This window comes from Ruegeria sp. AL3, from assembly GCF_056536065.1.
The window spans coordinates 803171-918513 of sequence record NZ_JBQFJG010000002.1 but is presented as its reverse complement, the minus strand read 5'-3'; the positions used below and the strand labels follow the sequence as shown (position 1 = coordinate 918513).

Sequence of the window (115343 nt, the reverse complement as noted above, 5' to 3'; positions counted from 1 at the left end):
GTACGATTTGGAATCTGCCAGAACTTCGATCGAGCTGAAGCGGTCGCCGTTCTTGAGGCACGCAACACGGCGCCCGGTCGGGAAACCTTCGGATTTTGCGGCGGGCAACGGCATGCGTGCGTTCGCAAGCAGGTAATGTTCACCGGAATGCGTTCGAAGCGAAATGCCAAAGCCTGTATTCGGATGGTCGCGATTCAGAGTTTTGAGCTCACCAAGGAAACTCTCACGAGCGAAGAAGACGGCTTCTTGCTCGGCGGCAGCGGAGGGATTCAAATCGGTCACAGCAGAAAGCCTTGTATTGGAGTTGAGCAAAAAAACTCGTACCGGCGCCAAAGTGGCAAAAAGACTCATTAACTCCTGATAAACAACAAGTACCTTCAAGGCGGTGTTATTTTGGCGCGAATAAGATTTTTTAGCGGTTGAATTGTGGCGGCAATGTGGTCGATCTCTCATAAGAATGCCTCAACCGACGCGAGTATCTCGATGAGGCAGATCAGACCGAGAAACGTCCGGCAAGCTTGTATGTATGCATAGTCGGCGCAGCCAAATGACGCGAAGGTGACGTCTTTTCAGGTGCATTCGAAAGATTTGAAGGTCGAAAACCTTTTGATTTTATACTTTCGAATAAAAACAGATATTTATGTTTCGTTGCTTTACCGAAAACACCGGATCTGGAGGATGTAACCATGTTCCTTGTCAGATCCAGTAACACAGTCTGCGACAGTTTTCCGGATTAGACTGCATCAACTCTGGTCCGTTGTGCCTTGATTCTCCATCAAGTCTGGCGGCACAAGTTCCGACTTGTAGTTCTGGCGTCTATTCAACGTTAGCGCGTTTTTAATGGCTTGATTGTGCCAGGCGTCAACCTGAGAACCAAAGGTCGAAAAGCAGCGTCATATAGCTGCTTGCAAACCGGTTGCAGGTAGGGTTTCAGACGCCTCTGGTTTCGCGACCGTTGCGTTGCTTGCGGTATCAACCAGGCCGAAAACAGGTTGCGGTTTTCAACCAGGCAGCCCGGCAAGTCACAAACTTTCTATTCCTCGAATTTTCCCTCTCGCACTCCGATGCAAGCTTTGTTATTGACCGCTTCATTCCAGCGCAAACGCGCTTGGTTGCGGGTGTGGCGAAATTGGTAGACGCACCAGATTTAGGTTCTGGCGCCGCAAGGCGTGGGGGTTCAAGTCCCTCCACCCGCACCATATGAATTTACCATAATCATCATTATACGAATTATAATTGCGCCCGGGTGCGCGCTACTTCCAAGTGCGACGCCTATTAGAAACCAATGGGTTATCGAATGAGGAGGTCATGGCGTGAGGACAGTGTATTTGCAACTCAGCATCGAAGAGCGCCGTAGAATTGAGCGCTGGAGGCAGGCGGAAGTTCCTGTTCGAGAGATGGCACGTGTGTTGAACTGCTCGAAAGCCACCATCCATCGAGAGATCAAGCGAAACTTCTTCTCGGATCCTTGTCTGCCGAAATGCGATAGCTACTACGGCGCGTCTGCGCATCGGAAAGCTGCGGATCGGCGCGTCCGGCAACGTAAACTGATCCGCCATCCCGAGTTGCGCAAGCGTGTCGTCGAGCGGCTAAAGAATGGCTGGACGCCTGAGCAGATCGGCAACCGAATGATCTATGAAGGCGCAAAGCTACGCGTCTGTCAGGAAACGATCTACCGCTACATCAATTCCGGAGAAGGCATGGCCGAGGAGCTCTGGTGGTATCTGCACGAGCATCGAATGTTTCGTCGGCCACGCCGCGCCAGAAGGCGCCAGCCCCCCAAGTTTGACTGTGATGTCAGCATCCTGTTTCGCCCGGATGACGTGGCGCATCGACGTCAGTACGGTCACTGGGAGGGAGATTTGATGCTGTTCAAACAGGCTCTTGGCTAGTCAAATGTCACGTCACTGGTCGAACGCGTCAGCCGGTTTACGGTGCTGCTGAAGAACCCGAACAAGCGCACGAGGCCCGTGATGGGCAAGATCATGAAGGCGGTGGGCAACCTGCCCCATCTGGTACGGAAATCCATCACCTTCGATCGCGGCACCGAGTTTGTCTCGTGGCCCAATTTGCAGGCCGAGATCGGAACGCAGACTTGGTTTTGCAAGCCGTCCTCACCCTTGCAGAAAAGCACGGACGAAAACACCAACCGCCGCGTTCAAAGATGGCCGCCAAGGAAGCGGGACATTATGGCCCTCACTGATCATACTTGAAGGTGATCAGTGACCGCCTCAATGCGACGCCCAGAAAATGCCTGGGCTGGAAGACGCCCGCCGAGGTGTTCCGGGAAAAGATGATGGAAGAAATGGGCCGAGCCCCCTACCCTTAAAGGCAATAGGAGTCGCAGTTCAGGTATCGCTCACAGTCTTCGGATGTCGGAGTACGTAAGAGTGAGATCGAGCGACTGAGTCTCGTCTCACCTTGATTTCAACACCTCAAGATTCTTGCGCTTTTTGAATGTTTCGACGGTTCAAGCGCTTCAAGTCCACGTCAAACGGAAAGCCAGCAAACCTCTTCGCAACCTGGAAACCGGCGCAGAGTGTCTTACTTGAGCATAGTTGATCGGTAGAATCCCCTGCTCCGGCACTCTGGGCGCGAGGGAGATGGAATACACCAGCAACTGAAAGTTTGCGGAGTCAACAATGCCCCTGAAATAAACAAAAAGACTATCTGTCTTGCCTGGCCTTGGCTCGCCTGCAATGTTGCTGGGCAACTCTCCAACCGAAAAAGGAGCTCCTATGTCTCGACTTTCAGACCGCAGAGACTTTGCCACCGAAATCTGCGAGCAGGCTGGGGTAATGGCCAAAAAGTTCTTTGCAGATCGGGTCAATCTTGTCGTTGATCAAAAAGGCGCTCAGGACTGGGTCAGCGAGGCGGACAGGAGCGTCGAAACCTTCATTCGTCAAAAGATCTCGGAGGCTTGGCCCAAAGATGGCATTTACGGTGAAGAACATGGCGCGGTAGCGGGAGAGAGTGGCTTTGACTGGGTTATTGACCCAATTGATGGAACCACGAATTTCGTGAACGGTATTCCAGCGTGGACCATTGTTCTGGCTGGTGTCACCAACGGCCAAACGGAGATTGGCGTGATCCATGATCCAAGCGTGGATGAGACTTTTGTCGCAACGCGCGGAGAAACAGCGACACTTAACGGATCACCGATACGGGTCGCTTCAGGAGTGCCTTTGCGCGACGGAACTGTGGCCGTAGGATACTCGAACCGGATTGAAAGCCGTCATGTTTTACCCGTGATCGAGAATCTGATCGAGCACGGGGCGATGTTTCACAGAAATGCCAGCGGAGCGCTTTCGTTGGCCTACGTCGCTGCCGGACGCCTTTTGGGTTACGTCGAGGAACACATGAATGCTTGGGATTGTCTGGCTGGGCAATTGCTGGTCGCGGAAGCGGGCGGCGTTGTCGAGGATCAGAACGCCGATGCGATGATCCGAGACGGTGGGCGCGTGATCGCAGGCACGCCAGATGTGTTCGAGACGTTACGTGAGATCGCAGAGAACGCATGGAGCGCTTAACGTCTAAGTCAAAGAGACCCAACCTGAATCAGGTTTGAGTGTCGCTAGATCAGCCTGCCAGAAATGGCCTTGTGAGGGCTGGTCATACTTGCGGTCTATCGAACAATCCGAAAGTGCGCACCAAAGCAATGTGCCTACTGCCCCGTGTGTCGTGATTGCAAGATCCCCGGCATCATGCGTCTGGATTATCTCTGTTACTGCGCGATGAATGCGTCTCTGCGCCTCGACAGCTGTTTCCCAACCGCGATAGCTCGTATCCGGCTGCGCAAAGAAAGCATCGGCGGCGGCCTCGAAATCGTCCCGAGGCAAGTAACCGGTTGCGCTGCGGTCGTTCTCACCAAGACCCCAGTTGCAATTCACGGGTAACGCTTGTGGTGCAGCAAGAATCTCACCTGTTTCGCGGGCCTTCCGCTCGCCACTGGTCCATATCTGCATCACGTTGGAAAAGACTTCACTGGATGCAAATTCGGTAGCGCGTTTGCGGCCCACAGCGTTCAATCCCCACTCAGTTATCGGGACGGCCGGATCGACAGAGACCTCGGGGTGCGAGATGATAATGAGTTTCGGCATTTAATCCGGCAAAAGAACGGGGCCTTTGTCAGCAAAGCCCATTTTGGTTTTTGTGCCGGGATCAAGCGGCGTATCGACGTCATCGTGTACAGCAAAAACCTGACCGAATGCACCGGTCAGCGTATATTCCATCCGAACGCCAACATAGGTCGCCTTGGCCACCGTGGCTGGGATGCCTTGGTCTGAACCGATGACCAGACGCGAGGGGCGCACAGCGATGGTTGCAGGTCCTTCGGACAATCCGCGACGTGGTAGCGTGTGGCGGTAACCTTCTATTTCTATCGTTGCCGCGTCGCCGTTGATTTCGACGATTTGGCACTCCAAAAGATTTGCCTCGCCTATGAAATCGGCAACAAATCGGTCGTTCGGGGCGTCGTAAAGCTGGCGGGGTGTGCCCATTTGGGCGATTGCTGCGTTGCGCATGACGACAATCTCATCCGAGACCGCCAGTGCCTCTTCCTGATCGTGGGTCACGTAGACAACTGTCAAACCAAGTTCTTGCTGGATTGCCCGAATATCCTCTCGCACCTGACGGCGAAGCTTGGCATCGAGGTTGGACAACGGCTCGTCGAACAGCAGAACCTGCGGCTCAAGAACCAGCGCGCGGGCGACTGCAACACGCTGTTGTTGACCCCCCGACAGTTCAGAGGGAAGACGGTTGTCGAACCCCTGAAGACCAACAAGTTCCAATCCATTCAGAGCGCGGCTGCGGGCTTCATCCTTTGCAAAACCCGAGAAGGTGAGGCCATACATCACGTTTTCCAGCACGCTCATGTGAGGGAAAAGCGCGTATGACTGGAACACCATGGATACGTCACGGTCGGTGGCAGGCAATTTGGTCACGTCCCGATCTCCGATCAGGATCTTGCCCGAGCTTGCCATTTCCAACCCGGCAATCATGCGCAGAGTCGTTGTTTTCCCACAGCCTGACGGGCCAAGCAGTGTGACGAGCTTTCCCGCCTCGACGTTCAGGTTGATGTTGTCGACAGCGACGACATCCTTGCCGAACACTTTCGACACGTTCTCAAAGCGTACTGGGGCAGCCTTGGAACCGATTTTGGTGTCGGTCATGGCGATGTCTCCGTTCCGTGCTGCGTGCGTCGGCCAATTTGGACCCGACCGACGAGAAGTTGCAATAAGCCGACCGCCGCGAGCATCACGAAGATCAGCGTCGTCGAATAGGCGATCGCAAGGCCATAGTCGTTGTTCTCGACCCGACCGATGATGTAGCTGGTCGCCATGTCATATTCTGCACTGACCAGAAAGATGACAGCCGAGATCGCCGTCATGGCGCGCACAAAGCTGTATACAAGCGCGGCAAGTATCGCAGGGCGCAACAGCGGCAGAATGATGTTTCGGAACGTCTGCCACGAGTTCGCACCAAGGGTCAGCGAGGATTCATCAAGGCTGCGGTCAAGCTGCGACATGCTCGCGATCCCCGCACGAACGCCGACCGGCATATTGCGGAAGATGAAGCTGACCACGAGAATGACACCCGTACCCGTGATTTCAATCGGCGGAACGTTGAAGGCCAGGATGTAGCTGACGCCGATCACTGTCCCGGGGATGGCGAAGGACAGCATTGTTCCAAATTCGAAAGCGTTTTTGCCTGCAAAACTTTGTCTTGTCAGCAGATAGGCGGTCACTAGGCCAACGGCGGCAGTCAACGGGGCAGCAATGGCCGCGATGGTTATGGTGGTCCAGAAACTGTCCCAAGCTGCCCCGGTCCAGCGAATACCCTCTTCTTCGAAGCGGACCGAGAATGCAGTGATATAGTGTTTGATCGTCAGCGAGTTATCGACGCCCCACAGCTCGACAACACTGCCGTAAATGATCATCGCGTAGACAACAATTGTGAACAGCGCCCAACCCAGAGCGACGAGCAGTACCGGAACAGAAAGGCCAGTGGGCATCAGTGGATGGACGCCGGCATCCCCTTTGCCGGTGACGGTTGTGTAGCTTTTCTTCCCCAGCCAGACACGCTGCGCGTAAAAGGCGGAAAGAGTAAAGAACAGCAGCACCATGGCCAGAACCGCAGCCCTGCCTTGATCGTACTGAGCGCCGACGATGGCAAAGAATATCTCGGTCGAAAGCACGTCGAAATTCCCGCCCAATACAAGCGGATTTCCGAAATCGGCCATGCTTTCGATGAAGCCCAGAAGAAATGCGTTCGCAAGACCAGGCCGCATCAGGGGCAAGGAAACCGTCTTGAATGTCTGCCATCTGCTGGCGCGGAGCGTTTGCGCCGCTTCTTCCATCGACGGAGAGACGCCTTCAACCACACCAATCAGAACAAGAAACGCAATTGGTGTAAACGCGAGTGTCTGCGCAATCAGGATGCCCGGCATTCCATACAGCCAGCGTGTTGGTTGCGTGCCGAACAGTTCGGCAAAGAACCGGGTGACAGAGCCGGACAGGCCAAAAAGCAGGATCAGCGCCAGGCCGATCACGAATGGCGGGGTGATTATTGGCAGAACGGTCAGAGCCCGCAGCGCGCGCTTGTAGCGAAAGCCTGAGCGCGTCACGACAAGTGCAAAGCAAAGACCCAGGACCGTGGTGATGACGCCAACGAGGATGGCAAGGAACAGTGAATTCCAGGCGGCGCCACAACGCGCGCCCTGAAAACACCCCAGACCCCACAGTCGATCATCGAAAAACTTCGAGAAGAAGACCGCGATGGAATACGCGCCGTCTTCGGTGATGAATGCAGCGAAAAGCATCTTCGCGATGGGAAAAAAGACAAACACGGTGACAATTGTAATAACGCCTCCGATGGCGCTTACGACAAAGACGTCACCGTTAATGGCACCCCTTGCCGCAATCCCCTGAGTAAGCAGGAACAGAAAGCTCGAGGCGCAAATCATCGCGCCATAGCCCATGCCGAACTGACGGTCGCCAAGCTCGCCAAACATCGCCTCCAACCAATGAAAGTTGAAACCTCTGATGCCAATGCTGAACCCCTGAGCGATCAGCCAGCCAAAGCCAAGCGCCCCTGACAGGATCAGTATGCGGGCGTAAACTGGATCAGATTTGGTGCGCTTCAACACCAGAAGCGGCAGGGCCAGTGCGATCAAAAGCGGCGCGAGCCAAAGTTTTTCACCCTGCCCAATCAGAAACGCAGCGGGGGCGTAATCCTCATCGAATGGATAGCCGTCCAAAAGCCACTCGAACGACCAAAGGCCACCGTCGACCATATACCAAGGCAACAGGCAGAATCCGACCCACCCGGCCGTGATCCAAAAGATCAGAACCGGATGGGTCGTTTTTGAAGTCCGGTCAGTCATTTACTGCGGCAGAGTCGAAACTTCTTCGTCCCATTTCTGCAACAGACGCTTCCGTTCGTCCGAGGACCCATACTTTTTGAAGTCATAGTCAATCAGCTTGATCTGACTCATGTCTGGCGCGCTCTCCGAAGTTTTTGCGTTCTTGTTCGATGGCACCTGGAACGCGTTGACCTGCAAAGCAAGGTTCTGAGCTTCGGGCGAAAGAGCCCAATCATAGAACTTCTTCGCTTCTTCTTCGTTGCGGGCTCCGTCAATAATCGACATCGAGCCAATCTCGTATCCCGTACCTTCGCATGGCGCGACGACCTTGATCGGGAACCCGGAAACGGCCTGTTTCACGGCGTCATGCATGAAGACGATACCAATTGTGTTCTCGCCACGACCGGCGGCCTTGATCGGCGCCGATCCGGATTTGGTGTACTGATTGATGTTGGAATGCAGGCCCTTCATGAACTCAAAGCCTTCATCCTCGCCGAAGATCTGCACCATCGACGCCAGCGTGGTGTAGGCCGTACCTGATGAGTTCGGATTCGCCATCTGAACGTGGCCCTTGTATTCGGGCTTCAGCAGGTCTTTCCAACAGGCCGGTTCGGGCAGGTTGTTTGCAGCGATAAGATCGGCATTGTAGCCGTAGCCAAGTGCGCCCGAATAGATGCCGATCGTTCTGTTACCCGCGCTTTCTGCCTGGGATATCGCCCAATCATGAAGCTGATCGCGCATTGGCGAAATGTATTCCATCGTCAGGCCCTCTTCGGCGGCCTGCAAATGCGGATCACCCGTACCGCCCCACCAAACGTCCCCTTTCGGATTCGAGCTTTCGGCGCGTATTTGTGCAAAGGTTTCCCCTGACGACTTCCGGGTCATGTTGACGTCGATGCCCGTCGCATCTTCAAAGCTGCGCGCCATCAGTTGGCACCAGTCTTCTTGCGCCGAACAATAAAATGTCAGTTTGTCGGCCTGTGCCGCCGACAGTGACGCAGCCAGGGCGATCACCGATCCAACCGTGGTGGATATCAATTTCCTCATTTTCTTCCTCCCTTTGAGCTTGATGCGTCCGGGTTTCCCGGTTCTTTCATGCCCTTCCTCATGCAGCCTGTCGAAGTTTCTTTATGACAATTTTGACTTCTGGATTGTCTGTCAGATTGTTCAGCAAATCTGACAGGTCGCTTTCTTGAACCAACTTTGCGGCCTTTGCCGGTGAAAACCAGTGACGCGTACGTTCACCTTTTTCCTTCCAGCGTCGCTTCAGCTTTTCGACGACCATCGGATAAAGGGTGACGCGGCAGCGAACGCTGCTTTGCCCCTCGTATCGTTTATCATAGAAAAAATGACCGATTGGCCGTTTCGATATGGTGCCGACGGCGCCTGCTTCTTCTTGCGCTTCGATTTCAGCGGCTTGCCATGGTTTTTTGCCGTCCATCAGCCATCCTTTCGGGATAACCCACCGGCCGGTATCCCGCGAAGTGACCATAAGAACGCGCAACTTGCCAGCCTTGTCCCAGCGCATCGGAAGCGCCGCAATCTGATCTGCCGTTTCGCTGTCGCTCATGCCGCCTCTCAATGCCACACGATCAAGAACCAAAAGGAAGCAGTCTCATTGGCAAGTTGGCCGGTCAACGCTTTGCCTTGGCTCGTATTCTGAATTTGATCAGCCTGTGCATCTTTGCTTTGCGCTTCGAAATACTTGTGTTCGCTCGAATTCTCACAACCTTCCGAGGGTTATGCAACAAAAAATATTGCATTATGACCGAAAGCCCACAAAAGTGGATTTCGAAACCTAGTCGGGTCGTCGGATGTCCAAAACTAAAACGCGCGGCAAAATGTCTGAAAAGAACCACAGCCGGGTAAAGAAATCCGACCGGCGCCAGCAGATATTGCTGGAACTGAAGCTGCGCCCGCACGTTCGCATCAACGAACTGGCGCAGCGGTTCAACGTCTCCACCGAGACGGTACGCAGAGACTTCGATGCTCTGTCGAATGATGGCTTGATAGCGCGGGCACACGGGGGGGCATCGGCCGCCGCGCAAGGGCACTATCCGGGTCTGGATGAGCGAACAAACGCTCAGGTTGAGGAGCGTGAACGAATTGGCGCCACAGCGGCAGAAGTGATCCAGAGCGGTGAAACGGTCATGATCGATTCCGGCTCGACCACAATCGAAATGGCACGCGCACTGGCTTATATTGGCACACCTTGCACCGTAATCACCAATTCCATTCCCGTAGCCATGACCCTTGGCCATGGGGCTGCACAAGTGCTGTTATGCCCGGGGGAATACTTGGCAACCGAGTCTGCAACGATCGGAACCGAGACGCTGGAGTTTCTGTCCCGTTTCAACGTCGACAGGTGCATGATCGGTTCCTCGGGGTTTTCGACCGATGGACCTTCAGAAACAGTGCGCGGCTTTGCGGCAATAAAGAGGGCAATGCTGTCGCGAGCCGAGAAACGGCACCTTCTTGTCGATTCCGGGAAATTCGGCCGGAAAGGCCTGTCTCAAGTAGGGGACCTTGACGACCTGGATTCGATAATCACCGACAAAAAACCAACAGGAGAATTGCATAACGCCATTGAAAGCGCCCGGGTCGACGTTCTCGTCGCCGGGTAGATATGAAATGACTGATTAACAGCGGATAAAAAGCACCGCACTTGACTGGGAGGAAAACATGAAGATCGATATCAAACTATTGCTTGGGGCATCTGCAATCGCGCTCATGTCGATAAGTGGAACGGCGTCGGCGCAGGATTGTCCACGCGGTGACTTGGACGAGCGTTTTTGTGATGCCGACGGGGATTTGATCGCGGATATCCCCACAGATCCTTCCGAGCAGATAGATCCAGACACTTTGATTTTTGCCTATACGCCGGTTGAAGACCCCGCCGTATACAAAACCGCGTGGTCAGATTTTCTTGACCATTTGAAAGCAGAAACTGGCAAGGACGTCGTCTTTTTCCCTGTTCAAAACAACGCGGCCCAGATCGAGGCGATGCGTTCGGGGCGTTTGCACATTGCAGGCTTCAACACCGGTTCCAACCCACTGGCGGTAAACTGCGCCGGGTTCCGCCCCTTCACGATCATGGCTTCGAAGGACGGAAATTTTGGTTACGAGATGGAGATCATCACCTATCCAGGTTCGGGCATCGAAAAGGTCGAAGACATCAAGGGGAAACAACTGGCTTTCACATCGCCTACATCCAACTCGGGATTCAAAGCGCCCTCGGCGATCCTGAAAAGCGATTTTGATCTTCTGCCCGAACGCGATTTCGAACCTGTCTACTCGGGCAAGCACGACAACTCGATCCTGGGTGTCGCCAACAAGGATTACCTGGCGGCATCCATCGCGAATTCGGTAAAATCCCGGATGATCTCGCGCGATGTGATCAAGGAAGATGATGTCGTTACGATCTACAAGTCGCAGACCTTCCCGACCACAGGGTTTGGCACCGTTTACAACCTGACGCCCGAGTTGCAGGAAAAAATCCGCAATGCGTTTTTTAGTTTCGAATGGGAAGGCACGACACTGGAGGCGGAGTTCTCAAAATCGAACGAAGGCCAATTCCTCGAGATGACCTATCAGGAATTCTGGGACGTCATTCGTAAAATTGACGCGGCAAATGGCGTCTCTTACGCCTGCCAGTAATTTTTGGCTCATCCGGCGGGCCTGAAAGGGCCCGCTGTTCACCCTAATCTGGGGCATTTCATGCTGCGTCTTCAAAAGCTGACGAAAACATACAAGACCGGAGATCAGGCGCTGAAGGCCATCGATCTTGAGGTTCCAAAAGGACAGGTTCTGGCGTTGATCGGGCCCTCGGGCGCGGGCAAATCGACCATGATCCGTTGCATCAACCGCTTGGTTGAACCTTCAAGCGGCGGTGTCCTTCTGGATGAGGTTGACCTGACCAAGCTCGGATCGGGCGCGCTTCGGAAAGCACGCCGCGAAATGGGTATGATCTTTCAGGAATATGCGTTGGTCGAACGCCTCACGGTGATGGAAAACGTATTGTCCGGCAGGCTGGGATACGTGGGATTCTGGCGCAGTTTCCTGCGGCGGTATCCGCAGTCGGATGTGGACGAAGCCTTCCGCTTGCTCGATCGGGTCGGGTTGTTACACATGGCTGACAAGCGGGCAGATGAGCTATCTGGTGGTCAACGCCAAAGGGTGGGCATTTGTCGAGCATTGATTCAAAACCCGAAACTGTTGCTGGTTGATGAGCCAACCGCGTCGCTGGACCCAAAGACCAGCCGTCAAATCATGCGGCTGATCACCGAGTTATGTCAGGAACGCGGATTGGCGGCCATCATCAATATCCATGATGTGGCGCTCGCTCAGATGTTTGTTCCCCGTGTTGTGGGACTCCGATTTGGCGAAATTGTGTATGATGGGCTTCCCACCGGCCTTACCCCTGAGAAGCTGACCGAGATCTATGGGGAAGAGGACTGGGAGGCAACCATCGAAAAAGTGGACGAAGATGAAGATGTCGAGGCCGCAGAATGAGCCATCGAGAACTGGACGACATGCTGGGAAAAGGCTGGCGTAAGCCTGCCTTTGTCAAGAACCCAGTGCTCCGCTGGGCATTGCTCCTTGGATTTCTCGCCTACCTGATCGCAGCCTTTATGACCATCGAAGTCGATTGGGGTCGTGTCTATGAAGGGCTGGATCGCGGTTGGGCGTTTGTGCTTGCATTCACCAGCCCAGACTTCATTTCACGGTGGTCAGATATTTGGAGCGGCCTTCTGGAAAGTATCGTGATGACAGTGGCCGCGTCGGTCGTGGGTATCCTGATATCGATCCCGATCGGGCTGGGGGCTGCCCGCAACATCGCGCCATTGCCAATCTATATGATTTGCCGAGGTATTGTTGCGATAAGCCGGGCATTGCAAGAGATCATCGTTGCCATATTGCTTGTGGCGATCTTCGGCTTTGGCCCGTTGGCCGGATTTCTGACGCTTTCCTTCGCCACCATAGGGTTTCTTTCGAAACTTCTGGCCGAAGATATCGAAGCCATGGACAAGGTTCAGGCCGAGGCGATCAAGGCCTCTGGAGCGCGTTGGCCACAATGGATCAACTATGGAGTTCAGCCGCAAGTGATGCCGCGACTTGTGGGCCTTTCCATGTATCGGATCGACATCAACTTCCGGGAAAGCGCGATCCTCGGGCTTGTGGGGGCTGGTGGAATTGGTGCGACTTTGAACACCGCATTCGACCGCTATGAATACGACACCGCGGCGGCCATTCTCATTCTGATCATCGGCATCGTGATGGCTCTGGAATACCTTTCGGGAATTATTCGAGCGAGGGTTCAATAATGCCGATACTTGAACGCGACGATGCGCAAATCTGGCGTCGCCGGACAACCGGTCAGAGCTTGGTTCGTTGGTTCGGCTGGCTGTTGGGCGTGGCGATCTTTGTTTACTGCTGGCAGCTGATCTCGGAATCGACCACTTGGTTTTTCGTCTGGGACGCGCCCCGCATCGCCAATGATATCTGGACACGGGCAACGCCCCCTAACTGGGAGTACATCACCCAACTGGGCCGCCCGATTTGGGACACGCTAAATATCGCCACATTGGGAACAATCATTGCCCTGTGCATGGCAGTGCCCGTCGCCTTTTTGGCGGCCCGTAACACAACGCCATCGGCCTTGTTCATCCGGCCGATTGCCCTGTTGGTCATTGTCTCGACTCGCTCTATCAACTCGTTGATCTGGGCGCTTCTTCTGATCGCAATTATTGGTCCCGGAGTTTTCGCCGGTGTCATAGCAATCGCCATTCGTTCAATCGGGTTTTGCGCAAAGCTTCTTTACGAAGCGATTGAGGAGATTGATCACACGCAGGTCGAAGCAATCACGGCAACCGGTGCTTCACGCTGGCAGGTCATGGCCTATGGGATCGTACCGCAAATCCTGCCCGCGTTTGCAGGCATTGCTGTTTTCCGTTGGGATATCAACATCCGCGAATCCACGGTGCTCGGGCTGGTTGGAGCCGGAGGTATCGGGTTGCAATTGTCGGCTTCGCTCAACGTTCTGGCTTGGCCACAAGTCAGCCTGATCCTGATTGTCATTCTCGTCGCGGTTATGATCAGCGAATGGGTTTCGGCGAAAGTACGAGGGGCCATCATTTGACCGGTTTCTCTGTGCAAGAAGCTTTTGACGCCTACGAGGCTGTGCGACATCGCCTGCCGCAAACCAGATCTACCGAATTAAGCTATCGCCAGGCGGACACGCTGGAGGACATAGCTCATGAGTTTGACGTGTTCCTCCTCGATGCTTTCGGGGTTCTCAATATTGGTGATACGGCGATCCCGGATACGCCAGATCGGGTCAGGTCGCTGACAGCCGCCGGCAAACGTGTTCTGGTCGTGTCGAATGCCGCCGGGTTTCCCCACGCAACTCTTATTAAGAAGTACAACAGGCTTGGTTACAATTTTGCACCACAAGACGTGATCACCAGCCGGGCCACGTTGTTGACTGAACTGAACGGCCAAAGTGATTTGCATTGGGGATTGATGGCGGCCCCCAGTGCCGGCCTTCGTGATCTGGAGGGGCTGAAACTGTCCTATCTGGAGGATGACCCGAAGCCCTACGAAACCGTCGACGGGTTCTTGTTGATCGGGTCAGCGGTTTGGACTGAAGTGCGACAAGCCATGTTGGAGGCCACTTTGCAAGAGCGTCCCCGCCCGGTATTGGTCGGCAACCCTGACATTGTCGCTCCGCGCGAGTACGGTTTTTCCAAGGAACCCGGTCTTTACGCACACCGGCTGGCAGACCGGACAGGCGTCGCCCCTCAGTTCTTTGGAAAGCCTTTCGCCAATATCTATGATATTGCTTTCCAACGTCTCGGACACATCGACAAGTCCCGGGTTCTGATGGTTGGCGACAGCCTTCACACCGACATACTGGGCGCACGAGAAGCAGGCATAGCTTCCGCACTCATCTCGGGATACGGTTTCTTCGCAGGGCATGATGTTGAAGCAGCGATCATGAAGGCAGGGATAGCACCGAACTTTGTTTTAAACCGGCCTTGATGTCAGGGCGTTCCGCTTAGATACGTTTTCCTGTTAACTCGAACATCCGGTGAATCTGCGTTGCGAACATGCCGCCGAAGTGCATGAAGCGCCGCGTGTGAACGGCGGCTTTGGAAAACCATCCTCAACAACTGAGCTCTGAGCTCATGTCCGGCTTGGGCCGCATTCCGACCTGTGCAAAGCCCGCTTTATGCGCATGGCCGTCGTCGGCTTAACGGAGCATGTCTCCCCTTGAAAGGCTTCCGGTTCGTCAGATTGCAATGTTCCGTAATCGCGGTTGGCATGTTTCGGGCTGGATGGAGAGGTCGGGATTATTGATGCGCCCGACTCCCCTGCCCCCACCTTTCACCGTCCCACATGTCAGTGTCGTCAGAAAGCAAAGCTTCATACGCTTTGCGCGACCTTGTTCATGGCGAGTTAGCACCACGGTCAACCATTCAGGCAACCGGCCGCAATAATGCGGTACCTTTTGATCTTGCTGATGTCTGCGCAGAATCTCAGATTTGCGCCCATCGAACCGGTGCGGGACATTCAGTCGGTCTCGCCAAAACCTTTCGGTACCGGCAGATCAGGCAGAGTTGCCGCGCGTTTTTGCAAGGCCCGCCCGATGACCACACGGCTGATTTCTGTCGTCCCGTCCACGATCCGCAGCATTTGCGCGAGGCGGGACAAGCGATCCAGGCCGTAGGGTTGCAACAGCCCTGCACCACCCAGGACCTGCGTACAGGTGTTCGCAGCCTTTACTGCGGCATCTGGCACAAACCGTTTGGCATGAGCGGCCATCAAGGGGCCTTCGGGCGTGCCAAGGGAGTCTGCCGCCTTTCGGTAGAGAAGCTTTGAGGCTTCAAGGTCGGTTGCAACCTCGCCCAGCATCCACTGGATCCCGTCCAGATCAAGGTTCCTGCCGCCAAACATCTTGCGGTTCTTGGAATAGGACAACGCCGTATCCAACGCAGATTGCATCAATCCACAGCATCCTGAGGCAATCGAAACACGGGCAATGTCGATGGCCATGAGCGCGCCTTGAAGACCCTGACCAATGGGTAGGATGATGTTGGTTTCATCGACCACGACCTTGTCCATGTACATTTCGGCCAGGGGCAGGAAGCTGTAGGACGGGGTATCGTAAAGCGGCCCAAAGCTGAGGCCCGGTGCGTCGGCGGGAATGGCGATCATCGCCATGTCCTTGTGGCCGGGTGTGTCGCTGGTCTTGACCACAGTGAAATAGATGTCCGCCTCGGTCGCGAGGCTGACCCATGCCTTCGCGCCGCTGATCGTCCATGTGCCGTCGTCATTGACCACGGCGCGTGAATACATGTTTGTTGCGTCCGATCCGGATTGTGGTTCGGTCAGTGCAAAGTTTGCCAGCTTGCGACCAGATGTCAGGTCCCGCGCCCACTTTTCCTTGAAGGCATCTGTGCCATAACCGCAGCCCGCGAAGGTGCAGATGTTATGCATCGACAGGGCAAAGGCATAGGCACCATCGCCCCGTCCCAGTTGTTCATAGACCTGAATGCCTTGCGCCAGCGGCAAGCCCTGACCGCCAAACTCTTCGGGGGCGTAGAGGCCCGCCAGGCCAGCGGCTCCGGCCTTGTCCGAAGCATCGCGCGGCCACTTCTTCGCGGCGTTCCAGGCATCCACATTGGGCAGGATCACCTGCACGGCGTGGTCGCGTGCGGCTTGGAGTATGGTGTCGAGTTTGTCTGACATTGGCGGATCCTTTCACGACGGTCATTCTCAGATGGCGCCACAACCGGGAAGCCATGGATGAGCGGAATGAAGAGTTTTTGAGGGCAAAACTTCCGAAAAGAAGTTTTTCTACAGCAAGATCTAGCGATCCTGCCCGCTGGGGACCATCTCGTGCAATGACAGATCATTGTCCAAAAGTGACAAATCGGGCGCCCTACATTTGCACCCTGCGGTATGAGCTTGGCGTGCTTCCGGTCCAGCGCTGAAAGGCCCGGTGGAAATTGGCCGCCGACGAAAATCCGACATCATGTGCGATGGCTTCAACGCTTTTGCGCCCCGCCTGAAGATCACGGATAGCGATATCACGCCGCAGGGCATCCTTGATGGCCTGAAACGATGTACCATCCGCATGCAGCCTGCGGATCAGGGTGCGGGGGGTCATGTGCATCGCGGATGCCGTCTGGGTCAGGGTTGCCGCGTCCCATCCCGATTGGACCAGATAGGTGCGCACCCGCAGCGATTGGGTGTGCTCTCGCGAACTGGTGAAGATCCAGTCTCGGGGCGCGTTTTGTAAAAATCTGTCAAGGTCATTTGTGCTGCGCGCCTGCACTGGACCCAACGCATTCGGATCGAACGAAATCGCGGTGGCACCTTGGCCGAACCGTAGCGGTGCCGGAAAGATGACCGCGTAATCCTGATCAAAGTCGGGGCGCTCAAACACGAAATCGACAGCCTTGACCGGAACTTCGTGCCCCGCCAGCCAAGACATGAGCCCGTGGGCAAGTTTAAGTATCAGCATGTGCCCGAACCGCTGAACTTGAGGCGCGCCCCGTGGCTTCAGCGTAAGCACCAACATGTTATCGGCGTCATCCAGATCAAACTGGTAGTCATCCAGCAACAAGTTCCAGAAGGTCGAAAAGCGATAAAGTGCCGATGAAAGAGACGTGGCTTCCCGGACTGTCGTCAAAAGATGTTGCAGGGCTCTCGGCCGGATTGGGCGGCTCCAAAGCCCCATCATCTCATCACCGGTCTCAACTGCGGCAAGTTGATAGAGACACACGATCTGATCCAACGTGACGCGACCATGAGGGTGACGCGTATCCGCGACCAAACCCGACCGGGCGAGAAGCGATGCCATCTGAACCTCGGGACATAGCGTACGCAATGCCGTCAGCCAGTCATCGATAAACTGGCTGGAAACCGTGGAAAGGATCGTTGGCGCGACATTGGTCATGACGTGCAAGGAGGTATCACCAATTCCGGTCGAGATGAAACACGGCGAATGTAGGTTGCGGATTGGCAATGTCTTCACCAATCAACGCTCCGGTTGAGCTTTTTTTCAGTGGGCTGTCGCCCCTGTTCGCCGCACCGGTCATCGAATATTGCTGTGCGGTGGCGGGCAGAGCTTTTGTTTGCATCGGCAAGCAATCTTGCGGTTGTATTGGGCGCTCTTTTGGCTCGGGGCGTTCATTGCCCCAAATCCCGGGCTGTAGACGGCCAAAGTTTAATCAGTCGGGCTTTGATAATGAGCAGCTGAGAAGCCGTCACAGGCACCAATTCCAAAACATCGCAAAAATAAATAGCAATTTTTTTGAATACTTTTACCATGTGGTCAAATTAGGGGGCAGATGAATGTTTGACATCATCATCAGAAAGGCCAGCTTGCCGGATGGCCGCGAACCGGTGGATATTGCGATCAACGGCGACCGTGTTGCAGAAATTGCCGCTGACATCATGGGTGAGGCGCGCGAAGAAATTGATGCAACGGGCCGCCTGGTTTCACCTCCGTTCGTCGACCCGCACTTCCATATGGATGCCACCCTTAGCCTCGGGTCGCCACGTATGAATGTTTCGGGCACGCTTTTGGAGGGCATCGCGCTTTGGGGAGAACTGAAGCCCCTTCTGACGCCCGAAGCGGTGATCGAGCGGGCCATGCGATATTGCGATCTGGCCGTGTCGCAGGGATTGCTGGCCATCCGTTCGCATGTGGATGTTTCGTCAACTCCGTTGGTGGGTGTCGAAGCTTTGCTGGAAGTGCGCAAGCTTGTTGCCCCCTATATTGACCTGCAATTGGTGGCATTCCCGCAAGATGGCCTCTATCGATCAGAACATGCCGAAAAGAACCTGATCCGGGCGCTCGATATGGGGGTCGATGTGGTGGGCGGTATCCCGCATTTTGAACGCACGATGTCGGAAGGCGCTCGATCGGTCACGAGGCTGGCCGAGATTGCCGCGGATCGCGACCTGATGCTGGACCTGCACTGTGATGAAAGTGACGATCCGATGTCGCGCCATGTGGAAACCCTCGCCTATGAGACCACACGCCTTGGGCTCGGGGGTCGTGTGACTGCAAGCCACGTCACGGCGATGCATTCATACGACAATTACTATGCCTCGAAGCTTGTTCCGCTGATCGCGGAAAGCGGCATGAACGTCGTACCGAACCCGCTTATCAATATCACGCTGCAAGGCCGCTCGGACACTTATCCGCGCCGCCGTGGCCTGACCCGCGTACCAGAATTGCGTGCAGCAGGTGTGAACGTTTCCTTCGGGCAGGATTGCACCATGGATCCATGGTATTCTCTTGGGTCCGCCGACATGCTGGAAGTGGCCCATATGGGCGTGCATGCGGTGCCGATGACATCCCGCGAAGCGATGGAATGGGCTTTCACATCCGTTACCCAGAACGGTGCCAAGACCATGGGTCTGCCTGACCCGACAATTCGCAAAGGCGGCCCAGCCAACATGGTTGTGCTGCAAGCGCGTGACCCGATTGAAGCTGTTCGTATGAAAGCCACACGTCTTGCCGTCATCAAAAACGGCAAGGTGCTGGCGCGTACCGAACCAAGACTGGCCGCGCTTTCCTTGCCCAGCCGCCCCTCGACCCTGGATCCCGCGGATTACGCGCCCAGGCCCAATATTTAGGAAGCCCAAGAACAAGAATAGTTGCCACCAACAGAAGAGGATACTCCGATGAAACTCACCACTACACGTCGTCAACTGATGGTCGGCGCCGCGGCCATGCTGGCCCTGCCGGCTTATATCGGCCGCGCCAATGCACAATCTGCAACCCGCGTCGCTGGCGTGCATATGTCTCCGGTCGAAAATGCATGGAACAGCCGGATCCACGTGGCGATGCAGGAAGCCGCCGAGGCTGGCCTGATCGAATATGAGTTTTCAGAGGGTGTGGCTCCGACCGACTATCCCCGTGCGATGCGCGAATACGCCGAAGGCGGCGCGCAAATCATTTGGGGCGAGTCTTACGCGGTGGAACGCGAAGCACGCGAAGTGGCGGGTGATTACCCCGATACCGCGTTTTTGATGGGGTCCTCCGGCGGACCGGAGGGCGACAATTTTGGCGTCTTCGGCACCCGCAACCACGAGGCGGCCTATCTGGCCGGAATGCTTGCCGGCCAAATGTCGGAAAGCAATGTTTTTGGTTCCGTCGGCGGTTATCCGATCCCCGAGGTGAACCTCCTGATCAATGCTTTCCGGATGGGCGTCAGTGAAGTGAACCCTGACGCCACTTTCCTTAACGGTTTCATCGGAGCATGGTTTGATCCGGCTCGCGCGCAGGAAGCCGCGATTGCCCAGATCGACGCGGGCGCGGACATCCTGTTTGGTGAACGCATTGGCACCGCTGACGCCGCTCAGGCGCGCGGCGTGAAGGCCATCGGTTCACTGATAGATTATACACCGCGCTATCCCGGCACGGTCTTTGCCAACGCGATATGGAACTATGGGCCAACCATCGAAGCCATCGTGGCGGATGTTCAGGCCGGCAATCCCACCGGGCGCAATTATACCGAATTTTCCTTCATGGCTCATGGCGGCAATGAGCTGATCTATGTCGCCGACGAAGTGCCTGCCGACGCCGTCCCTGCGATGGAGGCCAAACAGGCCGCGATCCGATCCGGCGAATGGGACGTTCCGATCGACGAAAGCGAGCCCTCCTGATCCCGGCGGCTTTGACGTGACCGATGCCACGGCTCTTGCTGCTGCCGTTTCTGCGGGGCAGATCACTGCCACCGATGCGATGGAAGCAAGCCTTTCCGCCTGCCACGCGCAGGCGGATCTGGGCGCCGTGGTGTTCCTGGACGAAGATATGGCCCGCGCCGGCGCGAGGGCGGCAGATGCAGCGCCATCTGATCGACGGGGGCCCTTTCACGGGGTTCCGTTCCTGGTCAAAGACCTCGGCGGTTCCGCCAAGGGACTGCCCGCTGCTGCCGGGTCTGCGGCAATCCGCGCGCAAGGGCGAAAATCCGAAAGTGACAGCTGCCTGTTGCAGGATTTGCGCCAGACCGGCCTGATCCCTTTTGGCGTCTCGGCAACACCGCCATTCGGCCTTTCCCTGACATGCGAACCAGATGGCATGGCTGCGGCCCGCAACCCGTGGAATCCCGCGTTGACGCCCGGTGGCTCATCTGGCGGCGCCGCGGCTGCGGTTGCAGGCGGCATCGTCGCCATTGCTCATGCCACGGATGCGGCCGGATCTATCAGAGTCCCAGCCGCGTGCTGCGGCTTGACCGGGCTCAAGCCGTCTCGTGGTGCGGTGCCCGGGGGCCCTGATTTCGCCAATCACCTGATGGGGATAGCGTCAGAACTGGTTCTGGCGCGGTCCCTACGCGATGTGGAAACCGCCTTTCAAGCCGTAGCCCAGCCCATGGCCCCGGTACATCCGGCGGACCACCCCCGCATTGCATTGGCACTGCCCGAGCGTTGCGGAACTGACCAGTGCAAAGCCGCCAAGGATGCGGCTGACGCTCTGCGCGATGCAGGCTGCGAGGTGCATGACATTTGTACCCCGGACGAGATGGGGGCCGAGGCTCATGCAATTGCCCGAACGATACTGGCTGTTTCGCTGGCCGAGTGGCTCATTGCGCTCAGGATATCTGATGACCAGGTTCCACCGCTTGCCGCCGCCATGGCTGCCGAGGGCCGTGCCACATCCGCCACCGCGCTTTTTGCGACCTCAAGACAGCTTGCGCGCCTGACATATCGTGCTCGCAAGATTTTCAGTTCTGTGGATGCTGTCCTGATGCCGGTCCTATCGCTTGCGCCGCCTGTTATCGGCACTTTGGACCTTTCTGGCGCCTCCGCGGATGAACACATGGCGCGGTTGGAGGCCTTTGCCCCAAACGCAGCACTTGCCAATGTCGCGGGCTTGCCGGCTTTGGCATTGCCCTTTGGCATGGCAAATGGCCTGCCAATCGGTGTGCAACTGATGGGACCACCCGGCTCGGATCTTGCGCTGCTGAAACTTGGCGCTCTGATCGAGGCGCGTGCGCCCGAACTTACCTTTCCGTCTCCAATCGCAGGCCTGCCCACATGAACAAGGTTCTGGAACTTCACGGCATTACAAAGCGTTTTGGAACGCTTACCGCCAATGATGATGTGACCCTGTCATTGGCCCAGGGTGAAATCCTTGCATTGTTGGGTGAAAATGGCGCGGGTAAGACGACGCTGATGAACATCCTGTTCGGCCATTACGCAGCCGACGAAGGCTCTGTCAGGGTGTTTGGCAAAGCGTTGCCTCCGGGTCTGCCCCGCGCAGCGATCGAGGTGGGTGTGGGCATGGTACACCAGCACTTTACGCTTGCGGGCAACCTCACGGTTCTTGAAAACGTCATGCTTGGTTCAGAACCCCTGACACGCGCACGGTCCGCACGTGGCGAGGCGCGCGCAAAGTTGTTGCAGATCGCGGATCGGTTTGGTCTGCCCGTGAACCCCGACGACAGGATCAAGTCCCTTTCCGTGGGTGAACGTCAACGCGTCGAAATTCTGAAAGCGCTGTACCGAGACGCGCGCATACTGATCCTGGATGAACCCACGGCCGTTCTGGCCCGGCCCGAAGCAATGCGCCTGTTCGAGACGCTGCGCGACATGACGAAAGAGGGTCTGTCGCTTATCTTCATCAGTCACAAACTGCATGAGGTCATGGCGGCCTCTGACCGTGTGGCCGTTCTTCGTGGCGGTAGGTTGGTCGCGGAACGCAGGACCTCTGAAACCACCCCCGGAGAGTTGGCGGAATTGATGGTTGGCCGCAAAGTGGAACGGCCCGTTCGTCAAGACCACGAGATTGGCGCGCCGGTTCTGGTCGCAAACGATGTGCGCGTGGAAAAAGACGGTGAATTGCGGCTGGATGACGTGTCATTCACCGTCCACGCTGGCGAGATCCTTGGTATCGTCGGCGTATCAGGCAATGGTCAGGCCTCGCTTGGCGGGCTGTTGTCTGGACTGATCCACCCTGGCGCCGGGAAGTTGACACTGCTGAACAAGGATATCGGCCATCTGGGCCCGCGCGGCATGATCCAGGCTGGCGCAGGCAGGGTACCGGAAGACCGCCATACAGAAGGTGTCGTGGGTGAATTGAGCCTGTGGGAAAATGCAGTTCTTGAACGTCTGCGCACACCAGAGTTTTCGCGCCGAGGCTTTGTCCGACAACGCGCTGCCCGAGAATACACCGCAGGGCTTATCGAACGATTTGATATCCGAGGGGCCAGTCCTGACACGCGCACACGGCTGCTGTCTGGCGGCAACATGCAAAAGCTGATCCTGGGGCGAGTCCTGACCAACGGACCGCGTTTCGTGCTCGCCAACCAGCCGACGCGGGGCCTTGATGAAGGGGCAATTGCCGCAGTTCATGCCGAGCTTCTGGCCGCACGGGCCGAGGGTGCTGCGATCCTGCTAATTTCGGAGGAACTGGAAGAAGCCGTAGCTCTTTCAGACCGGATACAGGCCATCGTAAAGGGTCGATTGTCGAAACCGATATCCGCTGATGAGGCTGACCCGCAACGCCTTGGCCTGATGATGGCAGGTGTCTGGAAGGAAGATGATGATGCGGCTTGAACGACGCACATATGTACCGCTGTACCTTGTGGTCATTGCGCCGCTGGCCGCGATCTTTACCGCGTTGTTATTGGCTGCGGGTCTAATCGCAGCGGCAGGTGTGAACCCGCTGACTGCCTATGGTGAAATGCTGACCGGCGCGCTTGGTTCGCGCCTTTCGATCACCGAGATGCTGACCCGCGCCACGCCGCTGATATTTACCGGGCTTGCCGCGGCCGTCGCCTTTCGGGCGCGTCTTTGGAACATCGGCGGCGAGGGGCAGTTCTTCGTCGGCGCGCTGATTACCGCGTGGATCGGGCATTCTCTCGGGGTTTCCGGATGGATCGGGATTCCGATTTTGATGCTGGCGGGCATGGCGGCGGGTGCGGCCCTGTTGGCGGGCCCCGCTTATTTGCGCCTGCGTTTCGGGGTGGATGAGGTGGTGACGACCCTACTGCTCAACTTCATTGTGATCCTTTTCGTCGGCCTCATGATCGAGGGTCCGATGCGCGATCCGATGGCCTTTGGCTGGCCTTCCTCAGTGCCCGTGAGCGGAGAGTACCGCCTGCCGGATCTTATTCCCCGCACGCGCCTTCATATCGGGTTGCTTTTTGCCATCGCGGCAGCAGGTGTTGTTTGGCTGATCCTGGCCCGCACGGTTTTTGGTGCTGAAACACGCGCCGCAGGCTTGAACGCCAGTGCCGCCGCCTTTGCCGGAATTTCCCTTCCAAAAACGATCATGGGTGTGGCCCTGCTGTCAGGCGCTTTGGCAGGGCTGGCAGGTTCCGTCGAAGTCATGGGTGTTACAGCCGGGGTCACGACAACCATGAGCCCCGGATTCGGCTATGCCGGCATCGTCGTCGCAATGCTGGCCGCTTTGCATCCGGCGGGTGTGGTCGCCGCCGCGGTTTTCGTCGCCACCGTTTTCGTCGGGGCCGATGCCATGAGCCGCGCAACCGGCGTTCCCAGCTTCATTGCCGACGTGATCGTGGCGCTCTGCCTGCTCACCATGATCGTGGCTCTTCTTTTCACAACTTACCGGGTGCGCCGATGAGTGATGCAATTGACCTGCTGCTGAATACCAGCCTCTGGGCGTCCGTGCTGCGCATTGCAACGCCGCTTATTTTCGGAGTCCTCGGCGCGTTGCTCTGTGAACGTTCGGGTGTTCTCAATCTGGGGATCGAGGGGATCATGACCATGGGCGCGATGAGCGGTTGGCTTGCCGTCTACATGGGCGCGCCTTTGCTGGTTGGCCTGATGATAGCGGCACTTTGCGGCGCAATGTTGGGATTGCTGCATGCCATGCTAACGGTCCCGCTTGGATTGTCGCAACATGTCTCGGGGCTTGGCATCACGCTGTTTGCATCCGCGCTGGCCTACTACCTTTACCGGTTGCTTGTCGAAGTGGGCGATCTGCCCCCGACGATAGAACCTTTCCAGCCACTCGATGTTCCGGGTGTTTCCGATATCTCCATTTTGGGTCCGATCCTGTTTTCCCAGGCTCTGCCGACCTACCTCGCTCTGTTTGCGGTGGCTGTGATGGCCTACGCCCTTGCCCGGACACCGCTGGGGCTGGCCATTCGCATGACCGGTGAAAACCCGCACGCGGTTGAGGCGCAGGGGCTGAACCCCATTCGCATTCGCATTGGTGCAGTGGTTGTCGGATCAGCGTTGATGGCAGTGGGTGGCGCGTTCCTTACGACAACGGCGTTCAACAGTTTTTTCCCGGGCATGGTTCAAGGACGCGGGTGGATCTGCATCGCACTGGTTGTGTTCGCAAGTTGGCGGCCTGGCAAGGCGTTGATCGGTGCCGTGCTGTTTGCTTTTTTCGATGCATACCAGTTGCGGCTGCAAACGGCGATTGAAGGCGTGCCATATCAACTCTTCCTGATGGCGCCCTATGTGCTTTCCATCGTCGCGCTCGTTCTCGTCGCCCGCAGGGCCGAAGTGCCTGCCGCACTGATGGCACCCTATCGGCGCGGTGAACGTTAGGATCAGGGTTCACAACCAGTGGATGACTGGTCGTTGCAAACGCGAAAGGGCAGGACATACATGACACATCGCTCATGGCGGGTTGCGACATTGGTGCCCGTGCCTTTCGTGTTGGGCGGAATATTGCGTCAACACCTTGGGCAAGAAGCCATTGATAGCAATGCAGTACGCCAATAGGCGCTGGCAAAGACGATAAGAAAAGGCGGCTTCTGACAATGAGAAGCCGCCTTTTGTCTTTCGTTCTGACGTAGTTGCCTAGTTGCCTGCCGACTGCAATCTCCGACGGTCAGCGGCGGTTGCATTTCTCTCAACGACAGTCCGGTTGTATGGGTCTTTCAACTCATAACGGCCAAACTCGATCTCTTCTTTCCAGCCATTGGCATAGTTCACTTCGATATTGTTGCCCTGACGTTCAACTTTCGTCGGGCGGCTTCCCGTAGTACCTCCTTGGCCGGACGAGCGCACGTTGTCGATGGAGATACCATCTGCCAATGACCGGAGCCTTGAGACATCGGCGCCTGTCGCCAGCCGTTCTTCCACCGTGCGGTTCTGAGCATTCTTCCTTTCATACCGACCGTTTTCGATTTCTTCCTTGGTTCCATCGGCATAGCGCACTTCGATGCCGTTGGCGTTCGTCTCAACCTTCGTTATGCCGGCAGAGCGCGATGACCCGCCGCCTGACCGGGATTGATCCTTTTTGCCACTGCCTCGATTTGAACGCTTCGAGTCATCATCGTCGTCATCGTCATCGTCGTCGCGACCACCTTTGCCGGATCCGGAATTGTCGTCCCGATCATCGTCGCGGTCATCGTCCCTGTCGTCGTCGCGATCACCACCGCGACCACTGTTGCCCGACCCCGAGTTGTCGTCCCGTTCGCCGCCACGATCATCCCCTCGGTCGTCATCGCCTCCATCCCCGTCTTTTCCGCTGCCACTTTTGGCAAAGGCATAGGCTGGTTCAAGGTGCAGGCGACCTTCCGCGTCAAACTTCGGCACGTAAGGCGTCGCGGCAATCAACGAAGCCAGTGCTGCTGTGCTGAGAAGCTGGCCCAGTTTTCCTTGAAGTTTCATTTTTTCGCCTCCGGTTCTGTTCGACCCAACTCATGGTGTCGGTGACAGGTTATCCGGGGCTTTGCGTCCCGACATCGGGCTTAGGTCTGATGAATTGCGGGCCGAACGTCCCCGCCAAAACCACGACTTCGGTCGTAGTCGATTGCACCAAGTGGTTTAAGAAACCTGGTTCGGTTGTGCTCCGTTACCCTTCAGCTCGTCATCGGGTTCGAGATGAATGACAAAAACAGAACCCGGATAAAGACGTTCCAATGCGTGTTCGATGTCATTGCAGATGTCATGGGCTGCGCTGACCGGCATTGCGCCGTCCACAACAAGGTGAAACTCGACGAAGATGACATTCGCGGATCTGCGCCCCTTGAGGTCGTGATATTCCAGCGCAGCGCCCAGATTGTTTTCAATGGTGCTGGAAACAACCTGCAAGTCACGTTCAGAAAGGCTCACATCCATCAGGCCGTCAACGGACGCACGAATGACTTTCCAACCTTCCCACAGGATGTTCAGCGCGACCAGAATTGCAAGGATCGGGTCAAGGACAAGCCAGCCGGTGACAAGTGCAAGTGTGAGCCCCGCGATGACACCAACTGACGTCATGACATCTGTAAAAATGTGCCGCGAGCTTGCCTCCAATGCAGGTGAACCTTCGCGCCTGCCGACTTTAAGCAACAGGTAGGCCCATGCGCCATTCACGCCCGTTGCAATGACATTGACGGCGATTCCAAGAAAAGGCGCATCTTCAAGATGCGGACTTGGAAGTGCCAGCACGGCCTCTCTGATGATCAAGAACGCCGCCAACACAATCAATGCGCCCTCGACGACAGCGGAAAGATACTCGGCTTTCTTGTGGCCAAAGGGGTGGTTTTCATCAGGGGGCTTGTTTGCGACCCGAACCGCAAAATAAGCCAGCAGGGCCGCTGCGACATTGACGGTGGATTCCATCGCGTCCGACAACAACGCCACCGAACCTGTCAGCCACCAGGCCAGCAGCTTCAGGGCCAGTACCGCCAGGGATATCGGAATGGACCAAAGCGCGATTTTTTGTGTCATTTGGCCACGACCCTCAATCAATCCTGAACAGAAACGCGGGCGTGTGCTGCGTTCCGGTGCCCAGAACGTAAAACAGGAGTTTGGCGAAAAGGGAATAGGCCTTGCGGCTTCGTGCTGACGGCTGGCAAGGACATCTGGCATCGGCCGCATGGCGCCAAAGAGGGTTACTCTGACGGCGAGTCTGTCGGTGACGCGGGCACGGCCTTGAGATAGGCCGCAATCGCCAGACGGTCGTCATCCGTAAGGCGGGATGTGTTTTCGATGACTTCGACCATCTCACCACCCGCGCTATCATAATCCGGCGTGAAACCGGATTTCAGATACTCGGCAATATCAGCCTCGGACCAATCCAGTTGGGCAGAAGTCAGCCCGGGGATGCGTCCCTTTCCGCTGGGGTTTGGTGCACCTGTCAGCCAGAGATCGCGTTTCAGGCCCCCTAGCCCGTTACGCGGCGTGTGACATTCTGCGCAATGTCCCAACGCCTCTACCAGGTATCGGCCTTGAATTTGCTGGTCAGTCAGATCGCCTTCCACAACCCAGCCCGGTTTCAGATACAACAGCTTCCACCCGCCCAGCCCGCGTCGAATATTGAAAGGAAAGCCAACCTCGTGCGCTGCGCTTTGGCTTGGAACCGCCGGCAGAGTGCCGAGGAAGGCATGCAGTGAAACAACGTCCTCGGCTGACATGTTGGCGTAGGACGTATAGGGAAATGCGGGGAAATAGTGCTGTCCTTCGGGCCCGGTCCCGTGAAGCAGAGCATTGGCCAGATCTAATGAGGACCACGATCCGATGCCGGCAACCGGGTCACTGGATATGTTCGGGGCTACGAAGGTGCCGAAATCCGACGCAAACCGACGACCGCCAGCGAGTACCAGCTTTTCCTCACCCGTTGCGTTCGGAGCAGAATGACAGGACGCGCATCCAGCCGCGTAAAACACTGCCTCACCTCGACTGAGATCAGGGACAATCCCGTTCAGTTGTGTCTTGTCAACTGTTTTCGGACGGGTCAGTACCAAACCGACCAGCCCGACCAGTACAGCGATACCTGCGGCGAAAATGAACAAACGCCGCATGGCCAGCGCTCCTTTAGTCTTTCGGTGCCCTGTAAGCTTTATGACAGGCCGAGCATGATCCACCCAGATCACCCATCGCCGCCTTAAGGGCATCGACATCCTGGCCTGCCGCCGCCTGCATCGCAACGGCGGCTTCCGCCATGGCCTGACCTTTTGCGCTTACATCCGGAAAGTTCTCCCAGATGGCTGGCAAGGCCCGGGTGGACGGGTCGGACGCATTGTCGGATCCGGCAGGCCACATCGCAGATTGATCGATCTGCGTCAGAACAACCAGGTTATTTGCAGCCCGTGTTGCTGCCTCGGCATCATATTCAATCTCTCCCTTGGCCATGCCGCCCAACGTGCCAAGATTGAAGGCATAAAGCTGCATGATTGAGGTCCGAGCCTTCACCGCAGGATTTTCGGTTTCATGGGCGATGGCTGATCCAATAACGGCTACCGACAACAAACCTGCCGCAACGGCCGGGATTTTCTTGATCATTGTGCGTCTCCCTGTTCAATGCGTCGAATACTAGCCTGAACATTTTTTCTTGTAATTGTTTGTTATTTGTTGTTCCTTGTTAATTTATGCACAACCAAAACTGGGATGACCTTCGATACGCGCTGGCCGTAAGGAAACACGGATCACTGAATGCGGCTGCCGGGGCGCTTGGTGTCACTCATGCAACGGTGCTGCGCAGAGTCGCCGCGCTTGAAGACCGTTTTGGATGCGTGATCTTTCAAAAACACCCGTCAGGGTACACTGCCCTACCCGAGGCCAGAGCTATTTTTTCGGCGATGGAAAGCGTTGAAGAGGCCGTACTTTCCTTAGAGCGGGCAATTGTGGGGGCAAACCGGTCCCCTGCGGGTCAGGTCCGCATTGCGTCTACGGACAGCCTTTGTCAGTTTGTATTGCCCCAAATTCTGACTGAGATATCGCGGCTTTATCCCGATTTGGAGTTGACTTTGTTAAGCGGCAACAGCCATCATGATCTGTCAAGGTTGACCGCGGACATCGCAGTGCGACCCTCGATCAAACTTGAAGAAGGGCTTGTCAGCGAACGTGCGGGAACATTGTCATTCGGCGTTTTTGACGACGGTTCCCCAAACCGAAAATGGATGAGGCTTGATGGAGCGTTGAGCCGCTCGCTTCCCGCCAAATGGCTGGCCGAACATGTCAGCGCCGATGAAATGACCAACGGGGCAGACAGCTTTTTGGTGCTCCAACAGATGGCAGCATCCGGGGTGGGCAAAACGATCCTGCCCTCGTTTATTGGGAACGCGGATCCTAGGCTTCATCGGTCGTCAGAAATTGATCCCGGAATAGATGTCCCGCTGTGGGTGGCGGCTCTGGACGAGATAGCGCGCACTCCGAGATTTGCCATCGTGCAAAGAGCTTTGGTTGAACGCCTTTCCATTGTTCTGCCGGGGTGACAAATCAAAAATCTCGCCCGTAGGTATGGCTCCTCCAAGGACGGCTTTGGGCCGATGCGCTGATCGTCTGGACGGAGTTTTGAGCGAGCTCCGTGTACTTCCTGCAAGGCCACGCGTGCTTTCTGTCTGCCGCCTGCGCGATTGCGCGACCGAGGGTTCTGACATGATCCGAGTTCCGAATCCGAACGCTGGTGAGTTCAGACCAAGGTCGGTGGTGCGGTCAGGGATTGTCGTTCATAGTTGATCACGAAATGAGACCCGAGATTTCTGATCTGTCAGTTCGCAATTGGTCATTGTCGCGCGTTTTTCTTGCGGCTTGCATTGTCGTGATGGGAACGGCCACCGCGATAGTTGGCGCATGGGTGTCAAATCGGATCGAGAATGCAGTTGTCCAAAATTCTGCCAATTCCGCAGCGCTGTATATGGAGAGCATCGTATCCCCTCTCAGCCAGGAACTTGCATACGGGGATCGTCTTTCCGATCAAGCAAGGCGGGCGCTGGACGAAATATTCATGACCCAGCCGATGCGGGACCGCATTGTGTCTTTCAAGTTTTGGAAACAAGGAGGCGTGATCGCGCACGCGTCGGATCCAACCATCATTGGCAGCCGTTTCGATCCGACTGATGATCTGAGCCGAGCCTGGCGCGGAGAGATTTCGGGTTCTTTCGAAGATCTCGACCATGCCGAAAGCGCCGCAGAAGCAGCACTTGGAATACCGCTACTTGAAGTGTACAGCCCGATCCGCGAACTCTGGTCGGGCGATATCATTGCAGTTGCAGAGTTTTACGAGAAAGCCGAACAGCTGGAAGTTGATATGGCCAAAGCCCGCCGGACAAGCTGGCTGGTCGTCGGGTCAGCATTTGCAGCAAGCACAATCGTGCTGTTTTCCATCGTGGCAATCGGTGACAACACCATTCGACGTCAGGGGCGTCTGTTGGAGCGGCGTCTGAAAGAGAGTGAGCAGATGGCAGAGCAGAACGCCAGGCTGCGGTCGCGCGTGGTCGAAGCGTCGGAACGATATGCCACGCAAACAGACCGGTTTCTGAAGAAGCTTGGTTCCGAGCTTCACGACGGTCCCGCTCAATATCTGTCCCTCGCGGCCCTCAGGTTGGAGGCGGCGTTCTCGGACAGGCATGAAAAGCCTGCTGAGGCCGAGGAGATTCAACAGTCTTTGCAGAAGTCCCTGGCCGAAATTCGCGCGTTGTCGCGGGGGTTGTCCGCTCCGGACATCGACAATCTGGCGCTGATTGATGTGGTGAAAAGAGCGATAGAAGATCACTCGGAACACAGCCCGTTACGGCCGGATGTTTCACTTCAGGGAAGCCAGACGATCGAGTTGTCCGTGTCCGACAAGCTGTGTGTTTTCCGGTTCCTTCAGGAAACGCTTTCCAACGCCGCCAGGTATGCTCCGAATTCTCGATGCACGGTCATTTGCGAGGCGCATAACGATCGGGTCGTCATTCATGTCAACGATGACGGGCCCGGATTTGACCCCTCGGACGGAAAAGTACTGCGTGACGATGGAGGCCAGGGGCTCTTGGGTTTGCGAGATCGGGTTGAGAGTATCGGCGGCAGGTTCGAAGTCAGGTCAAGCCCTGGCAAAGGTACCTCTGTCACAATGATACTATTTCCCAGAAAGATGAGTACGTCATGACAACATCTGTCGTAATAGCGGATGATCACCCGATTTTCAGGGACGGTTTGCACCGGACATTGGACGAAGCCGATGGGTTCGAAGTTCTCGCTGCCGGCTCGAGCGCGGATGAGGCAATTTCACTTGTCGGCATTCATCAACCTGACATCGTCATCCTCGATCTTTCGATGCCCGGGGGCGGCATAAATGCGACGCGAAAAATCGCGGCCATGGCAAACCCGCCATTTATCGCGATATTGACGGTCTCGGAAAACAACAGTGACGTTGCGGATGCTTTGGAAGCAGGGGCAATCGGCTACATCGTCAAAGGTGTGACAGCCAGCGAATTGACGGCCTCACTGCGCAGCATCGCCGCAGGTGAAGGATTCGTGTCTCCCGGGTTGGCCTCGCGCGTCCTGCTTCAGATCAACAGAGAGGCAGAAGCTTCCAAAGACAGTGATGTTCTGGATGATCTCACGCATCGCGAGGAAGAAATACTTCGACGTGTGGCGAAGGGGATGAGCAATCGGGAGATCGCAGATCAACTGGATCTTCAGGAAAAAACCGTAAAGCACTACATGACGGCAATCCTCTCCAAGCTCCACGCCCGAAACCGGGTCGAGGCCGCGCTGATCGCGCACGATGCCTGGGGCAAGACCGACTAAACCATGGGTCAAACGTGATTGCATGCTCAATGCTGGCCCTATCGCTTCGAAAAGCGTGTGCACCCGGGATCTGAGATTTCAGTTTCGTGCCGGCAAATCTAGTTGGTGGCAAGCTTTGTTGCACATGTTCGCATATGGGCAGGCCTCGCGCTGTATCACTTCAAAGGGCATGCCCAGAGTGATCTGTCGGTCAGGACCGTGACGCGACCCTAGCCGCGACCGGATGGCGTGGTTCGGCGAATCTTTTGGCCTAACTCTCAGGCCTGGGTCGGAATCCATCCAAATAGGGGTCGGATTTGAAACGTTTGGCCGCAAAATCGACAAAAGCGCGCACTTTTGCAGACACGGTGCGGCCCTCTTGATGCACAAGATGGATGGGGACCTCGGGTGGTTCATACGAATTCAGAACGGTCCTGAGCCGCCCGTCCGCAACGTAGGGTGCAACCTGATAGGATAAAAGCCGCCCGATGCCATGCCCTTGCAGCGCCAGCTCGATCACCGCGTCATTGGTGTTCATGCTGATGCGCGGGTTCACGCGCTTTGTCACGACCGTTTCGCTTTTTTGAAAATGCCATTGGGCCGAGGCGTGCAGGGCGGTTGAGTTTATGATCGCGTGATTGGCCAGGTCGTCGGGTGTGTCTGGTTCGCCGCGCGAATCAAGATATGCCGGAGCGGCAAACACGACCTGCCTCACCGCGCCACATCTCACCGCCATCAGGCTTGAATCTGCAAGGTTTCCAATCCTGATCCCGACGTCGAGGCCTTCATCCACCAGATTGACCACGCGGTCCACATAGAGAGTGCGCGCAGAGAGCTTTGGATGCAGTTCCAGAAATTCACCCAGAATCGGAGTGACGAACATGCGGCCGAACAACACCGATGCGGTCACGCTGAGTTCCCCGGTCGGTTCGGCATAGGATCCGACGGCGGCACGCTCTGCCTCCTCGAGATCCACCAGAATGCGTCTGGCATCTTTAAAGAACCTTCGCCCGCTGTCCGTCAGCTTGACTGATCGCGTGGTGCGCACAAAAAGACGAAGCCCCAGGCTGTCCTCCAGCATGGAGACCAGTCGGGTTACCGTTGGTGGCGACATATTGAGGTGGCGCGCTGCGGCCGCGAAGCCTTTCAACTCGGCCACCTTCACAAAAACGCTCAGAGCGTGAAATCTATCCAAACTACTATTCCATATTTTGGAATAATATATTGCCAATTAGGGATATTCTGCAACACCAAGGCTTGGACTAGCTTCACCTCAACCCCAGGGCTCTGCCCGGCTGAGATGGAGAATTCAATGTCACGTCCTTTTGCAGAAATCACTTTTACGCCTTCCGTACGTGCAACACAGGCCAAGAACAAATCGGCTGAAGGTTATGCAAAGTTTCTGGCCGGCGCTGTTCAGGAAGACCTCATCAGCCCGGTCGAGGCCAGCTTCATCGCACAAAGGGACGGCTTCTATCAGGCGACCGTCTCTGAAACCGGCTGGCCTTATGTTCAATTCCGCGGCGGACCGGCAGGCTTTCTGAAAGTGCTGGATGAACGGACGCTGGCCTACGCAGATTTTCGCGGCAACCGGCAATATCTGAGCGCAGGTAACCTGCTGAACAACGACCGCATTTCTCTGATCCTGATGGACTATCCCAACCGGAGACGCCTCAAGATCTGGGGCCGGGCGAAACTTGTTGATGGCGCGGATGATCCGGCCCTGACGCAACGTTTGAGTGACCCGAATTACAGGGGCCACCCGGAGCGGGCCATTGTGATCAAGCTTGAAGCGATGGACTGGAACTGCCCGCAGCACATCCCCCAACGCCTGACCCTGGATGAGTTTGAAGAGCATATGGCGCCGCTTCGCGATGAACTGGCGGAACTGAAAGCTCAAAACGCAGAGCACAAAGAAAAGCCCGGCCAGAAACGCTGACCGATGCTGAACCCCGCGCGTTCAGACGCGCCCCCAAAACCCCAAGAAAGGAAATACCCATGTCGCGCAATCTGAAATCCATCCTGAGCGCAAGTCTTCTCGCGCTTACCATCGCGGTGCCATTAACTCCGACCCCTGCAATCGCAAGTGAGACCGGCATTGAAGCCACCCAAGCGGTCAATTTCCACGCAGAAAAAATCGGCGAGGTCAATATCGCCTATCGTGAGGCCGGAGACCCGAGCAGGCCAACCGTTCTGTTGCTTCATGGGTTTCCGACCTCATCACATATGTTCCGCAACCTTATCCCCGAACTGGCCAAGAACTATCACGTGATCGCGCCCGATTTTCCCGGATTTGGGGCGTCGGATATGCCGCAAGCCGAAGACTTCGAGTATTCCTTTGCGAATATCGCCGAAATCATGACGTCTCTGCTGGATCGGAAGGGTGTCGATCAATACGCGGTCTATCTGATGGACTATGGTGCCCCGGTTGGATTCCGGATGTTTGCCAAACAACCCGAACGGGTCACTGGCTTCGTCATTCAGAACGGCAATGCGTATGAGGAAGGGCTGCGCGAATTCTGGGACCCGATCAAAGCCTATTGGGCCGACCCCTCGAAAGAGAATGGCGACCAGCTTCGAGGGTTTCTTACTCTGGATGCGACCAAGTGGCAGTTCACCCACGGTGTACAGAGGCTGGAACTGATCAGCCCGGATAACTATTGGCACGTCCAATACCTGCTTGATCGCGAAGGTAATCAGGAGGTGCAACTTGAACTTTTCCTGGACTACGGCACCAACGTTGCCGAGTACCCGAAATGGCAGGCGTTGTTTCGTGAGCATCAACCACCTGCGCTGCTGATGTGGGGTAAGAATGATCACATCTTTCCGGCCGAAGGCGCCCTGCCCTATCAACGCGACCTGAAGGATCTTGAGTTTCATCTGCTTGATACCGGACACTTCGCGCTGGAAGAATATGGGTCTGAAATTGCGGAACAGATGACTGCATTCCTGAACCGCATCACCGCCGCCGGCAACTGATGCGCAACTGGCCGCGCCTCGATCAAGGGCGCGGCCTCATGTTTGGAGACGATCAATGAATACGCAAACAAACACTGCCAGGGATGTCACGGTTGAAATCGTGCACGGGTTTGTCGACGGTGGCACCGGAGGAAATCCCGCAGGCGTCGTTCTGGACGCTGATGATCTGAGCGCGCAAGATATGCAAACCGTGGCGGCAAGAGTTGGATTGTCCGAGACGGCGTTTGTCTCGCGGTCCAAGACGGAAGGTTTCAAGCTGGATTTCTTCACACCGAACCGGCGCATCGCTCATTGCGGTCATGCAACAATCGCCGCCTTCTCTCACCTTGATGCGTTGGGTCGGATCCCCAAACCCGATACTTCAAAGGAAACAGTTGATGGCCCCAGGCGCATACTCATGAAAGACGGTGCCGCCTATATGGAACAATTGGCCCCACGCTATTCGGGTGCACAGGAATGGATCGAAAAGGGCGTGAAACTCGACGATGTGCTGAGCTGTCTCGGGGTCGACAAAACTGACCTGGATCAGAGGTTTGCTCCGGTTTTGGTCAATACCGGCAACAGCTTTATCGTCGTCGGTCTATCGGATGCAGCAACCCTTGCCAAAATCAGACCAGAATTGGCCAAAATCAAGCAAATCAGCGAGAAACTGGATCTGATTGGCTATTACGTATTCACGAAAGACCCTTCAATCACCAGCCGGGACGCCACAACCCGTATGTTCGCACCCAGATACGCGATAGATGAAGAAGCCGCCACTGGGATGGCGGCCGGGCCACTTGCATGCGTGTTGCACGATTTCGGCGGCACGTCTCAGCGATCATTTGAAATCGAACAGGGGGTGTTTATGAACCCGGCAAGCCCGAGCCTGATAAAGGTCGATCTGGATATCGAGAATGGCGCAATCACGGGCCTCATGGCGGGTGGTTACGGAAAAGCCATGACCTCGGCCCGGATTGCTTTGTGACGCGAAAAGGCCAGGTGTGTCCGCAGCATCAGCTTCGGATGCGCCCAGGTCCTTGAGCGCGAATACATTTCGTCCAAGGGTCCTGCGACGGCACCTTAATCAGCGCAGTGCGCGGCCTCGTCGCCCGCAGCCCAAATCGAATTCGGCATTGCGGACAATGTAGAAGCTTGCGATTCTCAATCCATGTTGTCCGGATCCATGTGGCGATCCGGCATGGGGCTGGCTTGAGGCTCCTTTTCGACGAGAGAGTACAACTCGATGGATTCGGCAAGCCCTCGAACTTCGTGAAACCCACAAGCTGAGAACAGTTCAGGCGAAGCAGCGGCAACGGCTGACGTCGCCAGAACTCTGTGGCCCAGGGATTTCGTCAACCCCTCAATACGGCTTGCGAGGTTGACCGCTCTGCCCAGAACAGTGAAATCCAGCCTGCCGGGACTGCCGATGTTGCCATAGCTGACCTGCCCGACATTGATCCCGATGCCTATGTCCAACGGCGGCTTCTGAGCCTCATCGCGGCGATGGTTGAGTGCGGCCAAACCGGTCAAAACACTTTGAGCGGCCTGTGCTGCCCTTTTGCATTGGGCGTTCAAACCTTCCTGTGTCTCGACAGTGAATATCGACAGAATGCCGTCGCCCATGAACTTGAGAATGTCGCCGCCACTCTCTTCGACAGACTGCACGACCAGATCAAAATATCCACTCAACATGTCGAAAACGTCTTCTTCGGATGCCCTGTCTGAAAGAGCGGTGAAACCGCGCAGGTCAGAGAACATGACAACTGCGTCAAGGGTTGTGCGTTCCCCTCGCTTGATCCGCCCGTTCCACACAGCATCAGAGGGCCCATCGCCAAGATAGGTTCTCAGAAGACCTTTGGACGACTTGCGCATGGTGACAGGTTCAAGAGCAGAGGACAGAGCGGGCAATGCACCCTCAATCATTTTCAGATGCCGGGGCGAGAAGCCTTCTGGCGACCGGGTGACAAAAGTGCAGCCGTGCAGCGATCCGTCTCCGTAATAAAGCAGCGTAGCATAGTAATCGGTGCCACCCAGCTCAGCGAATTCAAGATATGATAAGTGCTCGGTCTTGGGATCCAATTGCCGCAGACTTTTGTGAAGTGGCTTACGGTGTTCAAGAATGTATTCGAATGAACTGCCGACATACCCATCCGTCAGCATGGTCTCATGTGTCACGTCATAGCTTTCGGTGCCATCCGGTGTCCAGACGATCCCCCATGCGATGAGCAGCGGATTGGCGAAACGCTGACCGATATTGACCCGCCAGAGCGGCACACCCGCCTCGATCAGAGACGAACAGAAATATGACACAACTTTTTCCGGGTCATCCGAACGACGCCCCTCGGCAATCATCCAATTGGTCAGTTGGGCAATAGCATCCATAGTTTAAAACCAATCGCTTAGATAAGATCGTCAAGAATTTGGGTTTAGTGTTCGATCATAATATTCTAGCCTTTTTCTTACCCCGTCCAAGCCTGCTGTTCAGTCCACAGTTCTCGGCCGTAAGCGCCGGCCAAGCTACACACAGACCTTCCTGGATACGTTTCGCCAGCCTTGTCATCAATTTGAATGAATCTTGCCAAAAGGGCGGCGTCGCTCTCGAAACCCTTTGAACGCCTTGTCGCACGCTGGTAGCACGAGGCCGCTCTGGCTATTGATTTATTAGCGCGCGCAAAGAATATGTAAATCTATGATAAGTTCACGACGAACAATACCAGCAGGCAGACTGGCATGACCAAGATAAAGAACATGGAAGAGTTTGCAGCGCTCAGCGGCATCTCGCGCCCTACGGTTTCCAAATACTTTCACGATCCCGACAGCGTTCGCCCCACGACGCGGGCCCGAATCGAAGAGGCGCTGGAACGGTTCGACTATCGCCCCAACATTTACGCGGTGAACCAGAACCGGAAGCTTACCAAGAATATCGGAATCGTCGTGCCCTATCTGGCGGACCCGTTCTTTGTCGAGATTGCACGCTATCTGGAACAAAGTTGCATTGCGGCAGGTTATCGGCCGTCCCTGTTCAGCTCTCATGGCGAGCAGAAGCTGGAGAACGAAATTCTGGACGGCTTGCAATCGATGAAACCCGCCGGTGTTCTTTTGGCCCCTTTGGGCCGAATTTCGGACAGGTCTGCGATCGAGAAATTCTGTGCCAATGTGCCGACCGTTCTGTTCGACAGCAATCTTGATGGTCTGGGAGCAGCCTTTGTCGGATCGGATAACTTTAGCTTTGTGTCGCAAACCGTCGAATACATGACCCGCACTGGTGAACCCCCGTCCTTCTTCGAAATGCGAACACCCGCAAACCCCAATGCCAACAAACGGCGCAAGGCGTATGTCGAAATCATGGAGCGCCTCGGACATGAGCCGCATATTCTCAAGGTTGATGGCAAAGGTTGGGCGTTTGAAGAAATTGGACACAGAGGCACGATGAAGATCTTGGAGGAAGGTCAATTGAGGACGAACTCGGTTCTGTGTAGCAATGACCGGCTCGCCATCGGCTTTCTTGCCGCTTGCTACGAACAGGGGATTCGGGTCGGTCGGAAAGAGGATTGCACGTTGCGTGTAGCTTCGAATGATGGGCACCCGTTCGCAAAATTTACATGTCCATCCCTGACAACGGCAGCGCATGACTATGATAATGTAGCGGCGCGCAGTGTTGAAACCCTGTTCCAACTCATTGAAAGTGGCGGGAAACTTCAGGCGCGATCGGAAACGCTATTCCCCGCACGACTGGTTTTGAGGGATTCTGCGTAGCTTCATTTTTTAACGCGCGTAAAGTTTTTATTGACGCCGCGACAAATTACGCACTACTTTCCGAGTACGGCATCCAAGCTCAGGGAGGACAAGGATGTATTTGAAGAATGCACTTCGTGCGGCGACGGCATTGACCTTTGTCGCAACGGCCGCGGCCCATGCAGAAACGATCACGATCGCAACCGTCAATAATGGCGACATGATCCGGATGCAGGGCTATACCGACAACTTCACCGAGGCGACTGGTATCGACGTGGAATGGGTGACGCTGGAGGAAAACGTCCTGCGTCAGCGTGTTACCACCGACATCACCACCAAGGGCGGTCAGTTCGATATCATGACCATCGGCATGTACGAAACGCCGATCTGGGGCGCAAATGGCTGGTTGGTTCCTTTGGATGGGCTGTCTGAGGAATATGATGTCGGCGACCTGCTTCCTGCGATGGCGGGTGGCCTGAGCCATGACGGCACGCTGTATGCAGCACCGTTCTATGGCGAAAGCTCGATGATCATGTATCGCACCGACCTGATGGAAAAGGCCGGGATGGAGATGCCTGAGGCGCCAACATGGCAGTTCATCCGCGAGGCGGCGGCTGCGATGACGGACCGTGACAACGACATCAACGGCATCTGCCTGCGCGGCAAGGCGGGCTGGGGTGAAGGCGGTGCCTTTATCACTGTGACCGCGAATTCCTTTGGTGCACGATGGTTTGATGAAGATTGGACACCTCAGTTTGATCAGCCCGAATGGAAAGAGGCGCTAACCTTTTTTGTCGACATGATGAATGAATCCGGCCCTGCCGGTTACGCGACCAACGGCTTCAACGAAAACCTTTCGCTGTTCCAGCAGGGCAAGTGCGGAATGTGGATCGACGCCACTGTTGCGGCGTCCTTTGTGACAAATCCGGATGATTCAACTGTCGCGGACAAGGTCGGGTTTGCTCTGGCACCAAATTCGGAAGGCGTCGACAAGCGCGCCAACTGGCTGTGGGCCTGGGCACTGGCCATTCCGGCGGGAACCCAGAAAGAGGATGCAGCCAAGCAGTTCATCGAATGGGCGACCTCAAAGGATTACATCGAACTGGTGGCGGAAAACGAAGGTTGGGCCAATGTCCCTCCGGGCGCGCGCACCTCGCTTTATGAGAACGCGAACTACAAGGACATTCCGTTCGCCAAGATGACGCTCGAGTCGATCCTGTTGGCCGACCCGCAGAACTGCTGTGCCATGCCAACACCCTATACTGGCATCCAGTTCGTTGCGATCCCGGAATTCGCGGGCATTGCCACACAGGTCAGTCAGGAATTCTCGGCGGTTTATGCCGGACAGCAGACTGTAGATGAAGCGCTTCAAAAGGCGCAGGCCTTTACGGCTGAAGAAATGGAAGCCGCAGGGTACTGAGGCATCCCTCCCAGTAGGGGACAGGTGATCTGTCCCCTGCTCTCTCCACTTCCACAACTCGCGTTTTTCTCGCAGGCTGAGTTACGCCTGAACAGAGAGGGTTTGCGTAATGGCTACTCAACACTCCCGATCCGTTGCTCGCCTGATGATGGCACCCGCAGTGGTCCTGCTGCTTGGCTGGATGCTCGTGCCATTGACGATGACGCTGTACTTTTCTTTCAAAAAATATCTGCCTCTGCGCGGGGGTGATCTGGGCTGGGTCGGGTTCGACAACTACGTCCGCTTTGTCTCGTCCAGTACATTCTGGCCCGCGGTGCAGGCAACACTGGTCATTGTTGGCGGTGTCCTGATCATAACCGTCATTCTCGGAATTCTGCTCGCCATGCTGCTGGATCAGCCGATGTGGGGGCAAGGCATTGTCCGTATCCTTGTCATCGCGCCGTTCTTCGTCATGCCCACCGTGTCTGCGCTGGTGTGGAAGAACATGTTCATGGACCCGGTCAATGGTTTGCTGGCCCATCTGTGGCGTTTTTTCGGGGCCGAGCCGATCTCGTGGTTGTCCGAGGCGTCGATGACCTCGATCATCATGATCGTTTCGTGGCAATGGCTGCCCTTTGCAACGCTGATCCTGTTGACCGCAATTCAGTCGCTGGACAGCGAGCAACTGGAAGCAGCCGAAATGGATGGCGCACCGGTTCTGAAGCGCTTCTACCACATCATTCTGCCGCATCTGAGCCGCGCGATCACCATCGTAATCCTGATCCAGACAATATTCCTGTTGTCGATCTTCGCCGAGATCTTCGTGACCACCGGCGGCGCATTCGGTACCCGTACACTCACCTACCTGATCTTCCAGCGTGTGCTGGAGAGCCAGAATGTTGGTCTCGGATCAGCCGGAGGTGTCTACGCAATCATCCTTGCCAATATCGTTGCGATCTTCCTGATGCGCATCGTCGGCAAGAACCTGGACGCGTGAGGAGGAAAACCCATGGCCCGCGCTGTCACATCCCGACGCAAATCGCTGAACACCGCCCTTGCCTGGGCCGTGGGACTGCTGATTTTCTTCCCGATCCTCTGGACGATCCTGACCAGCTTCAAAACCGAAGCGCAGGCCATTGCCAGCCCTCCGTTGTTCCTGAACTTTGACTGGACGCTGGAAAACTACGCCATCGTGCAGGAACGCTCGGACTATATGCGGTTTCTGTGGAATTCGGTGATCATCGCCGGTGGGTCGACCATGCTGGGCGTGATCATCGCCGTGCCCGCCGCCTGGGCGATGGCGTTTGTTCCGTCCAAACGAACCAAGGACATCCTGTTGTGGATGCTGTCCACCAAGATGTTGCCGGCCGTAGGTGTGCTGTACCCGATCTACTTGCTGTTCATCCAACTGGGCCTTCTGGATACGCGCGGAGGGTTGGTCGTGGTGCTGATGCTGATCAACCTGCCGATCATCGTCTGGATGCTTTACACCTATTTCCGCGAAATTCCGGGTGAAATTCTGGAAGCCGCACGGATGGATGGGGCGACGCTGAAAGAGGAAATCCTCTATGTCCTAACCCCCATGGCCATTCCCGGCATCGCTTCGACCGTCCTGCTGAACTTTATCCTTGCGTGGAACGAGGCATTCTGGACCCTCAATCTGACCGCTGTTGACGCGGCACCGCTCACGGCCTTCATCGCCAGCTATTCCAGCCCCGAGGGCCTGTTCTTTGCCAAGCTCAGCGCGGCCTCGACCATGGCAATTGCACCCATCCTGATCCTTGGCTGGTTCAGCCAGAAACAACTTGTCCGCGGCCTGACCTTCGGCGCTGTGAAATAAGGAGCATTCCTCATGGGACGCATACAACTCAAGTCCGTGACCAAAAGCTTCGGCGACGTTCAGGTCATCCCTCCGCTGGACCTGACCATCGAAGATGGCGAGTTCACCGTTTTCGTCGGCCCTTCGGGCTGTGGCAAATCCACGCTGCTGCGCCTGATCGCAGGGCTGGAAGACATCACCAGTGGCCACATAGAAATCGATGGAGCAGACGCAACAGACGTGCCGCCCGCCAAGCGAGGGCTGGCAATGGTGTTCCAGTCCTATGCGCTTTACCCGCATATGACCGTTCGCAAGAACATCGCATTTCCGCTGCGCATGGCGAAACTGGATCAGGCTGAAATCGACAAGCGGGTTGAGGGCGCGGCCAGTGTCCTGAACCTGACCGATTACCTGGATCGCCGCCCGGGCCAGTTGTCCGGTGGTCAACGCCAGCGCGTCGCCATTGGTAGGGCTATCGTTCGTGAGCCAGCCGCGTTCCTGTTCGATGAACCCCTTTCAAACCTCGACGCAGCGTTGCGGGTGGGCATGCGGTTGGAGATCAGCGAGCTGCATGAACGCCTCGCGACAACGATGATCTACGTCACCCACGATCAGGTCGAAGCCATGACCATGGCGGACAAGATCGTTGTGCTCCAGGCTGGCGTGATCGAACAGGTTGGCAGCCCGCTGGAACTGTACCGAACGCCACGCAACCTGTTTGTTGCGGGGTTCATTGGCTCGCCCAAGATGAATTTTATCGAAGGGCCCGAAGCGGCAAAGCATGGCGCACAAACGATCGGCATTCGACCGGAACACATCGCGGTGTCGGACTCCGAAGGAGAATGGTCCGGGCGCGTCAGCGTCTCTGAACATCTTGGTTCGGACACATTTTTCCACGTCCACGACACCGGACTGGCCGAGACAATCACTGTTCGTGCCGATGGCGAGGTTGGTTTCCGCCATGGGGATCGCATTCATCTGACCCCACGCGCCGATGTAATCCACAGATTTGACGCAGACGGTCTGCGGATCGAATGAAACGTCTGACGAGCAAAACCGCCCTGATCACAGGGGCTGCGCGGGGCATTGGATTGGCATTTGCCAAGGCCTATGTGGCAGAGGGCGCGCGGGTCGCAGTTGCCGACATCGACATCCAGCGCGCACAGGACGCGGTCGCTGAAATTGGCGCGGCAGCTTTCGCTGTCGAAATGGACGTGACCGACCAGCAGAGCATCGATAGGGCCATAGCCAAAACCGCGACGCAATTCGGCCCAATCGACATTCTGATCAACAACGCGGCCATCTTCACCGCCGCACCAATCGTCGAGATCGAGCGCGCCGACTACAATCGCGTTTTTGACATCAACGTCGCGGGCGCGCTGTTTACGATGCAGGCCGTCGCCAAACATATGATCGAGCACGGAACCAAAGGCCAAATTATCAATATGGCCTCGCAGGCCGGGCGAAGGGGTGAACCTTTGGTCGCTGTCTACTGCGCCAGCAAGGCGGCGATCATATCCCTGACCCAATCGGCGGGGCTGGACCTGATTTCTCATGGGATCAACGTAAATGCGATTGCCCCTGGTGTCGTCGATGGCGAACACTGGGATGGTGTGGACGCCTTTTTTGCAAAACACGAAGGCAAGCCCCTTGGCCAGAAAAAGCGTGAAGTGGCGTCAGCTGTTCCATATGGCCGCATGGGGCGCGCGGAAGACCTGACAGGCATGGCGGTTTTTCTGGCCTCTGATGAGGCCAGGTACATCGTCGCGCAGACTTACAACGTCGACGGCGGAAATTGGATGAGCTGATGGACCCTGTGGCGAACGCAAAAACCCCTGCACGGCTGCGGCAAGAGAGTCTGTCCAAGCTGCCAACCACCGTGAAGACCCCGATGTACGAACGTTCGGATCTGACGCCGGGCATCGTTCATATTGGATTGGGTAATTTCCATCGCGCGCATCAGGCCTGGTATGTTCACAAGCTCATGCAGCAGGGGCTGGCCCATGACTGGGCAATCGTCGGAGCGGGTGTGCGAAGCTATGACGCTGTCATGCGAGAACGATTGCTGGCGCAGGATTGCCTCACAACGCTGATCGAGTTAGGGCCAAACGGAATGTCCGCCGAGGTGGTTGGCCCGATGATCGACTACCTGCCGATCGAGGAAAACAACGCTGCCCTCATCCACGCGATGGCAGATCCGGCCACCCGGATCGTTTCGCTGACTGTTACCGAGGGGGGGTATTTTCTGGATGCCAACAGCGGCGCATTCGATTTCGATCACGCAGATATCCGTCATGACGCCGAAAACCCCAATCAGCCCCGTACGGCCTTCGGCGCGATGGTTGCGGCACTCAGACGACGGCGCGCCGAGGGGTTGACCCCGTTCACGGCGCTCAGCTGCGACAATCTTCAGGGCAACGGAACGATTTTGCGAAACTGTGTTGTGGGATTGGCGCGCATGTCCGACCCGGAACTGGCCGACTGGATCGACAGGCATGGCGCGTTTCCCAACTCGATGGTGGATTGCATCGTACCAGCGACCACCGACCAATTGGTATCGCAATGCCGCGCCCTTGGCGTCGATGACAGAGCGCCCGTCTCGCATGAGAACTTTCGCCAATGGGTCATCGAGGATGCCTTCTGCGCCGGGCGTCCGCCCCTCGAAAACGTCGGAGCAATACTGACCAACAACGTCCATGGTTACGAGACCATGAAGTTGCGCATTTTGAACGGAGGTCATCAACTGTTGGCAAATGTCGGAGAAATACTGAGTGTTTCGACGATTGCCGACTGCATGAAGGACCGGGACATCGTGGCGTTTTTTCGAAAAGTGCAGGTCGAAGAAATCCTTCCGCATGTCGAAGCGGTTCCCGAGACCACTGCAAATGAGTACCTTGAGTTGATCGAGAGCCGATTTGCAAACACGGCGATTCACGACACCACACGCAGGGTTGCATTCGACGGATCGGCAAGACATCCCGGATTTTTGCTACCGTCGCTCCGCGATGCATTTACATCAGGGTCTTCTGCAAACGGGCTCGCTCTCGCCGAAGCGTTCTGGTGCCGGATGTGTGCGGGTATTCGTGAGGATGGCTCCGAGATCACTCCCAATGATCCCCAGTGGGAAAGCCTGAACAGCACCGCAAAAGCGTCCAAAACTGATCCTGAGCTTTGGCTGGAACAGGGGTTCTACAGCGGTGACTTTGGGATCAGTACACAGTTTTCCAGCGCCTTTGCCCGCTGGCTGACCCTGATATGGCAGCGTGGCAGCCGGGCCGCCATTGCTGAGTATGTCGCGAACGGTTAACGTAACAGATCATTAACGAGGCTCAGTTCGCTCGGTGCCTATGCGGTCCGGTATCTGGCCCTTGGAGCTTTGTCTGACGTTGGCGCAAATAGGGCCTGCAATCTGCCGAAAATGGCATGGATGTTACCCTCGGCGGTTCTGACCGGTTCACCGCCTTGGGCAAATCCCCACTACAGAGTCCATGGAATAAGCGAAAGCTTGCCACCGGATCAAAAGCTTCGAGAACGTGTCCAAAAAAATAAAAAAATATTTGGCAGAATGCCTAAACCCTAAACGGCCGCAGACGCCCGGTTCAGCCAAGGAACACGGGTTTCTGTTGCACTTATGAGACGGTTCTGCCGTTGAAAGAAAGTGTCATTTGAAACATGGTGTCACCTGCTGTTTCAAAAAGATCGGTGCATAGTAGTTTGTCATAAAAAGAACAATTTAAGCGTGCATCCGAGTGCAATCAAGTATTCCGAGGTACAGGGCTGAGCAATGGCTACTACGACTATAATACCAAGACCTTCCGCTTCTTCTCCGCTCAGTCCAATACAAGGTTATGTTGCCTACGGTGACGGCAATCCTTCGAACACCACCACAATTTCTTATCACTTCGAACAATACGCGGGCACACAAGCGTGGACCGCGGAATACAAGGCGGAATTCCGAGCGGCTCTTTCTGCCATCGAGGCCGTCGCAAATGTGACTTTTGTCGAATCCGGCAGCGCTTCCGCCGACTTGGTGGAAGTTATTGCGCCCACAAGTTTTTTTTCAAATCCCAGAACGCTTGGCTACCACTATACGCCATCAAGTGGTCCCTCCGTAGGCGCTTTCAACACCGCTTACTGGACTGCCGGAGCAAATGGAAACGGCGATCCGGGCGGGTTTTTCTTTACTACGTTGCTTCATGAGTTGGGTCACGCGCTTGGGTTGGGTCACCCCCACGACACCGGTTTGGGTACAACCGTGATGAATGGCGTCACATCGCCATTTGACTCTTTCGGGGCCGGCAGCCTGAATCAGGGTGTCTACACGGTGATGTCGTATAATGATGGCTGGACCGAAAAGAACGGAATTCTCTCTGTCAACGCGACTTATGGTGGTTCAACTGGGCTCGGCGCACTGGACATTGCTGCGTTGCAGGCGATGTATGGCGCCAATACCAGCCACAACTCTGCCAACAATACCTACACGCTTCCTTGGGCAAACGTCGCGGGCACCGGCTATCAGTCTATTTGGGATACTGGTGGAAACGATACCATCCAGCATGTCGGCAGTTCGAAGGCGCGGATCGACTTGCGGGCCGCAACACTGGATTATTCCGAGACCGGCGGCGGCGTAGTGTCTTACGCAGAGGGCATAAAGGGCGGCTTTACAATCGCTCATGGCGTTGTGATTGAAAACGCGATCGGTGGGACCGGTGACGATGTGATCGTCGGGAATACCGCTCAGAACGTTCTGAATGGCAATCATGGTCACGACATAATCTATTCAGTGTCCGACGGAACCAACAACAACACCGTTTATGGCGGCGGGGGGAATGACACCATTTATCTGGCGAACGGTTCCGGTGCAGACCAGGTTTTCGGCGGCCAGGGCGACGATTGGGCCATTGTGACCAACAATGGCGGCTCGTTTTCCGGAGGAAGCGGTGCTGACACAGTCCGATTTGTCAGCGCCATCAGCAGCTATCTGTTCATTAAAAACGGTACGAAATACGAATTTATCGATGCCGTGTCGCGCATCACCTTCACGGTGGAAAATGATGTCGAGGCCATTCAGTTCCTGAATGGGTCACAGGTATATAGCCGTTTGAATATCGAAGCTGCCATGCAGCTTTCGGATATCGATACGACCGGTACCACACTGAAACACGCAAGTCAGGGCATTTACGTTCTGGATGCAGGCAGCTCGAACGTGACGCTGGTAAATAATGGTCAGGCGGTTGGTCAAAACACGTTTGCCGGCTGGCAGGCCATTCAGGCCGAGGCTTCGGGCGGCGGTTACAAAGTGCTGTGGAAAAACATCGATGGGACGTATGGGGAATGGACCGTCAATGCCAATGGTCAGTTCCTCAGCAGCAGCAGCATCAGCAATGTGGCTGATGTTGAGACCTTCTATGGCGCTGATTTGAACAATGATGGGCTGACGGGGCATGGTACGGTCACGGTTGAAACCAACGGCTCCACGACGCTCGTTTCGTCAAGCCTGGGTTCGTATTTGATTAACGGCACCATTGAACTGACCCTCAACGGTGCCAAAGCCGGCCCAGGCAGTTTTCCCGGCTGGCGGGCCATTCAGGCCGAGGCTTCGGGCGGCGGTTACAAAGTGCTGTGGAAGAATGCGGATGGCACGTTTGGGGAATGGGTGACGGATGCCAGTGGTCGTTTTGTCAGCAGCCGCACCATAGACGACGTTAGGGATGTCGAGGTCTTCTATGGCGCAAATCTGAACAATGATGGGCAAATCGGTCATATCACGACCAGCATCGAATCCAACGGTTCCACGACGCTGGGATCGTCAACCAATGGCGCATATATAATCGGCGGCAGCATCGACTTGACACTCAACCAGGTTAATGCCGGTCCTGGCAGCTTCGCGGGCTGGCAGGCGCTTCAGGCCGAGGCATCCGGTGGCGGCTATCGGGTGTTGTGGAAGAACTTGGATGGGTCCTACGGTGAATGGACAACGAATGCGGCCGGTGAATTCCAGAGCAGCACAACAATCAGCAATGTTGCAGATGTAGAGGTCTTTTATGGCGCTGACCTGAACAATGATGGGCTGACGGGGCATGGAACGATCAGCATTGAATCCAGCGGCGCGACAACACTGGGGGCGACAACCCAAGGTGAATATCTGATTGGCGGCACCACCAAGTTGACATTCAACAGCGCCACTGTCGGACCGAACAGCTTCCCCGGCTGGCAGGCCATTCAGGCCGAGGCATCCGGTGGCGGCTATCGGGTGTTGTGGAAGAACTTGGATGGGTCCTACGGTGAATGGACAACGAATGCGGCCGGTGAATTCCAGAGCAGCACAACAATCAGCAATGTTGCGGATGTAGAGGTCTTTTATGGTGTTGACCTGAACAATGACGGGCTGACGGGGCATGGAACGATCAGCATTGAATCCAGCGGCACGACAACGCTGGGGGCGACAACCCAAGGTGAATATCTGATTGGCGGCACCACCAACTTGACGTTCAACAACGCCACCGTCGGACCGAACAGCTTCTCCGGCTGGCAGGCCATTCACGCCGAGGCTTCAGGTGGCGGCTACCGGGTGCTGTGGAAGAGCGCGGATGGGTCCTACGGTGAATGGGTCACGGATTCCAATGGTGTGTTTATAAGCTCCAACACCGTCGCTGACGTGGTGACGGTCGAATCCTTCTATGGCTTTGATATCGATGGCAGTGGAACTGTGGGGTTCCAATTGCCCAAGCTCGCTCGGCTTTCGGAAGGCGATCAGAAAGAAGTATTGGGAGAGACCGATTGGGATGAAACGGTCGATTATCTGAAGTTCGCCCCTGATCTTGAGGCTCCCGAAGACGCAGAAGACGTCTACACGCTGGTGAGCTTGCATCAGGCTGAGGACACGGCGTTTTCCGTTTCCGAAGTTTCATTGGCCGCCGCGCCAAGTGGCAATGTGGACATCGAGGGTGACGAGATCAGTCCGGCACTGATGCCCCTTTTGGAAGAAGACAACTTTTGGATATAGATGTGCATTGGCGCTGGAGGCGGCCCGTTCTGTCAAACTGACGGTGCCGTTTCTGGCGTAGTTCGCTGCATAGGCTTGCGATTTCGATCAGTACCCCGGCCTTCCGGACCCGCGTCTTCAGCCCTGTCGAACCTAACAGCTGGACGAAAGCAAAAACGTCAGCCAAAGCTGACGGATCGCCAGGATTTGGGTTGGGCTTTTGCCAGAGCAGAGCCGCGGCAACACACCCTGCCGCCGGCAAAGCACGACCGGAGTTTCCAAGCAGGTCTGGCAACGTTCAAAACCCATAGAGTGCCGCGCAAATTGCCGCCATCGATCACGGTGATATTCCAAGCAACGTTTCTAGGAGGAATAATCCGTTGGTCCTATTGGCCCTGATCGGCTGTGCGGTCACGCTCCCGAAGGGCGCGAATGCGCATCCTCTGGCCGGCTTGAATATGTGCTCGCATTTCCATCTCGGCCGCAGCACTGTCACGCGACTTGAGGGCTGCCATAATGCGCCTGTGTTCCGCGACTGCGGCATCCGCCCGTTCATTGTCCAACAGTTGCGACGGTCCGAGTATCAGCAGCGCCTTTTGCAACGAAAGCGTGGATTTCGCCAGAAACCGGTTCTTGGCCACATCCAGCAGGGTGGCGTGAAACACCCTGTTGATCCGAGCGGCCTCTGGCCCCGTACCTGCCTGGGCAAGTTGGTCGTTCAGAACCTCCAGTTCGTCCAATTCGATATCTGACGCGGCTCGGGCCGCCAGACGGGCCGCAGTGCCTTCAAGCACGGCACGCATCTCATAAAGCTCCATTACCTCGGCATAACTCAGGCTTCGGACCGTTGCGCCCTGCCTTGGCACATGCGTGACAAGCCCATCCGTCTCGAGCTGTCGGATCGCTTCGCGCACAGGAGTTCGGCTGACGCCCAACCGATTGGACTGGTCAATCTCTCTCAAGCGATCGCCGGGCAAAAGCGCCCCTTCGCGAATCTCGTCCAGCAACCGTTGATACACGGAATTGCCTTGGGGGCCTGGCTGAATTGAGTCGTCCTGAAAGGTCATCATGTTCTTGCTTGCAGTTTGTATCCAAAAGAATACAGTTGAACACATTACGGGTCAATGGCAATGGAATTCAGGTTTTGCTCATCTTGAAGAACCACCCTTCCCCCCTTGTGAAAAGGTGGGTGACGTTTGGAATTGCAGTGCTTGGCACAGCGGTCTTTTGGGTGTTGGACCTGCCGCTGCCGTTCTTGTTCGGCCCCATGGCAGCTTGCCTGATCGCCGCGCTTGCCCAGGCGCCAATGCAAGGGTTTGGGCAGATTTCCGTTGCCGCCAGAACGATTCTGGGCGTAGCAGTCGGTGCCTCGATCACGCCGGCACTTTTCGTCGAACTGCCCAAGATGGTCACATCGATCATGCTGGTTCCCGTCTTCATAATCCTGATTGCTTTTGTTGGTGTGCCGTTTTTTCGAAAAATCTGGGGATTTGACGAAAAAACCGCATTTTACGCAGCGATGCCGGGCGGTTTGCAGGACATGATCATTTTCGGCGCCGAAGCCGGAGCCGACCCAAGAACCCTTTCCCTGATCCACGGTACGCGCGTGTTGATCATCGTCACTTTGGCGCCGTTGTTCCTGACGCTTTTTTACGATGCGGAACTCACCAATCCCATAGGACAGCCGGCGCGTGAGCTTCCTGTTCATGAACTGCTGCTGATGGTTCTGGCGGCTTTCATCGGCTGGAAAGGCGGAGAGAGAATAGGGCTTTTCGGCGCATCCATCCTTGGGCCGATGATCCTAACGGCGGCTTTGTCGTTGGGGGATTTCATTCATTCGCGCCCGCCGCGCGAAGCCGTGCTGGTCGCGCAGTTTTTCATCGGTTGCGCGATTGGAGAAAAATTTGTTGGCGTAACCTGGGGGGAGCTGCGCCGGGTTGTTGCTGCGGGCGTTGCATATGTTTTCGTACTTGCAGTTCTGGCAGCAGGTTTCACTGCCATTGTCACGTCTCTTGGTTTGGGGCGGCCCGTCGAAGCCTTTCTGGCTTTCGCACCGGGGGGGCAGGCCGAAATGACGGTTCTGGCCATCGTCTCGGGCGCTGATCTGGGCTTTGTAATCAGCCATCACCTAACGCGGATAGTGCTGGTCATCATCGGCGCGCCCGTCGCCGCCAACCTGATCTTGCGCTGCTCCAGACCTCGGAATTAGCCAGATGTTTTGGGCCGCGACCGCATAGTTTCCGCGCGCCGGAAGCACCGCGTTCAAAGGTTAAAACATTCTTTGTGGCATTGGCCAAAAAGTGCTTCTTCCATCCCGCTGTCTGCGGTTTCTTGCTCAAAAAAACATGTGCAAACTTGGCAATGCTGAACTAACTTTCTAAATGCGGCGATGCCGGTCCGAATGATGTGGAATGTAAACTGTGAAACCTCAACACCGCCTATCAGCGGCCCCTCGCCATGAATTGCGCAACGTGCGCAATCAGGGCATTGCCTTTCTGGCCTTGGCGTTTTTGTTCAGCATCTTCGTCAACCTGCTCATGCTGACAGGTCCGCTTTTCATGCTGCAAGTATATGATCGGGTTCTTGGTTCTCGGGCAGTTGAAACTCTGACCGCACTGTTTTTGCTTGTCGCTTTGCTTTATGCGCTGATGGCCATGCTGGATTATGCGCGCGGTCGCATCGTTGCCCGCTTTGGTGCACGGTTCCAGTCGCAGCTGGATGAGCGCGTTTTCGAAGCCACGATGCGCCGGTCTCTGGTGCCCCAGGTGCGATCGGCTCCGGCGACTGCATTGCGGGATCTCGAGACCATTCGCACCTTGTGCTCTTCGCCCGTGCTGCTTGCAATTATGGATATCCCGTGGACACCTGTCTTCCTGGGGGCGATATTCATTTTTCATCCACTTCTTGGCTGGTTGGCCGTTGCAAGTGGCGTGCTGCTTGTGGTGATCGCATTGCTCAACCAAGCCCTGACCAGCCGTAAGGTGGCCGAGGCACAATCCGCGGCGGCGCGGGCGAATGCCTTTTCCGAACACGCAAGGCAAGCAGCTGAGGTTGTGCGCTCTCAGGGAATGCAGGCGGACGTGACCAGGCGGTGGTTGAACCAGCGTTCCGAAGCTTTGCGTCAAAGCATTTCCGCCAGTGACTGGACTGGTAGCTTCACGTCGCTGACGAAATCGCTTCGGCTTTTCCTGCAATCTGCCATGCTGGCTTTGGGCGCGTGGTTGGTACTGCAAAACGAAATGACGCCCGGGGCGATGATTGCAGGCTCGATTCTCTTGGGACGGGCCTTGGCCCCGGTGGAACAGGCTGTCGGCCAATGGAGTTTGGTCGAACGGGCACGCACGGCCTGGAATTCGTTGAACCGGTTTCTGGACCAGACACCGCCAGAGGAACAGCGGATTCGTTTACCGATCCCAAAATCCCAATTGGAAGCCAAATCCCTGACGGTAATCCCTCCGGGTGCTACTGCGCCAACACTGCGGAACGTTAACCTGAAACTGGAACCGGGAAAGGCGCTTGGTGTGATCGGGAAAAGTGGGTCGGGCAAGACGACCCTGGCCAAGGCTCTGCTTGGGCTTTGGAGACCGGCGGCTGGCGAGATCCGATTGGGCGGGGCCACGTTGGACCAATATGATCCCAACGATCTGGGCAGCCATATCGGATACTTGCCGCAGCAGGTGACCCTGTTCAACGGAACCGTTGCTGAAAATATTGCACGGATGTCGGAAAACCCGGATTCAGAAGCGGTGGTTGCGGCGGCCAAGAAGGCCAAGGCACACGAACTGATTCTGTCATTGGAAAAGGGTTACGGCACCTTTCTTGAAGGCAATGACAGTCAGTTGTCGGGCGGTCAGAAACAGCGCATTGCGCTGGCCCGTGCGCTGTATGGCGACCCGGTCCTTCTTATTTTGGACGAACCGAACTCGGCCCTCGACGCAGATGGCACCGAAGCTTTGAATGCAGCCGTGCGCGGCCTCAAGGAAGCGGGAAAGGCCGCCATCATCATGACGCACCGCCCGCAGGCCATTTCGGAATGTGACGATCTTGCTGTTGTGGAAAAAGGCCAGGTGGTGAGGTTTGGCAGCCGCGACGAGGTTCTGAACGCAATGGTCCAGAATGCGGGCGCGATTAAGCGCAAGCTTAGCCCCGTAGGTGAATAATGGCGAAAAAATCAACCAAGACACCCGTCCCCGTCTGGGGCATCAAAATACCTGCGCTGGTGGGATTTCTTGCCCTTGGCATTCTGGTCGGCGGGTTGGGCCTTTGGGCCGTGAAAACGCGGCTGGCCGGGGCGATTGTATCTTCTGGCGTAATCGAAGTTCAAAGCAACCGTCAGGTCGTTGAACATCCTGACGGCGGCGTGGTCGGCGAAATTTTCGTGCGCGACGGTGATGTGGTTGCCTCGGGCGATTTGCTTTTGCGGTTGGACGATACATTTCTGTCTTCGGAACAGACGATCGTAGAATCTCAACTCTTTGATCTTCTGGCCCGCCGTGCCCGGCTGGAGGCCGAGCGGGATGGCCTGACATCCGAAGAATTGGCCGCGCGCCTGGCTGAAGTTCAAAAAGAATACGATATCGATCCGGACCTGATTGCAGGGCAACAGAACCTGTTCGATGCCCGGCTGGAAACGCTGTCCAAGCAGGACGAGCAACTGCGCAAACAGTTGGTTCAGATAGAAAGCGAGATCGCAGGCACGCAGGCTCAGTTGGTCTCGTTGCGCCGCCAGACAGAGTTGATCGCGGCGGAGTTGAAGGATCAGCAAAGCCTGTTGAGCAGGGGTCTGACACAAAACAGCCGCGTGCTGGCGCTGCAACGCGAAGAAGCCAGTCTGACAGGCGAAATCGGCAAACTGGAAGCCTCCGTTGCGCGTCTGAAGGGACAGATTGCATCAACCGAGATCAAGATTGTCGAACTGACCGCGACCCGGCGGGAAGAAGCGATCACCACTTTGCGGGACGTCCAGGCGCAGGTGGCAGAGCTGTGGGAACGACGTTTGTCCCTGGCGGAACGTCTGGCCAGGCTTGAAATTCGCGCACCTGTCAGCGGAACGGTTTACGGCAGTCAGGTCTTTGCCCTGCAATCGGTCATTCAGCCGGGCGAACCCATGATGTATGTGGTTCCGCAGGACACGCCGCTGTTGGTGGCAGCGCGGGTGGATGCGATCCATGTGGATCAGTTGCATGTCGGGCAATCCGTTGCCCTGCGCTTTCCGGCGTTCAATCAACGCGAAACGCCCGAACTCGAAGGACAGGTCAACAACGTCTCGGCGGACACGTTCACGGATGAACAGTCCGGGTTCACCTTTTACCGCGCCGAAGTGGTGCTGAATGACGGTGAGATAGACCGGCTCAATGGTCAGGAACTTTTGCCGGGTATGCCGGTTGAGACACTGATCAAGACCGACGAACGCACGCCGTTGTCCTATCTTGTGAAACCGATGGCAGACTACTTCAACCGCGCGTTTCGCGAATGATGCGGACGCGGTTATCGCTGGATAACCGCGTTTTCCCATTCAGCCAGAAAACGGCGGCGTTTCAGCCTGTCCAGAAATGTCATGAGCCCCGGGTCCAGCCCAATCGTTTCGCGATCGGTGCCAGTTTCGTGCGGGGCCAGGGGCGGCAAGGTAACAGGGTCGCCTACCCGCTTGGTTTGGTTAGAAATCAGGTGTTTGAGAAAAGACGTAGCCGCATCCGGTTGCGGGGTACCATTCAGCACCATGGCCGTGCGCATCATGGTCGTCTGAAAATCCGACGGCAGAATGATTTCCACCGTGTCCTTGCTTCCGGCGCGGGCTTCGGCATAGCTGCCCAGAACGTTGTAAGCCACTGCAATCTCACCCTTGACGAGGTCATCGATCATATCCGCCGAACAACAGTACAGGCGCACGTCCAATCCACCCATCACCTCCATAAGCCGCCAATACGTCTCGGACGCGCGGGCATCCTGCGTTGCGAACAGATAACCCAGACCGGATTGACGGATGTCATAGGTGCCCACACGGCCCCTGAAATCATCGGGACGCAAACGAAGGATTTCAATCAGTTGTTGCCGGGTCTCGGGGATGGGGCCGCCGGCAAAGGCCGCGCGGTTAATCACGATTGTCGCCGGTTCCGATGTGAACGCGAACAGGCTTTGATGCCATTGCGCCCAGGATGGCAGCGGTATGTCGTCGATGATGCGCCCGAAACCGTCATTTGCCAGCTTCAATTGCAGGTCCATCGCACTGGATATGACGACATCAAAATCTCCCGGCGCGGCGCGGACTATTCGGTCGATATCTGCGGTGCCGGTCACCAGGTATTCGACAGAGATACCGGGGTTTTCTTTGATGAAACCCGCAATCAAGGGTTCGAACAGAAAAGTGTCCGTGCTTGAGATCACACGTAGATGCGCCTCATCCGCCGAGGCGTTGAAAACCTGCCTGTCCTCCCAGGTTTGGGCGACGACAACAGCAGGAAGGCTGAAGAAAATCAAAGCGATAAGATAACGCACGCGCCGCCCCCCTGCCGATTGGTCAATTCCAGTGTGCCACCATGCGCAGATGCAACGTCCTGAACGATTGTAAGGCCCAATCCGGATCCGATGGTTCCGCTTGCGTTCTTCCCGCGCTCAAAACGGCGCGTCAAAGTGCCGATCTCGTCAGGAGGAAACCCCGGCCCACGGTCTTTGACAATTATCTGAATGCGTGGCTCCGAAACAACCTCGATGCGTACGACACTGTCCGCAGGGGCATATTTCAGAGCGTTGTCGATCATGTTGCGCACAGCGTTTTGAATAAGAATCGGATCACCCGAGTAGGAAACCTTTGGATCGCCACTCAGGGAAAGCGACAAGTCCTTCATCTCGGCGATTGGTGTGAGACGCTGCACCAGATCACGGACCAAAGCATTGAGATCAATGTCTTCGCGCTCCAGATGATCAGCGCGGAACGTGATCATCGCATGATCCAGCAATTGCCCCGCCGCGCGCGAGCTTTCATCAATGGCCCGCACCATCGAGCGCAATGCTTCGCGATTTTCTTCCTTTTCAACCCTCTGCAACGTGGCATCGGCATAAGATCGAACGGTTGCCAAAGGGGTGCGCACCCGGTGGGCCGCCTCGGCGATGAAATCCTCCGATTGGCTCAGTGACTGATCCAGTCGCCCCATCAAAGAATTCAACGACGCCACCAAAGGCGCCATTTCGCGGGGTACGGGCTTTTTGAACGGGCTCAGGTCCTGCGGACCGCGCCGGGTGACAGAGGTCGTAAGCCTGTTCAATTGGCCAATCGTGGACGAGGTGGCCCAGAATGACAGCGCAGCGGCAAGAGCAAAGAACCCGATGCCCAAAATCGCCGCGTTGCGTGAAATCTGGTCCAGAGTTTCCGCAAGCGCGTCCTGCGTTTGGCCCAACGCGACCTCGATGATGGTTTGTTTGTTCAGGCCCACAAGGGTTCGCCGAGCACTGACCTGACGTATGGTTTCACCCCGTATCCGACTGGTTTGAAAGCTCCACTTGCCGTCGAATTGCCCTGTGGCCGGCGGCAGATCTTCATACCCTGACAAAAACGCGCCATCCTGAAAAATCGCGTAAAAAACCCGGTCGTCGGACGGTGTGCTGAGCATGGCGAAAGCTGCATAGGGAATATCAACCTCCAACTGACCGTCGCGCAAGGCGGCTGCGTCCAGAATTGAGGTGACCGACGCCCCCAGGATGCTGTCTTGCCCTTGTTGCGCGACCTGTGCGGCATAGTTGCGAACTGCGATAAACAGAAGAAACGCCAATATAGCGGCACCGCCGATCAAAGTCAGGACCAGCCTGTTCCGAAGCGATCCTGACACATAAGGATCAGGAGGCATGATCCAGCCTGTATCCAAGACCGCGAAGCGTGGTGATCTTCAGGTCCGACGCTTCAAGATGTTTACGAAGGCGGCCAACGTAAACCTCGATTGCATTGTCCGAGACATCGTCATCATATGAAAAAAGCCGGTCGGTCAGTTTCTGTTTCGAAAAAACCTGACCAGGCGCGCTGATGAACAGTTCCAGAAGGCGCAGCTCCCGGTTGCGCAACGAAACAGTCTCATCCCCGACGGTCAGATGGCCTGCCAATGGATCAAAGACTATTCCGCCCACTTCAATCGTTGTCCGTGAATTCCCGGATTTGCGACGCAGAACGGCCCGGCAGCGGGCCTCGAGTTCGGCGTGGTCGAACGGTTTGGTAACATAGTCGTCGGCCCCCAGATCCAGCGAACCGATTCGATCCGAAACCTGGCTGCGTGCGGTCAAAACGATCACGGGGGTGTCCAGATGACCTGCGCGATGCCGTTTGAGAAAGTCGCGCCCGTCCCCATCCGGCAACATGATATCCAACAGAATAAGGTCGTATTCCTGAGTTTCGGTAAAGGCAGTCGCCTCGTCCAATTTAGACGCATGATCAACCACATGGCCGTCTAACCTCATGCGTGAACAGATGGCGTTCGCCAGATCAAGATTGTCTTCCACAAGGAGGAATTTCATGGGATTTTTGCTATTTTTTCTGCGTGACAGGTTGATGTCAGGTTGATGTGTTTTTGTTCCACCCAATCTGAGCCGCCATGCGGCTGGTTGTCAAATGGGAGGACATCATGACGACATTCACACTGGGCCGTCGCGCTCTGATTGCAGCTGTGGCTGCCTTTGGTCTGGCCGGGCCGTCCATGGCTGAAGATCAGGTCGTGGACAGCATTCACTTTCTGATCCCCGGTGGCGCCGGTGGCGGCTGGGACGGAACCGCGCGCGGCACGGGCGAAGCGCTGACAAAAGCTGGCCTTGTCGGCACGGCGTCATACGAAAACATGTCGGGCGGCGGTGGTGGCAAAGCCATCGGATATCTGATTGAAAATGCCGACAGCAATCATGGCACTCTGATGGTGAATTCGACGCCGATCGTGATCCGCTCATTGACCGGTGTATTTCCTCACAATTTCCGCGATCTGACGCTGGTTTCGGGTACTATCGGCGACTATGCCGCGATCGTTGTTGGCAAAGACAGCCCGATCAACTCGATGGCGGATCTGCTTGCCGCGTTTGATGCGGACCCAGGCGGCACAGCGATCGGTGGCGGCTCGGTTCCCGGCGGCATGGACCATCTGGTCGCCGCGATGGTGATGGAAGCAGCGGGCAAGGATGCGCTTGGCGTGAAATACATCCCCTATGATGCGGGCGGCAAAGCCATGGCGGCCCTGCTGTCGGGTGAAATCGCCGCCTTGTCCACCGGTTTTTCGGAAGCGGTCGATCTGGCGAATGCGGGTGAAGTCAAGATTATCGGCGTGACATCCGAAGAGCGCGTTGATGCGGCTCCTGACGCGATGACGATGAAGGAACAGGGCATTGATACCACCTTCGTGAACTGGCGCGGCTTCTTCGCGGCCCCCGGCCTGCCCGAAGAAAAGCTGGCCGCCTACCAGGAAGCGATTGCCAAGATGTACGACACCCCGGAATGGGAAGAGGTTCGTGCACGCAATGGTTGGGTCAACATCCACAACTCGGGCGCAGATTTCCAGACGTTCCTGGAGCAGCAGGAACAGCAGATCGGCGATCTTATGAAAAAGCTGGGCTTCCTCTAAGTCCATTTTCGGCAGAGCGGATCCGCCGCTCTGCCTTCCCACGAAAAGGAACAGGGAGGGGCTCTCATGGCGCTGGATCGCTGGATCGCGCTCATTCTTCTGGGTGTGTGTTTGACATATGGCTACGCCGCTTGGTTCACGATGGACGGCAGCCTGCCCCCTTTCATGCAGCGAAATCCGATCTGGCCCAGCACCTTCCCCAAAGTGCTGTCGGTTCTGGGTGTCGTCACCACCACGATTATTTTGCTGGGCTTTGAAAAGGCGGAACCAAAGGAAGCCGATATCGATTACCGGCGACTGGGGGAATACCATCTTGATCAAGCGCTTATGTTGCTGGCCTTGATGGTGATTTACGCGCTTTGCCTGCGCCCTGTTGGGTTTCTGATCTCGACCTCGGCCTTTCTGATCCTCGGGTCTTTCATTCTGGGTGAGCGCAAATGGCACGTCATGCTACCCGTCGCGCTGATCGCCACAGGCGCGGTCTGGTATCTGGTTCAGGAAGTTCTTGGCATCTACATGCGCCCATTGCCGGGCATTTTCGGAGGCTGACATGCTCGAAGGACTTCTGATCGGTCTGCAAACGGCATTCTCAATTCAAAACCTGCTGATGGTGGTCGCAGGGTGCCTGATCGGCACGTTCATCGGCATGCTTCCGGGTCTTGGGCCGATGTCGATCATCGCCATCATGATCCCGGTGGCGATTTCCATGGGCGACCCGTCCGCAGCGCTGATCCTGCTGGCCGGAGTGTATTACGGCGCCATCTTTGGCGGTTCGACATCTTCAATCCTTCTCAACGCGCCGGGGGTCGCGGGCACTGTTGCGTCCAGTTTCGACGGCTATCCGATGGCCCGCCAAGGCAAAGCAGGCAAAGCGTTGACTGTTGCAGCTATTGCAAGTTTTGCCGGCGGTACGATCGGGGCCATTTTGTTGATGGTCTTTGCCCCTGCTCTGTCTTCGGTGGCACTGCTGTTCCACTCAGCCGAGTATTTCGCGCTTATGGTCGTGGGCCTGTCGGCAATCGCAGCCTTCGCAGGCACCGGTCAAGTGGCCAAAGCCGTCATCATGACGCTACTTGGGTTGATCATGGCAACGGTCGGTGAAGGTGCATTGTTCAACCTGCCGCGTTTCACAATGGGTATCATGGATCTGCAATCGGGCTTTGGCTTCATCACGCTTGCCATGGCCATGTTTGCCCTGCCCGAAGCGCTGTTTCTGGTGCTCAAACCAAAGAACCTTCAGGGGGATGACGGCGAGATCAAGGACCTGCGCATCACAGGCCGTGAAGCCAAGGCCATCGCGCCGGTGATCGGCCGCCAATCTGTACAGGGCTTCTTCATCGGGGTTCTGCCCGGTGCGGGGGCAACGATTGCCAGCTTCCTCGGCTACGCGGTCGAGCGCAACATTGCCCCGAAAGAGGAGCAGGACGAATTCGGCAAAGGGTCAATAAAAGGTCTGGCCGCGCCCGAAACGGCGAACAACGCGGCATGCACCGGTTCTTTCGTGCCGCTGCTGACACTGGGCATTCCCGGGTCCGGCACAACCGCGATCCTGCTTGGCGCACTAATTGCCCTGAACGTGACACCCGGCCCACGGCTGATGCTGGACGAGCCGCAGATATTCTGGGCCGTCATCATGTCAATGTTCATTGGCAACCTCGTTCTGCTGATCCTGAACCTGCCGCTGATCCCATATATCGCAAAGGTTCTCTCGGTACCGCGCAATTACCTGATCCCCTTCATTTTGTTCTTCACACTGATGGGGGCCTATATCGGGCAGAACAATGCGACCGAGCTTTTGATACTTGTTGGCTTCGGTGTTTGCGCCACGGCGTTGAAATTTGCCGACTACCCGCTTGCGCCGCTGCTGATCGGTTTCATCCTCGGGGGGATGATGGAGGACAACTTTGCCCGCTCGATGCAGCTCTATGACGGTATTGCTTTCATCTGGGAACGTCCGATGACGCTGGGTCTGCTTGTTGTCGCGGTGCTGCTGGTGCTGTTGCCCAGCTATCGCGCACGCCGCGCGCGTGCCCGGGCCGCAGGGGTTGCCGACGGTGACTGAGCCACTGGCAGGAATACGGGTTCTCGATCTGACGAATGTCCTCGCGGGTCCGTATTGCTGCTATCAACTGGCGCTCATGGGTGCCGAAGTGATCAAGGTCGAACGCCCTGACGGTGGCGACCTTGCCCGCGTCCTGGGTGCTGATCCCGCCAGAAACAAGGCCGGTATGGGCGTCAGCTTTCTGGCGCAGAATGCTGAAAAAAAGTCCATCACGCTCAACATGAAATCAGAACGGGGCAAGGCGCTCCTGAAACGCCTTGTCCAGACAGCCGACGTGTTGGTAGAGAACTTTCGCCCCGGTGTGATGGATCGGCTTGGACTTGGGTATGGCGTCTTGCGCGATGTGAACCCCAGCCTGATTTACTGTGCCATAAGCGGATTCGGTCAGGACGGTCCCCGCCGAGGCGATCCCGCCTATGACCAGATCGTGCAGGGTATCAGTGGCGTGATGTCTGTCACCGGCGGTCCTGACACCGCACCCTATCGCGTTGGCTATCCTTTGGCGGACACGATCGGTGGGATGACGGCTGCTTTTGCAGTGTCCGCCGCCCTGAACGCGGATCCTCGCGGGGCCTATCTGGATGTGGCGATGTCCGAAGCCGTGATCTCGACAATGGGTTGGGTCGTGTCGAACTATCTGATCGCCGGTGCCATTCCCGGGGCCCATGGCAACGAAAACACGACGTCAGCACCGTCGGGAACATTTGCAGCCTCTGACGCGCCCATCAACATTGCCGCCAACCGCGACGAACAGTGGCAGGCACTGGCCAGGCATCTGGGCCGGCAAGACCTGCTGGCCCACCCGGATTATGAAACGCGCGAAGACCGCAAGCGCAATCGCCATGCCCTGCGCGCGGCGCTGGAGGAGACCTTGCGGACCAAAGCGGCATCGGACTGGGTCAGCGAACTCAACGCAATCGGAGTGCCGGCCGGGCAGGTATTGACCGTGCCCGAGGCGCTTGATGACGAACAGCTTGCCGGTCGTGGCCTGATCGGATCTTTTCGAGTGCAGGGCGAAGACATGAAACTTGCAGGCAGCCCCATTGTCATGGACGGCGAACGGCAAATGCCCCAAACCGCGCCGCCTGAACTTGGAGCAGACAATAAAGCGATCTGGTCTGAAGTTGGGTTGACCGGCGCGGAAATGGACGCTTTGAGCAAGGAAGGCATCATATGAGCGATGTGTCCAATTGGTGGACGACTTCCATCATCGATATGGAACCGGGCCGGATCGACCTGCGCGGAGAGCCGATCCAGAATCTGATCGGACATCTCAGTTTCAGCGAGATGATCTGGTTCATGGTTCGTGGCGACCGACCATCTGGGGCGCAGGTCCGGTTGTTCGAGGCCGCGCTGGTTGCCGCCGTGGACCACGGACCTCAGGCCCCTTCCATCGCAACGGCGCGCATGGCCGTGACCTGCGGGCTGCCGCTGAACAACGCGATGGCGAGCGCTGTGAACATGTTGGGGGATATTCACGGCGGGGCTGGTGAGCAAGCGGTTATGCTGTACCATTTCGTGGCGCAACATCCTGGCCGGTTGGATCAAACGCTTGACGAGTGGATCGAGCGTGAAGGAAAGATATTGCCGGGTTTTGGCCATCGTTTCCACACGCCGACGGATCCGCGCGCACCACGTCTGATGGCGTTGGTCCGTGATGCTGTGACGGACGGGGCTTGTGATGGTCAGTTCCTACAGATCGGACAGGCGATCGAGGCAGAGTTGGCCCACCGCAAAGGAAAGCCTGTTCCTATGAACATAGATGGCGCCACCGCGGTGATCTATGCCGAGTTGGGCTTTGCGCCCCCACTGGCACGCGGTCTGTTTTGCCTATCCAGATCGGTTGGCATTCTGGCCCATGCGTGGGAACAGATGCAGCAAGGCGGCCGGAACAAGGGACCGACCCCGCCTGCCTATCGCTGGACCTATGTCGAAACTTAGATCGCTAGGCAGTTCTGAGTCGTGGGCGTTTGGCCAACAGGTCAGCCGCCGCACGGGCAATGACCAGTTCTTCATTGGTCGGGATTGCCATGACCACGACGCGGGACAGATCGGTTGAAATGATCCGGTCATTGTCCGCATTTGCATCAGGATTGAGCTCGATGCCCAGCCATCCCATCCCAGAGCACACCCGGTCACGCACGAGGCGTGAGTTTTCTCCGATCCCACCGGTAAACACCAAGGCGTCGATACCGCCGAGAATGGCCGCCATCGCGCCAAGCTCGCGCCGGATACGGAAGGTGAAATAGCTGATCGCCTGTCGGCTTTCGCGTGTGTCCGCCTTTTCCAGGGTACGCATATCGTTGGACAGCCCGGACAGGCCCAACAGCCCAGATTTCCGGAACAACAGGTCTGAGATTTCGTCAGCGCTCAGCCCTTCCTGGTCCATCAGATACAGGACCACGCCAGGATCAAGTTGACCACAGCGTGACCCCATCGGCAGCCCGTCCAGTGCCGAAAAGCCCATGGTCGATCCGACGGAACGCCCTCCGATCATCGCACACATCGATGCACCATTGCCAAGATGGGCCACGACCACGCGCCCTTCGTGCAAAAGCGGCGCTGTCTTTGCCATGTGATCCGAAATGAATTCATAGCTGAGCCCGTGAAAGCCATAACGCCGAACACCTTTGTCGTAATACTCGCGCGGCAAGGCAAAAACGTCATTCTCCCACGGATGATTGCGGTGAAAGGCGGTGTCGAAACAGGCGATCTGAACCGCATTCGGAAAACGTTCCATCGCGGCCCTGGCTCCGGCCAGATTGTGCGGCTGATGCAAAGGCGCGAACGGCGACAGCTTGTCCAACTCTTGAATGGACGCCTTGGTCAATGGCACCGGAGCGTCGATGTCAGGTCCACCGTGGACAACACGATGCCCGACCGCAGTCACGTCGCTGTTTGGAAATGAGCGCGCAAGCAGGTTCAAAACCCAGTCCAGCGCTGCGGCATGATCGCGTATTTCTCCGGCGGTGCCGCTGGCAAGGACACTTCCGTCGGAAGACTTCGCCTTGACAAACGGCTCTGGTTCTCCAATCCGCTCGACCGCGCCGGTGCACACCATGATCGGATCGTCATCGGTCAGCTCGAACAGACCAAATTTCATGGAAGACGATCCAGCGTTCAGTGTCACGACATGTGTCATGCGGGTGCTCCGGTGCGCGGTAAGGAAAAGGCTTCGTGCAGTGCCGCCACGGCACAGGATGCCAGCCGGGCTTTGTCGTCATCGGCGCGGCTGGTCAAAATGATCGGAGCTTTGGCCCCCATGACCAGACCGGCCCCTTCTGCATTGGCGATATAGGTCAGCTGCTTGGCCATCATGTTCCCGGCATCCAGATTTGGCACCACCAGAATATCGGTTTTGCCCGCGACATCCGACACAATCCCTTTGGAACGCGCAGCCGCAAGGCTGACGGCATTGTCCATGGCAAGGGGGCCGTCAACAAGCCCGCCCGTGATCTGACCGCGTTCCGCCATTTTCGACAGCAAAGCCGCATCAACCGAGGATCGGATCGCCGGATTGACGGTTTCGATGGCAGACAGAACACCCGCCCTGGGGTTTTCGATCCCCAGCGACAGGGCCAGGTCGATTGCGTTCTGGACAATATCAATCTTGGTTTCCAGGTCCGGCTCGATATTGATCGCCGCATCCGTCACCAACAAAGGTCTGGGTTGGCCGGGCACGTCCATGACAAAGACATGGGTAAAGCGGCGGCCGGTGCGCAGGCCGTTTTCACGCCTGAGCGCAGCCTTCAGCAATTCATCCGTATGCAGATGCCCTTTCATCAGCGCTTTCGCACGACCTTCTGCAACCAGATCGACCGCCGCATGGGCCGCACCGACGTGATCGCTCTGCGCAATGATTTCAATCCCATCCAACGACGCTCCGATTTCGGCGGCCGCGTGAGAGATTTTGTCCGGGTTACCGATCAGAATGGGTGTGATGATCGTCTCATGCGCGGCCAGCAGCGCCCCACCCAAGGCGTTGGGCTCTTCCGGGGCTACAACGGCGGTCGGCATGGGCGGCAACGGGCGCACCTTTTCCAGCATGGTATCAAAGTGACGATGACGTTTCACCACCAGCCCGGGCAGATCCAACTCGGCGAACACCATCTCTTTCTCCGGCGCGATCACGACGGCCTGCCCGCTGACGATCACGGCACCGTCCGATGGGCGCGTAACGACCGTTTCAAAGACAACTTCCCGGTTTGGTCGCTTTTCTAGAAGGGTGACTTTGGATACCAGCTCATCACCGGCATGCGCCCTTTCCACAAAATCAAATCGCTGCGATTTATAGAGCGTCCCTGCCCCCGGCAGAACGTTCCCTAAAACGGCCGAGATCAGGGCCCCCACGAACATGGCAGGGGCAACCGCTTCGTTGATGTGGTCGCCGTCGCCGTCTTCGCTGGATAGATGAAGCGGATTGTGATTGCCGGAATTGTTGGCGAACACATAGAAATCATCAACCGAGCACGTGCGGGCCAACTCGGCAGTATCACCGACCTGAAGCTTGTCGTAAGGCGTGTTGTGGTACTGCATGAACTGTCGTTTCCATTTCGATCCGTTTGGCGACACTGAGAACTCTCTTGCTGATACCCAGTTCAGCGCGCAATGGAAACAACGCATGCCGGCTGCCCGTATCGGTCTGCACGCTATTTCCGGCGGGTAACGCCTTTATGTCGTTAAGCCCGGATAATGTGCGGATTGCAGATCAGGCGCGCCGATTTCCACCGCCGCCCTGTTTGCGCATCGAAAGCCCGATCCGTTTTCTGGGTACATCCACCTCGACAACGCGCACTTTCACGACTTGCCCGGCCTTGACGACCTCATGCGGGTCCTTGACGAAGCGGTCGGCCAACTGGCTGACGTGAACCAGACCGTCCTGATGAACGCCCACATCCACGAATGCCCCAAAGGCTGCCACGTTTGTCACGGTGCCCTCAAGAACCATTCCGGGCTTCAGATCGGTTATCTCTTCGATGCCATCCGCGAAAGTGGCCGTGACAAAGCTGGGCCGGGGGTCTCGTCCGGGTTTCTCAAGCTCGGCAAAGATATCCAGAACCGTGGGCAGGCCGAAATCTTCGGTTACGAATTGTTGTGCCCGCAACCCTTTCAAGGCCCCCTCATGGCCCATGATGTGCCTGATATCCCGCCCGCAGGCCGACACGACGCGGCGGGCGACGTCATAGGCTTCGGGATGCACCGACGACGCATCAAGCGGTTCGGCGCCGTCCCTTATGCGAAGAAACCCGGCGCATTGCTCAAAGGCACGCGGACCCAGCCCGGCAACGGACAACAGGTCCTTGCGCGATTGGAACGGCCCGTTCAGATCGCGATGGGCGACGACGGCTTCGGCTTGCGCGGGGCCCAGCCCCGACACACGCGCAAGCAAAGGTGCAGAGGCCGTGTTCAGGTCAACCCCGACCGCGTTCACGACATCCTCGATCGCGGAATCCAGGGATTGCGACAGGCGGTGCTGGTCAACGTCATGCTGATATTGCCCCACGCCGATGGATTTCGGTTCGATTTTGACCAGTTCTGCCAAAGGGTCCTGCAATCGCCGGGCGATGGACACCGCCCCACGCAGCGAAACGTCCAGATCGGGAAACTCTCGTGCTGCCAGTTCCGACGCGGAATAGACCGAAGCCCCCGCTTCGGACACTACTACCTTGGTCGGTGCTTTTACCGCCTTGGGGAGCAGAGCCAAAGTATCTGCAACCAACCGTTCGGTTTCGCGGCTCGCTGTTCCGTTTCCGATGGCGATCAGTTCAATCTGGTGGGCCGAGATCAGGTTTAGGATGGTAGCCTGCGCTCCGCGCAAATCGTTTTTGGGTTGGAAGGGATACAGCGTGTCAGTGGCCACGACCTTGCCCGTTGCGTCAACCACCGCCGCTTTCACGCCGGTGCGGATGCCGGGATCGAGGCCCAAAGTGGCCTTGGCACCCGCCGGAGCAGCATACAGCAAGTCCTTGAGGTTGCGTGAAAAGACCTGAATTGCCTCGTCCTGTGCCCGACTGCGCAGTTCGGCCATCAGTTCGACCATCATCGACAGCGAAAGCTTGACCCGCCAGGTCCACCCGGCCACCTTGCGCAACCAGGCATCACCCGGCCCTTGGCCACGGGTCTGCAAATGCGCGGCCACGATGGATTCGGCCCGGGCTGCCCCGAACTCCGGTTCCGGCGCGATATCAAGTGAAACAATGCCTTCTTTTGACGCCCGCAGCATTGCCAAAGCCCTATGCGATGGAACATCCGTCCATCGTTCGGAATGGTCAAAATAATCACTGAACTTGGCGCCTTCCTTTTCTTTCCCGTCGACAACTCTTGCACTGAGCAGCGCCTCGCGCTGCATGAAGGCCCGCAACTCACCCAGCAGTGTCGCATTTTCCGTTAATCGTTCGGTCAGAATGTCCCGCGCGCCGTTCAGCGCGTCACGAGGGGTGGCAACGGCTTCGCTCAAGTATGCCCCGGCCAGTGTTTCCGGGTCCGCATCGCGATCGGCCAGAATGGCTTCGACCAGGGGTTCCAGCCCGTTTTCACGCGCGATCATCGCCTTGGTGCGCCGCTTGGGCTTGTAAGGCAGATAGATGTCTTCCAGCTGGGCCTTGGTTTCTGCCCGAGCTATCGATTTACTCAGATCTTCGGTCAGCTTCCCCTGTTCTTTTATCGATTTCAGGATGGTTTCCCGCCGTGCCTCAAGCTCACGCAGATAGGTCAAACGTTCGGACAGAAGGCGCAATTGGGTGTCGTCCAACCCACCGGTTGCTTCTTTCCGATAGCGGGCGACAAAAGGAACCGTCGCTCCGTCGTCCAATAGATTGATCGCAGCACCGACCTGATCGGGACGTGCATTGATCTCGGTGGCTATGGTGCGGGCGATACGGTCCAAGGGGGCCTCCTGAAACGGCAGTGGAAGGGCTTCTTAACCAGCCGTTTCAGCAAGGGAAAGTCCCTTGTACCGGTCCGTCCAAAAGCATCAGCGAATAGCAACTGTTTTCGCGGCTATTCGACGCTTCTGAGCCATTGAAAGGAAACACCAGCCTGCAAGGGCCTCACCCCCACGGCATCAGCCCGCAATACCCGGTGCGCGCGCTTACATTATGCGCCATTTGCGCCAGCGTCGTCAGGTCAAAGACCGGCAGTTTCAGGTCTTCCTGAATGCGTTTTGCATAAGGGGGAAGATCCGTGCATTCCAATACCACGGAGCGTATTTCGGGCGTATCGCGCTTCAGCCTGCGCGCAGCGTCCAGCACTTCGGCCTCGATCAGATCTGTGTCCATACGGGTGCGCGCGTTGCGCAGGATGACTTCGGCAAACTCGCTGGTGTGTTCCAGACCCTGTACGGCCACCGGAACGCCCCCTGCTCCAACGCCTTCGAAATGGCGTTGCGTCAGCGCTGACGAATCCGCTGTAATCACCCCGACCGGTGCGCTGGCCCCGGTCATGTGAAAGGCCAACGGCACTTGTATCAGGCTCGAAGCGAAGACAGGCACCGATACGGCCGCGGCCAACTCTTTTTGGAACAGGGCGAGAAACCCGCAACTTCCGGTAATGGCGCGTACGCCTTCAGCCTCAAGCCGTTGCGCGCCTTTAATGAATGGGTTCAGCAGATCAGGCGTCGGATCGTTCAGCAGCGTTGGCACCGTGACGCCATCTATCATCTCGTACAGCACCGGGAACGGCAGGCTGGAAGGGTTCTTGATATGACCGGGAGGTTTGGGAAAATAGCTTTCCAGACACAAAACCCCGATTGAGGCTCCGCAGATATTCTGTCCACCCTGATAGATCGGCATGATTGGGTAATCCTTCTTAGAAACGGTGGTTGTTACGCGTCAAAATCGCGACAAGGCGATTGAATCCAATGGGATGTTGAGGCGCTGCCCAGACACCAGATCAGCCACCAGCTCGCCGGTTTTGGGGGCCATCATCAAACCGTAATGGGAATGACCAAAGGCGGTGAACAGGCCCTTGTGCCCCTCAACCGGACCGATCGCAGGCAAACTGTCGGGAAAAGACGGGCGTCGGCCCATCCAGAACTGTGTATCCGAGGTGTTCAGATCCGGCATCATTGCGCGGGCCTGTGCGGTCAGAAGCGACTGTTTGCGTGGATCTGGCGGCGCGTCGATGCTGCCGAATTCGGCCGTGCCCGCCACGCGCAGACCGTCCTGCATTGAACTGGCCACCACCTTGGCGTCCACGTCCATCACCGAGTTTTCCAGGCTGGCAGAGGGGGTCGGGAATTGGACATGGTATCCACGCTCGGCCACCAGTGGCACGGGCAAACCCAAGGGTTTCAGCAACCCGGCAGACCAAACACCGGCGGCCAGCACGACAGTATCGGCGTGAAGCGCGCCGGCCGACGAGGTCAAATGCCATTGACCGTCTTCCGTGCGCTTTAGTTCTTTGACTTCTGTCCGCACGAACTCGGCGCCTTGTTGACGTGTCTTGTCGGCCAAAACTGCACCGACCCGGCCAGGAGACGTGACCCGCGCCTGTCCCTTGATCAGGATCGCAGCCTTGAAATCTCTGGATAACGCAGGTTCGATCCGGCGCAATTCTGTTCCGTCTATCCGCTCTAGATGTCCGCCTTTTTCCTGCCGGATCAGATATCCCAATTCTTTCAGGTCAGCCTGATCCGGGTTGCGAAACGCGTGGACATAGTTGGAATCAACAATAAGGTCTTCGTGCCCGGTATTTTGCAGATGTCTTCGGTACAGATCTATCGAAGGGCGGCACAGCACCTCCATTGCGTCCGAGATATTGCGTACGGATTTCACGCTTGAATTCTTCAGGAACCTCAGGCCCCAGGGTATCATCCTGGGCCAGAACGCAGGTCTGACGGTCAACGCGCTTTTCGGGTCCAACAGCATCCCGGGGATCGTTTTCCAGATACCCGGCGTGGCCTGTGGAATGACCGACCAGGGCGAGACGACACCGGCATTGCCGTACGATGTCTCCTGCCCCGGTTCTCCACGGTCGATCAGACGCACGGCAATACCGCGCTCCTGCAACGAGAGCGCACAGCACAGACCGACGATCCCGGCGCCGATGATGGTCACTTGTTCAGGCATGTCAGACCGTTGCTTGAATTCGGCTGCGGGCGATCACCTGTGTGATGATGACAGGAGACGCCACCGCCAATGCGATCAGGTCAGCCGTCAGCGTGGGCGCCACGAAGATAACCCCGGCAATGGCCATCAGGATGCGCGACACGAGGTTGAGTGGCTGCAACCAATACCCCACGACCGCTGCCGAAAGGGCGATGACACCGGCGATACAGCTGGCGGCGGTATAGGTGAATTCCCAAAGATCGAACCCGGTGGAAGACACGAACAGCAAAACCGGCGCATAGACGAACGCCATTGGCGCGATGACCTTGCCCAGTCCCAGCGTAAAGGCGGACAGCCCGGTGCGGAACGGGTTGGAATTCGCAATCGCTGCCGCCGCATAGGCCGACGTACAGACCGGAGGTGTGATCTCGGAGACCACGCCATAATACAACACGAACAGATGGCTGGCGATGGGTGGAACCCCCAACTGCGCCAGCGCAGGCTGCGCCACCGAGACGAGCATGATGTACAGCGCCGTGGTCGGGATGCCGGCACCCATCAGAATGCAGACGATGGCAATAAAGACCAGCGAGATAAACAATTGCAGGTCTTCCATCGCAAACAGTTGGAAACTGCCGAACGAGATCATGTTGTAAAGATCGGATGCCAGATTGCCCGCGCCCTGCGTGACCATGAAGCCGATGCGAAAGCCGATGCCGGTAGTGTTGATGACACCCACCACGATACCAACAGCGGCGGCAGCGGCCCCCACGGCCAGCGAGTACTTTACCCCAAGTTCGACCGCGGCCAACATCTCGGGCACTTCTATCCGTTTCTGCGGGTTGAGCGTGGCAATCACCGACAATCCGCACAGAATCGCTGTCATGGACAGGTCAAACCCACCGTCGGAGAACTTCCAAAGCACGAACGCAAGAAACGCCGCCGCGTAGATCAGTGTTGGCGGTTGCTTGATCCGCGACATGCCCGCGATAACCGCCAGCGAAATACCGCAGAAGGCCGACATGAACGGCGTGTAGCCGGTAAACAGGACGACCAACAAACCGATCAACGGAACGATATTGGCCCAACCCTCGGCCCAGACGGCCTTGAGCTGTGGCAATTGCTCTTTCGCCAGACCTTGCAGGTTCAGCTTACGCGCCATCAGGTGCACCACGGCAAAGACGCCGACATAGTGCAGGATTGCTGGAAAGATTGCCGCGATCACGATGGTGGTATAGGGCACCTCGAGGAACTCGGCCATGATGAAGGCCGCAGCGCCCATGATGGGCGGAGTGATCTGACCACCGGCCGAAGACGCGGCCTCGACTCCGCCCGCAAAGTGACCGGGGTACCCAAGGCGCTTCATGTTGGGAATTGTCAGCGCGCCGGTCGAAACGGTGTTGGCCACCGAAGAGCCCGAGATCGTGCCGAAGAAGGCCGAGGATACCACCGACACTTTGGCCGGACCGCCCGTATAGCGACCCGCCAAAATGGTTGCGTTATCAATGAACAATTGTCCAAGCCCCGTTCGCTGAGCGATCACGCCGAACAGGACAAAGTGGAACACGATGGTCGAAACAACCCAAAGCGTCACGCCATAGATTCCTTCCTGCGGGAAGTACATCGACGACACGAAGGTTTTGAAGTTCACGCCCGGATGTTGCAGCAACCCGGGAAAATAGGGACCCATCAGCGCGTATGAGATGAATACGCAGATGATCAGCGGCAATACCCAACCCAGCGTGCGGCGCGCAATGTCCAGTACCAGAAGGATGATGATGACGCCGAGGATCACATCATAGCTGTTTGGGTTGCCCATGCGAAAGGTTTGTTCCTCGATCCCCAGGAACGGGATGCCGCGCCAGGCGAAACCAACGTAAAGCGCGGCGACGATGCCAAGCGCCATGAACACCAGATCATAAAGAGGGACGTTGCCGATGCGGAAGCGACTGACTTTGAGAGCATAGAGGCTTTTGGCCCCGACAATCGGGATCGTGGCGTAGACCAGAATGAACAGCAGAGCCAGATAGATGCCCATATGCCAGTGGTCGGCCGGCAAGCCGAACCCAGCCGTGAAGAATTCGTAGAATGCAAAGATCAGGGCGACGACACGCAACACCTTGCCTGCCGTGGGCGTGACCTGCCGGACAGCGGCGCCTTCGTCGAACTGTTCTTCGATGGCCGCCAGCTCCTCGGCCGTCAGTTCGTGGTCATCAAGTTTCTGGGTCTCGGACATGATGGCCCCCCGATTTCGCAAAATTCCAGAGTGCGGTGCCCCAAGAAGGGGCACCGACGACAGGTTTCAGTCAGGTGTGGTTATTGAAGAAGACCGGCTTCTTTATAGAACTTCTCAGCACCCGGATGCAGCGGAACACCCAGCGCCTCGACGCCGTCGAGGGCAGTATCAGGCGTGATCTGCTTGCCCTTTGCGTGGCCGTTGTCCAGCAGCTTGCGCGTGTTGTCGTTCCACAGGGCCTTGGTCAGCTGATAGACCAGATCTTCGGACAGATCCGATGACACAACCAGCATCGCGCTGACCGCAGGGGTCTTGGTTTCGGAATCGATGCCTTCATATACACCGCCCGGGATAGCGGACGGGATATAGGCAGGAATGATCTCGTTGATCTTTGCCAGATCTTCATCGCTGAAGGAATGCAGGTTCATGCCCTTGGTCGATGACAGCTGCACCATTGCGGCAACCGGCCAGCCTGCTGCGTAGAAATAGGCGTCAAGCTGACCGTCGGCCAAACGCTCGGCGCTCTGACTGTTGTTCAGCTCAGCCTCGTCCATATTGTCGCGATTGACGCCCCAGGCGTCCAGCATCTGCAAAACGGCCACCTGCGTGCCGGAACCAGCCTGGGCAATACCAACGCGCTTGCCTTTGAGATCACTCAGATCGTTGATCGTCTGACCGGCTGGCAGCACCAGGTGCAGGTCTTCCGGGAACAGGTTTGCGACGATGCGCAGTTTCGGGTGGGGTTTGCCTTCAAACTTGCCCTCACCCAGATACATCGAACGGGTTACATCTGCCGCGGCCAGGCCGGCCTCAAGCTCACCGTTTTGCACGGCGGCATTGTTGAAGACTGACGCAGTTGTCGACTGTGCAATCGCGATCAACCCGGGCACGCCGCATTGGCCGCCCTCTTCGCAGGGGCGTGAGCCTGGAGGGGCCGAAATTCCGTTGGCGATGGTCCCGCCGATCGGGAAATAAGTGCCGCCTGCACCGCCGGTGCCGATGCGAAAAAAGGTTGGGTCCTGTGCAAACGCCGGTGCAGCCAATGCACCCGCCAAAGCCAAACCCGTCAGGCATTTCATCAATTTCATCGTAAGCTCCCAGTTGTGGATCGTTGGATTCGGTTTGTTCGAATTCTGATCCGTTCAGCCTATGGAGTTTTAGCATAAATACAAATTTGTTATATTTAACAAAATGAAAGTTTAGCTTATGTTTTAGATATGAACCTTGCTCAATTGACAGTTTTTCGTGAGGTGATGGAAACCGGGTCCATCTCTCAAACCGCGAAGAAGCTGAACCGGACACAACCCGCGATCAGCCTGGCAATCAAGAACCTGGAAAGGAGTCTGGGACTGACCTTGTTCGAACGAAAAGGCCGGCGTCTGATCCCAGTGCCAGAGGCGCATTACCTGTTGGCAGAAACCACCGGAATACTGGACAGATTATCTACGGTTTCCAGTACGATGCACGGTCTTCTTAAAGGAAATTCAGGCAGCCTGAACATTGCCGCCATGCCGGGACCGTCCATTTTTGCCTTCCCGAATTTCATAAGCCGTTCAGTTGGCGGGAATCCGGACATCCGGGTTACGCTGTCCACCCGCAGTTCGCCACAGATAATGGAACTTGCAGGCACTCAGAACATTGATTTCGGGTTTGCTGATTTCGAACACCCGGTCGGAAAGAAGCCGCAATTCACGGCAGAGATCATCAGCGGAGACTGCTTTTGCGCAATGGATCGGGACAACCCGTTGGCGCAAGAAAAGGCTGTGACGATTTCGGATCTCGATGATGTGCCAATGGGTGGACTGTATAACACCCACCCTTTTCAGAAGAAAGTGCAGCGCGCTTTTCAGATGGTTGCCGCCACTTACAAACCTAGTGTGACGTGCCAGTATTTTCTTCCGCTCATTCCGTTTGTTGGATCGGGGCAGTGCTGCTCGATTGTCGATCCGTTGACTGTTGCGACGGAACGGAAGCTGAATATCTCGCATGGCCGTGTTGTATTTCTGCCTTTCAAGGACCCCCTCAGATACGAATACGCCATCCTGTCGCCGGATCACCGCCCCCCTTCGCAATTGGCGCTGAAAATAAAAGCGGGATGGAAGGCGGAAGTTGTGTCGATGCTGGATCAGACCAACGCCAACCCGCGGACGGAAGACTTCTGAAAGACACCCGGCCGAACTTGGAAATGTGCGACAACCGGAAAAACTCAGATGACGCGCGCGACCGAGGCCTCCAGCGTCGATTTTAGCAGTTGCGGATCTATCGGTTTGTAAAACAGCGGCAGCTTTGCTTGTTTGCACTGCTGAACAAGCTCTTGTGATCGATTGGCTGAGATAATACAGCCGGGCAAATGCCCGAATTCATCCGTCAGGGCACGCATGGCGTCCGTCCCTGTTTTTCCGTTGTTCAATTGATAGTCGGCGACAACAAAGTCTGGCAGGATGCCTATTTCGCGCAGAAGGCCAATCGCTTCGCTTTCGCTTTCGCATTCCAGAACCTCGACGCCCCAGGATTCGATGGTCATGGTCAACGCGCCGCGCAGGTTTTCATCGTTTTCGATCAACAGGGCGACTGTGTTGCCCAGCACATTCAAGTTTGGTTTTTGTACCACTGAAGAGCAGAGAAAAACCTCTGGTTTCACCCGGGCCAAAGGTATTTCGACCGAAAACCCCGTGCCCTTTCCAACTTCGGAAAACAGGTGGATGGGGTGTTGTAGCAACCCGCAGGCCCGCTCGACAATCGCAAGACCCAACCCCATTCCTTCGGCGGCGCTGGCATCTGAATGCAAACGCTGAAATTCCTGAAACACGATATCTCTTTGATCTGATGCTATGCCAATGCCCGTATCCCAGACTTCCAAAGCAATTGCGTTCTTGCGATGCCTGACACCAACAAGAACTTTGCCGGTCTCGGTGTACCGGATCGCGTTTGACAGCAGATTCTGCAATATACGCCGAAGGTAACTGGCATCGCTTGTGACCAGAGCCTTTGTGTCAACAAAACGCAAACTCAAACCCTTGGCCTGGGCGACGGGCTTGAATGCGTCTTCCATCTGCAAGAAAAGCTCGCCCACCGACACTGTGGACAGATGCGCCTTGGCCCGCCCGGAATCCAGCTTTGAGATGTCCAGCAGGGCTTCGAGAATGTGTTCGACACTGTTCAGGGCGCTTTCTGCTTTTGCTGCAACGGTCCGGGCGGTGTCAGTGTCCAAACCGCTGCCCAGTGACGCAACATAGAGCTTTGCAGCAGACAGAGGCTGCAACAGGTCATGGCTGGCGGCGGCCACAAAACGCGATTTTGACGCGTTCGCCCGTTCAGCCTCGTTCAGCGCATCCGCAAGCTCCATTGTGCGTGACGCCACACGTTGTTCCAAAAGTTCCTTGGCTTCATACAAGGCCTGCGCAGACCTCCGTTCCGCAGTTACATCGGTAAAGGAAATCACAAAGCCCCGGTCTGGCATTTCCTGCGCAAAGACCGACAGGATTTTCGATCGCCCCTGATGCATCTGGAACTGAAGAGGGCGGCGGTAGGTTGGTCGGCTGACCCAATCCAGCAGATCCGCCTCGGTTATGCCTTTCTGAAAGCTGATGTTGTCGCCCAGGCGATTGGACAGGGTTTCAAACCGCATGCCCATCTGAAACTGAGTGATCGGTATGGCCAAAAGCTCGCTTGCGCGGGTGTTCCACCCGATCATGCGGTGCTTGTTGTCAAAGATACAGACGCCCTGATCGATATGTTCAAGCGTGGCGCGGATCAGCCGCGCCTTGTCGTCAAGAATGCGATCCCTTTCTTGCCGTTCGATCCGCATGATATCTGTCACGTCGGTTTGCAGGATCACGGTGCCCCCGTCTGGCGTGCGGTGTTCTGACACTTGCGTCCACCGATTGCCCGAAAGACGAACATTGAACACCACGTGGTCATCTGCGTGACGATCCAGACGGCTTTTGGCCCAGTCCTCTGGGCTCATTGTCTCTGGCAAGGACAGGAACCTGGATCGGCTGACCAGTTCCACGTAGTCGGCAAAACACAAGCCGGGGTTCAGCTGTTCCTGAATATCGGGCATATGCATCCCGAACCTGCTGTTGCACAGCACCAGTTCTTCGTCACGATTGAACAGGGCAAAGCCTTCCTGCACCGTTTCGATCGCATTTGCCAAATCTGCGCGCGCTGCTTCGGTTTCCTTGTTGGCCTGCGCCAACCTAGCGTTGGAGTCATTCAGAAGTTCAAGCGCGCGCTCAAGGTCATCCGTTCGGGCGCGAACCTCTTGTTCAAGCACCGCCGCCCGTTGGAACTGAGCATAAGCCGCGCCAGAGGCATTGGTGGATTCTTCGACCCGCCGCATCAGGGCTTCGGCAATTTTCCTGAGTTTTTCGTTCTGACGTTCAAGGGAGTCCGAGGGGTCTGTGAGATGCTCGATCATACCTTACTCTTTCTCGGGCGGGTATATCGCCACGCCGGTCAGGGTCTGGTTCACATGGATCGAATTGAATTGCTCTCCATAGGTCGAGAAACCGACCACGTGATGGCGAGACAGGATGTCCGAGATCGCGTGCGTCTTTTGCTTTTGCTGGGCCTCCAGCCGGCGAAGGATGCAGTCACAACCCAAAATGGTGTCGGGTTGCTGCTTCTCGGTCAACAGGCTGATTTCTTCCTGTAGATGTTCAACCATGTCCCGAGGTTCTGCCAGCGTCAGGACCAAGCCTTCGTCAATCGCCGAAAAAAAGACGAGATCGCCATTTCCCGCTACCTGCTGGATCGCGCGGACATGGTGTTGCCCGCCTATTTGCACAACGACTGGATGGGCTGCGAATGTGAATGTGGTGAGCTGTTCCGGGTCTTTGCCGAGAATACGGGCGTATTCGCGGGCAGCGGGTTCGGCATTGATTTCCTGAACGATGCGTTTTGCCGGGTCTGCCTTGGTCACGACCATGCGATAGGCGGTGGGCAGAAGGTGATCGGTCTTGAACACCTTGATCGGACACCGCGTGCGAACCTGCGTGAGTACGGCTGCGTTGCTTCTTGCCTGCCCCTGATACAGAACATAAGTGCGCCCGAATTTGGTTCCATCCCCGGCCGAACCGCCGAACAATGGCACCGGCCCCAGCCCCACAGCCAATTCCGACGTCAGTTCATCTTCTTTTGTCGACAACCCGTCAATCATCAGGAACGTGAATTCATGGCTCCAGTCGGGTGCGTTCGCCATCATCGTATTTCTGTTGTGGATCATCTCTTTGATGATGCTGTCGGACTCGAATTCGTTCAGATCCGGAACAAGAACCGTGCGTATGTCGAAATGGGATTGCGGCAGGCCGATCGCGACGATCTGATCTTCGCAATACCCACTATCCGCCAGCTCTCCGGCGGTGGTGCAACCAACAATCGGGGTCGGCGCAAAGGCGCGCTCGGCATCCGCGATCACCACGGATGCATCGGCGTTCGGGCTGACAAAAAGAATGACAAGCGCAAGTGGGTCATCACCCAACTGGCGTCTGAGGGTCTCGATCGACTGCCCGGTGTCGTGGCGTGCAAAAGCCGTTTTGACGATGCCTGGCGTACGGGCCCGGGCTGTTGCCCACCCGACTGCTTGGTCCATCGTGCCTCCTCCCTAAAAGCGCGACGATGACGTGAGAGTATGACGCTTAGCCTTGGTCTTGCAAGACACTGGCAAAGGACGCTTTCTTGACGATCAGAACCGCCTGCGTACGACTTTGAACACCCAGTTTTCGCATTATTGCTGTCACGTGCGCTTTGACCGTCGTTTCCGCAATCGACAAGTCATAGGCGATTTGCTTGTTCAGTTTGCCTTCGCAGATCAGTTGCAGGATGCGCGCCTGTTGATTTGTCAGTGTCGCCAGTCGTTTGACCGCTTCGTCGTGTTCGTCCTCTTCCTCTGTGTCAATCAAAACACAGCCCTCTGGCACGAAAACGTCACCGGCGTGCACTGTCTCGAATGCAGTGCGGAACACGTCGCGCTGACTGTGCTTGGGGACATAGCCTGATGCGCCGGCCTGTATCACCTGGCTGACAACGCGGTTGTCCGTCAGCGACGACACTACGATCACCGGTGCGTTTGCGGCAGCCTTCAAGCGGATCAAACCTTCCAGGCCGTCCACATCCGGCAAATTGAGATCCAGCATGACCGCATCGGGTTTCAGCCCACTTGCCAGCAGATCCAAGGCGTCCTCCAGCCGGTCTGCCGTATGGATTTTCCGGATCTGAGCCACACTTTGCAAGGTCATCGACAAGGCGTCGCAAAACAATGGATGGTCATCAACGATCAGCACGTTTTCGAAATTATTGCGCGCGGCGGATTCAGCAAGCATCTGGTATAGCCTTTTGCATTCAAATGATCTCCAGCCTAACCAATCCTAGCGATGAATGAAAACCACGCATACTGGCGGAAGGTCGTATAGTAACGCGCACCCCGGATCAGAGGTACGCATCAGGGTTTTGCTGGATCCCGTGTCAGTTCGCCGATGCCAGTTCCTTTGGCGGGCGGAATATCCACAAGGTACCACCCTGGTTCAGATAGTTGACCTTCTTGGCCACCTCACCCCCCCAGAGCGGTGCAGTGCCGCCCCAGCCGGAAATGATCGCGACATATTGTTCACCATCCTGTTCTCAGGTCACAGGCTGCCCAACGATGCCCGAGCCGGTCTGGAACGACCACAGCTTCTCGCTGGTCTCGTCGTCCAGCGCGATAAACTCACTTTCAGGCGCGCCAAAGAACACCAGGCCACCGGCTGTTGCCATCACGCCTGACCACAGCAGCGCGTTGTTCTTGTATCCCCATTCCCATTCGCCGGCATCCGGATCGATGGCCTTGAGAGACCCAATGTGATCTTCGTAGTTGGGTTTGATCGTAAAGCCTGCGCCCAGATAGGCGGCACCCTTCTTGTACGAGTTCGGCTGGTTCCAGATATCCATGCCCCATTCGTTCGACCGTACATAAAAATTGCCGGTACGTTGCGAAAAGGACATCGGCATCCATTTCTTGCCGCCAAGGAAAGAAGGCGATGCAAAGATCACTTCACCCTTCTTGTCATCAGCCGCTGACGACGGATCCCCGGGGCGGTTTTCTTCGACAAAGACCGGTCGGCCGGTCTAATCCACGCCGGACGCCCATGTTATGTCTTTGACAAACGGATTGGCCGATACAAAGGCACCGTCTTCGCGGTTCAGAAAATAGAAATACCCGTTGCGATCGGCGGTTGCGTAACGCTTGTTTCCTTCACGGTCGGTATAGGCAACAACCTCGTTTACACCGTCATAGTCCCAACCTTCGCGCGGCGTGGTCTGGAAATGCCATTTGATTTCGCCGGGTTTCGGATCGATTCCGATGCGGCTGGCCGCGTAAAGGTTGTCTCCGGCGTTACCTTCCGTCGGCGTGCCCGCATTGCGCAGCCACGAGTTCCACGGCGCCGGGTTTCCGACCCCGAAAACAAGCGTATCCGTGTCCGCGTCATAGGAACAACCCAGCCAGGTTGCGCCACCGCCGGTCTTCCACATGTCGCCGGGTCACGTCGCATTCAACTCGCCCGTCATGGTGCTTTCTTCATCGTTCAGCGTCTCCATATGGCCTTCTATGACCGGGCGTTCCCATACCGGATCACCGGTGTTCACGTCCCGTGCCTGCACAGCGCCAACGATGCCAAACTCACCACCGGAATTTCCGGTGATCACCAGACCGTCAACGATCAGCGGAGCCGCGTTGTAAGAATACGCCGCCTTGTAATCCGCGATTTTATCACGCCGCACGACGTCGCCGGTGTCTTTGTTCAGGGCCACAATCCGGGCATCAAGGGTGCCGAAAATCACCTTGTCGCCGTAGATGGCGGCACGCCGGTTCACCACGTCACAGCAAGGCAGAATGCCTTCGGGCAGGCACGCCTCGTATCGCCAGACCTCTTTGCCGGTTTCCAGATCAATTGCATAAAGGCGCGAATACGATCCGGTGATATACATCATGCCGCCATAGATCAGCGGCTGGGCTTCCTGCCCGCGCTGTTTTTCGCCACCAAGGCTGAACGCCCAGGCCGGCAACAGGTTCTTGACGTTGTCTTTGTTCAGCATGTCCAACGGGCTGTAGCGCTGCAAGTGGCGTCCCATCCCGTTTGTCACGACCTGGGTCGCAATTGACTGGTCGTTGCCAGATCGTCCTCGGTAACTTCTGCATGGGCCGTGCCCACTGCAATCACGCTTGCAACTGCCGCCATTGTGAACCGGTTCATCAGTGTCCTCCCTAGACTTGTGTCTTCCCTCCGCACCGAATCGCCGACAGGTCAGAGCTGTTGGCACGGCAACTATTCGCAGGCGGGTCTGTCGGCGAAATTGCACAATGGTCGTGGGGGCAATTCGCGCATTTCATCCGGGCTCCACACTCATGGTTTCGGCGGCACCAGCGGTGACTTATCGGACCACTTTAGGGCATCTGTCGCAACGGTTTGCGACGCGGCGCCGATCCTTCTCCCGGACGAACATGATCTTGATACGGTTGCGCCATTTGGCCCTGCACGTGTCGTTCGGAACGGGTCTGTCCCGCGACGTCCCGCCCAGAATGCAGGGATATGTTTCCTTGACCTTTCAGGCCGCCCAAAAATCTACCGACCACCATTGCCGCTGAAATTCAGGAGCTTGATTCAGTTTCCGGCGTCGATTTCAGAGCTGACCCAAGGTTCGGTTCCGCCCTTGACGAATTCCGCGTGGCGCGGGCGCGAGTCCACCAGGGCGTTGGCGAACAACTCCTGTGTTTCAGTATCGATCCAATGAGCCATATTGATGGTCTCGGACGTGGTGACAGCGATCGTGCCGTCTGGTGAGACCGCCACCCCTTCCGGCTCGATACTCACGTCTATCTGGGCAATTACGGTCCGCGATACCGTGTCGACGACAGTTGTTATCGCGTCATCTTCGTTGGCGATGTACAGATGCCGATCATTCGGGTGCAAAACGAACTGTTTGGGGTCTTCGCCCGACGGCAGATCATAAAGGACTTCTCCGGTTTCAGGATCCATGACCTGCACCGAGTCATTATCTGACGCGCAGATGTAGAGAACCGAGTAGTCCTTGGAAAATGTGATCCCGCGTGGTCGTTCTCCGGTTTTAAGGGTGCGGATCACTTCAAACGTTTCGATATTGATCACGCTGAGCGTGTCGTCTTTTTCATTGCTGATCCAATTCTCGTCCGAAACCGCCGGAGTGCAAAATGCAGCAGCGGCCAAAAAGACGGAAAACTTTATCTTTAGTCCTCGCTAAAGGCCGTGCACAGGCATTCGGCCTGGTCAATTCCCAGAGTGTCCAGTTCAGTCCTGTGGTGCAGGAAACCCGCGAGCGGTGCGAGGGCCACGACCGCTCGATCCGTCATCAGCGGGATGGGTTGGCGCAACTGACCGTTCCAGGCGCGGAAACTCATCGCCCGGCCCTTGAAGCCTGCCAGTTCAAATTTTTCCAACAGAATGTAGTCCCGCAGAACCGCGGGATCGCCAGATTGCGTTCGGGCCACGGCCTCGCCCAAGGACCGAAACGCAGCCCATGCCGCATAGTCGATTGGCCTCATCGACCGGCCTGCTTAACCGGCGAACCGGCTCTGCAACTGAACCGCGCCCCATTGCTCGACCACAGGCGACCACGTGACCGGTCGCAACCCTTCCGAACCTGCGACCGGCCTGGGTTCCCATGTGTTGAACGGTATATATCTTGCGAAGTCGCCCAGCTCATCCGCGACCAACGTGACATCGTAGTCCACGAAATCCTACGTGAAAACAGGAACTTCCTGCGCCGCATTGTGCCTCATGTCAGCATCGAAACGCCAGGTCTTTTCCGCCCGAATTTCCAGTCCGAATTTGGTCAGGGACAGTTTCATTGCGTCAGCAAAGGCCATGTCCGACTGGTGTTCTCCGGCGACCAGAACCAGATCGTCCCAGCGCCTTTTGACCAGAAATTGTGCCAGAGCGTTCGCGCGCATCGCATCGGACGGCATGGTGTGCAGCAGGTTGGCACGGCTAGGCGGTATGTCTTAAGTAGCGGTCGCGGGCAGACGCGTTGAGCAAGATGGCGTCGGCGGCCTCGGGAAGATCAGCGACCGCCAGTTGCGCCTGCGCCGGAGCGTCCAATATCAGGAAGCTTGTCTGGGACAAGGCCCGGCGCGCCGTATCAAGCCAATTCCCGTCTTCCGGGACGGTCAAAACTGTCAGTTCATACGTGTGGCCCAGAAACTTGGCCGTTGTCAGGTTGTCTGACAAAGCCAGTTCTGCACCTGCCGTGCCCAGATCGTCGGGTAATGGGTCAAGGTTCGACAAAACCGGTGGTCGTCTGACCTGTTGATGAAGATAGACAGCAGATACAGAGACCTCAGCCGCAGCAACCATTGGCAACAGAACAAGAGTTGCAAAGACGCAAAAAACATGGCCGTGTTTGCTCCTCCTCCGATGCTGCTCCACTAAAATGAGTCCTTGTGCGGCATGCCATTCGACCTTAGTCGCACGCAGCGGCTCATCTGCAAACAAGGTCGAATTTCACGATGGTTTTCCCTGAGCTAAGACCAGAGCCAGCATCAGAAGGAGGAGACGATGCGTCTTGTGTTTTTCAACACAGCGCTGGCTGGCCTGACCGCAGCTGGCATGGCGTTTTCGCACGGAGACGTCGCCCCGCGACCTGCTGGCCGCGATGGCCGACGGCGGGGAAGGTGATGCCGCAGCGCTTCAGTCGGATCTCAGCCAAATTGCCGGCACTGTGGAAACAGGATCGGGCGCCCTGCGGCTGACAGCGTGGCCTTTCTCGCCGCTGTTCTGATCTCGGGCGACAGCCCTGATTTCTCATAGGCGGCGGAGCAACTGACAATTGGATTGTCTGCCGCGCAATAGGACGGCAGACTGAGACACATGATCGGACGCACATTTTTTTCTCCCTGTTGGCTGCCACTCTTTCAACCGGAATGGCGATGGCCCGATGCGAGGATCGTGTACCTCAACCCAAACCACAAAACGCCAGCCGGGATATCGTTGGCGCTGATCTCGATACCATCGTCGCGCGCGGCTATATCAAATTTGCGGCTTATGACGACTTTGCCCCGTGGTCCTATGAGAGAGACGGCAAGATACAGGGCGTGGATATCGACACCAGAACATTGATCGCCGAAGAGCTGGGTGTTGACGCGCGTTTCAATCTGGTGGCTGCCGGCGAAAACCTTGAGGCTAGGCTGACGCCAGAGCTTGACATCCATACCCCACCCCTGCCCGGTTTTGCCGTCAGTTCATGGACCACTGGCGTGGCCGTTCATTTCGCCTATCGCGGCCTCGGCTATGCTGTGGACGATGCCATTTACGCGGCGTTGCAGGATGGGCGCATCGCCGAAATCTTCAAACGTCACGGCCTTACACATTCGCCGCCCATGCTGCGGTGACTACACCCAAGGTCTTATAGGCAAGGCTGCGAACACCGCGTAGCGTAACAAAAATATACTTGGAGAAGTGATATGGAACTCAATGACAGCCGCGTCATCGCCGCGCCGCGTTCCAAAGTCTGGGCCGCGCTTTTGTCGGCAGATGTTCTGAAGGAATGCGTGCCGGGATGTCAGGAGATGACAGGCTCGGTCGAAGACGGGTTCGAGGCTACCGTCGTGCAGAAAGTAGGCCCGGTCAAAGCGACGTTCAAAGGCTCTGTGACCCTTTCTGATCTCGTGGAGCTTGAAAGCGTGAAGTTATCGGGTGAAGGTAAGGGAGGAGCCGCCGGATTTGCCAAAGGCGCGGCCGACGTCACCTTGTCGGATGCCCCCGAAGGCACACTGCTGACCTACGCGGTCGATGCACGCGTCGGTGGCAAACTGGCTCAGTTGGGGGGGCGCGTGATTGATGGGGTTGCCAGAAAAATGGCCGACCAGTTCTTTGAGAACTTCCAGAACGCGGTCGAACCTCAGGATGTGCCCGAGCCCGAAACCTCGGAAGAAGGCGAGACCGGGGAAGAAAAGAAAGGTTGGATCAAGCGCGTGTTAGGCGGTTGATCCTTTGGAATTCAGGGAGGAGAAAGTCATGAAAATTTCCATGACCGTGAACGGCAAAGCCGTAAGCGGAGACGTCGAGGGCCGGACATTGTTGTCCGGTTTTCTGCGCGATCATCTGTCTTTGACGGGCACGCATGTGGGGTGCGACACCGCGCAATGCGGTGCTTGCGTGGTGCATGTGAATGGCGAAGCGGTGAAATCGTGCAACATGCTGGCCGCCGAAGCAGATGGGGCCGATGTCGGCACGATCGAAGGCCAGGCAACAGCGGATGGCTCACTGAACGTGATACAGCAGGCGTTTCAGGATCACCACGGTCTGCAATGCGGATTCTGCACTCCGGGCATGGTGATGAGCGCCGCCGCGCTGCTGAAAGAGAACCCGCGCCCAACCGAGGCCGAAATCCGGAAGTATCTGGAGGGCAACCTGTGCCGCTGTACTGGGTATCACAACATCGTCAAAGCGATCATGGCCGCATCCGGCCAGGACGTGGGCAGCATCGCTGCGGAATGATGCCGCTGCGGGCGTCGGAAACACGCCCGTGGGATGAGTGAGGGATGCAGCAGCATCCGTTTATGGGAGGAGAATAAGCAATGCCCAAAGACAGTGGCATCGGAGCCAGTTCCAAGCGGCGCGAGGACGTACGCTTTCTGACCGGAGCAGGCAATTATACCGACGACATCAACGTACATGGCCAGGCCTACGTGCATTTTCTGCGGTCCGACATCGCGCATGGCCGGATCAAGTCCGTGGACACTTCGGCGGCCGAAGGCATGCCGGGAGTGGTCAAGGTGTTTACCGGCAAGGATTTCGAAGGCGTGGGCGGCATGCCCTGCGGCTGGGAAGTCACCGACAAGCACGGCGCGCCGATGCAAGAGCCGCCGCACCCCATTCTGGCGCAAGGCAAAGTGCGCCATGTTGGCGATCCGATTGCTGCTGTTGTGGCCGACAGCCTTGAACAGGCGCGCGACGCGGCTGAGGCAATCGATGTGGATATCGAAGAACTGCCCGCGGTGATCGACATGAAGGCAGCCGCGCAGGATGGCGCGACGCTGGTCCATGACGATCTGAAGAACAACATCTGCTATGACTGGCAGTTGGGTGAGGCGGACGATGCCAAGGTGAACGAAGTGTTTGCCAACGCCGCGCATGTCACCACGCTGGAACTGGTGAACAACCGGCTGGTCGCCAACCCGATGGAACCGCGCGTGGCCGTGGCGGAATACAGCCGGGGCACGGATGAGTATACGCTCTATACCACGTCGCAGAACCCGCATGTGATCCGGCTGCTGATGTGCGCCTTTGTGCTCGGCCTGCCCGAACACAAGGTCCGCGTCGTGGCGCCGGATGTGGGCGGCGGTTTCGGTACCAAGATTTTCCACTATGCGGAAGAGGCATTCTGCACCTTTGCCGCCAAGGCCTGCAACCGCCCGGTCAAGTGGACGGCCAGCCGGTCCGAGGCGTTCATGTCGGATGCACAGGGCCGCGACCATGTCAGCAAGATCGAGCTGGCGCTGGATGCCGACAACAATTTCGTCGGCCTGCGTACCAACACATATGCCAATCTGGGCGCGTATCTATCCACCTTTTCCAGCTCGGTCCCGACCTGGCTGCACGGCACGCTGATGGCGGGCAACTACAAGACGCCGGTCATTCAGGTAAACGTGAAGGCGATGTTCACCAACACGGTGCCGGTGGACGCCTATCGCGGCGCGGGCCGCCCCGAGGCGACATACCAGTTGGAACGTGTGATCGACAAAGCCGCGCGCGAACTGGGTGTCGATCCGATCGCCCTGCGGCGACAGAACTTTGTCACCCAGTTCCCCTATGACACGCCGGTGGCGCTGACTTATGACACCGGGGATTACAACGGGACGATGGACAAGCTTGAGGCTGCGGCTGATCTCGCGGGCTTTGCAGCACGACGCGCGCAGAGTGAGGCCAAAGGCAAGCTGCGCGGTCTCGGCGTCAATTGCTATATCGAGGCTTGTGGTATCGCGCCTTCGAATATCGTCGGCATGTTGGGAGCCCGTGCGGGTCTTTACGACGCGGCGACAGTTCGGGTGAACGCCACCGGTTCGATAAGTGTGATGGTTGGCGCACACAGCCACGGGCAAGGCCATGAAACAGCCTTCCCGCAGGTCGTGGCCGACATGATCGGTATCGATGAGTCGATGGTCGAGATTGTGCACGGGGATACCTCGAAGATCCCGTTTGGCATGGGCACCTATGGCTCACGCTCGCTGGCGGTTTGCGGCTCGGCTATGGTCAAGGCCACCGAAAAGGTGATCGACAAGGCCAAAAAGATCGCAGCCCATTTGCTGGAGGCGTCCGAGGCGGATATCGAACTTAAGGACGGTCAGTTCAGCGTTGCGGGGACTGACAAGTCTGTAGCTTGGGGAGATGTGACCCTCACGGCTTATGTCCCGCACAACTATCCGCTGGAAGTTGAACCTGGACTGGAGGAAACCGCGTTCTATGACCCGGCCAACTTTACTTTCCCGGCAGGGGCTTATGCCTGTGAGGTCGAGGTTGATCCAGACACAGGTCAGGTCAGTATCGAGAAGTTCACGGCTGCGGATGACTTTGGCAATATCGTCAATCCAATGATCGTTGACGGACAAGTGCATGGCGGTATCGGCCAGGGCATCGGTCAGGCCTTGCTGGAGAACTGTGCCTATGATGAGAACGGCCAATTGCTGAGCGCGTCCTTCATGGACTACGCGATGCCACGCGCCGATGACGTCCCGTTCTACGGCGTGGATCATTCCAGCCAGACGCCCTGTACGCACAATCCGCTGGGCGTGAAGGGTTGCGGCGAGGCCGGAGCGATCGGCTCACCGCCTGCGGTGGTCAACGCGGTGCTGGATGCGTTGAACTCGGGTGGAAGGGCTGTTGATCATATCGACATGCCGATGAGCCCGTCACGCGTTTGGACGGCGATGCATGGTTGAGAGGTTGGGGTGCGAGGGGCCAGCCCCTCGCGCTCCCCGGGATATTTATAGCCAGATGAAGGGCGGATCAGCGCCTTTCGGAAAGGAAGAACGAAATGTACAATTTCGAGTTTGAGAAGCCCTCGACCATTGCTGACGCGGTTGCAGCATTGGCAGCAGAGGATGCGCAGGCGTTGGGAGGCGGACAGACGCTGATCCCAACATTGAAGCAACGGTTGGCGGCCCCGTCCAAGTTGGTGTCGGTGAGCGGAATTCCCGAGATGCAAGGCGTTTGCATCGAGGATGACGGATCGGTGTCGATCGGTGGCGCGACGCCCCACGCTGTCGTCGCCCGCGAGGCCGTGGGCTCGTATCCAGCGCTTGCAGCGCTGGCCGGTCAGATTGGCGATCCGGCAGTTCGCAACCGCGGGACGATTGGCGGCTCGGTTGCCAACAATGACCCTGCGGCCTGTTATCCGGCAGGGGTATTGGGATCAGGGGCGACTATCGTGACCAATACCCGCCAGATTGCCGCCGATGACTTTTTCCAGGGAATGTTCACGACAGCACTGGATGAGGGTGAAATCATCACATCGGTCCGTTTCCCGGTGCCGCAAGCGGCGAGCTACCGGAAGTTCCTTCAGCCAGCCTCGCGTTTTGCGCTTGTCGGGGTCTACCTGGCCCGCTTTGCGGACGGGGTGCGCGTCGCGGTAACCGGCGCGAGCGAGGACGGCGTTTTCCGGTGGTCCGAGGCTGAACAGGCGCTGAACAAGGAATTTCGCCCTGATGCCCTTATGGACCTGCGCGTAAACCCGGCGAACATGATTGCGGATCTGCATGGGAGCAAGGAGTATCGAGCGCATCTTGTTTCGGTCATGACCAAACGCGCGGTTGAAGACTGCTTGTAAAGAATTGGTCGGGAAAATCGAAAAGTCCCGGTGTTATCCGGGGCTTTTTATCCTTGCAGCGTCACCACTTTCCCATTGGGGCGTACACGGATCGCGATGCGCTCGCCGGCTGCCTGCGCAAGGGTCGCTGCTATTTCAGCCTCGGAAGCATGACGGAATGCTGTTGAAAGCGCGTCTGCCGTCGTAGCATCCGGTGCCTGGACACTGACCGTTGACCAAAGCGGTGCGTTTCCGCCCATCGGGTCGATGATGTGAGCGCCGCCCGACCGCAGGCGCATGACGTCAGCGCTGGACGTAGCAATGGCGCGGTCCTTCAAATGCGTGACTTCGACAAGTCGGTGCACTGGATCCGTGACGCCCAGCAGCCGCTGACGACCACTTGCATAATATTCTCCGATATTGACCAGAACCTTTTCCCACCCGGCTTTGCGCAAGGCGCGAACGACCAGATCGGTGGCGAAACCTTGAGCGATGACGTTCAGGATAAGCGCTTGATCAGGGCCCAATTGCACGAGTTCCTTAGTTAGACCTACGCGGTTCCATCCGATCAGCCTTCGCGCGTGTTGAGCCTCAATCTCGGACGCGGCAAGCCAAATTGGCTGAACTGTGCGATCAAAGCGACCATTTGTGAGGTCGTAAGCCGCGCTGCACGCCGTCAAAAGAGACACAAAAGCGGGATCGGGGCTTTTGAGATACCCTTTCCGGTTGAGCTCCGACAGGGCAGAGTTCGGGCGATACAGGCTGAACAGCGCCTCGCATTCCTCCAGAATGGATCGCAGAGCGGCAATGGCATGTTCTGCCTCCACAGGGTCAGCATCCAGTGTCAGGCTGATTTCGGCCCCCATGGCGTAGCCACGCCGACGGATAGGCTGTGCATGAGACGGAGATGCCAGTGCTGCGGCAGATATGGCCAGAAAGCGGCGACGGTTGTTCATTCGGCTACAACCTCTCTCGTGCGGCGGCGAGCCGCGGCGATCAGGGGAACGCAGCGGTTGCGGTCGTTATATATGGCGACGCAGTCGAGATACTGAAAACACTCATCATACTGAAATTACCCGGCTTGCGTGATCGCGCCAAATTTGCATTTGACCTTGCGTAGCTGACAGGGTGACCCGCATTCGGCGCGGCGTTCGATACAGTCGCGGCCCCGAAGCAACCCACCGATCGCAAGGAACGCGCACAAGGGGCAGGCATATCGGCAAAAGCCCTTGAACACCGCCATTCCCAGAACCAGCCAGAAGATGGCGTAGGCGACATAATACCATTCGCGAAAAAAGAAGGTCGTGATCGCTGTTTTGAAGGGCTCAACCTCTGCCGTTTTGTCGACCTGATCAGGTGCGGCAAAGACAACGCAAGCAAGGCCGTCAGTACCGCGTATTTCAACCATTTCAGACGGTTGCCCATTTTTTTGACGGTTCAACCTGAGGGATACGAAGGGCTTTGCCCAGATGATGTGCGAATTCCCGAAGGGCACCGAAAGGGCAGAGCCATCCGCAGAACAATCCCCTGCCCCAAGCAATCAAACCCGCAAGGGTCACGGCCCAGATCAGCAACGAGAACGGATCATAGAGCAGGAAGGCAAAACTGCCGCCGTCCAATGCCGTACGCAATGCCCCCAAGACCGTGACGATCCATAGCTGCCCTTGCCCCCACCAACCCACGAAAACTGTGACAAGGGCAAGAACGCCAAGACGTACGGGAGTGAACAATGGTCGCGCCGCAAGGGCATTCATTCGCAGGGCCTAAACGGCCAACAGCGCAGCCAGAAACACACCCAGGAAAACCAGATCCAACTGGCGATTTCGCAGCGCTTCAAGCCAGGGCGGTGCCGGAACAATCTGTTCTGGTCGATCAAAGAACCTTTCAGGTGAGATATGTGCAACATCCAAAGTGACGGATCCTGTTTCAGGCTGGAACATGCCATGTTCGCGAACTGCAAGAACCTTCAACACCCATTCTCGGGAAGGTTCGAACCCCAGGCGCCGGTCGGTGCGCAGGATCATGGCAACGCCATCTGGCATGTTATCCGCCAACTCGACCAGCAGATCGGCATCACGCAGAGCGACCGGCAATCCGCTCTGCTCGGCCGAAATCCAGTCCGGCGTGGTATTGCGTACAAAGTCTTCGCTGACCGGACCATGGCGCACCGTTTCGATCACAAGGATCGGCTCGTCATTGTCCGAAATTTCCATGAAGCGCTGCACCTCTTCATAACTGTCCGTGGTCAAGGCAGCGCGAGCGGAGGCTTTTGGGCCCACATCCACGACCCAAAGATCCAGATAAGGGTCGTCGGGACTGTACTGCGGCTCGGGATCGTCATCTTCCCAAAGGGTGCCATTGAACAGAGCGTCAGCTTGCGCATTCGTGTAGACCTTGCATGTGGCGATGCCCTGATCGATCAGATCCTGCCAGTTGAGTTCTTCTTGATAATCGGGATCCGGAAATGCAGGCGGCGCGGTTGCCAATCCCTGCATTTTCTCCCGCGCGACTGTCAAAGCAGCGCCCATGACCGTTTCATGCACGATCCGCACAACTTGCCGTCGCTTTTGTAACCCCGTCCAGATAGACCAATGACGACCCGGTTGCTGCATCGCCGTACGGGGTTCCGACAACGATGGAATCCGAGATCGAAAGGCCCCTGTATTGCTCGAAGAATTTGTGGAAAGGGGCTCTCCGAGCCCTAAAACAAAGATCGGTTCGTTATGTTCAATCAACTGCACGTCAAGAAAACTCCCTTCAAGATCCAGCACGATCAACATGTTGATTGGTGCGCCTGAAAAACCGGGCAATGGCGCCAAGGGTTTCGATTCAAAGACATAGCCTGCATCGGCCCCGCCGGAGTTCAGCAGACTGTAGACGCCGTTTTCGTACAACGCCGCCCCCAATGCGAACGGCGCGCGGATGTCGGATTCGATATCATCGCGCGACACAGGTTCAACCAAAATCACCAGGCCGCCGAAAAGCAGCATCAGAATGCCTGTGAGTACGCGCATGATCGAAAGACTAACTTTCCACCCTTCGCCGGGACATTCGACGAAAGTTCCAAGTCCCTGCCCGCGGCCCTAAGGCAGTCCTGCATCCAAAGTTGCAGCCGCAAGGAAATCGACCGTGACAGGTGATGCGGCCCTCGCCGGTCCGGTGCGCAAACTGTCACCTCAGCAGCCAGAGGTGGCGGAAGTACGGGGTATTCGGCCAGTCGATAGGGGGCAGACCTGGTTCGCCGTTCATTACGGCATTAGCCCCGGGGTGATATTGGGGGTTTTCACGTCAAAGGCGACGCTTTGCCGAAAAAGAACAGGCCGCCCAGTTAGGGCGGCCTGACCAGGTTTTTTCTTGTGCCTACGCCTTACTCGGCTGCCTGCGCGCTGTTGGCAGAGTGCTTGTCACGCTGACTGTCGCGGAACAGCGCCTTGGCCAGCGATACGCACATCAGGCCCATCACCATGGTGAACGGAAGCGCACCGATGATCATGGCATTGCGCAGCGCATCCATAGGGTTGTTTTCACCCGCCGCCAGGATCAGCGCGCCGATCACTGCCGTCAGGATCACACCCCAGATGATGCGGTGCTTGATACCGGTTTCCTGGCTACCACCCGACATGATGGTGTTCATCACCAGAATACCCGAGTCCGCCGAGGTTACCAGGAAGGTCATGATCAGGATCACGCACATGACGTTCAGCATGGACAGCAGCCCACCATCGATCATGAAGGACAATGTCGTGAACAGCTTGTTGGTGTTCGATGCGCCGATGATCGCACCTTCTGCCGCGCCTGCCAGTTCCAGATCGATCGCTGTGCCGCCCAGAACGGTCATCCAGGCAAAGCACACCAGCGCAGGCGCGAACACGCAGCCCAAGATGAACTCGCGGACGGTCCGACCCTTGGAGATGCGCGCCAGGAAAAGCCCCACGAAGGGCGAGAATGCGATCCACCACGCCCAGTAGAAGGTGGTCCAGCCTGCCTGCCAGCCAAACTGACGACCTTGCTCACCCGCAGCGTAGGCCGCGGCCAAGGTTGCTTCGTCCAACTCGGCCGCTGCACCTTCCAGACCGCTTTTGAAGCCGTCGAAGCTACCCCAGGCATTGGTCGCCCCACCCATCAGATCTGCGGCATGTGCTTGCGCCTCGGCCGGCAGAGCCGCTGCGAATGCTTCGGCCGACAGCGGGCCATAGGCATTGAAGCTGAGCGACAGGAAGTGCAGGATGTAGTCGATCATCGCAGTGCCATAAGTGGTCATGGCAAAGACAAACGAACCGAAGACCACGAAAGTGCCCAGCAGGATGATCGACAGCACCAGATTCAGGTTGGACAGGTACTTGACACCCCGGCCGACACCGGAAACCGCCGAAATGATCGACAGGCCCATGATAACGACCAAGCCTGAAATCAGACCGACCTTGCTGGGGGTCGGCACCTCGCCGCCCAGATCCATGATCCACTGCATGCCGGTGATGGCATAAAGGCCGTCGATGAACTGGCTGACGCCATAGCCGATGGTTACGGACACGCCGAGGATCGTTGCGACAACGCCCAAAACGTCAACCACGTGGCCGAAAAAGCCGTTGACGAAACGGCCAAACAACGGTGTCAGCGCAGAGCGGATCGTCAGAGGCATGTCGCGTGTATAGGCGTAGTAGGCCAGGGACAGGCCGGTTACCACATAGATCGCCCAGGCGTGAAAGCCGTAGTGCAGGAAAGTGAAACGATAAGCCGATTGAACAGATTCAGGGTCATTTCCTGCAACTTCACCCGACAAAACCACAGGGTTAGACCCCCAAAGGCCCAGCGGTTCTGCTGTGGCGAAAACCATGAGCCCCACACCAAGACCGGCACCAAACATCATGGAGAACCATGAGAAGTTCGAAAACTCGGGCTTTTCCCCCGGCGTTCCCATGATCCTACGACCCGTGGACGGAATGATCGCAACAACGGCAAGGAAAAAGAAGAAAAAACCGACAATGACGATGTAGAAGCTGTTGAAGACTTCCAGCAACTGGCTGTTCAGGCTGCCCAATGTGCTGTTTGCATTCGCTGGGAAAACCAGGGCCCACAGCACCAGCCCGACCATGATGGCTTTGCTGATCAGGGCAATTGGGACGCTGTAGTTTTCATAGAATCCGGAATCAGCCGTTTCTATTTCAACGTCCGTGAAAGGTTCGGGTATCGACATATCGCACGTTCCTCCTCGAGTGTGTCGTTCTTTGTTCTTCTGAAAAAATGCTGGAAAACATCGCGTTGCACGACGTGGACAATCATGCACGATGCACGAACCGATGTTGAGTTGTGTTCAGCCCAAACTTGGGCTTGCAGTAACAACGCTTGCTCCCATTACGTCTCTTACTGCAAATTTCCTCCCGATTGCTCGCTGCCTGCTGTCACCACCGATCCCGGTGATAAGTCAGCCTGTGGTTGAATGTCGTCGCAGCATCTTAAGTGGTTATTGGGTTTCCAGTTTCGAAAAACCTATAGCAAGGGTGAGATGTTCTAACCTGAGAATCCGACACTTCGATCACATGAAGCGACCACCGAATTCACTCGATTGCGATGTTAGCGAGAACAATGCGACGACATGATTTGTTGTGACCACTGCGTCCTTCACAGCTTCAGGACCAGTTTATCGGACTTGGCCCGCGAAACGCAGGTGCACAGGAATTCGTGGCTTTCCTGCTCTTGCGGTGTGAGTATTCCGTCGCGGTGATCGACCTGCCCTGACACTACGTCAACAATGCATGACCCGCACAACCCTTCAGAGCAGCCGAAATCGACCTGCACGCCGTTGTTCTGCAATACTTCGAGAATGGTTTCCTCCTTTCCGACCGGGTAGACCGCGCCGGTTGACTGAATTTCGATCTGAAATTCCGCGTTTGGGTCGTGGTCGATGTCAGAGGCGGGTGCAAATCGTTCAAAATGGATTGCCCCGCCACGCAAGGATGCACCTGCTTCCAGAACAGCATTCAGCATCGGTTCAGGTCCGCAAGTATACACATCCGCACCGACGGGCATCGATTGCATGACCGATGCCAGATCAAACCTGCCGTCTGTGTCATCGCAATGCAAATGATACCATTCCTCCAGCCCAAGGGCCTTGAACTGCGCGTCCATCGCTGCAAATTCTCTTGATCTTACAAGGTAGTAGACCCGAAAATCCTGCCCGCGATTCATCAGTTCCCGCGCCATTGCAACCAGCGGAGTCGCCCCGATGCCGCCTGCGATCAACGTGACGTGCCGATCGTGGTTTTCGAGTTTGAAGTGATTCCGCGGCCCGCCGATTTCGACCATCGCCCCTTCTTGAAGCGCGTGCATGGCCACCGAGCCGCCACGCCCTTCATCTTCGCGTTTGACGGCGACATTGATTACACGGCCGTCCTGACTCCAGCTCCACAGTGAATACTGCCGCACCAGATCGTCGGCCAGATAGATATCTACATGTGCGCCGGGTTGAAGGCTTGTGAAGCGGCCGTTTTCGATTTCAAAGCAAAAATCGGACGTGTCCGGGCTCAGCCGTGTTTTGCGCACGAGGCGGGCAACTTGTGTATCCATCACACATCCTGTTCGTTCTCGGTCGACTTTGGTCCTGTACCCGATCGCAAACAGCAGGAAAAAACATAGATTTCAATTGCAAAATTTCTCACATTCGGATGAATGTAGCTCACCTCTACCTTTTGAACAACGCAGCAACCATGTCACGACGCCACTATAATCTTCCACCTCTCACAACTTTGTCGGCCTTCGAGGCCGCCGCGCGGCATCTCAGCTTCAAAGAAGCGGCCGGCGAACTGTCGGTGACACCGGGTGCTGTCAGCCATCAGATAAAAGCGCTGGAAAGTGAACTGGGTTCGGCGCTGTTCGTCAGAAAGCACAGAGGCGTGGAACTGACCGAGGATGGCCAGGACCTGTTTGAAGTGCTCGGTTCGTCGTTCCGGCAGATATCGAAGGTGCTTGAAAAGATTCGCAGCGGTGATTCAGAAAATCCGGTGACGGTCGGGTCCACTACCGCTGTGGCTGCGTTGTGGCTTTCTCCGTCGGTCATCCGGTTCTGGCAAGACTACCCGCACGTAAAAGTGAACCAGATGGCGCAAGACAAGCCATTCTCGGACAGACCGGATATCGACTTTTTCATCCGTTACGGTCGTGACGTGAACTCGCAGCTGAACCATACTAAACTGTACCGTGATACTCTGACGCCGGTCTGTAGCCCCGAGATGGCCCTGGAACTGAAGGGGGCAAGCCTTGAAGACCTGGTCGAACGTCGCCTGATCCACCTTGAAACGCAGGACAACACCTGGACCACTTGGCCGTCTTGGTTTCACGACCTCGGATATACCGGAGTTGTACCGGTGCAGTCGCGCGTAAACAGCTATGCGTTGGTGTTGCAGTTGGCCCGGAAAGGGGCCGGGCTTGCATTGGGGTGGAAACGCTTGATCCAGCCCATGCTGACATCAGGAAAACTTGTTGCGCTGGAAGAATTCAGCCTCCCTGCCCCGAACAATTTTTACCTCGTCGGTCGCCCGGACGACCAACTGACAGAAGGTGCCCTGGCGCTGAAAAACTGGTTGTTGGATGAGTTGTCCGAGGGTTCGGTTTAGTCTGCCTCAATCGGCCATGAGGTTTTTTGATATTGAATGCGGCCGGCTCGACCGGCCAATGGGGGTAACGTTCAACACATTCCGAATTACTCAGGAGCAACCGATGAACAAGCATTCAGCGCTTTCGTCTGTTCTGACCCCGGTAAACACCGCCAAGGGCCTGCCGAACGAGCATTATATCGATCCCGATGTCTTCGCCGAGGAGCGGGAGGCGGTCCTGTTCGCGAACTGGTCGGGCATCGGTTTTGGCAAAGACATTCCCGAAGCGGGAGATGCCTTTCCGATCGACTTCCTCGGTGTGCCGCTTCTGATGGTGCGCGACCGTGACGGACAGATCGGCGTTTTCCAGAACACCTGCCGCCATCGCGGAATGATCTTGGTCGACAAGCCGCAGAAAATCCGCGGCGCGATCCGTTGCCCCTATCACAGCTGGTGTTACGGCCTGAATGGCGAGCTGCGCACGGCGCCGCATGTCGGAGGCCCCGGACAGAACACGCATGAAGATCTGGACTTTGCCGAACTGGGCCTGATCCGCATACGTTCCTATGTCTGGCGCGATGTTGTCTTCGTGAATGTGGATGGAAACGCCCCGGAGTTCGAAGAGGTTCATGGCGAGCTGATGGAACGCTGGAAAGATTTTGAACAGCCCATGTATCATGGCGGTGCCGGCGCGTCTGTCCGGCTCGAGCTGAAGTCGAACTGGAAACTGGCGGTCGAGAATTTCTGCGAAAGCTATCACCTGCCCTGGGTTCACCCGGGTCTCAACAGCTATTCGCGCCTGGAAGACCACTACAACATCAATGAACTGGGCAAGTATTCGGGTCAGGGCACCTATGTCTATCGCCAGTTCGAAGGTCAGAACGGCGAAAAACTGGATGACTTCCAGAATCTGAGCGAAAAGTGGAACGAAGGGGCGGAATACATCGTCGTGTACCCGAACACCTTGCTGGGTGTTCAACGCGACCATGGATTTGCCTTCATCATCGATCCGATCACGCATGAACGGTCAAACGAAAGGATCGAGCTGTACTACGCCAAAAAACCGGAAGACGCACCCGAGCACGAAGCGTTGCGCGCAAAGAACGCGCAGCTTTGGAAAACCGTTTTCGAAGAGGATGTGTTCGTGGTCGAGGGCATGCAGAAAGGCCGTCACGGTGTCAAATTCGACGGCGGCCGTTTCTCGCCCGCGATGGATGGCCCAACGCATTGTTTCCACCACTGGGTGGCCACTCAGATCGAACAAGCCCGTGCCGAGGCATAGGCGGCTTTCCGGCCGGATCATGGGCTGAGGGCGCCACGGATGTATCCTGCGCGGTCATTTGCAATCAGGAACATCGCAGATGCAGGCGATGTTCCAAGATTGCGCAAAGACGCGTGCGGATGCGTGTGATGGGTTCATCAAGGTCCGGTCCGCATCGTTGACGGCGCTGGGAAATCAGGTTTCAGGCGCAAAAAGGTAGAAAGCGTATGATTGCGTACAGGCCAACACACTTCGCGTTTCCGGTAAGAGGCTGACCTTGGATCTGCAAGAACTCGACAAGCACCTGTTGCAGGCTCACGCGGATAATGATGTGCCTGCGCTGATCCGGCTGTACCACGAGGCAGCCGACCGGGCCGAGCAAAACCAGGATCTCGACGCTGCTTGTTTTTACCTTACACATGCGTTTGTGTTCGCGCTGGAATACGGCGCGCCCGAAGCGGATGAGTTGAACCGAAAACTATACGAGCGCGGCCGCGCCCATCGTTTGGTGTTCTGACGAAATCGGTGTAGTTGGGGTATCGTGCTGGCAAAGAGACAAAGCATGACCCATTTTACCTTTCTGTGCCTCGAAGATTTCCCGCTTGCTGCCCTGTCCATGGCCATCGACCCGCTGCGCGTGGCCAATGAGATCAGCCGCAGCGATGGTCTTGGCTGGACTGTCGTTTCGGAAGATGGACAACAGATCATGTCCAGCTCACGCCTCAGCATCAACCCTGACAAGGCATTGTCCGACGTGGAGGAAACCGACGTCGTGCTGGTCTTTGCCGGGGCCTCAGCCCGGTTGAAGGATCGCAAGGCTTCGGGCGGAGCGCTGCGACGGCTTTTGTCCCGTGGCGCGCGGATCGGTTCGGTCAGCGGTTCACTTTTTGCGCTGGCGGAAGAAAAGTTCTTCGATGGTTACAGCTGTAGCGCGCATTTCTGCTATACCGCTGCTTTGAAGGAACAATTCGACAGGGTGAACCTGTGCGACACGCTCTATACGATAGATCGCAACCGAATGTCCTTTGCCGGGACTTCAGCGGTTTTTGAATTCATGCTGGGCGTGATTTCGGATGAGGTGTCCGATGCGGTTGCCGTCGAAACGGCCTGCTGGTTCCAATACGCGACTTTGCGTGATGCGGATACGTTGCAGGTTTTGCCGGGCTACAGCAAAAATCAGACCCGCAATGCCCTGCCGCGCCCGGTGCGGCGGGCCATCGAGTTGTTTGCAAACAACATCGAAAACAAGATCTCGATCGAGCAGGTTTCGAAACGCGTTGGCATGTCCATCCGGCAATTGGAGCGGCATTTCAAGAAGGAAACCGGGATCAGCCCCGGAGGGTACTATCGCAGACTGCGACTGGATGCGGCGCGGCAGAAGCTGCTTTACACCGATCAGCCTTTGCAGGAAATCGCGCTTTCGGTCGGGTATGACAGCGCCAGTTCGTTTTCAAGCAACTATCGGCGCGCATTCGGTCTGCCGCCAGCTCAGGAGCGCAAGGAACGAAGCCGCGGCGCCAGACACGCGGCTTTGTCCTTAGGACACCGTCCTTCACAGGGCCCTGGCCACCTCAATCAGCATGTGGTGAACTGAAATCGCATAGCTGCGTGGCGCGTAGATCGAAAAATCCGTTCTCGCCTCATTGCAGCGCAGCAGGCACCCCACATGATGGATTGCGGTGCGGTTGAAGGCTCCGGCCTGCATCTGCTCGACATCCAGAACGGTCAGGCGTTGCAGCAAGACTGTGGCACCCTGCCCGTTCATGTCGATGCGTGTGAACGCGTCCGACTGATCGGTCACCGACGCCATGCCGACCAGCTCGGTTTCCATACGCCTGGCCAACTCCAACGGGCCTGCAAAAGCTTCTTCGCACAGGTACTGATCCGGGCCCAGCCAGTGCAGGCTGCTGGTTTCGCCCTTTTCCCACCGCCCCGCCTCAGGCACCGGGATTCCGCAAACGGTTTGAAGTTTGGCTTTGACGGTTTCCTCGTGTCCCAGCCTGGCTGAGACGGATGCCAGTGCCACATCCTCTCGTTCCTGAAAGGTCAGAGTTCCGACCACGTCCCGTTTGGGTTCACTGCCGCCAATGGCGGTCTTGGCAACAAAATCACGCACGGAGCCGTTCTCCTTCGGGGTCAACGAAATGCGCGCTGACAAGCGTCGCTTTGATGTTGGTGTCATCCACCGGGCTGACAATCTGCACGGTGTCGCCCAATCGCTGCGCCCCGCGTTTTACAAAGGCCAGTCCGATGCTGCTGGACAGGTGCGGCGAATAGGCAGCCGATGTGACATAGCCCAGATCGTTTTCCGGCAGGTGTGGCGCATCCTCGTCGAACACATGGCCTCCGGCCAGCACGGCATCGGCGTTGTTGACCGGCTGAATGCCGACCAAAGCCAGACCATCCGGATCGGTCAGAGCTTCGCGTGCGCTAAGCGTCGCACCGATACTGTCTTTCTGGGTTGAGACCATGCGCCCCATGCCCAAATTGTGGGCGCTGGTGGTTCCGTTCAGTTCGTTTCCGGTGGCATGGCCCTTTTCAATCCGCAGAACGCCAAGCGCTTCGGTGCCATACGGCGTTACGCCAAAGGGCTCTCCAAGCGCCATCAGATGTCGGATCAGCGCGTCACCGTACCGGGTAGGAACCGCCAGCTCATAGGCCAACTCACCCGAGAACGAGATGCGGAACAGCCGCGCCGGGACCCCCCCGGCAATGGTCACCTCGCCACACGCCATAAAGGGAAAACCTTCGTTGCTGATGTCATGGCCGTCATCAACGACCCTTTGCAGCAACTCACGGGATTTCGGGCCCGCTATGGCATATTGTGCCCAGGCGTCGGTGGTCGAGATCATCTGCACATCCATGTCCGGAAACAGGCATTGATGCACGAACTCCATGTGGCGATAGACACCAACCGCGTTTGCGGTTGTGGTGGTGACCACAAAGTGATCTTCGGCCAAGCGGGCGGCAGTGCCGTCATCCATGGCTATGCCGTCTTCGCGCAGCATCAAGCCATAACGGGTTTTGCCCACCGGCAGTTTGGCAAAGCCGTTGCAATAGATCTTGTTGAGGAATTCCGCGGCATCCGCGCATTGCACGTCGATTTTGCCCAGCGTGGTCACGTCGCAGACGCCGACACCGCTGCGTACGGCCAGAACTTCGCGATCCACGGATTCGCGCCAATGGGTCTCACCGGCCTTGGGGAACCATTGCGCGCGCAGCCAGGGGCCCACCTCGACGAATACCGCGCCCTGTTCTTCGGCCCATTGATGGCTGGGCGTCAGACGCGTGGGTTTGAATTCTTTTCCGACCGAGCGCCCGGCCCAGGCCCCCATCGCCACGGGCGTGTAGGGTGGCCGGAAGATGGTCGTGCCGGTTTCTGGAATGCTCTTACCGGTGATCTCGGCCATCACGGCCAGCGCGCCGACGTTCGCGGTTTTGCCCTGATCGGTTGCCATGCCAAGGGTGGTATAGCGTTTCAGATGCTCGACACTGCGGAAGCCTTCCTGTTCGGCCAGTTTGACATCCTTGACGGTCACGTCATTCTGGAAATCCAGCCAGGCGCGGCCTGTGCCGGGCACATGCCACAACGGGGTGATGCGGATCTCATCATCCTCGGCTTTCGGCAGGTCGACCGGGCAGGCCCTGATCCCCAGCCCGTCAAGCGCCGCAAGTGCCGCATTGGTGCCCGAGGCGATCGCCCCGTGGCTGGTCAGGTTGCCAGCGGCGGCACCGGCGACACTCATACCCTTGGGCAGTTCGGCAGGTGGGATGAAGGCTGCAAGCGGTTCGAACCATTGCGGGCGGCCGCGCTGATGGCATGTCAGTTGCACATTCGGATTCCACCCACCCGAAACGCCCAGACCGCTTACTTCGATGGGGCGGGTTTGACCATCGGCCATCTGCACGGTGATCGATTTCAGCCCCAAACGGCCCTGCGTATTCGTGACCTGCGCCCCGGCCAGCAATTCACATTCGGCAATGCGCGGTGCATCGTGGCGCGGGTCGATCGCGGCAACAACATTGATCCCGGCTTTGATCAAATCCTGTGCGGCGCGGTGTCCTTCGTCATTGTTGGTGAAGATCGCCACGCGCTGGCCCGGTGTCACGGCCCAGCGGTTTGCATAGGCCCGCATCGCGCCCGCCAGCATTATGCCCGGTCGGTCGTTGTTTTCGAAAGCAATCGGACGTTCGGTAGAGCCGGCACAAAGCACCGTGTGCTTCGCGTAGATGCGCCACAGAATCTGGCGTGGTTTCCCCGCCTCGGGCACCGCAAGGTGATCCGAGACCCGCTCAAGCGCGCCGTGAATGCCGTGATCATAGGCGCCGAACACGGTGGTGCGCGTCAGAAGGCGCACGTTGTCCATCGATGCCAGCTCTCCCAGTGTCTGCGCGACCCAATCGGCATTCGAAATGCCCTCGAACCGGTCACAGTCAGACAACAAACGCCCACCCATCCGGCTGTCTTCGTCGGCCAGAATGACCCGGGCGCCAGACCGCGCCGCCGTCAACGCCGCGATCAGGCCGGAGGGACCGGCGCCGATAACCAGGACATCGCAATGCAAATAGCCCTTGTCGTAGATATCCGGGTCGGCCTCCTGCGTCAGGCTGCCCAGACCGGCCGCCTTGCGGATCATCGGCTCATATAGCTTTTCCCAGAACGCCTTAGGCCACATGAAGGTCTTGTAATAGAAACCCGCCGTCAAAAAGGGCGAGAGCCGATCATTGATCGACAGCGCATCGAAGGCGAGAGAGGGCCAGCGGTTCTGCGATGTCGCCTCGAGCCCGTCGAACAGTTCGACCGTGGTCGCGCCTGTGTTGGGCTCCTGCCTGTTGCCTGTGCGCAGCTCGACCAGCGCGTTGGGCTCTTCCGAACCCGAGGCCAGCACACCGCGTGGACGGTGGTATTTGAACGAACGGCCAACCAGGCGCACGTCATTGGCCAGCAGCGCCGAGGCCAGCGTATCACCCTGATAGCCTTCGTAGGATTTGCCATCGAAGGTAAAACGCAGCTTTTTGGACCGGTCGATCAGACCGCCCTGCAAACGATTGTTCTGGGTCATTTTCCCCGTCCCGTCTTGCGGGCTACATCCCGCGCCAGTTCTGTAGCCAGAATTTCATGGGTCAGCGTGTCGCGTGTCACAACCAGCCACGAGCGGTCGCCCTGCTCGTGAAACCACAGCTCTCGGTGGGTTCCTGCCGGGTTGTCGCGCAGGTAGACATAGTCGTGAAACTCGGCGGCGGCCGTGTCGGATTGCCAGTCGGGCCGATTGATCAGACTCGCGTCGCCCAGATAGGTGAATTCGGACGCGTCACGCGGGCCAAGCAGTGGATGATTGATGATCATGTCCGGGCCTCCTCAGTGCAGGTTGGGCTGTGCGCCCACGCCTTTTTCGTCAATCATCTGCCCGGTTCTGAACCGGTCCAGACGATAGGCAGATGCAACGTCATGCGGTCGGTCGGTGGCCATCAGATGCGCGAAACAAAAACCAGATGCTGGCGTTGCCTTGAACCCGCCGTAGCACCAGCCACCATTGAAATAGAGCCCTTCAATTCCGGTGTGATCAATGAACGGCGAACCATCCATCGACATATCCATCACGCCGCCCCACATCCGCAGCAGGCGCGCGCGACCGATCATCGGCATCAGGGACATGCCACCTTCGGCCACGTCCTCGACCACAGGCAGGTTGCCGCGTTGTGCATAGGTGTTGTAGCCGTCGATATCGCCGCCAAAGACCAGACCGCCCTTGTCCGATTGGCTGACATAGAAATGTCCGGCGCCATACGTGATCACCCCGTCAAGCACCGGTTTCAGCCCTTCGGTCACAAAGGCCTGTAGCACGTGGCTTTCGATCGGCAGGCGCATCCCCGCCTGTGCCATCACGCGCCCGGAAGACCCGGCAACCGCCACGCCCACCTTCTTGGCGCCGATGTAACCCCTTGTGGTTTCAACGCCCAGCAGTTTTCCGTTTTCGATGCGGAACCCGGTGACTTCGCAATTCTGGATGATGTCGACCCCCCGTTGATCCGCGGCACGGGCATAGCCCCAAGCGACACCGTCATGACGCGCCGTACCACCGCGGCGATGCAACAGACCGCCCTTGATCGGAAAGCGCGCATCGTCAAAGTTCAGGAACGGATACATCGCGCGAACGCCCTCTGCATCCAGCAGTTCGGCCCCAGAGCCGGTGAACATCATCGCGTTGCCACGACGACGATACGCGTCACGCTGCGCGTCCGTATGACAGAGGTTCAGAATACCGCGCTGACTGACCATCGCATTGTAGTTCAGGTCCTGTTCAAGATTTTCCCACAGTTTCAGCGACAGCTCATAGAATGGCTGGTTGCCATCCAACAGGTAATTGGCGCGAATGATCGTTGTATTGCGCCCGACGTTGCCGCCACCGATCCAGCCTTTTTCCAAAACGGCAACCTTGGCGGCGTTGTGTTCCTTGGCCAGATAATATGCCGTCGCAAGGCCATGGCCGCCGCCGCCAATCACGATGAAATCATAGCTTGATTGAGGCTCGGGATCACGCCAAGCCGGTGTCCAGCCCCGGTGCCCGTTCAAAACCTGCCGCATGATCGCGAGTGCCGAATACCGCATGAATTTGTGTCCTTAACCCTCAGTGCGCCGAAGCATCATGTGCCGCCGGGAAAGCCCCAGTCACGACGTAATCCGTCACGGAGTTTATCGGTTGCGACAATTTTCAGACCGGTATTGGGATTGATTGGCGCGCGACCGGGCAATTTTCCGGGTGCCCACCATGACCGCAGCGTTGAGGTTGCAGGATAAAAAGCAACGCACCTGGTGCGAAGATCAGAACCTCAACAATTCAATCGAATGCCCGGCGGGCAGGTCTTCGATCTCGGCCGGTATGATCGCCAACCCGTCTGCCTGCGCCAGCAAGGCAACACGGCCACTGTAGGAGGGCGCCATCAGACGCACATTGGGAAGGCCACGCGGCGAGGTACCGTCAATCTGGACCGGGCGATATTCCTGCCGACCCGCGCGACGCTGCACCGGTTCGGCCAGCACGGCCTGAACAGGTACCTGAGGTCTGTGGCACAAGCCTGCGCGCCGCGCCATCATCTGCGACCCGATTATCTGCCATGTCACATAGGCTGACACCGGGTTGCCGGGCAGGCCAACGTAAAGAGCACGCTCGCGCCGCCCGAACATGACCGGTTTACCGGGCTTCATCGCCACTTTCATGACATCGGTTTCGCCGCCAATCGCGCTGAAAAGCCGGGGCATGTGATCTTCATCCCCGACCGACACGCCCCCGGTCGTGACGATGAGGTCCGAGGCATCGCATGCCTCGCGCAGAACCTGTTCCAGACGGGTCGGGTCATCCACGACCGGTCCCCGGTCGATCAGTTCGATCCAGGGTTTTTGCAACAGCGCCAGCAGCATATAACGGTTCGAGTTGTAGATTTGGCCGGGGTCGAGGGGTTCGCCCGGTTGACGCAGTTCGCTGCCTGTCGAAAAGATCGTGACCTTCAGTTTTCGAAACACCAGGACCTCACCATACCCGGCGGATGCCAGGGCGGCCATCTCGCGCGGTCCAATTTCACAGCCGCGTCGCAGGATCGGACCCCCGGCACAAAGATCTTCCCCTGCGCGTCGGATATGCTTGCCGGGTTTCGGGCGGCGGCTGAATCGAATCCTGTCGATCAAAAGATCGCAATCTTCCTGCATCAGCACGGCATCGAATTCAGGTGGCACCGGAGCGCCAGTGAAAATGCGTAAAGCGCTGCCTTCGGGTGCATCATGGTCGCCGCAGTCACCCGCAGCCACGCGCCCGGCGATGAGCAGCTCGAACACCGGCCCGTCACCCAGATCACCGGTGCGGATGGCATAGCCATCCATGGCCGAGTTGTCGAAGGCAGGCATATCAACCTTGCTGGCGCAATCCTCGGCCAGAACCCGGCCTATAGCCTGTTCCAGCGGCAAAATCTCGGTTTCGGCAACAGGATCGGCGACGGAAAGACCGCGTTCAAGGGCGTCCTCGACAGTCAGATACATGTCGGCGTGGCGGTCACAGGCACATCCATCAGCCATTTTGAATCTCCGAAAATATTAAGTGTCCTGCAAATCCCGGCTGTTCGTCCGGATCCAGATTGGGCAGGCCGTCGTTGAATTTTTCCAAGTCCGAGCTGGGATCAGCAACGACCGGCAGCGTACCCACGTTGTGCCGACCATGTGCGGCGCGACCTGTGCCGTCATCGCCTTCTTTCACGGACGACAAATCCTGCTCGGGTTGGCCGCAAAGCTCAGACACGCGCGCGCAGTCAGAGTTCATGCCAAAGGTGGACGTTACGGTGGGCAGCCCAGCCATTCTCTCGAAGCCCTCGGTATCCTTGGCAGGGATTGGTGCAGATAGCGTCAGCCAAGTGTTCATCCGTCCCTCCGGAGCTCAGGCCACCCGGCGGGAAACCCCCCGCAGGTCAGCCAAAACGCTGATCATCACCGGCAAAAGGACGCGATGGTTTTGTCGCACGGTCCGGCCAGAAATTCCCGGCCAATGGACAGCAAGGCGGGTTTACTGTCATTGACATAGGTCATGATCCGCGTTCGGGCGTCCCATCAGAAAGGGCACATTGTCGCGTCTTTCGGTTCCGCAAGTAATGAAATCACAATCGCAGCGCTGGCCCTTTGGTCGATTTCGAAAGGAAAAAGGCTGGCTTGGTCGCGAAAAGTCGACAAGTGCAGGTGTCGGGATCTTTTTCAGCAGATCCTGGCCGAATGCCAGACGTTCTTGACCGTCATGTAATTCTCAAGGCCTTCGGTTCCGCCTTCCCGACCATAGCCACTGGATTTCACGCCCCCAAAGGGCGTTTCCGGCATGGATGCTTCAAGTGTGTTGATCGAGAGATTGCCGACCTCGACCTCGTCGATCAGACGGTCGATGTAATCCGCCCGATTGGTGAAAGCGTACCCCGCCAGCCCGTAGGGAACTGAATTCGCCAGAGCGATCGCCTCATCCAGCGAAGCCACCGGGTTGATCACCGCAACCGGTCCAAACGGCTCTTCGCGCATGATCCGCGCCGCTTTAGGAACGTTCAATAACACCGTGGGTTCAAAGAAATATCCCCGCTCACCCAGCCGCGATCCACCTGTGGCAAGCGTTGCGCCCTGCGCCACTGCGTCTTCAACCAGCTCTGACAAGGCTGGCACGCGCCGGTCGTTGGCCGTTGGGCCCATTTCAACGGTTGCGTCAAGCCCATTGCCGACAACCGTGGCCTTGACCCTCTCAACAAATCCGGCCGCATAGGCGTCAAAAATACTCTCATGCGCGAAGAAACGGGTTGGCGAAGTGCAGACCTGACCGGCATTGCGCATTTTGCGGACCGCGCCTGAAACGGCCGCCGATTGCACATCCGTATCTTCGCAAACGATGACCGGCGCGTGGCCACCCAACTCCATAAGCACTCGGGTGTCGTGCCGGGCCGCCAAAGTGGTTAAATGACGCCCGACGGTTGTCGATCCGGTGAAGGCCACCAAGCGAACGGGGTCCTGCGGGATCAGATGACCGGATATCTCGGATGGTTCACCGAACACCAAATTCAGAACCCCTGCCGGCAGACCGGCATCTTCGAACGCTTTTGCTATGTGCAAAGCGCCGGCAGGCGTTTCTTCTGCCGCTTTCAGGATCACTGAACAGCCCGAGGCCAAAGCACCCGCGATTTTCCGGGCAGGTTGGCTCATGGGGAAGTTCCACGGAGAAAATGCCGCGACAACGCCGACAGGCTGGTGATGAACTGCAAATTTGTGACCCTGCGCCGCCGGAATGATCCTGCCATAGGTCCGCATCGCCTCGCCCGCATCCCATTCAAAGAACTCGGCGCCTCGAATGACCTCCAGCCGGGCCTGCTTCAAAGGCTTGCCATGCTCCAGAGTAATGGAATGCGCGATTTCTTCCTGCCGCTGACGCATGAGGGCTGCCGCCCGCAGGATCGTATCCGCGCGTTCCCGCGGCGATGTGCGGCGCCACAGTCGAAAGCCTTCGACGGCCGCTTGCAGCGCGTCGTCCAGGTCTTTCGCCGATGCGCAAGGCAACCGACCGAGTTCTTCCTCGGTTGCCGGGTTGACAACCGGGATATCGCGCCCGGTTTTTCGCCACGTGCCGCCAATGAACAGCCTGAGCTCTGGATACATGAAACTGGCGCCTCCATTTGCCTTGATTTTTGATCGCGCGATGCCTCGCATGAGTTCAAGCGCATTGCGCGAATACGGATATCAAATTGGCGGATATCTGGTCTGTCTGCTCTGCGCCGCCCGATGCAGGGCCGTTTTGAAAGCGCGCCCAGCGGGCGACAGATCGTCGTCGGCGCGGAAAGACACTCCAATTGGTCCCTGCCCGAACGGAACCTCCCAGGTGAGCTGGGCAAGATGGTTGTTTTCGATATCCTGGACGACGACTTCGGCCGGCATAAGGCCGATCAGGTCGCGGGATTGCAGCAGCGCCCGGTTCGTCAGGTAGGACACGGATTCAATGGCGACCGGTGGCACGTATTGCTGCTGGCCGACGAAAAAATGATCCGCCTGACGTCGCAACGTGGTCTCTTGCGGGGGAAGAATCCAGCCAAACGGCTTGGTTTGCGCAAAGGTCACGGCGTCCCGCTCAGCAAGCGGGTGTTGAGGGCCGACAATGGCCAATATCCGATCCTCGAACAGTTTTTCCTGTCGAATCTTGTCGCGATGCCGGTGCGACGGCAGGCGTCCTACAACCATGTCGATCTCACCCGACAGCAGCCGGGGCATGAGCACCTCGTTTGTCCCTTCGCTGATCTTGACCGCAACGTTCGGGCGGTCTTCCAGCAGCAGTTCAATGGCGGCAGGTAGCAGGCTGGTTGACGCCGCAAGCAGTGTTCCCACCACGACACGGCCGGAATTTCCTTCGTTCAGGTCGTCCAGTTCCTGCGCGGCATTGGAAACCTGAGCAAATATCAGTTTCCCGTGACGTATGAGAGTTTCGCCAAAAACCGTTGGCACAACGCCTCGGTTGGTGCGCGTGAACAGCTTGACTTCGAAATCCAGTTCAAGATCCTGAATCATCTTGGTTGCCGCTGGCTGAGATATTCCCAGCTCACGCGCAGCATTCTGAATGTTTCCATGCGCGCCAACTGCAACCAGCAGACGCAGCTGCCGCAGCTTCAGGCGGGTCAAGGCGCGGTCAACGATGCGAGAGTGACGCCCAACCATGGCTACAGCACAATCGGCTTGCAAAGCTGATCCAGCTTGGACAGCACACTCATGGCCGCAAGCGCCGAGCTTCGCGGGTTGTCGGGCAGCGCGGTACCGCTGATCCGGAACTGAAACGTGCCGAAATCGCCTTCGGCCTCGACCTCGTGAATGTTCTTGTGGATCGTCGGATCGGCGATCAGACGAACCTGTGTGTTATCGAACCCCACGCCCGCCAAGGCGACGGCGGCGGCGACATTTGCGTTCTTTGGGTAAGCCAGCGCCGCCTCTCTTGCGGAACCTTGAAAATGGGTTTCAGCCGCGGTGATATTGCCGAGGTCAAGACTGTGTTCGGCAAGGGATCCCTTCCACCCCGCCGGCGGCTTGCGCCCCACATATGTGACGGATTTGAGCGGCCCGACCGCTGCGGCGCTGAGACAGTCCAGCCCACCTATGGCACCGCTTGCCAGATGCAGCCGCGCCCCGCCCTTTCGCGCGGCCCTGTCCAGCCGATCACTGACCTGCTGATCCGCAAGTGCGCCGGCAGAGACACTGATGATATCCAGCCCTCGTGCCAGAATGTCCGGACCCAAACCGGCCAGTGCCTCGTGCCCCGCGCAATCCAGAACAATTTCGATTCCGGCCGGCAGGTCATCAACCGAACCAATTGACTTGGGCGATTTTGGATCAACGCGGTGTGGTCTGACCAGAATGGCTGCCAACTCATGCCCATGTTCTGGCAACATGCGCTGCACAAACTGCGCGATTGCGCCGGTTCCGATGACTGCGATCTTCATGTCTGGACCCTAGACCAGCATTGAAAAAATCTGAATTGGTAAGTTTGTGGTATATTTTTTTCAGATATCCATTTCCCTGAAATGGCACTGGTCCGACCCGCCTGGTGTGTTTTGTTCCTGTTGAAGCCACGGGGACCACGTTGGAAATGAAATACTCAAAACACGACGCGAAGGCCTATGCCCGCGAACATATGACTGGGATATGGGCAGCGGCACTGAACCCGTTCAATGATGACCTGTCTCTGGATGAATCGGGACTGCGCGCCAACATCCGCCATTGGATCGACGATCTGGACATCCAGGGCCTTTTCGTCGCCGGCAAACAGGGCGAGTTCTTTTCGATGAGCATCGAAGAGCGCAAGCGCAACTTCGAAATTGCCGTTGACGAATGCGCAGGCAAAGCCGGTGTCATCGTCTCGGTCTCGGACCAGAACATGAATACGGCCTTGGACCTGGCGCATCACGCACAGAATTGCGGCGCGGATTACATCGTTCTGCACGCGCCGGTTCTGAGCTTTGTGCAGGATCGCGGAGAGGTTTTGTACCAGTACTACAAGCGTTTTTGTAACGAACTGGATATCGGCATCGCCATGTGGAGCCATCCAGACAGTGGCTATTTGATGCAGCCCGAAGAATGCGCCCGCATTGCGGACTTACCCAATATCGTTGCGATAAAATACTCGGTCCCGCGTGAGATGTACGTGAAGCTGACCCACATGGTGGGCGACAGGATCCATGTCTCGACCTCGGCCGAACATGAATGGCTGGACAACATATTGGAACTGGACTGGAAGTTGTATCTCTGCTCGTCCCCGCCCTATCAGCTGCAAAGCAAGGTTGATCAGCGGATGAACGAATACACGCGTCTGGCCTTTGCGGGAAAGGCCGATGAAGCGCGGCGTGTCTTTGACAGTCTGAACCCGGTCCGCGACGCGATGAAACGCGCGCGCCCTGCGGGCAAACCCACTGCATTCGGAAAGTACTGGCAAGAGTTGCTGGGTCAGGTCGGTGGCCGCGTACGCCCGCCGATGCTGGAACTGACCGAAGCGGAAAAAGCGATCATTCGCAAAGCGTTCGACGAATGCGGGCTGCGCGTCTGAGCTGGGTGAGGCCGGGCAGTATAAGGAAATCGGATAGCGAGATGCTGATAATTTCTTTGCGGTCATGCAAAAACGCGCCAAACTTTCAGGGATAGGGAGTGGGACATGTCAAAACTGAAAGCGTTCAACTTTAAGGCCTGGATCGACGAGCATCGCCATCTGCTCAAACCGCCCGTAGGGAATCGTCAGGTTTGGGAAGACGCCGATCTGATGGTCACCGTTGTGGGTGGCCCGAACAAGCGAACCGATTACCACGATGACCCGGTGGAAGAATTCTTCTACCAGCTTGAAGGCGACATGGTGCTGAAAATCTATGACGGAGAGGAGTTCTATGATGTTCCGATCCGTGAGGGCGAGGTTTTTCTGCTGCCTCCGCATGTACGCCATTCGCCACAGCGCCCTCAGGAAGGCTCGATCGGGCTTGTGATTGAACCCAAGCGCCAGACCGGAGAGCTGGACGCCATCGAATGGTATTGCTTTGAATGCGGATCACTGGTGCATCGAGCGGAAATGCAGCTAAAGTCCATCGTTGATGACCTGCCTCCGGTTTATCAGAAGTTCTATGCCTCGGAACAAGACCGCACCTGCCCCAATTGTCAGGCTGTGCACCCGGGAAAGGAACCGCCCGAGGGCTGGGTCACGTTGTAAAACAAGATCAAACAGGGGAAGTAATGAGACATTTCGCAAAAATCGCCGCCTCTGCGGCTGCGTTGGCACTGGCGTCTGTTGCCGCTCACGCCGAAGAGTTTCGGTTGGGTCTGATCACGCCGCCACCGCATATCTGGACCAAAGCCGCCGAAGCGTTTGGGGCCGAGTTGAATGAGGCCAGTGGTGGCGCGCATTCGGTATCTGTCTTCCCGGCCCGCCAGTTGGGGAACGAGGCAGAAATGCTGCAACAATTGCAGACCGGCGCGTTGGACATGGCTTTCATGACGGTGGCCGAGGTTTCCAACCGCGCGCCCGAGTTGGGGGCGTTCTATGCGCCCTATCTGGCAGATGACATTGGGCACGCGGGGCGCATCCTGCGATCCGATACGGCCAAGTCCATGCTGGAACCCTTGCCGGGGCAGGTTGGTGTCGTTGGACTGGGATATGGGATGGCAGGATTGCGCCAGATCGTCAGCCGGGGCGAGGTTTCCTCCGCCGAAGATCTATCAGGCCTGAAACTGCGTATCACGCCCTTCACACCGATTCTGGATTTCTACAACGCGGTGGGGGCAGCACCCACGCCCATGCCCTTGCCTGCCGTCTATGATGCGCTGGCCAATGGTCAGGTTGACGCCATCGACATGGACGCCGAGCTGATCTGGGTTCTGAAATATTATGAACACGCTGACACGATCGTGCAGTCGGATCACATGATGTTCCCGATGGTCGGGCTGGTATCGGCCAAGGTCTGGGCTGGTTTGTCCGAAGAAGACCGCGCGATGATCGCGGAACTCATGGCCAAGCATGTGGACAGCACCATTGATGCCTACGTCGAAAACGATGCCAAATGGCTGGAGCAGATCGAGGGCACTGGCAAAGCCTACAAAAAGGTCGATGCCTCGTTCTTTGGCGACGCGATCGAAGAGTGGAACGGGATCTGGTCCCAGAAGACCTCTTCCCTTGACGCTTTGCGGCAGACTGCGGCAGAAACAAAATAACGAAAACGGCATGACTAAAGGGGCGCAGCTCGATCCTGCGCCCTTTTTCACGGGAGAACAGCGATGTTGTATCGGCTGTCGGCTGGCTTGGCGCGGGTCGAGTTGTGGTGCGCTGCCTTTCTGGCAGTCTGCATAACGATTCTGATCTTGTTGAATGTCGTAACGCGAACGGCGGGCAACGCCCTGTTCTGGGTTGATGAACTGGCGATCTACGCGATGGTCTGGATGACCTTTCTGGGCGCGTCTTCCGCATTGCACCATCGCAGTTCTGTGTCGATCTCCATCGTTTCCGACAACGTGCCCGAACGCGCGAAACCATTGATCCGCAAGGGTGTGGACGTGGTCGTGTTTGCTTTTTCCTTTGCGATGCTGTGGTTCTGCTGGCGCTGGTTCCTTCCGCTGGACATCGCCAGCAGCGGATTTGACGTGGCGGCGTTTCAAGGTCAGACATTCAATTTCATCTACGCCGAGCCAACGCTGACCCTGGGCCTGCCAAAGTACCTGTTCTGGTTGGTGATATGGCTTTTCGCAGTGGGCGCGACGCTGCATTCCACCATGCATCTGCTGAGCGCCCCGGGCAAAGGGGCACAGCCATGAGCCCCATCGTCTTTCTGGCCACTTTACTTCTGTCCGTGCCCGTGGCGATCGTGCTGGCGATCACGGCCATCTGGTACATCTGGGAAAGCGGCAACACGGTTCTTTATGACAGCTTCGCGCAGAAAATGTTCGGCGGTCTTGAGAATTACGGCCTGCTGGCAATTCCTCTGTTCATGTTGACCGGAGAATTGATGAACGAAGGCGGCATGACCCGGCGCCTTGTCGCGCTGGCCCGGGTGTTTGTCGGCGGGTTTCGCGGCGGGCTGGCCTATATCAACTTGCTGGCAAACATGTTCATGGCGGCCATCATCGGGTCTGCGACGGCGCAGATCGCGGTGATGTCGCGCGCCATGGTCCCCGCGATGGAGGAGGAGGGCTATGACAAGGGTTTCGCCGCTGCCACGACGGCCGCGGGCGGGCTGCTGGCTCCGGTCATCCCGCCGTCGATGATGTTTGTCATCTTCGGTGTTCTGGCTCAGATCCCGATTGGTGACATGTTCATTGCAGGAATCCTGCCCGGTTTGATCCTTGCCGGGGCGTTTGCATCGGTCATCACCCTGATCGGGTGGTGGCAGAACTTTCCGAAAGGGCATTGGATGACGCGTGCCGAAGCTGTCCAGGCCTTGATCAGCGCGGCCCCTGCCCTGCTGATTCCGATGTCGATCATAGGCGGCATTCTGTTCGGGATCGCCACACCGACCGAATCCGCTGCAATCGCGTCCCTGATCGCGTTTCTGGTGGGCTGGTTGGTTTACGGGGACCTGAAGCCGAGCAACCTGGCACAGATGTTCAAACGCACGGCGGCCAATGCGTCGATGATCCTGTTCATGATCGCGGCCGCCAGCGTGTTCGGCTGGGTCATCATCTATGAGGAAATACCGCAGCAACTGGCTGGGTTAATCACCTCGGTCACCTCGGACCCGTTCGTGTTCCTGCTGATCGTTAACCTTGCGCTTTTGCTGGTTGGAATGGTGATCGATGGCATCGCCGCGATCATCCTGATCACTCCGATCCTGCTGCCGATTGCAACCGGTTCATACGATATCAGCCCCTATCAGTTCGGCATTGTTGCCTGCCTGAACCTTGTGCTTGGGCTGCTGACGCCCCCGGTCGGGATCGGATTGTACATCGCCTCGTCCATGAGCGGCACATCGCCCGGTTCAATCCTGAAATCGCTTTGGCCTTTCCTGATCGCAGTAACTTTGGTGTTGCTTCTGCTAAGCTATTACCCAAGCCTGTCAACGCTGCTGATCTGAACCAGATACGTTTGCAGGCGCATTCCGTCGCAAACATGGTGCCGGAAATCACGCTCTACTTGTTTGCGTCCGTAAGCTAAGCTGGCCTGAACATGCCAACTGGTCACAAAAAGGACAATCATGCTGCTCGACACTCCGATCTGCGATTTCGGTTGGAAAGCCCCGGACTTCACGCTCAAGGACCCGAACGGTCAGGCCTTCAAGATGTCCGATCACCTGCAAAACGGGTTGCTAATCGCCTTCATCTGCAATCATTGCCCCTATGTCAAAACGATCACGGACCGACTTGCCCAGGACACGGACCTGCTGATGTCCAAGGGGATCGGCGTGTTGGCGGTCATGTCGAACGACTATCGCGATTACGCCGAAGATTCGCCGCCAAACATGTTGGAATTCGCACGGCAGAACGGCTTCAACTTTCCATATCTCGTGGACGAGGATCAATCCGTAGGAAAGGCTTATGGTGCTGTCTGCACTCCGGATTTCTTCGGATTGAATGCGGATGGAAAGTTGCAGTACCGGGGCCGTCTGGACAATCTGGGCCGCGGCCAGACAGGCAAGCGCGAACCAGAACTGGTCAATGCGATGCTGCAAATTGCCGAGACCGGGCAAGGCCCCCAGGACCAGATTCCATCAATGGGATGTTCGATCAAATGGACCCGAGGCTAGGCCATGGAGATCACGTCACTGGATCATGTCAACCTCCGCACCACGCGTTTGGACGAGATGATCGATTGGTACTGCAACTTGCTGGGGATGCGGGTCGGGCCACGCCCGCCCTTCCCTTTTCCCGGAGCCTGGCTTTATGTCGAAGAAAACGCTTTCGTGCATCTGGTCGGTGTCGAGGCCGAGGCCACGGGTTCGGACGCAGACCTAAAGCTTGAGCATTTCGCTTTTTCGGCGACAGGGTTGGATCGGTTCGAAGCGCATCTTAAAACAAATGGCGTCTCCTATCGCCGTGTAGAACTGACGGCGATCGACACCGTTCAGTTGAACGTCTGGGATCCGGACGGCAATCACATTCACATCGATTTTCGGACCGACGAATAGAGATGGCAGGCTCCGATACAGTTTCGTGCATGGAAATTTCCTGACCCTCAAATTGAACACTTGACCGGAATTCGCGGGTCGTCCTTGATAGAACTGTGTTTTCCCGGACTATGCCCGGGGCTGGTCCTTTTAACCATAGGGAAATGGGGAATGCTTGGATCCGCTTGGTTGCGGTCATGCATGGTGGTCAAATGGCTGACATTGATGAATGGCTGATCCGAAACGGCTTGTCCAAATATGTCGATGCCTTCTCCCGGCACGAGGTCGAACTGGGTGATCTGCCGGAACTGAGCGACGATGACCTTGTCACGATCGGCCTGCCCCTTGGACCCAGACGCCGCTTTCTGAAAGCAATACGGGATGAAACCGGGCAGCCTGCGGGATCACATCGCGCGCATCAAGAACCCAACATCATTGCAGAGCGCAGACAGCTGACGGTCATGTTCATTGATCTTGTTGGATCGACGGCGATATCGCAAAAGCTGGATCCTGAAGATCTGGCCGAGGTTCTGAGGCTGTTCAAAGAGACCTGCGCCGCTGCTGTCGCCGCTTTTGACGGGCATATCGCCAGTTACTATGGCGACGGTATCATGGTGTTTTTTGGCTTTCCGCATGCGCATGAAGACGACCCGGAACGCGCCATTCATGCAGGTCTTCGGATCGTTCGCGAAATTCCGGAACTCCGCACGCATGCACATCTTGAAGTCCGCATAGGGATCGCGACCGGCCTGGTTGTCGTCGGTGACCTGCGTGGAGAGAAGATGTTCGAGGATGGCACCGCCATGGGCGAGACCCCGAACCTGGCCGCACGGCTTCAATCGATGGCTGATCCGGGGACAATGATCGTCGCGCCGACGACGCGGGAACTGGCGGGTGATGCGTTCGAATATGTGCGCCGGGGCACGTTTCAATTGAAAGGCTTTGCCAAAGAGGTCGAAGCCTGGCAAGTCACCGGCACGCGCCAGACTCTCAGCCGTTTTCTTGCGGCAGACGACGCCCGGATGAGTTCATTGGTCGGGCGCGCGCAGGAGCATGAAACCCTTCAAAGCAAGTGGAAGCTGGCCCGTCAGGGTCAAGGTCAGGTGGTGCTGGTCTCGGGCGAGGCGGGCATAGGAAAGTCCAGGCTGATCGAAGAGCTTCGCCGCACGATCCCGGACGCAAAACAACGACAGCTTCGATTTCAGTGTTCGCCCTTTCATGACGCAAGCGCGTTGTATCCGATCATTCGCCAGCTTGAAAACGCGGCCGAACTGCGGGCCGGTGACAGTACGGACAATAAGTTGAACAAGATCCACGGCGTTCTGGGCGATCCTTCTGAAGGGTCACTGAAACTGGCTGCGGCACTGTTGTCGGTCCCGTTTGAAGACAGGCTTGGCCCGCTGGACTTGACCCCAGAGCAGATCATGAAGCAGAC

General features: G+C 57.1%; 100 protein-coding genes, 1 tRNA gene and 3 pseudogenes (2 of these 104 running past the window's edge). 55 read left to right on the top strand and 49 right to left on the bottom strand.

Annotated features, from left to right (window positions below):
- A protein-coding gene (locus ACR3E6_RS20585) for a hypothetical protein (protein ID WP_253283273.1) crosses the window boundary here: on the bottom strand, positions 1-453 show its 5' portion. The gene continues 141 nt to the left of window position 1, outside the view; the window shows 453 of its 594 coding nt (coding positions 1-453); it begins with the start codon at positions 451-453; the stop codon falls past the left edge of the window.
- A gap of 661 nt (positions 454-1114) precedes the next feature.
- Between ACR3E6_RS20585 and ACR3E6_RS20580 the strand changes: the two genes are divergently transcribed.
- From ACR3E6_RS20580 to ACR3E6_RS20570, 3 genes and pseudogenes are all read left to right on the top strand, one after another.
- Positions 1115-1199 (top strand) — tRNA-Leu (locus ACR3E6_RS20580).
- Positions 1200-1313: 114 nt separating this feature from the next.
- Positions 1314-2329 (top strand): annotated as a pseudogene (locus tag ACR3E6_RS20575) (IS30 family transposase).
- A 409-nt stretch (positions 2330-2738) separates the two neighbouring features.
- Positions 2739-3530 carry an inositol monophosphatase family protein gene (locus ACR3E6_RS20570; protein WP_171723763.1) on the top strand — a complete coding sequence of 264 codons (792 nt, stop codon included), beginning with the start codon at positions 2739-2741 and terminating at the stop codon, positions 3528-3530.
- A 3-nt stretch (positions 3531-3533) separates the two neighbouring features.
- Here ACR3E6_RS20570 and ACR3E6_RS20565 read toward each other — a convergent pair whose 3' ends face one another.
- Genes ACR3E6_RS20565 through ACR3E6_RS20545 form a run of 5 tightly spaced genes read right to left on the bottom strand, consistent with a single transcriptional unit; the run spans position 3534 to position 8891 of the window.
- A complete protein-coding gene (locus tag ACR3E6_RS20565; RefSeq protein WP_480489104.1) occupies positions 3534-4100 on the bottom strand; it encodes a histidine phosphatase family protein in 567 nt (188 codons plus the stop codon).
- Positions 4101-5171, bottom strand: a complete 1071-nt coding sequence (locus ACR3E6_RS20560; RefSeq protein WP_171723761.1) for an ABC transporter ATP-binding protein — start codon at positions 5169-5171, stop codon at positions 4101-4103. It lies immediately after the preceding gene.
- Positions 5168-7384: an ABC transporter permease gene (locus ACR3E6_RS20555; protein ID WP_480489102.1), complete on the bottom strand. Its 2217-nt coding sequence runs from the start codon at positions 7382-7384 to the stop codon at positions 5168-5170. The genes ACR3E6_RS20560 and ACR3E6_RS20555 overlap by 4 nt, the downstream gene beginning before the upstream one ends.
- Positions 7385-8410, bottom strand: coding sequence for an ABC transporter substrate-binding protein (locus ACR3E6_RS20550; RefSeq protein WP_209833944.1), 1026 nt, complete (start codon positions 8408-8410; stop codon positions 7385-7387). It abuts the gene before it with no gap.
- Between the two features lie 58 nt (positions 8411-8468).
- On the bottom strand, positions 8469-8891 hold the full coding sequence (locus ACR3E6_RS20545; protein ID WP_253285020.1) for an NUDIX hydrolase: 423 nt from the start codon (positions 8889-8891) through the stop codon (positions 8469-8471).
- Between the two features lie 313 nt (positions 8892-9204).
- Here ACR3E6_RS20545 and ACR3E6_RS20540 point away from each other — a divergent pair, with 313 nt between their 5' ends.
- From ACR3E6_RS20540 to ACR3E6_RS20515, 6 genes are read left to right on the top strand one after another with little or no spacing between them, the layout of a single operon-like run.
- A complete protein-coding gene (locus ACR3E6_RS20540) occupies positions 9205-9987 on the top strand; it encodes a DeoR/GlpR family DNA-binding transcription regulator (protein WP_480489099.1) in 783 nt (260 codons plus the stop codon).
- A gap of 58 nt (positions 9988-10045) precedes the next feature.
- Positions 10046-11020, top strand: a complete 975-nt coding sequence (phnD, locus tag ACR3E6_RS20535) for a phosphate/phosphite/phosphonate ABC transporter substrate-binding protein (RefSeq protein WP_171636055.1) — start codon at positions 10046-10048, stop codon at positions 11018-11020.
- A 60-nt stretch (positions 11021-11080) separates the two neighbouring features.
- Positions 11081-11875: a phosphonate ABC transporter ATP-binding protein gene (phnC, locus tag ACR3E6_RS20530; RefSeq protein ID WP_170651922.1), complete on the top strand. Its 795-nt coding sequence runs from the start codon at positions 11081-11083 to the stop codon at positions 11873-11875.
- Positions 11872-12687: a phosphonate ABC transporter, permease protein PhnE gene (gene phnE / locus ACR3E6_RS20525; RefSeq protein ID WP_171636053.1), complete on the top strand. Its 816-nt coding sequence runs from the start codon at positions 11872-11874 to the stop codon at positions 12685-12687. The genes phnC and phnE (ACR3E6_RS20525) overlap by 4 nt, the downstream gene beginning before the upstream one ends.
- Positions 12687-13502 carry a phosphonate ABC transporter, permease protein PhnE gene (gene phnE / locus ACR3E6_RS20520; RefSeq protein ID WP_480489097.1) on the top strand — a complete coding sequence of 272 codons (816 nt, stop codon included), beginning with the start codon at positions 12687-12689 and terminating at the stop codon, positions 13500-13502. Before phnE (ACR3E6_RS20525) ends, phnE (ACR3E6_RS20520) begins: the two co-directional genes overlap by 1 nt.
- Positions 13499-14404: an HAD-IIA family hydrolase gene (locus tag ACR3E6_RS20515; RefSeq protein ID WP_480489095.1), complete on the top strand. Its 906-nt coding sequence runs from the start codon at positions 13499-13501 to the stop codon at positions 14402-14404. Before phnE (ACR3E6_RS20520) ends, ACR3E6_RS20515 begins: the two co-directional genes overlap by 4 nt.
- A 531-nt stretch (positions 14405-14935) precedes the next feature.
- On the opposite strand, the gene ACR3E6_RS20510 is transcribed toward ACR3E6_RS20515, so the two are convergent.
- The gene (locus tag ACR3E6_RS20510; protein WP_480489093.1) at positions 14936-16114 is read right to left on the bottom strand and encodes an acyl-CoA dehydrogenase family protein; all 1179 of its coding nucleotides are present in this window, start codon (positions 16112-16114) and stop codon (positions 14936-14938) included.
- 193 nt (positions 16115-16307) lie between these two features.
- Positions 16308-17327 carry an AraC family transcriptional regulator gene (locus tag ACR3E6_RS20505; RefSeq protein WP_480489173.1) on the bottom strand — a complete coding sequence of 340 codons (1020 nt, stop codon included), beginning with the start codon at positions 17325-17327 and terminating at the stop codon, positions 16308-16310.
- A gap of 398 nt (positions 17328-17725) precedes the next feature.
- Between ACR3E6_RS20505 and ACR3E6_RS20500 the strand changes: the two genes are divergently transcribed.
- The 6 genes from ACR3E6_RS20500 to ACR3E6_RS20475 are packed head-to-tail and all read left to right on the top strand — an operon-like array spanning position 17726 to position 24913.
- A complete protein-coding gene (locus ACR3E6_RS20500) occupies positions 17726-19018 on the top strand; it encodes an amidohydrolase family protein (RefSeq protein ID WP_171723751.1) in 1293 nt (430 codons plus the stop codon).
- A gap of 48 nt (positions 19019-19066) precedes the next feature.
- Complete coding sequence (locus ACR3E6_RS20495; RefSeq protein WP_480489091.1) at positions 19067-20050, top strand: BMP family protein; 984 nt, start codon at positions 19067-19069, stop codon at positions 20048-20050.
- 16 nt (positions 20051-20066) lie between these two features.
- Positions 20067-21425: an amidase gene (locus ACR3E6_RS20490; RefSeq protein WP_480489089.1), complete on the top strand. Its 1359-nt coding sequence runs from the start codon at positions 20067-20069 to the stop codon at positions 21423-21425.
- Positions 21422-22942 (top strand): ABC transporter ATP-binding protein, encoded by a 1521-nt coding sequence (locus tag ACR3E6_RS20485; protein WP_210092892.1) that lies wholly within the window; start codon positions 21422-21424, stop codon positions 22940-22942. The genes ACR3E6_RS20490 and ACR3E6_RS20485 overlap by 4 nt, the downstream gene beginning before the upstream one ends.
- A complete protein-coding gene (locus tag ACR3E6_RS20480; RefSeq protein WP_171636039.1) occupies positions 22932-23975 on the top strand; it encodes an ABC transporter permease in 1044 nt (347 codons plus the stop codon). Before ACR3E6_RS20485 ends, ACR3E6_RS20480 begins: the two co-directional genes overlap by 11 nt.
- Complete coding sequence (locus tag ACR3E6_RS20475) at positions 23972-24913, top strand: ABC transporter permease (protein ID WP_480489087.1); 942 nt, start codon at positions 23972-23974, stop codon at positions 24911-24913. Before ACR3E6_RS20480 ends, ACR3E6_RS20475 begins: the two co-directional genes overlap by 4 nt.
- A gap of 255 nt (positions 24914-25168) precedes the next feature.
- On the opposite strand, the gene ACR3E6_RS20470 is transcribed toward ACR3E6_RS20475, so the two are convergent.
- The 4 genes from ACR3E6_RS20470 to ACR3E6_RS20455 form a co-directional block, all read right to left on the bottom strand.
- The gene (locus tag ACR3E6_RS20470) at positions 25169-25984 is read right to left on the bottom strand and encodes a hypothetical protein (protein ID WP_480489085.1); all 816 of its coding nucleotides are present in this window, start codon (positions 25982-25984) and stop codon (positions 25169-25171) included.
- 156 nt (positions 25985-26140) lie between these two features.
- The gene (locus ACR3E6_RS20465; RefSeq protein ID WP_480489083.1) at positions 26141-27031 is read right to left on the bottom strand and encodes a cation diffusion facilitator family transporter; all 891 of its coding nucleotides are present in this window, start codon (positions 27029-27031) and stop codon (positions 26141-26143) included.
- A gap of 164 nt (positions 27032-27195) precedes the next feature.
- Positions 27196-28104 carry a c-type cytochrome gene (locus ACR3E6_RS20460; RefSeq protein ID WP_480489081.1) on the bottom strand — a complete coding sequence of 303 codons (909 nt, stop codon included), beginning with the start codon at positions 28102-28104 and terminating at the stop codon, positions 27196-27198.
- A gap of 13 nt (positions 28105-28117) precedes the next feature.
- Entirely contained in the window at positions 28118-28585 is a 468-nt protein-coding gene (locus ACR3E6_RS20455; RefSeq protein ID WP_480489079.1) for a c-type cytochrome, read from the bottom strand.
- A gap of 86 nt (positions 28586-28671) precedes the next feature.
- On the opposite strand from ACR3E6_RS20455, the gene ACR3E6_RS20450 reads away from it, so the two are divergent.
- The 3 genes from ACR3E6_RS20450 to ACR3E6_RS20440 all read left to right on the top strand — a co-directional run bounded on the left by ACR3E6_RS20450 (position 28672) and on the right by ACR3E6_RS20440 (position 31816).
- A complete protein-coding gene (locus ACR3E6_RS20450; protein ID WP_480489077.1) occupies positions 28672-29517 on the top strand; it encodes a LysR family transcriptional regulator in 846 nt (281 codons plus the stop codon).
- A 422-nt stretch (positions 29518-29939) separates the two neighbouring features.
- Entirely contained in the window at positions 29940-31172 is a 1233-nt protein-coding gene (locus tag ACR3E6_RS20445; protein WP_480489075.1) for a sensor histidine kinase, read from the top strand.
- On the top strand, positions 31169-31816 hold the full coding sequence (locus ACR3E6_RS20440) for a response regulator (RefSeq protein ID WP_480489073.1): 648 nt from the start codon (positions 31169-31171) through the stop codon (positions 31814-31816). The genes ACR3E6_RS20445 and ACR3E6_RS20440 overlap by 4 nt, the downstream gene beginning before the upstream one ends.
- Positions 31817-32066: 250 nt before the next feature.
- Here the strand turns inward: ACR3E6_RS20440 and ACR3E6_RS20435 are convergent, their stop codons facing one another.
- The gene (locus ACR3E6_RS20435; protein WP_480489071.1) at positions 32067-32990 is read right to left on the bottom strand and encodes a LysR family transcriptional regulator; all 924 of its coding nucleotides are present in this window, start codon (positions 32988-32990) and stop codon (positions 32067-32069) included.
- A gap of 117 nt (positions 32991-33107) precedes the next feature.
- Here ACR3E6_RS20435 and ACR3E6_RS20430 point away from each other — a divergent pair, with 117 nt between their 5' ends.
- Genes ACR3E6_RS20430 through ACR3E6_RS20420 form a run of 3 tightly spaced genes read left to right on the top strand, consistent with a single transcriptional unit; the run spans position 33108 to position 35741 of the window.
- Positions 33108-33734, top strand: coding sequence for a pyridoxamine 5'-phosphate oxidase family protein (locus ACR3E6_RS20430; protein ID WP_480489069.1), 627 nt, complete (start codon positions 33108-33110; stop codon positions 33732-33734).
- Between the two features lie 59 nt (positions 33735-33793).
- On the top strand, positions 33794-34774 hold the full coding sequence (locus tag ACR3E6_RS20425) for an alpha/beta fold hydrolase (RefSeq protein WP_480489067.1): 981 nt from the start codon (positions 33794-33796) through the stop codon (positions 34772-34774).
- Between the two features lie 55 nt (positions 34775-34829).
- Positions 34830-35741: a PhzF family phenazine biosynthesis protein gene (locus ACR3E6_RS20420; RefSeq protein ID WP_480489065.1), complete on the top strand. Its 912-nt coding sequence runs from the start codon at positions 34830-34832 to the stop codon at positions 35739-35741.
- A 176-nt stretch (positions 35742-35917) separates the two neighbouring features.
- Here the strand turns inward: ACR3E6_RS20420 and ACR3E6_RS20415 are convergent, their stop codons facing one another.
- Positions 35918-37138: an adenylate/guanylate cyclase domain-containing protein gene (locus ACR3E6_RS20415; RefSeq protein WP_480489063.1), complete on the bottom strand. Its 1221-nt coding sequence runs from the start codon at positions 37136-37138 to the stop codon at positions 35918-35920.
- 348 nt (positions 37139-37486) lie between these two features.
- Between ACR3E6_RS20415 and ACR3E6_RS20410 the strand changes: the two genes are divergently transcribed.
- The 8 genes from ACR3E6_RS20410 (at position 37487) to ACR3E6_RS20375 (ending at position 48715) form a co-directional block, all read left to right on the top strand.
- Complete coding sequence (locus tag ACR3E6_RS20410; RefSeq protein WP_170345410.1) at positions 37487-38512, top strand: LacI family DNA-binding transcriptional regulator; 1026 nt, start codon at positions 37487-37489, stop codon at positions 38510-38512.
- A gap of 94 nt (positions 38513-38606) precedes the next feature.
- Positions 38607-39911, top strand: coding sequence for an ABC transporter substrate-binding protein (locus tag ACR3E6_RS20405; protein ID WP_209833976.1), 1305 nt, complete (start codon positions 38607-38609; stop codon positions 39909-39911).
- Positions 39912-40020: 109 nt separating this feature from the next.
- Positions 40021-40887, top strand: coding sequence for a carbohydrate ABC transporter permease (locus ACR3E6_RS20400; RefSeq protein ID WP_171636017.1), 867 nt, complete (start codon positions 40021-40023; stop codon positions 40885-40887).
- Positions 40888-40899: 12 nt separating this feature from the next.
- Entirely contained in the window at positions 40900-41730 is an 831-nt protein-coding gene (locus ACR3E6_RS20395) for a carbohydrate ABC transporter permease (protein WP_152460301.1), read from the top strand.
- A gap of 12 nt (positions 41731-41742) precedes the next feature.
- Positions 41743-42747 (top strand): ABC transporter ATP-binding protein, encoded by a 1005-nt coding sequence (locus ACR3E6_RS20390; protein ID WP_152460302.1) that lies wholly within the window; start codon positions 41743-41745, stop codon positions 42745-42747.
- Complete coding sequence (locus ACR3E6_RS20385; protein WP_480489059.1) at positions 42744-43517, top strand: L-iditol 2-dehydrogenase; 774 nt, start codon at positions 42744-42746, stop codon at positions 43515-43517. Before ACR3E6_RS20390 ends, ACR3E6_RS20385 begins: the two co-directional genes overlap by 4 nt.
- The gene (locus ACR3E6_RS20380; RefSeq protein ID WP_480489057.1) at positions 43517-45016 is read left to right on the top strand and encodes a mannitol dehydrogenase family protein; all 1500 of its coding nucleotides are present in this window, start codon (positions 43517-43519) and stop codon (positions 45014-45016) included. The genes ACR3E6_RS20385 and ACR3E6_RS20380 overlap by 1 nt, the downstream gene beginning before the upstream one ends.
- 477 nt (positions 45017-45493) lie before the next feature.
- On the top strand, positions 45494-48715 hold the full coding sequence (locus ACR3E6_RS20375) for a M10 family metallopeptidase C-terminal domain-containing protein (protein WP_480489055.1): 3222 nt from the start codon (positions 45494-45496) through the stop codon (positions 48713-48715).
- 365 nt (positions 48716-49080) lie between these two features.
- On the opposite strand, the gene ACR3E6_RS20370 is transcribed toward ACR3E6_RS20375, so the two are convergent.
- The gene (locus tag ACR3E6_RS20370; RefSeq protein WP_480489053.1) at positions 49081-49764 is read right to left on the bottom strand and encodes a GntR family transcriptional regulator; all 684 of its coding nucleotides are present in this window, start codon (positions 49762-49764) and stop codon (positions 49081-49083) included.
- A 119-nt stretch (positions 49765-49883) separates the two neighbouring features.
- Between ACR3E6_RS20370 and ACR3E6_RS20365 the strand changes: the two genes are divergently transcribed.
- From ACR3E6_RS20365 to ACR3E6_RS20355, 3 genes are all read left to right on the top strand, one after another.
- The gene (locus ACR3E6_RS20365) at positions 49884-50903 is read left to right on the top strand and encodes an AbrB family transcriptional regulator (protein ID WP_371807742.1); all 1020 of its coding nucleotides are present in this window, start codon (positions 49884-49886) and stop codon (positions 50901-50903) included.
- 253 nt (positions 50904-51156) lie between these two features.
- Positions 51157-52854 (top strand): type I secretion system permease/ATPase, encoded by a 1698-nt coding sequence (locus tag ACR3E6_RS20360; protein WP_480489050.1) that lies wholly within the window; start codon positions 51157-51159, stop codon positions 52852-52854.
- Positions 52854-54170: an HlyD family type I secretion periplasmic adaptor subunit gene (locus ACR3E6_RS20355; protein WP_480489048.1), complete on the top strand. Its 1317-nt coding sequence runs from the start codon at positions 52854-52856 to the stop codon at positions 54168-54170. Before ACR3E6_RS20360 ends, ACR3E6_RS20355 begins: the two co-directional genes overlap by 1 nt.
- An 11-nt stretch (positions 54171-54181) precedes the next feature.
- Here the strand turns inward: ACR3E6_RS20355 and ACR3E6_RS20350 are convergent, their stop codons facing one another.
- Genes ACR3E6_RS20350 through ACR3E6_RS20340 form a run of 3 tightly spaced genes read right to left on the bottom strand, consistent with a single transcriptional unit; the run spans position 54182 to position 57193 of the window.
- Positions 54182-55189 carry an ABC transporter substrate-binding protein gene (locus ACR3E6_RS20350; RefSeq protein WP_480489046.1) on the bottom strand — a complete coding sequence of 336 codons (1008 nt, stop codon included), beginning with the start codon at positions 55187-55189 and terminating at the stop codon, positions 54182-54184.
- On the bottom strand, positions 55168-56535 hold the full coding sequence (locus ACR3E6_RS20345; protein WP_480489044.1) for a sensor histidine kinase: 1368 nt from the start codon (positions 56533-56535) through the stop codon (positions 55168-55170). Before ACR3E6_RS20345 ends, ACR3E6_RS20350 begins: the two co-directional genes overlap by 22 nt.
- The gene (locus ACR3E6_RS20340; protein ID WP_171636003.1) at positions 56525-57193 is read right to left on the bottom strand and encodes a response regulator transcription factor; all 669 of its coding nucleotides are present in this window, start codon (positions 57191-57193) and stop codon (positions 56525-56527) included. The genes ACR3E6_RS20345 and ACR3E6_RS20340 overlap by 11 nt, the downstream gene beginning before the upstream one ends.
- Before the next feature lie 107 nt (positions 57194-57300).
- Between ACR3E6_RS20340 and ACR3E6_RS20335 the strand changes: the two genes are divergently transcribed.
- From ACR3E6_RS20335 to ACR3E6_RS20315, 5 genes are all read left to right on the top strand, one after another.
- The gene (locus tag ACR3E6_RS20335; RefSeq protein ID WP_171636000.1) at positions 57301-58281 is read left to right on the top strand and encodes a Bug family tripartite tricarboxylate transporter substrate binding protein; all 981 of its coding nucleotides are present in this window, start codon (positions 57301-57303) and stop codon (positions 58279-58281) included.
- A 66-nt stretch (positions 58282-58347) separates the two neighbouring features.
- A complete protein-coding gene (locus ACR3E6_RS20330) occupies positions 58348-58830 on the top strand; it encodes a tripartite tricarboxylate transporter TctB family protein (protein WP_152460311.1) in 483 nt (160 codons plus the stop codon).
- Position 58831: 1 nt separating this feature from the next.
- Entirely contained in the window at positions 58832-60343 is a 1512-nt protein-coding gene (locus ACR3E6_RS20325) for a tripartite tricarboxylate transporter permease (RefSeq protein WP_480489041.1), read from the top strand.
- Positions 60336-61520 carry a CaiB/BaiF CoA transferase family protein gene (locus ACR3E6_RS20320; protein WP_171723730.1) on the top strand — a complete coding sequence of 395 codons (1185 nt, stop codon included), beginning with the start codon at positions 60336-60338 and terminating at the stop codon, positions 61518-61520. The genes ACR3E6_RS20325 and ACR3E6_RS20320 overlap by 8 nt, the downstream gene beginning before the upstream one ends.
- Entirely contained in the window at positions 61517-62284 is a 768-nt protein-coding gene (locus tag ACR3E6_RS20315; RefSeq protein ID WP_171635993.1) for a citryl-CoA lyase, read from the top strand. The genes ACR3E6_RS20320 and ACR3E6_RS20315 overlap by 4 nt, the downstream gene beginning before the upstream one ends.
- 4 nt (positions 62285-62288) lie before the next feature.
- On the opposite strand, the gene ACR3E6_RS20310 is transcribed toward ACR3E6_RS20315, so the two are convergent.
- The 7 genes from ACR3E6_RS20310 to ACR3E6_RS20280 all read right to left on the bottom strand — a co-directional run bounded on the left by ACR3E6_RS20310 (position 62289) and on the right by ACR3E6_RS20280 (position 72714).
- Positions 62289-63485: an acetate/propionate family kinase gene (locus tag ACR3E6_RS20310; RefSeq protein ID WP_171635991.1), complete on the bottom strand. Its 1197-nt coding sequence runs from the start codon at positions 63483-63485 to the stop codon at positions 62289-62291.
- Positions 63482-64879 carry a bifunctional enoyl-CoA hydratase/phosphate acetyltransferase gene (locus ACR3E6_RS20305; protein WP_480489039.1) on the bottom strand — a complete coding sequence of 466 codons (1398 nt, stop codon included), beginning with the start codon at positions 64877-64879 and terminating at the stop codon, positions 63482-63484. Before ACR3E6_RS20305 ends, ACR3E6_RS20310 begins: the two co-directional genes overlap by 4 nt.
- 172 nt (positions 64880-65051) lie before the next feature.
- The gene (locus tag ACR3E6_RS20300; protein ID WP_480489037.1) at positions 65052-67229 is read right to left on the bottom strand and encodes a Tex family protein; all 2178 of its coding nucleotides are present in this window, start codon (positions 67227-67229) and stop codon (positions 65052-65054) included.
- Between the two features lie 163 nt (positions 67230-67392).
- On the bottom strand, positions 67393-68133 hold the full coding sequence (locus ACR3E6_RS20295; protein ID WP_480489036.1) for an aspartate/glutamate racemase family protein: 741 nt from the start codon (positions 68131-68133) through the stop codon (positions 67393-67395).
- A 39-nt stretch (positions 68134-68172) separates the two neighbouring features.
- Positions 68173-69411: an NAD(P)/FAD-dependent oxidoreductase gene (locus ACR3E6_RS20290; RefSeq protein ID WP_480489034.1), complete on the bottom strand. Its 1239-nt coding sequence runs from the start codon at positions 69409-69411 to the stop codon at positions 68173-68175.
- Between the two features lies 1 nt (position 69412).
- Positions 69413-71626, bottom strand: a complete 2214-nt coding sequence (locus ACR3E6_RS20285) for a TRAP transporter permease (RefSeq protein ID WP_171723724.1) — start codon at positions 71624-71626, stop codon at positions 69413-69415.
- Between the two features lie 80 nt (positions 71627-71706).
- On the bottom strand, positions 71707-72714 hold the full coding sequence (locus ACR3E6_RS20280; RefSeq protein ID WP_171635979.1) for a TAXI family TRAP transporter solute-binding subunit: 1008 nt from the start codon (positions 72712-72714) through the stop codon (positions 71707-71709).
- A gap of 129 nt (positions 72715-72843) precedes the next feature.
- Here ACR3E6_RS20280 and ACR3E6_RS20275 point away from each other — a divergent pair, with 129 nt between their 5' ends.
- Positions 72844-73788: a LysR family transcriptional regulator gene (locus ACR3E6_RS20275; RefSeq protein WP_480489032.1), complete on the top strand. Its 945-nt coding sequence runs from the start codon at positions 72844-72846 to the stop codon at positions 73786-73788.
- A 44-nt stretch (positions 73789-73832) separates the two neighbouring features.
- Here ACR3E6_RS20275 and ACR3E6_RS20270 read toward each other — a convergent pair whose 3' ends face one another.
- From ACR3E6_RS20270 to ACR3E6_RS20230, 9 genes and pseudogenes are all read right to left on the bottom strand, one after another.
- Positions 73833-76046: a hybrid sensor histidine kinase/response regulator gene (locus ACR3E6_RS20270; RefSeq protein WP_480489030.1), complete on the bottom strand. Its 2214-nt coding sequence runs from the start codon at positions 76044-76046 to the stop codon at positions 73833-73835.
- A gap of 3 nt (positions 76047-76049) precedes the next feature.
- Complete coding sequence (locus ACR3E6_RS20265; RefSeq protein WP_171723722.1) at positions 76050-77219, bottom strand: FIST N-terminal domain-containing protein; 1170 nt, start codon at positions 77217-77219, stop codon at positions 76050-76052.
- A gap of 46 nt (positions 77220-77265) precedes the next feature.
- A complete protein-coding gene (locus tag ACR3E6_RS20260) occupies positions 77266-77949 on the bottom strand; it encodes a response regulator (RefSeq protein ID WP_171635969.1) in 684 nt (227 codons plus the stop codon).
- Between the two features lie 142 nt (positions 77950-78091).
- Positions 78092-79857, bottom strand: a pseudogene (locus tag ACR3E6_RS20255) (PQQ-dependent methanol/ethanol family dehydrogenase).
- A 423-nt stretch (positions 79858-80280) separates the two neighbouring features.
- Positions 80281-80847, bottom strand: a pseudogene (locus ACR3E6_RS20250) (beta-propeller fold lactonase family protein); the annotation flags it as partial.
- A 20-nt stretch (positions 80848-80867) separates the two neighbouring features.
- Positions 80868-81182: a hypothetical protein gene (locus tag ACR3E6_RS20245; RefSeq protein ID WP_480489027.1), complete on the bottom strand. Its 315-nt coding sequence runs from the start codon at positions 81180-81182 to the stop codon at positions 80868-80870.
- A 12-nt stretch (positions 81183-81194) separates the two neighbouring features.
- The gene (locus tag ACR3E6_RS20240; protein WP_348539519.1) at positions 81195-81371 is read right to left on the bottom strand and encodes a hypothetical protein; all 177 of its coding nucleotides are present in this window, start codon (positions 81369-81371) and stop codon (positions 81195-81197) included.
- A gap of 6 nt (positions 81372-81377) precedes the next feature.
- Entirely contained in the window at positions 81378-81605 is a 228-nt protein-coding gene (locus ACR3E6_RS20235; protein WP_480489025.1) for a hypothetical protein, read from the bottom strand.
- Positions 81606-81627: 22 nt separating this feature from the next.
- Positions 81628-81924 carry a hypothetical protein gene (locus tag ACR3E6_RS20230; protein ID WP_480489023.1) on the bottom strand — a complete coding sequence of 99 codons (297 nt, stop codon included), beginning with the start codon at positions 81922-81924 and terminating at the stop codon, positions 81628-81630.
- Between the two features lie 611 nt (positions 81925-82535).
- On the opposite strand from ACR3E6_RS20230, the gene ACR3E6_RS20225 reads away from it, so the two are divergent.
- The 5 genes from ACR3E6_RS20225 (at position 82536) to ACR3E6_RS20205 (ending at position 87463) form a co-directional block, all read left to right on the top strand.
- A complete protein-coding gene (locus ACR3E6_RS20225) occupies positions 82536-83027 on the top strand; it encodes a transporter substrate-binding domain-containing protein (RefSeq protein WP_480489021.1) in 492 nt (163 codons plus the stop codon).
- Positions 83028-83099: 72 nt separating this feature from the next.
- Positions 83100-83624, top strand: coding sequence for an SRPBCC family protein (locus ACR3E6_RS20220; protein WP_209834000.1), 525 nt, complete (start codon positions 83100-83102; stop codon positions 83622-83624).
- A 28-nt stretch (positions 83625-83652) separates the two neighbouring features.
- Entirely contained in the window at positions 83653-84135 is a 483-nt protein-coding gene (locus ACR3E6_RS20215; protein ID WP_152460328.1) for a (2Fe-2S)-binding protein, read from the top strand.
- Between the two features lie 80 nt (positions 84136-84215).
- Positions 84216-86576, top strand: coding sequence for a xanthine dehydrogenase family protein molybdopterin-binding subunit (locus tag ACR3E6_RS20210; protein WP_480489019.1), 2361 nt, complete (start codon positions 84216-84218; stop codon positions 86574-86576).
- Between the two features lie 95 nt (positions 86577-86671).
- Positions 86672-87463, top strand: coding sequence for an FAD binding domain-containing protein (locus ACR3E6_RS20205; protein WP_210092870.1), 792 nt, complete (start codon positions 86672-86674; stop codon positions 87461-87463).
- 47 nt (positions 87464-87510) lie between these two features.
- Here ACR3E6_RS20205 and ACR3E6_RS20200 read toward each other — a convergent pair whose 3' ends face one another.
- From ACR3E6_RS20200 to ACR3E6_RS20175, 6 genes are all read right to left on the bottom strand, one after another.
- Positions 87511-88398 (bottom strand): FAD:protein FMN transferase, encoded by an 888-nt coding sequence (locus ACR3E6_RS20200; protein ID WP_480489017.1) that lies wholly within the window; start codon positions 88396-88398, stop codon positions 87511-87513.
- A 116-nt stretch (positions 88399-88514) separates the two neighbouring features.
- A complete protein-coding gene (locus ACR3E6_RS20195) occupies positions 88515-88850 on the bottom strand; it encodes a hypothetical protein (RefSeq protein ID WP_480489015.1) in 336 nt (111 codons plus the stop codon).
- A 1-nt stretch (position 88851) separates the two neighbouring features.
- Positions 88852-89196 carry a 4Fe-4S binding protein gene (locus tag ACR3E6_RS20190; RefSeq protein WP_480489013.1) on the bottom strand — a complete coding sequence of 115 codons (345 nt, stop codon included), beginning with the start codon at positions 89194-89196 and terminating at the stop codon, positions 88852-88854.
- A gap of 9 nt (positions 89197-89205) precedes the next feature.
- The gene (locus ACR3E6_RS20185) at positions 89206-90456 is read right to left on the bottom strand and encodes a hypothetical protein (RefSeq protein ID WP_480489011.1); all 1251 of its coding nucleotides are present in this window, start codon (positions 90454-90456) and stop codon (positions 89206-89208) included.
- Between the two features lie 353 nt (positions 90457-90809).
- The gene (locus ACR3E6_RS20180; RefSeq protein ID WP_171723715.1) at positions 90810-92636 is read right to left on the bottom strand and encodes a BCCT family transporter; all 1827 of its coding nucleotides are present in this window, start codon (positions 92634-92636) and stop codon (positions 90810-90812) included.
- A gap of 425 nt (positions 92637-93061) precedes the next feature.
- Positions 93062-94006, bottom strand: a complete 945-nt coding sequence (locus ACR3E6_RS20175) for a PDR/VanB family oxidoreductase (protein ID WP_480489009.1) — start codon at positions 94004-94006, stop codon at positions 93062-93064.
- Between the two features lie 98 nt (positions 94007-94104).
- Here ACR3E6_RS20175 and ACR3E6_RS20170 point away from each other — a divergent pair, with 98 nt between their 5' ends.
- From ACR3E6_RS20170 to ACR3E6_RS20155, 4 genes are all read left to right on the top strand, one after another.
- Positions 94105-95052 (top strand): LysR substrate-binding domain-containing protein, encoded by a 948-nt coding sequence (locus ACR3E6_RS20170; protein WP_480489007.1) that lies wholly within the window; start codon positions 94105-94107, stop codon positions 95050-95052.
- 103 nt (positions 95053-95155) lie between these two features.
- On the top strand, positions 95156-96313 hold the full coding sequence (locus tag ACR3E6_RS20165) for an aromatic ring-hydroxylating oxygenase subunit alpha (RefSeq protein WP_480489005.1): 1158 nt from the start codon (positions 95156-95158) through the stop codon (positions 96311-96313).
- A gap of 256 nt (positions 96314-96569) precedes the next feature.
- Entirely contained in the window at positions 96570-96809 is a 240-nt protein-coding gene (locus ACR3E6_RS20160; protein WP_171119331.1) for a hypothetical protein, read from the top strand.
- A gap of 45 nt (positions 96810-96854) precedes the next feature.
- Complete coding sequence (locus ACR3E6_RS20155; RefSeq protein WP_480489003.1) at positions 96855-97886, top strand: GlxA family transcriptional regulator; 1032 nt, start codon at positions 96855-96857, stop codon at positions 97884-97886.
- Here the strand turns inward: ACR3E6_RS20155 and ACR3E6_RS20150 are convergent.
- From ACR3E6_RS20150 to ACR3E6_RS20110, 9 genes are all read right to left on the bottom strand, one after another.
- Entirely contained in the window at positions 97845-98408 is a 564-nt protein-coding gene (locus tag ACR3E6_RS20150; RefSeq protein WP_480489001.1) for a sarcosine oxidase subunit gamma, read from the bottom strand. The two genes, ACR3E6_RS20155 and ACR3E6_RS20150, sit on opposite strands and share 42 nt — an antisense overlap.
- A complete protein-coding gene (locus tag ACR3E6_RS20145; protein ID WP_480488999.1) occupies positions 98401-101355 on the bottom strand; it encodes a sarcosine oxidase subunit alpha family protein in 2955 nt (984 codons plus the stop codon). Before ACR3E6_RS20145 ends, ACR3E6_RS20150 begins: the two co-directional genes overlap by 8 nt.
- Positions 101352-101639, bottom strand: coding sequence for a sarcosine oxidase subunit delta (locus ACR3E6_RS20140; protein WP_152460339.1), 288 nt, complete (start codon positions 101637-101639; stop codon positions 101352-101354). The genes ACR3E6_RS20145 and ACR3E6_RS20140 overlap by 4 nt, the downstream gene beginning before the upstream one ends.
- 12 nt (positions 101640-101651) lie before the next feature.
- Positions 101652-102902, bottom strand: coding sequence for a sarcosine oxidase subunit beta family protein (locus ACR3E6_RS20135; protein WP_171723708.1), 1251 nt, complete (start codon positions 102900-102902; stop codon positions 101652-101654).
- 213 nt (positions 102903-103115) lie between these two features.
- Complete coding sequence (locus tag ACR3E6_RS20130) at positions 103116-104360, bottom strand: molybdopterin molybdotransferase MoeA (RefSeq protein WP_480488996.1); 1245 nt, start codon at positions 104358-104360, stop codon at positions 103116-103118.
- Positions 104353-104700 (bottom strand): hypothetical protein, encoded by a 348-nt coding sequence (locus tag ACR3E6_RS20125; protein ID WP_480488994.1) that lies wholly within the window; start codon positions 104698-104700, stop codon positions 104353-104355. Before ACR3E6_RS20125 ends, ACR3E6_RS20130 begins: the two co-directional genes overlap by 8 nt.
- A 326-nt stretch (positions 104701-105026) precedes the next feature.
- On the bottom strand, positions 105027-106457 hold the full coding sequence (locus ACR3E6_RS20120; protein ID WP_480488992.1) for an NAD-dependent succinate-semialdehyde dehydrogenase: 1431 nt from the start codon (positions 106455-106457) through the stop codon (positions 105027-105029).
- Between the two features lie 81 nt (positions 106458-106538).
- Positions 106539-107504 (bottom strand): LysR substrate-binding domain-containing protein, encoded by a 966-nt coding sequence (locus ACR3E6_RS20115; protein ID WP_171635933.1) that lies wholly within the window; start codon positions 107502-107504, stop codon positions 106539-106541.
- 2 nt (positions 107505-107506) lie between these two features.
- The gene (locus ACR3E6_RS20110; RefSeq protein WP_209834018.1) at positions 107507-108280 is read right to left on the bottom strand and encodes an aspartate dehydrogenase; all 774 of its coding nucleotides are present in this window, start codon (positions 108278-108280) and stop codon (positions 107507-107509) included.
- 146 nt (positions 108281-108426) lie between these two features.
- Here ACR3E6_RS20110 and ACR3E6_RS20105 point away from each other — a divergent pair, with 146 nt between their 5' ends.
- The 8 genes from ACR3E6_RS20105 to ACR3E6_RS20070 form a co-directional block, all read left to right on the top strand.
- Positions 108427-109380 (top strand): dihydrodipicolinate synthase family protein, encoded by a 954-nt coding sequence (locus tag ACR3E6_RS20105; protein WP_480488990.1) that lies wholly within the window; start codon positions 108427-108429, stop codon positions 109378-109380.
- A 105-nt stretch (positions 109381-109485) separates the two neighbouring features.
- Positions 109486-110028 carry a 3-hydroxyanthranilate 3,4-dioxygenase gene (locus ACR3E6_RS20100; RefSeq protein ID WP_152460347.1) on the top strand — a complete coding sequence of 181 codons (543 nt, stop codon included), beginning with the start codon at positions 109486-109488 and terminating at the stop codon, positions 110026-110028.
- A gap of 23 nt (positions 110029-110051) precedes the next feature.
- On the top strand, positions 110052-111026 hold the full coding sequence (locus ACR3E6_RS20095; RefSeq protein WP_171169737.1) for a TRAP transporter substrate-binding protein: 975 nt from the start codon (positions 110052-110054) through the stop codon (positions 111024-111026).
- Between the two features lie 63 nt (positions 111027-111089).
- A complete protein-coding gene (locus ACR3E6_RS20090; RefSeq protein ID WP_480488988.1) occupies positions 111090-111623 on the top strand; it encodes a TRAP transporter small permease in 534 nt (177 codons plus the stop codon).
- Complete coding sequence (locus ACR3E6_RS20085) at positions 111620-112879, top strand: TRAP transporter large permease (protein WP_152460350.1); 1260 nt, start codon at positions 111620-111622, stop codon at positions 112877-112879. The genes ACR3E6_RS20090 and ACR3E6_RS20085 overlap by 4 nt, the downstream gene beginning before the upstream one ends.
- A gap of 120 nt (positions 112880-112999) precedes the next feature.
- Positions 113000-113548 carry a thioredoxin family protein gene (locus ACR3E6_RS20080; protein ID WP_480488985.1) on the top strand — a complete coding sequence of 183 codons (549 nt, stop codon included), beginning with the start codon at positions 113000-113002 and terminating at the stop codon, positions 113546-113548.
- A gap of 3 nt (positions 113549-113551) precedes the next feature.
- The gene (locus tag ACR3E6_RS20075) at positions 113552-113929 is read left to right on the top strand and encodes a VOC family protein (RefSeq protein WP_171635920.1); all 378 of its coding nucleotides are present in this window, start codon (positions 113552-113554) and stop codon (positions 113927-113929) included.
- Positions 113930-114120: 191 nt separating this feature from the next.
- A protein-coding gene (locus ACR3E6_RS20070; RefSeq protein WP_480488983.1) for an ATP-binding protein crosses the window boundary here: on the top strand, positions 114121-115343 show its 5' portion. It continues 2098 nt past the right edge of the window; the window shows 1223 of its 3321 coding nt (coding positions 1-1223); it begins with the start codon at positions 114121-114123; its stop codon lies beyond the right edge, outside the window.

Coding starts and splice junctions, on each gene's coding strand:
- ACR3E6_RS20400 (WP_171636017.1), top strand. CDS start 40,021: ATGGCTACTCAACACTCCCGATCCGTTGCTCGCCTGATGATGGCACCC.
- ACR3E6_RS20205 (WP_210092870.1), top strand. CDS start 86,672: ATGTACAATTTCGAGTTTGAGAAGCCCTCGACCATTGCTGACGCGGTT.
- ACR3E6_RS20170 (WP_480489007.1), top strand. CDS start 94,105: ATGAATGTAGCTCACCTCTACCTTTTGAACAACGCAGCAACCATGTCA.
- ACR3E6_RS20195 (WP_480489015.1), bottom strand. CDS start 88,850: ATGGTTGAAATACGCGGTACTGACGGCCTTGCTTGCGTTGTCTTTGCC.
- ACR3E6_RS20210 (WP_480489019.1), top strand. CDS start 84,216: ATGCCCAAAGACAGTGGCATCGGAGCCAGTTCCAAGCGGCGCGAGGAC.
- ACR3E6_RS20460 (WP_480489081.1), bottom strand. CDS start 28,104: ATGCGGCGTTTGTTCATTTTCGCCGCAGGTATCGCTGTACTGGTCGGG.
- ACR3E6_RS20175 (WP_480489009.1), bottom strand. CDS start 94,006: ATGGATACACAAGTTGCCCGCCTCGTGCGCAAAACACGGCTGAGCCCG.
- ACR3E6_RS20545 (WP_253285020.1), bottom strand. CDS start 8,891: ATGCGCTGGGACAAGGCTGGCAAGTTGCGCGTTCTTATGGTCACTTCG.
- ACR3E6_RS20385 (WP_480489059.1), top strand. CDS start 42,744: ATGAAACGTCTGACGAGCAAAACCGCCCTGATCACAGGGGCTGCGCGG.
- ACR3E6_RS20315 (WP_171635993.1), top strand. CDS start 61,517: ATGAGCGATGTGTCCAATTGGTGGACGACTTCCATCATCGATATGGAA.
- ACR3E6_RS20310 (WP_171635991.1), bottom strand. CDS start 63,485: ATGACACATGTCGTGACACTGAACGCTGGATCGTCTTCCATGAAATTT.
- ACR3E6_RS20220 (WP_209834000.1), top strand. CDS start 83,100: ATGGAACTCAATGACAGCCGCGTCATCGCCGCGCCGCGTTCCAAAGTC.
- ACR3E6_RS20115 (WP_171635933.1), bottom strand. CDS start 107,504: ATGGTTGGGCGTCACTCTCGCATCGTTGACCGCGCCTTGACCCGCCTG.
- ACR3E6_RS20325 (WP_480489041.1), top strand. CDS start 58,832: ATGCTCGAAGGACTTCTGATCGGTCTGCAAACGGCATTCTCAATTCAA.
- ACR3E6_RS20445 (WP_480489075.1), top strand. CDS start 29,940: ATGGAGAGCATCGTATCCCCTCTCAGCCAGGAACTTGCATACGGGGAT.
- ACR3E6_RS20340 (WP_171636003.1), bottom strand. CDS start 57,193: ATGAAATTCCTCCTTGTGGAAGACAATCTTGATCTGGCGAACGCCATC.
- phnD (WP_171636055.1), top strand. CDS start 10,046: ATGAAGATCGATATCAAACTATTGCTTGGGGCATCTGCAATCGCGCTC.
- ACR3E6_RS20570 (WP_171723763.1), top strand. CDS start 2,739: ATGTCTCGACTTTCAGACCGCAGAGACTTTGCCACCGAAATCTGCGAG.
- ACR3E6_RS20155 (WP_480489003.1), top strand. CDS start 96,855: ATGACCCATTTTACCTTTCTGTGCCTCGAAGATTTCCCGCTTGCTGCC.
- ACR3E6_RS20100 (WP_152460347.1), top strand. CDS start 109,486: ATGTCAAAACTGAAAGCGTTCAACTTTAAGGCCTGGATCGACGAGCAT.
- ACR3E6_RS20135 (WP_171723708.1), bottom strand. CDS start 102,902: ATGCGGTATTCGGCACTCGCGATCATGCGGCAGGTTTTGAACGGGCAC.
- ACR3E6_RS20090 (WP_480488988.1), top strand. CDS start 111,090: ATGTTGTATCGGCTGTCGGCTGGCTTGGCGCGGGTCGAGTTGTGGTGC.
- ACR3E6_RS20190 (WP_480489013.1), bottom strand. CDS start 89,196: ATGAATGCCCTTGCGGCGCGACCATTGTTCACTCCCGTACGTCTTGGC.
- ACR3E6_RS20085 (WP_152460350.1), top strand. CDS start 111,620: ATGAGCCCCATCGTCTTTCTGGCCACTTTACTTCTGTCCGTGCCCGTG.
- ACR3E6_RS20425 (WP_480489067.1), top strand. CDS start 33,794: ATGTCGCGCAATCTGAAATCCATCCTGAGCGCAAGTCTTCTCGCGCTT.
- ACR3E6_RS20475 (WP_480489087.1), top strand. CDS start 23,972: ATGAGTGATGCAATTGACCTGCTGCTGAATACCAGCCTCTGGGCGTCC.
- ACR3E6_RS20345 (WP_480489044.1), bottom strand. CDS start 56,535: ATGCCTCCTGATCCTTATGTGTCAGGATCGCTTCGGAACAGGCTGGTC.
- ACR3E6_RS20270 (WP_480489030.1), bottom strand. CDS start 76,046: ATGATCGAGCATCTCACAGACCCCTCGGACTCCCTTGAACGTCAGAAC.
- ACR3E6_RS20440 (WP_480489073.1), top strand. CDS start 31,169: ATGACAACATCTGTCGTAATAGCGGATGATCACCCGATTTTCAGGGAC.
- ACR3E6_RS20465 (WP_480489083.1), bottom strand. CDS start 27,031: ATGACACAAAAAATCGCGCTTTGGTCCATTCCGATATCCCTGGCGGTA.
- ACR3E6_RS20555 (WP_480489102.1), bottom strand. CDS start 7,384: ATGACTGACCGGACTTCAAAAACGACCCATCCGGTTCTGATCTTTTGG.
- ACR3E6_RS20560 (WP_171723761.1), bottom strand. CDS start 5,171: ATGACCGACACCAAAATCGGTTCCAAGGCTGCCCCAGTACGCTTTGAG.
- ACR3E6_RS20415 (WP_480489063.1), bottom strand. CDS start 37,138: ATGGATGCTATTGCCCAACTGACCAATTGGATGATTGCCGAGGGGCGT.
- ACR3E6_RS20245 (WP_480489027.1), bottom strand. CDS start 81,182: ATGAGGCCAATCGACTATGCGGCATGGGCTGCGTTTCGGTCCTTGGGC.
- ACR3E6_RS20355 (WP_480489048.1), top strand. CDS start 52,854: ATGGCGAAAAAATCAACCAAGACACCCGTCCCCGTCTGGGGCATCAAA.
- ACR3E6_RS20470 (WP_480489085.1), bottom strand. CDS start 25,984: ATGAAACTTCAAGGAAAACTGGGCCAGCTTCTCAGCACAGCAGCACTG.
- ACR3E6_RS20510 (WP_480489093.1), bottom strand. CDS start 16,114: ATGTCAGACAAACTCGACACCATACTCCAAGCCGCACGCGACCACGCC.
- ACR3E6_RS20275 (WP_480489032.1), top strand. CDS start 72,844: ATGAACCTTGCTCAATTGACAGTTTTTCGTGAGGTGATGGAAACCGGG.
- ACR3E6_RS20295 (WP_480489036.1), bottom strand. CDS start 68,133: ATGCCGATCTATCAGGGTGGACAGAATATCTGCGGAGCCTCAATCGGG.
- ACR3E6_RS20405 (WP_209833976.1), top strand. CDS start 38,607: ATGTATTTGAAGAATGCACTTCGTGCGGCGACGGCATTGACCTTTGTC.
- ACR3E6_RS20375 (WP_480489055.1), top strand. CDS start 45,494: ATGGCTACTACGACTATAATACCAAGACCTTCCGCTTCTTCTCCGCTC.
- ACR3E6_RS20285 (WP_171723724.1), bottom strand. CDS start 71,626: ATGTCCGAGACCCAGAAACTTGATGACCACGAACTGACGGCCGAGGAG.
- ACR3E6_RS20075 (WP_171635920.1), top strand. CDS start 113,552: ATGGAGATCACGTCACTGGATCATGTCAACCTCCGCACCACGCGTTTG.
- ACR3E6_RS20130 (WP_480488996.1), bottom strand. CDS start 104,360: ATGGCTGATGGATGTGCCTGTGACCGCCACGCCGACATGTATCTGACT.
- ACR3E6_RS20235 (WP_480489025.1), bottom strand. CDS start 81,605: ATGCCGTCCGATGCGATGCGCGCGAACGCTCTGGCACAATTTCTGGTC.
- ACR3E6_RS20260 (WP_171635969.1), bottom strand. CDS start 77,949: ATGCTTGCTGAATCCGCCGCGCGCAATAATTTCGAAAACGTGCTGATC.
- ACR3E6_RS20395 (WP_152460301.1), top strand. CDS start 40,900: ATGGCCCGCGCTGTCACATCCCGACGCAAATCGCTGAACACCGCCCTT.
- ACR3E6_RS20455 (WP_480489079.1), bottom strand. CDS start 28,585: ATGATCAAGAAAATCCCGGCCGTTGCGGCAGGTTTGTTGTCGGTAGCC.
- ACR3E6_RS20185 (WP_480489011.1), bottom strand. CDS start 90,456: ATGCGCGTACTCACAGGCATTCTGATGCTGCTTTTCGGCGGCCTGGTG.
- ACR3E6_RS20095 (WP_171169737.1), top strand. CDS start 110,052: ATGAGACATTTCGCAAAAATCGCCGCCTCTGCGGCTGCGTTGGCACTG.
- ACR3E6_RS20450 (WP_480489077.1), top strand. CDS start 28,672: ATGCACAACCAAAACTGGGATGACCTTCGATACGCGCTGGCCGTAAGG.
- ACR3E6_RS20125 (WP_480488994.1), bottom strand. CDS start 104,700: ATGAACACTTGGCTGACGCTATCTGCACCAATCCCTGCCAAGGATACC.
- ACR3E6_RS20120 (WP_480488992.1), bottom strand. CDS start 106,457: ATGTATCCAGAGCTCAGGCTGTTCATTGGCGGCACGTGGCGAAAAACC.
- phnE (WP_480489097.1), top strand. CDS start 12,687: ATGCCGATACTTGAACGCGACGATGCGCAAATCTGGCGTCGCCGGACA.
- ACR3E6_RS20420 (WP_480489065.1), top strand. CDS start 34,830: ATGAATACGCAAACAAACACTGCCAGGGATGTCACGGTTGAAATCGTG.
- ACR3E6_RS20080 (WP_480488985.1), top strand. CDS start 113,000: ATGCTGCTCGACACTCCGATCTGCGATTTCGGTTGGAAAGCCCCGGAC.
- ACR3E6_RS20290 (WP_480489034.1), bottom strand. CDS start 69,411: ATGCCTGAACAAGTGACCATCATCGGCGCCGGGATCGTCGGTCTGTGC.
- ACR3E6_RS20540 (WP_480489099.1), top strand. CDS start 9,205: ATGTCTGAAAAGAACCACAGCCGGGTAAAGAAATCCGACCGGCGCCAG.
- ACR3E6_RS20280 (WP_171635979.1), bottom strand. CDS start 72,714: ATGAAATTGATGAAATGCCTGACGGGTTTGGCTTTGGCGGGTGCATTG.
- ACR3E6_RS20370 (WP_480489053.1), bottom strand. CDS start 49,764: ATGATGACCTTTCAGGACGACTCAATTCAGCCAGGCCCCCAAGGCAAT.
- ACR3E6_RS20390 (WP_152460302.1), top strand. CDS start 41,743: ATGGGACGCATACAACTCAAGTCCGTGACCAAAAGCTTCGGCGACGTT.
- ACR3E6_RS20480 (WP_171636039.1), top strand. CDS start 22,932: ATGCGGCTTGAACGACGCACATATGTACCGCTGTACCTTGTGGTCATT.
- ACR3E6_RS20265 (WP_171723722.1), bottom strand. CDS start 77,219: ATGGACCAAGCAGTCGGGTGGGCAACAGCCCGGGCCCGTACGCCAGGC.
- ACR3E6_RS20380 (WP_480489057.1), top strand. CDS start 43,517: ATGGACCCTGTGGCGAACGCAAAAACCCCTGCACGGCTGCGGCAAGAG.
- ACR3E6_RS20330 (WP_152460311.1), top strand. CDS start 58,348: ATGGCGCTGGATCGCTGGATCGCGCTCATTCTTCTGGGTGTGTGTTTG.
- ACR3E6_RS20565 (WP_480489104.1), bottom strand. CDS start 4,100: ATGCCGAAACTCATTATCATCTCGCACCCCGAGGTCTCTGTCGATCCG.
- ACR3E6_RS20165 (WP_480489005.1), top strand. CDS start 95,156: ATGAACAAGCATTCAGCGCTTTCGTCTGTTCTGACCCCGGTAAACACC.
- ACR3E6_RS20200 (WP_480489017.1), bottom strand. CDS start 88,398: ATGAACAACCGTCGCCGCTTTCTGGCCATATCTGCCGCAGCACTGGCA.
- ACR3E6_RS20305 (WP_480489039.1), bottom strand. CDS start 64,879: ATGCAGTACCACAACACGCCTTACGACAAGCTTCAGGTCGGTGATACT.
- ACR3E6_RS20105 (WP_480488990.1), top strand. CDS start 108,427: ATGAAATACTCAAAACACGACGCGAAGGCCTATGCCCGCGAACATATG.
- ACR3E6_RS20430 (WP_480489069.1), top strand. CDS start 33,108: ATGTCACGTCCTTTTGCAGAAATCACTTTTACGCCTTCCGTACGTGCA.
- ACR3E6_RS20215 (WP_152460328.1), top strand. CDS start 83,653: ATGAAAATTTCCATGACCGTGAACGGCAAAGCCGTAAGCGGAGACGTC.
- ACR3E6_RS20410 (WP_170345410.1), top strand. CDS start 37,487: ATGACCAAGATAAAGAACATGGAAGAGTTTGCAGCGCTCAGCGGCATC.
- ACR3E6_RS20485 (WP_210092892.1), top strand. CDS start 21,422: ATGAACAAGGTTCTGGAACTTCACGGCATTACAAAGCGTTTTGGAACG.
- ACR3E6_RS20140 (WP_152460339.1), bottom strand. CDS start 101,639: ATGATCATCAATCATCCACTGCTTGGCCCGCGTGACGCGTCCGAATTC.
- ACR3E6_RS20505 (WP_480489173.1), bottom strand. CDS start 17,327: ATGACCAATGTCGCGCCAACGATCCTTTCCACGGTTTCCAGCCAGTTT.
- phnE (WP_171636053.1), top strand. CDS start 11,872: ATGAGCCATCGAGAACTGGACGACATGCTGGGAAAAGGCTGGCGTAAG.
- ACR3E6_RS20180 (WP_171723715.1), bottom strand. CDS start 92,636: ATGTCGATACCCGAACCTTTCACGGACGTTGAAATAGAAACGGCTGAT.
- ACR3E6_RS20495 (WP_480489091.1), top strand. CDS start 19,067: ATGAAACTCACCACTACACGTCGTCAACTGATGGTCGGCGCCGCGGCC.
- ACR3E6_RS20335 (WP_171636000.1), top strand. CDS start 57,301: ATGACGACATTCACACTGGGCCGTCGCGCTCTGATTGCAGCTGTGGCT.
- ACR3E6_RS20550 (WP_209833944.1), bottom strand. CDS start 8,410: ATGAGGAAATTGATATCCACCACGGTTGGATCGGTGATCGCCCTGGCT.
- ACR3E6_RS20110 (WP_209834018.1), bottom strand. CDS start 108,280: ATGAAGATCGCAGTCATCGGAACCGGCGCAATCGCGCAGTTTGTGCAG.
- ACR3E6_RS20145 (WP_480488999.1), bottom strand. CDS start 101,355: ATGACCCAGAACAATCGTTTGCAGGGCGGTCTGATCGACCGGTCCAAA.
- ACR3E6_RS20500 (WP_171723751.1), top strand. CDS start 17,726: ATGTTTGACATCATCATCAGAAAGGCCAGCTTGCCGGATGGCCGCGAA.
- phnC (WP_170651922.1), top strand. CDS start 11,081: ATGCTGCGTCTTCAAAAGCTGACGAAAACATACAAGACCGGAGATCAG.